Annotated in this window: 100 protein-coding genes and 1 pseudogene (2 of these 101 cut by a window edge); 40 read left to right on the forward strand and 61 right to left on the reverse strand. The window is 68.5% G+C overall.

The window, feature by feature from the left end; all coding sequences use genetic code 11:
• The 7 genes from kdpB to BMZ38_RS10155 form a co-directional block, all read right to left on the reverse strand.
• On the reverse strand, positions 1–1,054 hold the 5' portion of the coding sequence (gene kdpB / locus BMZ38_RS10125) for a potassium-transporting ATPase subunit KdpB (protein WP_091337459.1). Its footprint begins 1,019 nt before the window's first position; the window shows 1,054 of its 2,073 coding nt (coding positions 1–1,054); it begins with the start codon at positions 1,052–1,054; its stop codon lies off the left edge, out of view.
• Positions 1,055–1,074: 20 nt separating this feature from the next.
• A complete protein-coding gene (gene kdpA, locus BMZ38_RS10130; RefSeq protein WP_091337011.1) occupies positions 1,075–2,877 on the reverse strand; it encodes a potassium-transporting ATPase subunit KdpA in 1,803 nt (600 codons plus the stop codon).
• Entirely contained in the window at positions 2,874–2,966 is a 93-nt protein-coding gene (gene kdpF / locus BMZ38_RS10135) for a K(+)-transporting ATPase subunit F (RefSeq protein WP_091337015.1), read from the reverse strand. Before kdpF ends, kdpA begins: the two co-directional genes overlap by 4 nt.
• A 218-nt stretch (positions 2,967–3,184) precedes the next feature.
• Entirely contained in the window at positions 3,185–5,131 is a 1,947-nt protein-coding gene (locus BMZ38_RS10140; RefSeq protein ID WP_091337016.1) for a potassium transporter Kup, read from the reverse strand.
• 142 nt (positions 5,132–5,273) lie between these two features.
• Positions 5,274–7,352 carry a putative bifunctional diguanylate cyclase/phosphodiesterase gene (locus BMZ38_RS10145; protein ID WP_091337018.1) on the reverse strand — a complete coding sequence of 693 codons (2,079 nt, stop codon included), beginning with the start codon at positions 7,350–7,352 and terminating at the stop codon, positions 5,274–5,276.
• 118 nt (positions 7,353–7,470) lie between these two features.
• Positions 7,471–10,422 (reverse strand): PAS domain-containing protein, encoded by a 2,952-nt coding sequence (locus tag BMZ38_RS10150; RefSeq protein WP_175483791.1) that lies wholly within the window; start codon positions 10,420–10,422, stop codon positions 7,471–7,473.
• 481 nt (positions 10,423–10,903) lie between these two features.
• Positions 10,904–11,323, reverse strand: coding sequence for a hypothetical protein (locus BMZ38_RS10155; protein ID WP_091337020.1), 420 nt, complete (start codon positions 11,321–11,323; stop codon positions 10,904–10,906).
• Positions 11,324–11,467: 144 nt separating this feature from the next.
• On the opposite strand from BMZ38_RS10155, the gene BMZ38_RS10160 reads away from it, so the two are divergent.
• A complete protein-coding gene (locus BMZ38_RS10160; RefSeq protein WP_091337022.1) occupies positions 11,468–11,980 on the forward strand; it encodes a cupin domain-containing protein in 513 nt (170 codons plus the stop codon).
• Positions 11,981–11,992: 12 nt separating this feature from the next.
• Here the strand turns inward: BMZ38_RS10160 and BMZ38_RS10165 are convergent, their stop codons facing one another.
• Together BMZ38_RS10165 and BMZ38_RS10170 are read right to left on the reverse strand one after the other, a co-directional pair.
• Positions 11,993–12,874 (reverse strand): NAD(P)H-hydrate dehydratase, encoded by an 882-nt coding sequence (locus BMZ38_RS10165; RefSeq protein WP_245747312.1) that lies wholly within the window; start codon positions 12,872–12,874, stop codon positions 11,993–11,995.
• On the reverse strand, positions 12,871–13,641 hold the full coding sequence (locus BMZ38_RS10170; protein ID WP_245747311.1) for a histidine phosphatase family protein: 771 nt from the start codon (positions 13,639–13,641) through the stop codon (positions 12,871–12,873). The genes BMZ38_RS10165 and BMZ38_RS10170 overlap by 4 nt, the downstream gene beginning before the upstream one ends.
• Before the next feature lie 249 nt (positions 13,642–13,890).
• Here BMZ38_RS10170 and BMZ38_RS10175 point away from each other — a divergent pair, with 249 nt between their 5' ends.
• Positions 13,891–14,118, forward strand: coding sequence for a hypothetical protein (locus tag BMZ38_RS10175; protein WP_091337025.1), 228 nt, complete (start codon positions 13,891–13,893; stop codon positions 14,116–14,118).
• Between the two features lie 158 nt (positions 14,119–14,276).
• Here BMZ38_RS10175 and BMZ38_RS10180 read toward each other — a convergent pair whose 3' ends face one another.
• From BMZ38_RS10180 to miaA, 7 genes are all read right to left on the reverse strand, one after another.
• Positions 14,277–15,569, reverse strand: coding sequence for an adenylosuccinate synthase (locus BMZ38_RS10180; RefSeq protein ID WP_091337026.1), 1,293 nt, complete (start codon positions 15,567–15,569; stop codon positions 14,277–14,279).
• Between the two features lie 61 nt (positions 15,570–15,630).
• Positions 15,631–15,816: a DUF2065 domain-containing protein gene (locus BMZ38_RS10185; protein WP_091337028.1), complete on the reverse strand. Its 186-nt coding sequence runs from the start codon at positions 15,814–15,816 to the stop codon at positions 15,631–15,633.
• A 4-nt stretch (positions 15,817–15,820) separates the two neighbouring features.
• The gene (gene hflC, locus BMZ38_RS10190) at positions 15,821–16,687 is read right to left on the reverse strand and encodes a protease modulator HflC (protein WP_091337032.1); all 867 of its coding nucleotides are present in this window, start codon (positions 16,685–16,687) and stop codon (positions 15,821–15,823) included.
• Entirely contained in the window at positions 16,684–17,721 is a 1,038-nt protein-coding gene (gene hflK, locus BMZ38_RS10195; protein ID WP_091337034.1) for an FtsH protease activity modulator HflK, read from the reverse strand. Before hflK ends, hflC begins: the two co-directional genes overlap by 4 nt.
• Positions 17,722–17,966: 245 nt before the next feature.
• On the reverse strand, positions 17,967–19,301 hold the full coding sequence (gene hflX, locus BMZ38_RS10200; RefSeq protein ID WP_091337036.1) for a ribosome rescue GTPase HflX: 1,335 nt from the start codon (positions 19,299–19,301) through the stop codon (positions 17,967–17,969).
• Between the two features lie 163 nt (positions 19,302–19,464).
• Positions 19,465–19,734 (reverse strand): RNA chaperone Hfq, encoded by a 270-nt coding sequence (gene hfq, locus BMZ38_RS10205; protein WP_091337040.1) that lies wholly within the window; start codon positions 19,732–19,734, stop codon positions 19,465–19,467.
• A 150-nt stretch (positions 19,735–19,884) separates the two neighbouring features.
• Positions 19,885–20,823 (reverse strand): tRNA (adenosine(37)-N6)-dimethylallyltransferase MiaA, encoded by a 939-nt coding sequence (gene miaA, locus BMZ38_RS10210; RefSeq protein ID WP_091337467.1) that lies wholly within the window; start codon positions 20,821–20,823, stop codon positions 19,885–19,887.
• Positions 20,824–21,176: 353 nt separating this feature from the next.
• Here miaA and BMZ38_RS17580 point away from each other — a divergent pair, with 353 nt between their 5' ends.
• From BMZ38_RS17580 to kbl, 3 genes are all read left to right on the forward strand, one after another.
• Positions 21,177–21,425, forward strand: a complete 249-nt coding sequence (locus BMZ38_RS17580) for a hypothetical protein (protein ID WP_139202452.1) — start codon at positions 21,177–21,179, stop codon at positions 21,423–21,425.
• Positions 21,426–21,504: 79 nt separating this feature from the next.
• Entirely contained in the window at positions 21,505–22,539 is a 1,035-nt protein-coding gene (tdh, locus tag BMZ38_RS10215; RefSeq protein ID WP_175483790.1) for an L-threonine 3-dehydrogenase, read from the forward strand.
• Between the two features lie 4 nt (positions 22,540–22,543).
• Positions 22,544–23,737 carry a glycine C-acetyltransferase gene (gene kbl, locus BMZ38_RS10220; protein ID WP_091337041.1) on the forward strand — a complete coding sequence of 398 codons (1,194 nt, stop codon included), beginning with the start codon at positions 22,544–22,546 and terminating at the stop codon, positions 23,735–23,737.
• A gap of 34 nt (positions 23,738–23,771) precedes the next feature.
• Here the strand turns inward: kbl and BMZ38_RS10225 are convergent, their stop codons facing one another.
• The 3 genes from BMZ38_RS10225 to BMZ38_RS10235 all read right to left on the reverse strand — a co-directional run bounded on the left by BMZ38_RS10225 (position 23,772) and on the right by BMZ38_RS10235 (position 27,631).
• Positions 23,772–24,554, reverse strand: coding sequence for a pseudouridine synthase (locus tag BMZ38_RS10225; RefSeq protein WP_091337045.1), 783 nt, complete (start codon positions 24,552–24,554; stop codon positions 23,772–23,774).
• A gap of 151 nt (positions 24,555–24,705) precedes the next feature.
• Positions 24,706–25,851 (reverse strand): OmpA family protein, encoded by a 1,146-nt coding sequence (locus tag BMZ38_RS10230; protein ID WP_091337047.1) that lies wholly within the window; start codon positions 25,849–25,851, stop codon positions 24,706–24,708.
• 328 nt (positions 25,852–26,179) lie between these two features.
• Complete coding sequence (locus BMZ38_RS10235; protein ID WP_091337049.1) at positions 26,180–27,631, reverse strand: bifunctional 2-methylcitrate dehydratase/aconitate hydratase; 1,452 nt, start codon at positions 27,629–27,631, stop codon at positions 26,180–26,182.
• Positions 27,632–27,978: 347 nt separating this feature from the next.
• Between BMZ38_RS10235 and BMZ38_RS10240 the strand changes: the two genes are divergently transcribed.
• Complete coding sequence (locus BMZ38_RS10240) at positions 27,979–28,653, forward strand: TerC family protein (RefSeq protein WP_091337050.1); 675 nt, start codon at positions 27,979–27,981, stop codon at positions 28,651–28,653.
• A gap of 42 nt (positions 28,654–28,695) precedes the next feature.
• Here the strand turns inward: BMZ38_RS10240 and BMZ38_RS10245 are convergent, their stop codons facing one another.
• From BMZ38_RS10245 to BMZ38_RS10310, 13 genes are all read right to left on the reverse strand, one after another.
• Positions 28,696–29,556 (reverse strand): porin family protein, encoded by an 861-nt coding sequence (locus BMZ38_RS10245; RefSeq protein ID WP_091337052.1) that lies wholly within the window; start codon positions 29,554–29,556, stop codon positions 28,696–28,698.
• A 185-nt stretch (positions 29,557–29,741) separates the two neighbouring features.
• Positions 29,742–30,887, reverse strand: coding sequence for a bifunctional 2-methylcitrate synthase/citrate synthase (prpC, locus tag BMZ38_RS10250; protein WP_091337054.1), 1,146 nt, complete (start codon positions 30,885–30,887; stop codon positions 29,742–29,744).
• A 99-nt stretch (positions 30,888–30,986) separates the two neighbouring features.
• Positions 30,987–31,874, reverse strand: a complete 888-nt coding sequence (gene prpB / locus BMZ38_RS10255) for a methylisocitrate lyase (RefSeq protein WP_091337056.1) — start codon at positions 31,872–31,874, stop codon at positions 30,987–30,989.
• A gap of 684 nt (positions 31,875–32,558) precedes the next feature.
• Positions 32,559–33,545 carry a malate dehydrogenase gene (locus BMZ38_RS10265; RefSeq protein ID WP_091337057.1) on the reverse strand — a complete coding sequence of 329 codons (987 nt, stop codon included), beginning with the start codon at positions 33,543–33,545 and terminating at the stop codon, positions 32,559–32,561.
• Positions 33,546–33,607: 62 nt separating this feature from the next.
• Positions 33,608–34,807, reverse strand: coding sequence for a pyridoxal phosphate-dependent aminotransferase (locus tag BMZ38_RS10270; RefSeq protein ID WP_091337058.1), 1,200 nt, complete (start codon positions 34,805–34,807; stop codon positions 33,608–33,610).
• A gap of 158 nt (positions 34,808–34,965) precedes the next feature.
• The gene (locus BMZ38_RS10275) at positions 34,966–35,475 is read right to left on the reverse strand and encodes a peptidylprolyl isomerase (protein ID WP_091337059.1); all 510 of its coding nucleotides are present in this window, start codon (positions 35,473–35,475) and stop codon (positions 34,966–34,968) included.
• 74 nt (positions 35,476–35,549) lie between these two features.
• A complete protein-coding gene (locus BMZ38_RS10280) occupies positions 35,550–37,235 on the reverse strand; it encodes a trehalase family glycosidase (protein ID WP_091337061.1) in 1,686 nt (561 codons plus the stop codon).
• The gene (locus tag BMZ38_RS10285; RefSeq protein WP_245747310.1) at positions 37,232–38,308 is read right to left on the reverse strand and encodes an alpha/beta hydrolase; all 1,077 of its coding nucleotides are present in this window, start codon (positions 38,306–38,308) and stop codon (positions 37,232–37,234) included. The genes BMZ38_RS10280 and BMZ38_RS10285 overlap by 4 nt, the downstream gene beginning before the upstream one ends.
• Positions 38,305–40,575, reverse strand: a complete 2,271-nt coding sequence (locus BMZ38_RS10290; RefSeq protein WP_245747309.1) for a glycoside hydrolase family 65 protein — start codon at positions 40,573–40,575, stop codon at positions 38,305–38,307. Before BMZ38_RS10290 ends, BMZ38_RS10285 begins: the two co-directional genes overlap by 4 nt.
• Positions 40,576–40,685: 110 nt before the next feature.
• On the reverse strand, positions 40,686–42,938 hold the full coding sequence (locus BMZ38_RS10295) for a glycosyl hydrolase family 95 catalytic domain-containing protein (protein WP_091337065.1): 2,253 nt from the start codon (positions 42,936–42,938) through the stop codon (positions 40,686–40,688).
• A 155-nt stretch (positions 42,939–43,093) separates the two neighbouring features.
• Complete coding sequence (locus tag BMZ38_RS10300) at positions 43,094–45,619, reverse strand: TonB-dependent receptor (protein WP_245747308.1); 2,526 nt, start codon at positions 45,617–45,619, stop codon at positions 43,094–43,096.
• A gap of 180 nt (positions 45,620–45,799) precedes the next feature.
• Positions 45,800–46,831, reverse strand: coding sequence for a LacI family DNA-binding transcriptional regulator (locus BMZ38_RS10305; protein WP_091337067.1), 1,032 nt, complete (start codon positions 46,829–46,831; stop codon positions 45,800–45,802).
• Between the two features lie 171 nt (positions 46,832–47,002).
• Positions 47,003–47,875, reverse strand: a complete 873-nt coding sequence (locus tag BMZ38_RS10310; RefSeq protein ID WP_091337070.1) for a pseudouridine synthase — start codon at positions 47,873–47,875, stop codon at positions 47,003–47,005.
• 75 nt (positions 47,876–47,950) lie between these two features.
• On the opposite strand from BMZ38_RS10310, the gene BMZ38_RS10315 reads away from it, so the two are divergent.
• Both BMZ38_RS10315 and BMZ38_RS10320 read left to right on the forward strand, forming a co-directional pair.
• Complete coding sequence (locus BMZ38_RS10315; protein WP_091337072.1) at positions 47,951–48,505, forward strand: YaeQ family protein; 555 nt, start codon at positions 47,951–47,953, stop codon at positions 48,503–48,505.
• Between the two features lie 13 nt (positions 48,506–48,518).
• Entirely contained in the window at positions 48,519–49,091 is a 573-nt protein-coding gene (locus BMZ38_RS10320; RefSeq protein WP_091337074.1) for a cysteine hydrolase family protein, read from the forward strand.
• A gap of 21 nt (positions 49,092–49,112) precedes the next feature.
• Here BMZ38_RS10320 and BMZ38_RS10325 read toward each other — a convergent pair whose 3' ends face one another.
• The gene (locus BMZ38_RS10325) at positions 49,113–49,769 is read right to left on the reverse strand and encodes a DUF899 domain-containing protein (RefSeq protein WP_091337076.1); all 657 of its coding nucleotides are present in this window, start codon (positions 49,767–49,769) and stop codon (positions 49,113–49,115) included.
• 196 nt (positions 49,770–49,965) lie between these two features.
• Here BMZ38_RS10325 and typA point away from each other — a divergent pair, with 196 nt between their 5' ends.
• Together typA and BMZ38_RS10335 are read left to right on the forward strand one after the other, a co-directional pair.
• A complete protein-coding gene (typA, locus tag BMZ38_RS10330) occupies positions 49,966–51,795 on the forward strand; it encodes a translational GTPase TypA (RefSeq protein ID WP_091337078.1) in 1,830 nt (609 codons plus the stop codon).
• Positions 51,796–51,924: 129 nt separating this feature from the next.
• Positions 51,925–52,239 carry a hypothetical protein gene (locus tag BMZ38_RS10335; RefSeq protein ID WP_091337080.1) on the forward strand — a complete coding sequence of 105 codons (315 nt, stop codon included), beginning with the start codon at positions 51,925–51,927 and terminating at the stop codon, positions 52,237–52,239.
• A 36-nt stretch (positions 52,240–52,275) separates the two neighbouring features.
• Here the strand turns inward: BMZ38_RS10335 and BMZ38_RS10340 are convergent, their stop codons facing one another.
• A complete protein-coding gene (locus tag BMZ38_RS10340) occupies positions 52,276–53,328 on the reverse strand; it encodes a mechanosensitive ion channel family protein (RefSeq protein ID WP_245747307.1) in 1,053 nt (350 codons plus the stop codon).
• 216 nt (positions 53,329–53,544) lie between these two features.
• Between BMZ38_RS10340 and BMZ38_RS10345 the strand changes: the two genes are divergently transcribed.
• The 4 genes and pseudogenes from BMZ38_RS10345 (at position 53,545) to BMZ38_RS10360 (ending at position 59,196) form a co-directional block, all read left to right on the forward strand.
• Positions 53,545–54,807 (forward strand): phospholipase D-like domain-containing protein, encoded by a 1,263-nt coding sequence (locus tag BMZ38_RS10345; RefSeq protein WP_091337475.1) that lies wholly within the window; start codon positions 53,545–53,547, stop codon positions 54,805–54,807.
• A 10-nt stretch (positions 54,808–54,817) separates the two neighbouring features.
• Positions 54,818–55,600, forward strand: a pseudogene (xth, locus tag BMZ38_RS10350) (exodeoxyribonuclease III); the annotation flags it as partial.
• 202 nt (positions 55,601–55,802) lie between these two features.
• Complete coding sequence (locus BMZ38_RS10355; RefSeq protein ID WP_091337086.1) at positions 55,803–58,526, forward strand: M14 family zinc carboxypeptidase; 2,724 nt, start codon at positions 55,803–55,805, stop codon at positions 58,524–58,526.
• Between the two features lie 250 nt (positions 58,527–58,776).
• Positions 58,777–59,196 (forward strand): PepSY domain-containing protein, encoded by a 420-nt coding sequence (locus tag BMZ38_RS10360; protein WP_245747306.1) that lies wholly within the window; start codon positions 58,777–58,779, stop codon positions 59,194–59,196.
• Positions 59,197–59,200: 4 nt separating this feature from the next.
• Here the strand turns inward: BMZ38_RS10360 and BMZ38_RS10365 are convergent, their stop codons facing one another.
• Positions 59,201–59,398 carry a hypothetical protein gene (locus BMZ38_RS10365; protein ID WP_091337088.1) on the reverse strand — a complete coding sequence of 66 codons (198 nt, stop codon included), beginning with the start codon at positions 59,396–59,398 and terminating at the stop codon, positions 59,201–59,203.
• Positions 59,399–59,406: 8 nt separating this feature from the next.
• Positions 59,407–59,982 (reverse strand): RNA 2',3'-cyclic phosphodiesterase, encoded by a 576-nt coding sequence (gene thpR, locus BMZ38_RS10370; protein ID WP_091337479.1) that lies wholly within the window; start codon positions 59,980–59,982, stop codon positions 59,407–59,409.
• Positions 59,983–60,111: 129 nt separating this feature from the next.
• Between thpR and BMZ38_RS10375 the strand changes: the two genes are divergently transcribed.
• On the forward strand, positions 60,112–60,561 hold the full coding sequence (locus BMZ38_RS10375) for a cupin domain-containing protein (protein WP_091337090.1): 450 nt from the start codon (positions 60,112–60,114) through the stop codon (positions 60,559–60,561).
• A 381-nt stretch (positions 60,562–60,942) separates the two neighbouring features.
• Here BMZ38_RS10375 and BMZ38_RS10380 read toward each other — a convergent pair whose 3' ends face one another.
• Entirely contained in the window at positions 60,943–61,530 is a 588-nt protein-coding gene (locus BMZ38_RS10380) for a YceI family protein (RefSeq protein WP_091337092.1), read from the reverse strand.
• A gap of 204 nt (positions 61,531–61,734) precedes the next feature.
• On the opposite strand from BMZ38_RS10380, the gene BMZ38_RS10385 reads away from it, so the two are divergent.
• A complete protein-coding gene (locus tag BMZ38_RS10385; protein WP_175483786.1) occupies positions 61,735–64,662 on the forward strand; it encodes a PAS domain-containing protein in 2,928 nt (975 codons plus the stop codon).
• 96 nt (positions 64,663–64,758) lie between these two features.
• Positions 64,759–66,972: a putative bifunctional diguanylate cyclase/phosphodiesterase gene (locus tag BMZ38_RS10390; protein ID WP_091337097.1), complete on the forward strand. Its 2,214-nt coding sequence runs from the start codon at positions 64,759–64,761 to the stop codon at positions 66,970–66,972.
• Between the two features lie 51 nt (positions 66,973–67,023).
• Here BMZ38_RS10390 and BMZ38_RS10395 read toward each other — a convergent pair whose 3' ends face one another.
• Complete coding sequence (locus BMZ38_RS10395; RefSeq protein ID WP_091337099.1) at positions 67,024–68,295, reverse strand: GGDEF domain-containing protein; 1,272 nt, start codon at positions 68,293–68,295, stop codon at positions 67,024–67,026.
• Positions 68,296–68,568: 273 nt separating this feature from the next.
• On the reverse strand, positions 68,569–71,163 hold the full coding sequence (locus BMZ38_RS10400; protein ID WP_175483785.1) for a response regulator: 2,595 nt from the start codon (positions 71,161–71,163) through the stop codon (positions 68,569–68,571).
• Positions 71,164–71,501: 338 nt separating this feature from the next.
• Here BMZ38_RS10400 and BMZ38_RS10405 point away from each other — a divergent pair, with 338 nt between their 5' ends.
• Positions 71,502–72,401: an NAD(P)/FAD-dependent oxidoreductase gene (locus tag BMZ38_RS10405; RefSeq protein ID WP_091337103.1), complete on the forward strand. Its 900-nt coding sequence runs from the start codon at positions 71,502–71,504 to the stop codon at positions 72,399–72,401.
• A gap of 22 nt (positions 72,402–72,423) precedes the next feature.
• Here the strand turns inward: BMZ38_RS10405 and BMZ38_RS10410 are convergent, their stop codons facing one another.
• The 6 genes from BMZ38_RS10410 to BMZ38_RS10435 form a co-directional block, all read right to left on the reverse strand.
• Positions 72,424–73,272: a DUF3014 domain-containing protein gene (locus tag BMZ38_RS10410; protein WP_091337105.1), complete on the reverse strand. Its 849-nt coding sequence runs from the start codon at positions 73,270–73,272 to the stop codon at positions 72,424–72,426.
• Between the two features lie 73 nt (positions 73,273–73,345).
• Positions 73,346–74,041, reverse strand: a complete 696-nt coding sequence (locus BMZ38_RS10415; protein WP_091337108.1) for a VIT1/CCC1 transporter family protein — start codon at positions 74,039–74,041, stop codon at positions 73,346–73,348.
• 247 nt (positions 74,042–74,288) lie between these two features.
• Positions 74,289–74,738: a 50S ribosomal protein L9 gene (gene rplI, locus BMZ38_RS10420; protein WP_091337110.1), complete on the reverse strand. Its 450-nt coding sequence runs from the start codon at positions 74,736–74,738 to the stop codon at positions 74,289–74,291.
• Positions 74,739–74,940: 202 nt separating this feature from the next.
• A complete protein-coding gene (gene rpsR, locus BMZ38_RS10425) occupies positions 74,941–75,171 on the reverse strand; it encodes a 30S ribosomal protein S18 (RefSeq protein ID WP_091337112.1) in 231 nt (76 codons plus the stop codon).
• 17 nt (positions 75,172–75,188) lie between these two features.
• Positions 75,189–75,623: a 30S ribosomal protein S6 gene (rpsF, locus tag BMZ38_RS10430; RefSeq protein WP_091337114.1), complete on the reverse strand. Its 435-nt coding sequence runs from the start codon at positions 75,621–75,623 to the stop codon at positions 75,189–75,191.
• A 159-nt stretch (positions 75,624–75,782) separates the two neighbouring features.
• Complete coding sequence (locus BMZ38_RS10435; RefSeq protein ID WP_091337116.1) at positions 75,783–76,109, reverse strand: HesB/IscA family protein; 327 nt, start codon at positions 76,107–76,109, stop codon at positions 75,783–75,785.
• A gap of 125 nt (positions 76,110–76,234) precedes the next feature.
• Here BMZ38_RS10435 and asnS point away from each other — a divergent pair, with 125 nt between their 5' ends.
• The 7 genes from asnS to BMZ38_RS10470 all read left to right on the forward strand — a co-directional run bounded on the left by asnS (position 76,235) and on the right by BMZ38_RS10470 (position 82,339).
• Positions 76,235–77,650 (forward strand): asparagine--tRNA ligase, encoded by a 1,416-nt coding sequence (gene asnS, locus BMZ38_RS10440; protein ID WP_091337117.1) that lies wholly within the window; start codon positions 76,235–76,237, stop codon positions 77,648–77,650.
• Positions 77,651–77,655: 5 nt separating this feature from the next.
• Positions 77,656–78,447 (forward strand): MalM family protein, encoded by a 792-nt coding sequence (locus BMZ38_RS10445; protein ID WP_091337119.1) that lies wholly within the window; start codon positions 77,656–77,658, stop codon positions 78,445–78,447.
• Positions 78,444–78,776, forward strand: coding sequence for a hypothetical protein (locus tag BMZ38_RS10450; protein ID WP_342707660.1), 333 nt, complete (start codon positions 78,444–78,446; stop codon positions 78,774–78,776). Before BMZ38_RS10445 ends, BMZ38_RS10450 begins: the two co-directional genes overlap by 4 nt.
• Positions 78,777–78,847: 71 nt before the next feature.
• The gene (locus tag BMZ38_RS10455; RefSeq protein ID WP_091337121.1) at positions 78,848–79,636 is read left to right on the forward strand and encodes an SDR family oxidoreductase; all 789 of its coding nucleotides are present in this window, start codon (positions 78,848–78,850) and stop codon (positions 79,634–79,636) included.
• A gap of 131 nt (positions 79,637–79,767) precedes the next feature.
• The gene (locus tag BMZ38_RS10460; protein WP_091337123.1) at positions 79,768–81,234 is read left to right on the forward strand and encodes an aldehyde dehydrogenase; all 1,467 of its coding nucleotides are present in this window, start codon (positions 79,768–79,770) and stop codon (positions 81,232–81,234) included.
• Positions 81,235–81,248: 14 nt separating this feature from the next.
• On the forward strand, positions 81,249–81,917 hold the full coding sequence (can, locus tag BMZ38_RS10465) for a carbonate dehydratase (RefSeq protein WP_091337124.1): 669 nt from the start codon (positions 81,249–81,251) through the stop codon (positions 81,915–81,917).
• Entirely contained in the window at positions 81,914–82,339 is a 426-nt protein-coding gene (locus BMZ38_RS10470; RefSeq protein WP_091337483.1) for a RidA family protein, read from the forward strand. The genes can and BMZ38_RS10470 overlap by 4 nt, the downstream gene beginning before the upstream one ends.
• Positions 82,340–82,398: 59 nt before the next feature.
• Here BMZ38_RS10470 and BMZ38_RS17585 read toward each other — a convergent pair whose 3' ends face one another.
• From BMZ38_RS17585 to gorA, 3 genes are all read right to left on the reverse strand, one after another.
• The gene (locus BMZ38_RS17585) at positions 82,399–82,623 is read right to left on the reverse strand and encodes a hypothetical protein (protein ID WP_139202451.1); all 225 of its coding nucleotides are present in this window, start codon (positions 82,621–82,623) and stop codon (positions 82,399–82,401) included.
• 184 nt (positions 82,624–82,807) lie between these two features.
• Positions 82,808–83,584, reverse strand: coding sequence for an N-formylglutamate deformylase (gene hutG / locus BMZ38_RS10475; protein WP_091337126.1), 777 nt, complete (start codon positions 83,582–83,584; stop codon positions 82,808–82,810).
• A 30-nt stretch (positions 83,585–83,614) separates the two neighbouring features.
• Positions 83,615–84,958 (reverse strand): glutathione-disulfide reductase, encoded by a 1,344-nt coding sequence (gene gorA, locus BMZ38_RS10480; RefSeq protein WP_091337128.1) that lies wholly within the window; start codon positions 84,956–84,958, stop codon positions 83,615–83,617.
• A gap of 317 nt (positions 84,959–85,275) precedes the next feature.
• On the opposite strand from gorA, the gene BMZ38_RS10485 reads away from it, so the two are divergent.
• Positions 85,276–85,479, forward strand: a complete 204-nt coding sequence (locus tag BMZ38_RS10485; protein WP_091462123.1) for a hypothetical protein — start codon at positions 85,276–85,278, stop codon at positions 85,477–85,479.
• 105 nt (positions 85,480–85,584) lie between these two features.
• Positions 85,585–86,112 (forward strand): C40 family peptidase, encoded by a 528-nt coding sequence (locus BMZ38_RS10490; RefSeq protein ID WP_245747305.1) that lies wholly within the window; start codon positions 85,585–85,587, stop codon positions 86,110–86,112.
• Between the two features lie 171 nt (positions 86,113–86,283).
• On the opposite strand, the gene BMZ38_RS10495 is transcribed toward BMZ38_RS10490, so the two are convergent.
• Both BMZ38_RS10495 and BMZ38_RS10500 read right to left on the reverse strand, forming a co-directional pair.
• A complete protein-coding gene (locus BMZ38_RS10495; protein ID WP_091337134.1) occupies positions 86,284–86,769 on the reverse strand; it encodes an FKBP-type peptidyl-prolyl cis-trans isomerase in 486 nt (161 codons plus the stop codon).
• A 49-nt stretch (positions 86,770–86,818) separates the two neighbouring features.
• Complete coding sequence (locus BMZ38_RS10500; protein WP_091337137.1) at positions 86,819–88,048, reverse strand: MFS transporter; 1,230 nt, start codon at positions 88,046–88,048, stop codon at positions 86,819–86,821.
• Positions 88,049–88,515: 467 nt separating this feature from the next.
• On the opposite strand from BMZ38_RS10500, the gene BMZ38_RS10505 reads away from it, so the two are divergent.
• Together BMZ38_RS10505 and BMZ38_RS10510 are read left to right on the forward strand one after the other, a co-directional pair.
• On the forward strand, positions 88,516–89,157 hold the full coding sequence (locus BMZ38_RS10505; RefSeq protein WP_091337139.1) for a class I SAM-dependent methyltransferase: 642 nt from the start codon (positions 88,516–88,518) through the stop codon (positions 89,155–89,157).
• A 191-nt stretch (positions 89,158–89,348) separates the two neighbouring features.
• A complete protein-coding gene (locus BMZ38_RS10510; protein WP_091337141.1) occupies positions 89,349–90,668 on the forward strand; it encodes a DEAD/DEAH box helicase in 1,320 nt (439 codons plus the stop codon).
• A gap of 164 nt (positions 90,669–90,832) precedes the next feature.
• Here BMZ38_RS10510 and fghA read toward each other — a convergent pair whose 3' ends face one another.
• The gene (gene fghA, locus BMZ38_RS10515) at positions 90,833–91,678 is read right to left on the reverse strand and encodes an S-formylglutathione hydrolase (RefSeq protein ID WP_091337143.1); all 846 of its coding nucleotides are present in this window, start codon (positions 91,676–91,678) and stop codon (positions 90,833–90,835) included.
• Positions 91,679–91,830: 152 nt separating this feature from the next.
• Between fghA and BMZ38_RS10520 the strand changes: the two genes are divergently transcribed.
• Entirely contained in the window at positions 91,831–93,681 is a 1,851-nt protein-coding gene (locus BMZ38_RS10520; RefSeq protein WP_091337145.1) for a DEAD/DEAH box helicase, read from the forward strand.
• 153 nt (positions 93,682–93,834) lie between these two features.
• On the opposite strand, the gene cysC is transcribed toward BMZ38_RS10520, so the two are convergent.
• Entirely contained in the window at positions 93,835–95,664 is a 1,830-nt protein-coding gene (cysC, locus tag BMZ38_RS10525; RefSeq protein ID WP_091337147.1) for an adenylyl-sulfate kinase, read from the reverse strand.
• On the reverse strand, positions 95,664–96,566 hold the full coding sequence (gene cysD, locus BMZ38_RS10530) for a sulfate adenylyltransferase subunit CysD (RefSeq protein ID WP_091337149.1): 903 nt from the start codon (positions 96,564–96,566) through the stop codon (positions 95,664–95,666). Before cysD ends, cysC begins: the two co-directional genes overlap by 1 nt.
• Before the next feature lie 138 nt (positions 96,567–96,704).
• On the opposite strand from cysD, the gene BMZ38_RS10535 reads away from it, so the two are divergent.
• Entirely contained in the window at positions 96,705–98,321 is a 1,617-nt protein-coding gene (locus BMZ38_RS10535; protein WP_091337151.1) for a tetratricopeptide repeat-containing sulfotransferase family protein, read from the forward strand.
• An 84-nt stretch (positions 98,322–98,405) separates the two neighbouring features.
• Positions 98,406–99,188, forward strand: coding sequence for a dioxygenase family protein (locus BMZ38_RS10540; protein ID WP_091337153.1), 783 nt, complete (start codon positions 98,406–98,408; stop codon positions 99,186–99,188).
• 11 nt (positions 99,189–99,199) lie between these two features.
• Here BMZ38_RS10540 and BMZ38_RS10545 read toward each other — a convergent pair whose 3' ends face one another.
• Complete coding sequence (locus BMZ38_RS10545) at positions 99,200–99,538, reverse strand: cupredoxin domain-containing protein (RefSeq protein WP_091337155.1); 339 nt, start codon at positions 99,536–99,538, stop codon at positions 99,200–99,202.
• Positions 99,535–100,473 (reverse strand): metallophosphoesterase family protein, encoded by a 939-nt coding sequence (locus BMZ38_RS10550; protein ID WP_091337156.1) that lies wholly within the window; start codon positions 100,471–100,473, stop codon positions 99,535–99,537. Before BMZ38_RS10550 ends, BMZ38_RS10545 begins: the two co-directional genes overlap by 4 nt.
• 155 nt (positions 100,474–100,628) lie before the next feature.
• Between BMZ38_RS10550 and BMZ38_RS10555 the strand changes: the two genes are divergently transcribed.
• Both BMZ38_RS10555 and BMZ38_RS10560 read left to right on the forward strand, forming a co-directional pair.
• Positions 100,629–101,198 (forward strand): sigma-70 family RNA polymerase sigma factor, encoded by a 570-nt coding sequence (locus BMZ38_RS10555; RefSeq protein WP_091337158.1) that lies wholly within the window; start codon positions 100,629–100,631, stop codon positions 101,196–101,198.
• Positions 101,185–101,949 (forward strand): anti-sigma factor family protein, encoded by a 765-nt coding sequence (locus tag BMZ38_RS10560; RefSeq protein ID WP_091337159.1) that lies wholly within the window; start codon positions 101,185–101,187, stop codon positions 101,947–101,949. The genes BMZ38_RS10555 and BMZ38_RS10560 overlap by 14 nt, the downstream gene beginning before the upstream one ends.
• Positions 101,950–101,957: 8 nt before the next feature.
• Here the strand turns inward: BMZ38_RS10560 and BMZ38_RS10565 are convergent, their stop codons facing one another.
• Together BMZ38_RS10565 and ypfJ are read right to left on the reverse strand one after the other, a co-directional pair.
• Positions 101,958–102,344, reverse strand: a complete 387-nt coding sequence (locus BMZ38_RS10565) for a YkgJ family cysteine cluster protein (RefSeq protein ID WP_091337162.1) — start codon at positions 102,342–102,344, stop codon at positions 101,958–101,960.
• A gap of 311 nt (positions 102,345–102,655) precedes the next feature.
• On the reverse strand, positions 102,656–103,519 hold the full coding sequence (gene ypfJ / locus BMZ38_RS10570; RefSeq protein ID WP_091337164.1) for a KPN_02809 family neutral zinc metallopeptidase: 864 nt from the start codon (positions 103,517–103,519) through the stop codon (positions 102,656–102,658).
• 110 nt (positions 103,520–103,629) lie between these two features.
• Here ypfJ and BMZ38_RS10575 point away from each other — a divergent pair, with 110 nt between their 5' ends.
• The 5 genes from BMZ38_RS10575 (at position 103,630) to BMZ38_RS10595 (ending at position 107,734) form a co-directional block, all read left to right on the forward strand.
• A complete protein-coding gene (locus tag BMZ38_RS10575; protein ID WP_091337166.1) occupies positions 103,630–104,025 on the forward strand; it encodes an MAPEG family protein in 396 nt (131 codons plus the stop codon).
• Positions 104,026–104,118: 93 nt separating this feature from the next.
• The gene (locus BMZ38_RS10580; RefSeq protein ID WP_091337168.1) at positions 104,119–104,916 is read left to right on the forward strand and encodes a CPBP family intramembrane glutamic endopeptidase; all 798 of its coding nucleotides are present in this window, start codon (positions 104,119–104,121) and stop codon (positions 104,914–104,916) included.
• 107 nt (positions 104,917–105,023) lie between these two features.
• Positions 105,024–105,626 carry a hypothetical protein gene (locus BMZ38_RS10585; protein ID WP_245747304.1) on the forward strand — a complete coding sequence of 201 codons (603 nt, stop codon included), beginning with the start codon at positions 105,024–105,026 and terminating at the stop codon, positions 105,624–105,626.
• A 22-nt stretch (positions 105,627–105,648) separates the two neighbouring features.
• Positions 105,649–107,124, forward strand: coding sequence for a phospholipase effector Tle1 domain-containing protein (locus tag BMZ38_RS10590; protein WP_091337172.1), 1,476 nt, complete (start codon positions 105,649–105,651; stop codon positions 107,122–107,124).
• A 22-nt stretch (positions 107,125–107,146) separates the two neighbouring features.
• Positions 107,147–107,734, forward strand: coding sequence for a hypothetical protein (locus tag BMZ38_RS10595; RefSeq protein ID WP_091337174.1), 588 nt, complete (start codon positions 107,147–107,149; stop codon positions 107,732–107,734).
• Between the two features lie 20 nt (positions 107,735–107,754).
• Here the strand turns inward: BMZ38_RS10595 and BMZ38_RS10600 are convergent, their stop codons facing one another.
• Positions 107,755–108,327 (reverse strand): Maf family protein, encoded by a 573-nt coding sequence (locus tag BMZ38_RS10600; RefSeq protein ID WP_091337175.1) that lies wholly within the window; start codon positions 108,325–108,327, stop codon positions 107,755–107,757.
• A gap of 176 nt (positions 108,328–108,503) precedes the next feature.
• Positions 108,504–108,953, reverse strand: a complete 450-nt coding sequence (locus tag BMZ38_RS10605; protein ID WP_091337177.1) for a GNAT family N-acetyltransferase — start codon at positions 108,951–108,953, stop codon at positions 108,504–108,506.
• 162 nt (positions 108,954–109,115) lie between these two features.
• On the opposite strand from BMZ38_RS10605, the gene BMZ38_RS10610 reads away from it, so the two are divergent.
• Positions 109,116–109,649 carry a DUF4142 domain-containing protein gene (locus BMZ38_RS10610; RefSeq protein WP_091337179.1) on the forward strand — a complete coding sequence of 178 codons (534 nt, stop codon included), beginning with the start codon at positions 109,116–109,118 and terminating at the stop codon, positions 109,647–109,649.
• Positions 109,650–109,701: 52 nt separating this feature from the next.
• Here BMZ38_RS10610 and BMZ38_RS10615 read toward each other — a convergent pair whose 3' ends face one another.
• Both BMZ38_RS10615 and BMZ38_RS10620 read right to left on the reverse strand, forming a co-directional pair.
• The gene (locus BMZ38_RS10615; RefSeq protein WP_091337181.1) at positions 109,702–111,297 is read right to left on the reverse strand and encodes a GMC family oxidoreductase; all 1,596 of its coding nucleotides are present in this window, start codon (positions 111,295–111,297) and stop codon (positions 109,702–109,704) included.
• Between the two features lie 2 nt (positions 111,298–111,299).
• Positions 111,300–112,632: the 3' portion of an AsmA family protein gene (locus BMZ38_RS10620; protein WP_091337183.1), read on the reverse strand. It continues 362 nt past the right edge of the window; the window shows 1,333 of its 1,695 coding nt (coding positions 363–1,695); its start codon lies off the right edge, out of view; it ends in the stop codon at positions 111,300–111,302.

Genomic DNA, 112,632 nt, shown 5'->3' on the forward strand with positions numbered 1-112,632 from the left:
CCGCCAGCGAGGCGAGCTGCGCGGCCTCGGCCAGCGCGCGTTCGTCCACGCCCGGCGCCGGGTGGAACGCGTCCGCCTGACGGTTGCCCAGCGTGATCGTGCCGGTCTTGTCCAGCAACAGCACGTCCACGTCGCCAGCCGCTTCGACCGCACGGCCGGAGGTGGCGATCACGTTGGCGCGGATCATCCGGTCCATGCCGGCGATGCCGATCGCCGAGAGCAGCGCGCCGATGGTGGTGGGGATCAGGCACACCAGCAGCGCGGTCAGCACGGTCAGCGTGATCGGCTGGCCGCTGCCCGCGGCCTGCACGCTGTAGATCGAGTACGGCAGCAGCGTGGCGCAGGCCAGCAGGAAGATCAGCGTGAACTTGGCCAACATAATCGTCAGCGCGATCTCGTTCGGCGTCCTGCGCCGCGCGGCGCCCTCCACCATCGCGATCATGCGGTCCAGGAAGCTCTCGCCGGGATTGCTGGTGATGCGCACCACCAGCCAGTCCGACAACACCCGGGTGCCGCCGGTGACCGCGCTGCGGTCGCCGCCCGATTCGCGGATGACCGGCGCGGATTCGCCAGTGATCGCGCTTTCGTCCACGCTGGCCGCACCCTCGACCACTTCACCGTCGCCCGGGATCAGCTCGCCGGCATCCACAAGCACGTGGTTGCCGGTGCGCAGCTCGCTGGACGGCACGTAGGTGATGAAGGCATCCCGGCTGGGGTTCGCCAGTTTCTTGGCGACCACGTCCTTGCGCGAACTGCGCAAGGCGGCGGCCTGTGCCTTGCCACGCCCTTCGGCGATCGCCTCGGCGAAGTTGGCGAACAGCAGCGTGAACCAGAGCCACAGGGACACGGCGAAGATGAATCCGGTGGGCGCCTCGCCGTGGCCGGCCAGCGCCTGCACCCACAGAAGCGTGGTGAGCACGCTGCACACGTACACCACGAACATCACCGGGTTGCGGAACTGCTGGCGCGGTGCCAGCTTGCGGAATGCATCGGCCACCGCCGCGAGCAGCAGGGCGCGGCTGAAGCCGCGCACGACGCGCGAATGGGTTGTCATGGAAGCGGTATCCCGATAGTTCATCGCATCGATCCCAGGTAATCGGCGATCGGCCCCAGCGCGAGCGCCGGCAGGAAGGTCAGTGCGCCGACCACGACCACCACGCAGGCCAGCAGGGTCACGAACAGCGGCGTGTGGGTCGGCAGCGTGCCGGCCGTTGCGGGGACGTGGCGCTTGGCGGCCAGCGAGCCGGCCAGGGCCAGCATCGCGATCGCCAGCGGGAAGCGCGCCAGGAACATGCACACGCCCAGCAGCACGTTCCAAAACGGGGTGTTGGCCGACAGGCCGGCGAAGGCGCTGCCGTTGTTGTTAGATGCCGAGCTCAGCGCATAGAGCACCTCGCTGAAGCCATGCGCGCCCGGGTTGGCGACGCCTGCCACGCCGGCCGGCGCCATCACCGCGATCGCCGTGCCGATCACTACCAGCACGCACGGCAGCAGCACGGTGAGGCTGGCCATCTTCATTTCGTAGGCTTCGATTTTTTTGCCCAGGTACTCGGGTGTTCGCCCGACCATCAACCCGGCGATGAACACCGCGACCACGGCGAAGGCGAGCATGCCGTACAGGCCGGAGCCGACGCCGCCGAAGATCACCTCGCCGAGCTGGATCAGCCACATCGGCACCAGCCCGCCGAGCGGGGTGTAGGAGTCGTGCATCGAGTTGACCGAACCGTTGGACGCGGCGCTGGTGGCCACGGCCCAACGCGCGGAGCCGACGATGCCGAAACGCACTTCCTTGCCTTCCATGTTGCCGCCGGCCTGCAGCGCGGAGGCGTGCTGGTCCACCGCCAGGCCGTGCAGCGCCGGGTTGCCCGCCTGCTCGGCCGCGGTGCAGGCCAGCAGCAGCGGCACGAAGATCACCAGCATCGCGGCCAGCAAGGCCCAGCCCTGGCGGCGGTCGCCGACCATGCGCCCGAAGGTCAGGCACAAGCCGGCCGGAATCAGCAGGATCGCCAGCACCTCGAGGAAGTCCGACAGCGGCGTGGGGTTCTCGTACGGGTGTGCCGAGTTCACGTTGAAGAACCCGCCGCCGTTGGTGCCGAGCTGCTTGATCGCGATCTGCGAGGCGGCCGGGCCCATCGGCAGCGTCTGCGTGGCCACCGGGACCGCATGCGTCACTTCATGCCCGGCGGCAGCCATCCGCGGCTTGCCGGCCTCGTCCTTGACGGCCTCGGTGTAGCTGGATGCCTGCACCACCGGCACCTCGGCAAACGGCCGAAGATTTTGCACCACGCCCTGCGACACCAGCACGATCGACAGCAGCAGTGACAGCGGCAGCAGCACGTACAGCGTGCTGCGCACCAGGTCGACCCAGAAGTTGCCCAGCCCCTTGGCGCTGTGCCGCACGAAGCCGCGGATCACCGCCATCAGGATCGCGATGCCGGTTGCCGCCGACAGAAAATTCTGTACGCCCAGGCCCAGCATCTGGGTCAGGTAGCTCATGGTCGACTCGCCGCCATAGCCCTGCCAGTTGGTGTTGGTGGCGAAGCTTATGGCCGTATTGACGGCCGAATCGGGTGACACCGCGGCCATGTGCTGCGGGTTGAGCGGCAGCCACGGCTGCAACCGCTGCAGCGCGTAGACCGCCAGCAAGCCGAGCATGTTGAAGCAAAGCATGGCAAGCGCGTAGCGCTTCCAGCCCATGTCCTCGTCCGCGGCGATGCCGCAGGCGCGATAGATGCCACGCTCCACCCGCGCGCCCAGGCGGGTGACGCGGTTGGGCGCGTCGGCGAACACCAGCGCCATGTAGTCGCCCAGGGGTTTGGCCAGCAGCAGCAAGGCCACCAGGTAAAGCGCGAGCTGCAGGTAGTCGTTCGCGTTCATTCGAACCACTCCGGTTTCAGGAGGGCTACGCACAGGTAGCCGACCAGCGCCACCGCGATGGCGATGGCCAGGGCGTACATCAGGTTCATGGGAAAGGTCCTGTCGGGGCGGTGCTCAACGCGGAGCGAGTCGGTCGCAGAGGCGCAGGAAGCCCGCGGTCGCCACGGCGAGCGCGAGCGCGAGCAGCAGGTAGGCGATGTCCATGTGCGGTCCTCCGTAGGTGACGGGGCGCACTCTAGGAACCGGCGCATAAAAAAGGGGCAGCAAACCCGCGCTGCCCCGTATAGATCCCGTAAAACCTTCCGCCTCAGATCTCGACCTGGGCTCCGAGCTCGATCAGCCGGTTGCCGGGGATGCCGAAGAAGGCCGTCGCCGGCAAGGCATTGCGCGCCATGAAGGCGAACAGCTTGTCGCGCCAGGCGGCCATGCCCGGCCGGTGCGACGCGGCCACCACCGTTTCGCGCGACAGGAAAAACGTGGTGTCCATCATGTCGAACGCGGGCCCACCGTGACTGCCGCACCAGGCCATGGCGGCAGGGATGTCCGGATTCTCGGCAAAACCGAAGCGGAACAGCAGCCGGCTGAAGCCGCCCTCGAGCGCCTGCACTTCGAAGCGTTCACCCTCGTCAGCCACCGGCGCATCAAGCATCTCGACGGTCAGCAGCACGTTGCGCTCGTGCAGCACCTTGTTGTGCTTGAGGTTGTGCAGCAGTGCATTGGGCACGGCCTGGGGGTTGGGCGTGAGGAACACGGCGGTGCCCTGCACGCGGGTCGGAGGGTATTCGATCAGGTTATGGATGAAGGGCGCCACCGCCAGCCCTCCCTGCTGGATCTCGCGTACCACCAGCTCCCGGCCCCGGCGCCAGGTGGTCATGGCCACGAAGACGCTCAGGCCAAGCACCAACGGGAACCAGCCACCGGAAGCGACCTTGATGATGTTCGCACCGAAGAACGCCAGGTCCACAGTGAGCAGGCCGACGCCGGTGCCGATCACCGCCGCCAAGTGCCAGCGCCACTGGTACCGCGCCACAACCAGGGCGAGCAGGGTGGTGATCACCATCGTGCCGGTGACGGCGATGCCGTACGCCGAGGCCAGGTTGTTCGACGAGCGGAAGCCCAACACCGCCGCCACGATGAGCACCAGCAGGATGCGGTTGATCCAGGGCACGAAGATCTGCCCGGACATTTCATGCGAGGTGTGCAACACGCGCATGCGCGGCACGTAGCCGAGCTGCATCGCCTCGCGGGTCATCGAGAACGCGCCCGAGATCACCGCCTGCGAGGCGATCACCGTGGCTGCCGTGGCGAGTGCGATCATCGGGTAGAGCAGCACCCGCGGCACCAGGTGGAAGAACGGATTGGCCAGCGCACGTGGCTCGTGCAGCAGCAGGGCGCCCTGTCCGAAGTAGTTCAGCACCAGCGCCGGCAGCACGAAGTTGAACCAGGCCAACTGGATCGGCCGCTTGCCGAAATGTCCCATGTCCGCGTACAGCGCCTCGGTGCCGGTCACCGCCAGCACCACCGCGCCCAGCGCGAAGAACGCCTCGGCGTGGTTGCGCAGGAAGAAGCCGAAGCCATAGCTGGGACTGAGCGCCGCCAGCACACCCGGATGACGCACGATGCCGGTGATGCCGAGGGCGGCGATGCTGACGAACCAGATCGCGCAGACCGGCCCGAACACCGCGCCGATCCGGTCGGTGCCGTGTTTCTGCAACCAGAACAGTGCCAGGATCACGCCCAGCGTGATCGGCACCACCCAGGGCTGCAGCGCGGGCGCCGCGACCTCGAGACCCTCGACGGCCGACAGCACCGATATCGCCGGCGTGATCACGCCGTCGCCGTAGAACAGCGCCGCACCGAAGATCGCCAGCAGCGCGATGACCAGGCGCAGCCGTGGCATGCCACGCACGCTGCGCTGGGCCAGCGCCATCAGCGCCATGATGCCGCCTTCGCCCTTGTTGTCGGCGCGCATGATGAAGAGCACGTACTTGACCGACACCACGACGACCAGCGCCCAGAAGATCAAGCTCAGCGCCCCCAGCACGTTGTCGGGCGTAGCCGCCACGCCGCGCTCGCCGAAGACCTCCTTCAGGGTGTAGAGCGGGCTGGTACCAATGTCGCCGTAGACGACACCGATGGCACCCAGAGCCAGCGCAGCCAGGCGGCGCGGAACGGCCTGGGGGCCCGGTGGGGCAGCAGCGGAGTCCGCCGGAGCAGCGGACCCGGCAGCGGCGGAATGGTGAAGATCGGACATCGTGGAGGTTGCGGACAGCGGGGGCCGGGAACGATGCCATCGGCGGCAAGCCCTGTCATGGAAGGCGCCGTAAAATGTGCATAAAAAAGTTCGGCACCCCGGTCGAGCACCTTGCGGTCACCGGCCGCCGAGCCGCACCCGCCTAGGCCACCGCGACCTCGCCGGACAGGCAGCACCGCTCGAACTCCGCCGCGGGCATCGGCCGCGCCAGCAGGTAGCCCTGCACCTGGTCGCACCCCAGCGCGCGCAGGACCTCCGCCTGTGCGGGCTTTTCGACGCCCTCGGCGACCACCTCCATGCCCAGCGTGTGCGCCAGGTCGATGATCGCGGCGATGATCGCGCGCGGTTCGTGGCCGCCCTCGTCCAGCGCCTGCACGAAGAACTGGTCGATCTTCAGTTGGCGCACCTGGAATTTCTGCAGGTAGGCGAGGCTGGAGTAACCGGTGCCGAAATCGTCGATGGCGAAGTCGAAGCCGTGCGCGCGGAAGTCGCGCAGGATCGCGGTGGTGCGCTCGGCGTCGCGCATGGCCATGCTCTCGGTGACCTCGAACATGATCTGCGAGGTCTGCAGCCCCGCCGCGCCGACGATGCCGGCGGCAACCTCCACCAGGCCGGGCTGCTGGATCTGCAACGGCGAGAGGTTGATGGCGATGCGCACCGTCGAAAGCCCGCGGTCATGCCAGTCGCGCAGCTGGCGGCAGGCTTCGCGGATCACCCATTCGCCCAGCCGCCCGATCTGCCCGCTGCGCTCGGCCACACTGATGAATTCCAGCGGCGAAACCGCACCCAGCTCCGGGTGGCACCAACGCAGCAATGCCTCGGCGCCGACCAGCGCGCCGGTGTCGCCGTGGTGCTTGGGTTGGAAGTGCAGCGACAGGCTGCCGTCCTCCACCGCGGTCTGCAGGCCGCGCTGGATCTTCAGCACGCGCACCGCGCGTTCGCGCATCGACACGTCGTAGCAGCGGTAGCCGTTGCGGCCAGCCTCCTTGGCGTCGTACATGGCGGCGTCGGCGTGCGCGACGAGATCTTCGACGCTGTCGCCGTCCTGCGGATGGAACGCCAGGCCGATGCTGGGGGTGACGCGCAGCTCGGTGCCTCGCACGGCAAAGCTTTCCTGCATCAGCCCGATCAGCTGCTGCGCGATGCGCGATGCCGACTCCGGGCTACGCATGTGTTCCAGCACCGCCACGAACTCGTCGCCGCCCATGCGCGCCAGGCTGTTCAGGTGCAGCACGCCGGCCAGCCGCGCGGCCACCGCGCGCAGCAGTTCGTCGCCGAAGCCGTGGCCGAGCGTGTCGTTGATGGTCTTGAAGCCGTCCAGATCGATATACAGCACGGCCAGGTGGCCATGGCCGGCACGCGCGCGCGCCAGCGCCCGTTCCATGCGCTCGGCCAGCAGGTGTCGGTTGGGCAGGCCGGTCAGCGGATCGTGCGTGGCCATGTGATGCAGGCGGTTGTTGAGATGGTCCAGCGAACCGGAAAGCCGCTGGGTGCGCACGTACAGCCTCGCGACGATCTCGGACAGGGCCAGTGCCGCTCCCATTGCCAGCACCGCGACCATGCTGACCACGCTGCCCAGCCACACCGTGCCCGAGGACGCCACCAGCGACAGCACGGGCCGGTCGCCGTAGGACAGCCGCGTGGAGAGGTCCAGCAACACCACGATCAGCACGCCCATGAGCACCGACAGGTACCCCCGGCGACCGTAAAGCGCGCGCATCGGACGCGGGCGGAACGCGTGCATCAGGCGCAGGCCGCAGGCCACCCCGAAGGTGCACAGCAGCACCCAGTACAACCAGACCCGCGGCTGGTAGCTGATGCCACCGGCGAGGTGCAGCGCGCCCTCGCTGAACATGTGGGTGAGGGCCACGCCCACGCCAAGCGCAAGCGAGCCGCCCAGCCAGCGCAGCCGGCCCAGGACCTGGCAATCGGCCACCCACAACAGGCCCAGTCCCACCGCCAGCGCCGCGATCGCGGATGCCGTGCTCAACAGCGGATCGAACGTGCCCACGGGTTGCGGCAGGCGCGCCAGCATGCCCACGAAATGCACCGACCACAGACCGAGCCCGAGCATCCAGGCGCCCACGCCGTACCAGATCACGCGATGGGCGGCCGCCCGCGAGGCGGCGATGCGACCGGTGGCGTCGATCGCCTGGTAGGCGATCAGGCCGCCGATGAGCAGGGAGAACAGCTCCAGACTGAGGCTATAGCTACCGACCATGGCGTACTCGAAGCCGACAAGCCGGCAGTCTCCAGGTCTTAGCGGCTCCGCAGCACGATTCTTTAGGGGCAGTCCAACGGGCGCCACCGGGGCCCTGCCGCGGGCGAGCCTGCGTGCTTCAGTCGCCGCCCGCCTCGACCAGGCCCTTGACCCGTGCGACCAGCTGATCGATCGCGAACGGCTTGGTCAGCACTTGCATCCCCGGCTCAAGTTGGTCGCTGCCGATCACGGTGGTTTCGGCGAAGCCGGTGATGAACAGCACCTTCAACCGCGGCATCAGCTCGCGCGACGCGTCGGCGAGCTGGCGCCCGTTGAGGCCGCCGGGCAGGCCCACGTCGGTGACCAGCAGATCGATGCGCATACCGGCACGCAGCATTTCCAGCGCCTCGGCGCCGTCGCACGCCTCCAGGACGGCAAAGCCATGCTCGCCCAGTACGTCCACCACCAGCATGCGGACGGTCGGCTCGTCGTCGACCACCAGCACCGTCTTGCCGCGCGGCTCGATCGAAACACCCGCCGATGCGGTCGGCTTTTCCTCCATCGGAAACTCGCCCAGGTGTCGCGGCAACAGCAGGCTCACCCGCGTCCCTTCGCCCAGCCGCGACTGGATCTGCACGCGCCCGCCCGACTGCTTGGCGAAGCCGTAGATCATCGACAGCCCCAGGCCGGTGCCGCGGCCCAGCGGCTTGGTGGTGAAGAACGGCTCGAACGCACGCGCAACCACCTCCTCCGGCATGCCGGTACCCGTGTCGCTCACGCTCAACTCGAGGTAATCGCCTGGCGCCAGGTCCAACGCCAGGGCGGATGCTTCGTCGAGCCGGCGGTTGGCCGTAGCGATGCGCAGTTCGCCACCCTCCGGCATTGCGTCGCGTGCGTTGATGCTCAGGTTGAGCAGGGCGTTCTCGAGCTGGTGCGCATCGGCCAGGGTGATCCACAGGTCGTCCGCGTGATCGACCTCCAGCGTGACCGCCGGACCGATGGTGCGCCGGAGCAGTTCCTCCATCCCGCCGATCAGCCGGTTGGCGTCCACCGGGCGCGGATCGAGCGTCTGCCGGCGCGAGAACGCCAGCAGCCGGTGGGTCAACGCGGCGGCCCGGCGGGACGCATCCTGCGCGGCACCGAGGTAGCGGCGCAGCTGTGCGGTGCGGCCCTGTTCGATGCGCACCTGCATCATGTCCAGGCTGCCGCTGATACCTGCCAGCAGATTGTTGAAGTCGTGCGCGAGCCCGCCGGTGAGTTGGCCGACCGCCTCCATCTTCTGCGCCTGCAGCAGCTGTTCCTGCGCCTGGCGCAGCGCCTCGGCCTGTTCCCGCTCGGCGGTGACGTCGCGCCCGTAGGCATAGACCAGGCCGCCCTCGGCCGAGGTGTTCCAGGAGATCCAGCGCGCCGTGCCGTCGCGGTGCCGGTATCGATTCTGGAAGCCGGTCAGGCGCTGGCTGGCCGCCACCGCGTCCATGGTCGCCGTCTGGTCCTCGGGCCAGACCCGTTGCAGGAAGTGCTGCCCCAGCAGGGCCTCGGGCGCATACCCGAGGATCGCCGTCCAGGCCGGATTGATGCGTACGAACAGGCCCCTTGCGTCGACCACCGCCAGGAGGTCGCGCGAGTTCTGCCAGATGCGGTCGCGTTCGGCGGTCCGCTCCTCCACCTTGCGCTCGAGCGAGGCGGTGAGTTCGCGCACCTCCTGCTCGGCGCGGCGACGTTCGATCACGGCCCGGGTACGCTCACCCACTTCGCGGATGAAGGCCAGTTCGTCGGTGGTCCATTCGCGCGCCGTGGCGTGGTTGACGTACAGCAACGCCACGAAGCAGCCGTCCTCGGTGATCGGCATGTTGACCACCGACTGCGCGCTGATCGCCTTGAGCGCGGCGGCGCGGGCTGCGGTGCGAGGGTCTTTCTCCGCGTCGGCGAACACTACCGTTTCGCCGCGTCGGAGGTTTTCGATGTAGCGGCCGTAGTCGCGGAAACGCAGGACGCCCGCCAGGCTGCGGATGCCCGGCGCGTTCCAGTCGCGCTCAATGGTGATGGTTTCCTCGGTGAGGTCGATCGTGCCGTAACCGGCGCGGCTGACCTCGAGCGTCCGACCGAGAATTTCTCCGGCCGCGTGGGAAAGGTCGGCCGGCGATTGCGCGTCGCGGAGGCGGTCGCCCAGCTCGATCAGCAACGCCTGGCGACGGGCGTGGGACTGCAGCGCTTCCTGTGACAGGTGGGCCTCGGTCACATCGTGGCCCTCGACGAAGATGCCGGTGACCCGGCCGGACTCGTCGATGGTCGGCGCGTACACGAAATCGAGGTAACGCTCGACCGCGGGCAGGCCGGGCGCCGGAGAGAGGCGGATCGGCACGTGCGAGGCGACATAGCGCTCGCCACTCCGGTAGACCTCGTCCAGCAATTCGTAGAAGCCCTGCCCCTCCACTTCCGGAAAGGCATCCCGCACCGTGATGCCGACCAACTCGCGCTGGCCGACGAGCCGGCAGTAGGCATGGTTGGCGAACTCGAATTCGTGCTGCGGTCCCCGCAGGATCGCGATGAAACCGGGTGCCTGCTCGAACAGATTGTGTTGCCGTTCGCGGTCGGCGGCCTGCTGGCGCTCCAGCAACACCTTGCCGGTGGTTTCCATGGCCCAGGTAAGCAGTCCGGCGATGGCGCCCTGCTCGTCACGCAATGGGGTGAAGGAGAAACTGAACCACCGCAGGTCGTTGGTGGGACCGCCGGCCAGCGCGAACGGCATGTCCTCAACCGATTGCGATCGACCGGCGAGCACCTCGGCCACCATCGATTCGAGCGAATCCCAGATCTCCGACCACAGCTGCGCGGCAGGCTGGCCCAGGCCCCCGGGATGCTTGCTGCCGAGGATCGGCAGATAGGCGTCGTTGTAGATGCTCGTCAGCTGCGGACCCCACACGACCAGCATCGGCTGGCACGCCTCCAGCACGATGCCGACCGCGGTCTTGAGGCTTTGCGGCCAGGCCGCGAGCGGACCCAGCGGGGTCGCCGACCAGTCATGCCCGCGAACCAGCGCCGGCATCAGTCGCTCGTCCGCCTCGATCTGGATCACCTCATCGGCTGCCACGGAGGCCGTCGTCGGGTCGCTTTGCATGGCGTTCGCAGTGTCCGAAATGGGCCAGCTTAGCGCCCGCACCATACCGTGCGGCTGCCCTGCCCGCAGATGGGCGCCTGCCGGCAAGGCGGCACCGCCGACCGGGTGTGGAACGGGGGGTCAATGCTCGGGCGCGTCGCGGCGCGGGGCCGCGGGTCGGGCGTCGTGACCGGCGAACATCGGTGGGATGCCCCCGGGCGTGGCCGGAGCCTTTGCCAACCGGGGAAAATGGATGACGGAGGGGATGCTGCCGCTGCTTGCAGGAGGGCGGGAGCTGGGCAGGGACTCGTCGATATGCATGACGGCGGGTTCCGATTTTTTTGGTCGCGTCACCATGCCTGGCTGCCAGTGCAGCGGGCGTGTGGGTGGTGGCAAGGGAACGCCGACACGCCCACGGGACCGGGCTTCCGCACGCCGGCTTGAACGGGAGGAAGCCCAACTTGCGTCCGCTTCGTCAGCCACGACCGCCGCTGCTCGGCGCACCGGGCGGCGGATCGAGGCCGCCATCGCCCTTGCCGCCGACGCCGTGGCCCTTGGTCGAGCCCACGCCGCTTTCGCGGCGCTTGCTCTCCTGGACATGCTGCGCGCGGTCCTGGCCCACGCCGCCGGTCTGGTAGGTGGGGCCATTTTCCGGCACTGGGAGGATCGCCTCCGGATCGACGGGCTCGCCCATCGCCTTCTGCCCATAAGGGTCGCCGAAGCCGTGGTGCGGCCGCATCTGGCCGTTGCCGCTTTCCCCGCCAGTGCCGCCTGCCGGCTCGACCGCTTCGGCGGTCTCGCCCTGAACCTGTACCTGGTTCTGCTCGGCGCGTTTGCCGATGGCATCCTGCAGGTTCTCGTTGGTACGACCGCGCGGATCGTCGATGCTGCCCATGGGGTTCTCCCGTTCCGGTTGCTGGAAAGGATCGTGCCCGAGCGGAGGTCTGCGGGGCGTGCAGCGACAATGGCCGGAGCGTTAGTCGGTTCGTGCACATGCGCCGGGGCAAGCTCCCACGATGCCATGCAAAGGCTAACGACCATGCAGACCGAAGCCTTCCGGCTCGCACGCCACGACTGGGTTCCCAATCACCCGCGCCTGCCCGTGCTGCTCTACCACCAGGCGCTCGATGATCCGGGGAACGATGCTGCGACCACCTTCGAGGGGCGCTTCGACGGCAACGGCTGGCCGCCACAGTGGCGCGCGGGCATCTACGACTTCCACCACTATCACTCCACCGCGCACGAAGTGCTCGGCGTGGCCAGGGGCACGGCACGGCTCGTGCTGGGTGGACCTGGGGGACGCGAGGTCGAGGTAGGTGTGGGCGACGTGGTGCTGCTGCCTGCCGGCACCGGCCACTGCAGTGTCGAATCGAGCGACGGCTTCCTGGTGGTCGGCGCCTATCCGCCCGGGCAGAAGTGGGACATTCGCCGCGAGCCGCCCACGCAGGAGATGCTCGATTGCATCGCGCAACTGCCCTTCCCGGCCTGCGATCCGGTCAGCGGTGAACAGGGGCCGATGCTCGCGTGCTGGAGCCCGCCGACTGAAGCCTGACACCCGTCGCGGTTACGCGGATCTGGGCCGGAGGCGGTCCAGGATGGCCGGTACGGGTCCGGGAATCTCCCGCGCCAGGAAGCCCAGCGAACCGACCGAGGCTTCCAGCGCGCGACCCGCCTGGGCATGCACCAACACGCCCCACAGTGCGGCCTGCACGGGGTCCCCGCAACGCGCGGCCAGGCCCGCGATCACGCCCGCCAGCACGTCGCCCGAACCGGAGGTGCCCAGCCCATGGCAACCGTCCGGGTGGACCCACAGCCGGCCATCGGGCGCCGCGACGTAAGTGGTGGCGCCCTTGAGCACCAGCACGCTGCGCGTGCGACGTGCAAAGGCGCGCGCCAGCGCCAGCGGTTCCCGTTCCACCTGCGCCCTCTCGCGGCCGCACAGCGCGGCCATCTCGCCCGCGTGCGGGGTGAGCACGAACGGCTTGCCGGGCGGCGCGCGCAGCTCCGGCGAGAGCGCACCGGCATCGATCACCAGCATGCCCTGCGCGCGGCGGATCACCCGCTGCAGCAACGCAGCGGTCGCCGGCGAAGGGGTCATGCCCGAACCGATCAGCGCCGCATCGCACCCGTCCAGCGCCTGGTCCAGGGCGGCGCTGCCGCGCGTGATGTCGCCCTGGGCGCCGACCGGCAGGCCCAGCACCAGCGCTTCGGGCATCGCTACCGCAAATGGCACGGCCACGTCCTGCGCGGTCGCCACCTGCAGCTTGCCGGCGCCGGCGCGCAGGGCGCCTGTCGCGGCGAGCAAGGCAGCACCCGGCACGCGACCGGAGCCGCCGATCACCAGCACGCGGCCGCGCTGTTCCTTGCCGCCGTCCGGATCGGGCAAGGGCATGCCGCGCAGGAGCCGCGCGGTGAGGCGCTGCGGCTTCGCGTCCGCCGTGCTCATCGCGCGCCCTTGGGCCGGTCCGATTCGATCGTCACCGGCGAGCCGGCCTCCACCAGAGGCGCGACGAAGTTGGTGCGCCTGAGCACCAGGCCGCAGCCGTCCGGTGCCTCGACGTACTCGGTGATGCCGCAGTTGGGCACGTCGCCGTTGCGGTCGATCGCAAGGATGGTGCCCTCGTCCATGCGCTCCAGCAGGTAGCGGAAGCAGTTCACGATCACCTGGTGGGCGACGATCATCACCCGCTCGCCCGCGTGGTTGCGCTGCAGGTCGCCGAGCATGCTGCGCAGCCGCAGCACCACGTCGCACCAGCTCTCGCCGCCGGGCGGGCGGAAGTAGAACTTGCCGACCAGCTGGCGTTGTTCGGCCAGCTCCGGAAACCTGGCGCGGATGCCGGCGCGTGTGTACCGGTCGAGCACGCCGAATTCCTTCTCGCGCAGCCGCTCGTCCACCACCACGTCTTCGGACGAGCACCCCATCGCCACGGCGACCGCCACGGCCGTCTCGCGTGCGCGCTTGTACGGCGAAGCCATGAAGGTAGTGGGCCGGTCCGGCTCCGGCAGCGCGCGCGCCCACGCACCCAGCGCCTGGGATTGCTCCAGGCCCAGCGGCGACAGCGGCACGTCTGCGTCGCGGTGCTCGAGGTCGATCAGCGGCGCGCCCGACGCCTCCGCGCGGTCGCGCGCAACGTTTCCCGCACTCTCGCCATGGCGGACGATCCACAACCGCCGTGGCCAGCCGACGTTGCCCTGTATGACCGCTGCGCCCACGCGCTTCTCCCGTTCCACGACGACAGGGAGCTTTGGCACGGACCGCGTGAATGGCCGGTCGACCGGCGGCCTTGCAGGCGCCGCCTCTGCTCCGGCCGCGGCACGCCTGAGCTTTTTGCTAGCGCCAGTTAGACGATGGCCTCACGGCAACTCGGCCAACATCACCCCTGCGAGTGGCGACCTTCCGGTCGATCGCCCGCACCGCGTGCCGAGCCTACCCGCGCCTGACCGTCGAACGAGACCCCCGCCATGCGAAACCCCCTGCAACTTCGCTGCAACCAGCTGGAGCGCTCGATGCGCGCCCTGCACGACGAATGCGATCGCCTGATGCGTGAGAACGCGTTGCTGCGCGAACGGATGCAAGGCGCCGGCCAGACGGTGCAGCGACTCGACGACGAACTGGCGCGCATCGCTGCCGGACCGGACGCGGAGCAGGATCCGTTCGTGATCCGCGCTTCGTCGCTGCGGATGTACTAGGGAGCGATCGGCGCGTTCCTCGCCGGCGCTGCCGGCCCACCGGTTCCGGTTCCGGTGATGGCGGACCGCGGTCCGGTCTGCCGGCACGCCGGCGGGCATGGAAACGAAAATGCCCGCCGAAGCGGGCTTCTCCCAGGGACACATCCCCGCAGCGTCGCTCAGGCGAACGGATCGTCCAGCACGATGGTGTCGTCGCGATCGGCGCCGGTGGCGACGATGGCCAGGCGACAGCCGGACAGCTCCTCCACTGCACGCAGATAGGCGCGGGCCGCGGCCGGCAGTTTGTTCCAGTCGCGGATGCCGGCGGTGGATTCCTCCCAGCCGGGGAACTCCAGATACACCGGCTTGCACTCGGCCCAGCCGTCGGCGTCCAGCGGCGCCAGTTCGCGGCGCTTGCCGCGGTATTCGTAGGCCACGCAGACCTTGATGCTGGGCAGGCCGTCGAGCACGTCCAGCTTGGTGATCGCCAGACCGTTGATCCCGTTGATCTGCACGGCGCGCTTCAAGGCCACCAGGTCGATCCAGCCGCAGCGACGCGGGCGGCCGGTACTGGCGCCGAACTCGTTGCCCACCTTGCGCAGGCGCTCGCCCATTTCGTCGTTCAGCTCAGTCGGGAACGGGCCGCCGCCCACGCGCGTGGCGTAGGCCTTGCAGATGCCCAGCACGTAGTCGATGTCGCAGGCGCCCACGCCGGTGCCCGCCAGCGCACCACCGACGGTGGTGTTGGACGAGGTGACGTACGGATAGGTGCCGTGGTCGATGTCCAGCAGCGCGCCCTGCGCGCCTTCGTACAGGATGTTGCCGCCTTCCTTGCGCACGTCGTGCAGGATGGTCGCGACGTCGTCGACCATCGGGCGGATGTATTCGCCCCAGGCGAGCGCGTCGTCGAGCACCTTCTGGTAATCGACCGGCTCGGCCTTGAGCCACTGGCTCAGGATGAAGTTGTGGTACTCGACCGCCGCCTTGATCTGCGCCGGCAGCTCGTGCGGGTACATCAGGTCCGCCACGCGGATCGAACGACGGGCGACCTTGTCCTCGTAGGCCGGGCCGATGCCGCGGCCGGTGGTGCCGATCGCGCCCTTGCCGGCGGCGGCCTCGCGCGCCTTATCCACTGCAATGTGGTAGGGCATGATCAGCGGCGTCGCCGGGCTGATCTTCACGCGCGGGCGCACATCCACGCCCTGCGCCTCCAGCTCGGCGATCTCGTTGATCAGCGCCTCGGGCGAGAGCACCACGCCGTTGCCGATCAGGCACAGCGCGTCGTCGCGCAGGATGCCCGAAGGGATCAGGTGCAGCACGGTCTTCTTGCCCTTGATCACCAGCGTGTGGCCGGCGTTGTGACCGCCCTGGAAGCGCGCCACGGCGCTGACCCGCTCGGTCAGCAGGTCGACGATCTTGCCCTTGCCTTCGTCGCCCCACTGGGCTCCAAGGATGACGACTGACTTGCCCATGAAAGTTCTCGCTCGTTGGGTGCTCCCGCGGGAGCCGTGAGTGTGGGAAACAGGAAAAGCTTCAGCGCATCAGCTGCAGTACCGCCAGCCCGGCGATGACCGCCACCGCGCCGAACACGCGCAGCGTGCGCGGCGAAAGCTCCAGCGCCTGGCGCACCATCGACTGCCAGTGGCGCGGGGCGGCGAACAGCATCAGGCCCTCCAGCACCAATACCAGGCACAGCGCGATGGAAAGCTCGTGCGGCATGGACTCAGCGCTTGGCGGCGCCGTTCTCGAAGTAGCGCAGCAACTCCGAGTCCGGCTTGAGCACCAGCGTGCCCTTGCCATCGGCGAAACCCTGCTTGTACGCCGCCAGGCTTCGATAGAACGCGAAGAACTCCGGATCCTGGCCGTAGGCCTGGGCATAGATGGCCGCCGCCTGGGCGTCGCCCTGGCCACGCACGGTCGCCGCGTCGCGCTCGGCATCGGCGCGCAGCACCTGGCCCTGGCGATCGGCATCGGCCTTGATCTTCTCGGCCTGCTCCTGGCCGGTATAGCGCAACTCGTTGGCCAGTTGCAGGCGCTCGGCACGCATGCGCTTGTAGACCGACTCGCTGACCTCCTCGGGCAGGTCGATACGCTTGATGCGCACGTCGACCACGGCGATGCCCAGGTTCTTGCGCGCGATGGCATCGGTCTGCTTGCGCACGCGCTCGGTGATGTCCTTGCGGCCGCCGGCGATCAGGTCCTGCAGGGTGCGCGAGTTGAATTCGAAGCGCAGCGCGTCCTTCACCACCGGGCTCAGCCGCTGCGCCGCCTGGTTGGCGTCGCCGCTGGTGGCGCGGTAATAGGCGGCGTTGTCGGCGATGCGCCACTTCACGTAGAAGTCGACGTTGACGCTCTTCTTCTCCGAGGTGAAATAACGCTCCGGTGGCGCATCCAGGCCCTGGACGCGGCTGTCGAAACGCACCACCTGCTGGATCAGCGGCGCCTTGAAGTGCAGCCCCGGCGCGTAGTCGGTCTGCACGATGCGGCCGAACTGCAGCAGCAGTGCACTCTGCCCTTCGCGCACCACGAAGGCGCTGTTGAGGCCCAGCAGCACCAGCACTACCGCGACCACGATGCCGACGATCTTCATGGCTGGTTCCCCTTGTCGGCGGCGTCATCGGTGGTGGCAGTGGTGGCGGTCGCGGGACTGGCTGTCGCGGCGGGCGGCAGGTTGATGATGGTGCGGCCGCCAGAGCCGTCGATCACCTTGCGGTTGCCGGCCATCACCTGCTCCATCGTCTCCAGCCAGAGGCGCTTGCGGGTCACTTCGGGCGCGGCCTTGTATTCCTTCAGCAGCAGGTCGAAGCGCGCCGCATCGCCATGCGCGCGGGCGATGCGCTCGGCCTTGTAGCCGGCGGCCTCGGCGGCGATGCGCGCGGCGTCGCCGCGGGCCACCGGCACCACCTTGTTGGCGTAGGCCAGCGCACCGTTCTCGATGCTCTGCTTGTCCTCGCGCGCCTTGTTGACGTCGTCGAAGGCGTCCTTCACCTCGGCCGGCGGCGAGACGTTCTGGAAGCTCACCGCCGTGACCTGCAGGCCACAGTGATAGCTGTCGAGGGTCTTCTGCAGCGCCTGGCTGGCCTCGCCGACCAGCGCGGCGCCTTCGCCGGAGAGGATGGTGTCCATGTCGCTGCGGCCGATCACCGAACGCACGGCGGCCTCGGACGCCGCGGCGATGGTGTCCTCCACGTCGTCCACCGCGAACAGGTAGGCACGCGCATCGTTCACCTGGTACTGCACGGTAAAGTCGATGGTGATGATGTTCTCGTCGCGGGTGAGCATGCGCACGCTGTCCTGCAGCGAGCGCACGCGCGTGGTCTCCACCTTCGTTACCGTCTCGACCGGCTGCGGCAGCTTGAAGTGGAAGCCCGGCGGCAGCGTGCGGCTGTACTGGCCGAACCGCAGCACCACGCCGGCCTGGCGGGCGTCGATGACGGTGGCGCTGCTGAGCAGCAGCCAGGCCAGCACCAGCGCCAGCACGATGGTGATGACGCCGCCGGGGCCGCCGTGCTTGCCAAGACGGGCACGCAGGCGTTTGAAGGCGTCGTCGAGGCCGCGGTTGCCGCCGCTGGGACGCTTGTTCCAGGGATCGCGCTGGCCGCTGCCGGGCTCGTTCCAGGCCATGTCAGTCTCCTTGGGGCAAGGGGCAGGCCGGCGGGAGAGGCCGGTGGATGCGTTGCGGAATCGGGGCCATAGAGCGCAGCGTCGAGGTCGGGGTGGGTGAGTCGCGGCGCGCCGCGATCGATCTCGGTGCGGGCGGGCAAACGCCGCACAAACGCCGGTTAGTCTAGCAGAGGTGAATTGGGGCGTGGCCCGCAAGGCGCCTTCCGGGCGCCCGCCCACCCTTCACCGAAAGGTGAGCGCAGAGGCTATGGCGCGTCGGGCGATCCCAATACCCCGCGCAGCAACGCCGCGTCCTGCGGATGGCCGCCGCCCAACGGGGCGATTACGCTGCGGGGTGCGTCGATCTGCAGGCGCCAGCCGTGTTCGTCCACCGATTCGCCGGCAATGGCGCCGGCGGCACGCAGGCGAGCGTGCAGGCGACCGGCAGAGAGCGGCAGTTGCAGCTCGGTCTGCACGCGCTCGCCGCCGAGGCGCTCGCCCAGTGCCTGGCGCAGCAGTTCCAGCCCTTCGCCGGTGCGCGCGGAGAGCCAGACCTGGGTAGGGCGGCCCTCCGCGTCGCGCACGATGCGCGGCTGGGTGCCTGTCTGGACCTCGTCGCCACCCTCCCCCAGCACGTCGATCTTGTTCATGACATGCAACTGCGGCACGTCGCCTGCGCCGATCTCTTCCAGCACGCCATCGACCACGCGATGCAGCCGCTCGCGCTCTTCGTCGGCCGCGTCGCTGACGTGCAGCAACAGGTCGGCATCGCGTGCCTCGGCCAGGGTGGCGCGGAAGGCGGCCACCAGGTCGTGCGGCAGTTCGCGGATGAAGCCCACGGTGTCGGCCAGGACGGCCGGGCCGCAGGAAAGGTCCTCGATCTTGCGCACGGTCGGGTCGAGCGTGGCGAACAGCAGGTTGGCGGCGAACACGTCGCCTTCGGTCAGCGCATTGAACAACGTCGACTTGCCGGCGTTGGTGTAGCCGACCAGCGCCACCCGCGGCACCGTGTTGCGCAGGCGCGCGCGGCGCTGCTGGGTGCGTTGCACCTGCACCTTCTCCAGCCGCCGGGTGAGCATCTTCACGCGCTCGCCGAGCAGGCGACGGTCGGTTTCCAACTGCGTTTCACCGGGGCCACGCAGTCCGATGGCGCCGCCGCGCTGACGCTCCAGGTGAGTCCAGCCGCGTACCAGGCGGGTGGCCAGGTGCTTGAGTTGCGCCAGTTCCACTTCCAGCTTGCCTTCGTGCGAGCGGGCACGCTGGGCGAAGATGTCCAGGATCAGGCCGGCACGGTCGACCACGCGAACGGCCAGCAGCTTTTCCAGGTTGCGTTCCTGCACCGGCGTGAGCAGGTGATCGACCAGCACCACGTCGGCCTCGGTGGCACGCACGGCTTCGGCGACCTCTTCGGCCTTGCCGGTACCGATGTAGTAACGAGGGTTGGGGTCCTCGACACGCGCCGGAACGCTGGCGAGCACCTCGGCGCCGGCCGAACGCACCAGCTCGGCGAATTCCTCCGCGCGGCGGACCGCGTCGCCCTCGCCGCGGGCGTGCGGCAGGACCAGTACGGCGCGTTCGCCCTTCTTTTGTCTATCGAACACTAGGTTGGCGTGGCCTGTGGATGCGCGTCGTCGGCGAGGCGCCGGCGGCTAGGGTCGGGGCGGCATTGTATGCCGATCGCCGTCGGGCCGACGGCAAGCAGGTGAGGGACTGCCGCCCGGCGGGCCAGGCAACCCGCCGGCGGCGTGCAGAACCTTCCGTGGGTCAGTCTTCGCCTTCGGCCGACGTGGCGTGTGCCTCGGCGTGGCCCTCATGGCCGTTACCCATGCGCACGTTGCGGCTGGGCACGACGGTGGAGATGGCGTGCTTGTAGACCATCTGGCTTACCTGGTTGCGCAGCAGCACCACGAACTGGTCGAACGACTCGATCGTGCCCTGCAGTTTGATGCCATTGACCAGGTAGATGGCGACCGGCACACGCTCACGGCGAAGTGCGTTGAGAAACGGATCCTGCAATGACTGCCCTTTGGACATGTTGTTTTACCCCCTCGCGAACCTTCGCGGGCCGGAGAAAAGACGCACACGCGGCGACCGGCCCAAGTCGAGGGGATATTAACCGCTTTTAAATGGCGGGCGGAAGCCGGGAACCACGACGCGCATCGGCGTCGTCGCTACAGCCGGGCTCTACAGGAAGAGGTCCAGTGCAGCACAGGTGCGGTCGAGCAGGTCGGCCCGGTCCGGATCGATCGGGCGTGCGTCCAGTTCCGCGCGCAGCCAGGTGATCTGGCGCTTGGCCAGCTGGCGGGTGGCAAAAATCGCCTTGTCGCGGAAGGTGGCCGCATCGGTGGCGCCATCCAGATGTTCCCAGGCCTGGCGGTAGCCGACGGCGCGCAGCGCCGGCAGGTCCGGGTGCAGGTCGCCGCGCCCGCGCAGCGCTCGCACTTCGTCGAGGAAGCCGGCCGCCAGCATGGCATCGAAGCGCTGCGCGATGCGTGCGTGCAGCTCGCCACGATCGGCCGGCTGCAACGCCAGCTTGAGCACACGCCAGGGAAAGCGTTCGCCGCTGCCGCCGGTCTGCTGCCCGGACAGCGGCCGGCCGGTCAGCTCGATCACTTCCAGCGCGCGCTGCAGGCGCTGGGCGTCGTTGGGACCGATGCGCTCCGCGGCGACGGGATCGAGCGCCGCCAGCCGATCGTGCAGTGCGGGCCAGCCGGCCGTCGCCGCCTCGGCCGACAGGCGGGCCCGGATCGCCGGCGCCGCATCGGGCAACGCCGAGAGGCCGCGCTGCAGCGCGCGAAAGTACAGACCCGTGCCGCCGACCAGTAGCGGCACCCGGCCTCGTTCGTGGATACGCGCCATCGCGGCCAGGGCGTCGATGCGGAAATCGGCTGCCGAATAGGGCTCGGACGGATCGCGCAGGTCCAGCAACTCGTGCGGATGCCGGGCCAGGATGGCGGCGTCGGGCCTGGCCGCGCCGATGTCAAGCCCACGATAGACCAGCGCCGAGTCCACGCTCACCAGCTCCACTGCGAAGCGCTCTCGCAGCGCGCAGGCCAGCGCCGTCTTGCCCGACGCGGTCGGGCCCATCAGGAATACGGCGAGCGGTCGGGCATCGGCAGCCATGTCGCCATTGTAGTGGCCGCCCGGCCGCATCGGCCCGTTCGGATCGCCGTTGCGGAAGCTACGCAGACGTTACCCGCCGTTACACGCAGTTGAACGATTGCCGTCATCCCGTTGCATCGGCTGGCTAATCTGGCGCCAGGGAAAAAACTCCGTTCGCCCTCTTCCCTTCGGTCGTCCCTCGGAGCCAGGCGATGAACAGCCAGCCGAAACCGCATCGCCTCGCCGCGGCACCCAAACAAGGTGAAACCGGTCACGCGGTCGGTGATAATTGCGTGACAGCCACGTGCCTTGACTTGCCCCCGACCCCGTCGAGGCGCACCATCGCTACCCGGCAGCCACATAGAATTCACGCGATGGCACACCGAATCGACGCGGAACACGACCAGGAAGGTGGACACGGCGCTGTTGTCAGCCCGCGACCCGGAATTGCCTCGCCCGCAGCCAAGTTGCCCCCGGTCCGGCCCGCTTCCCTGCGTCTGGCTCAGGAAGAAGCGGACCAGGCCCGCAAACCCATCTGGGACAAAAACAACTTCGGCTTCTGGTTGACGGTGTGCATCCTGATCAGCCTCGCCTTCTCGGTCATCTGGCACGCCATCGGCTGAGTACGCGGCCGGCCTCGCAGCGAGGCCCTATAATCGTCGTCTTCCCCGCCCGCCTTCGCGGGCCAGACGATGGTGTCCCATGCCGCAGACGATGAAAGCCCTGGTCAAGCGCAAGCCCGAACAGGGCATCTGGATGGAAGAGGTGCCGGTTCCGCAGGTCGGCCCCAACGAGGTGCTGATCAAGGTCGAGAAGACCGCCATCTGCGGCACCGACTTGCACATCTACAAGTGGGACGAGTGGTCCCAGCGCACGATCCCGCAGGGTCTGACCATCGGCCACGAATTCGTCGGCCGCATCGCCGAGCTCGGCAGTGCCGTGACAGGCTACAAGGTGGGCGACCGCGTTTCGGCCGAAGGCCACATCGTCTGCGGGCATTGCCGCAACTGCCGCGCCGGACGCCAGCATCTGTGTCCCAACACCGTGGGCATCGGCGTCAACCGCAATGGCGCCTTCGCCGAGTACGTGGCCGTACCTGCGTCGAACCTGTGGCCGATTCCGGACCAGATCCCTTCGGAGCTGGCCGCCTTCTTCGATCCCTACGGCAACGCCGCGCACTGCGCGCTGGAATTCGACCTGATCGGCGAGGACGTCCTGATCACCGGCGCCGGCCCGATCGGCATCATCGCCGCAGGCATCGCCAAGCACGTCGGCGCGCGCAACGTGGTGGTCACCGATGTCAACGACTACCGCCTCAAGCTCGCCGCCGACATGGGTGCGACCCGCGTGGTCAACGTGGCCAACCAGTCGCTGAAGGACGTGGTCAAGGACCTTCACATGGAAGGCTTCGACGTCGGGCTGGAGATGAGCGGCAACCCGCGCGCCTTCAACGACATGCTCGAGGTGATGTACCACGGCGGCAAGGTCGCGATGCTCGGCATCATGCCGCGCGGCGCCGGTATCGACTGGGACAAGGTGATCTTCAAGGGGCTCACCCTGCAGGGCATCTATGGCCGGCGCATGTACGAGACCTGGTACAAGATGACCCAGATGGTGCTCACCGGCTTCCCGCTGCAGAAGGTGCTCACCCACCAGATCGCCATCGACGATTTCCAGAAGGGCTTCGACCTGATGGACGCGGGCCAGTGCGGCAAAGTCGTGTGTTCCTGGACCTGATGCCATGACCTACACCGCCAAAGACCGCTACACCGCCGAGCTCGATTCGATCCGCGAGCAGGGCCTGTTCAAGGGCGAGCGCATCATCGTTTCGCCGCAGTCCGCGGAAATCGAGCTGGCCAACGGCCGCAAGGTCCTCAACTTCTGCGCCAACAACTACCTGGGCCTGGCCGACCACCCGGATGTGATCGCTGCTGCGAAGGAAGCGCTGGACACGCACGGTTTCGGCATGGCCTCCGTGCGCTTCATCTGCGGCACGCAGGATCTGCACAAGCAACTGGAGGCGAAGATCGCCGAGTTCTTCGGCACCGAAGACACCATCCTCTATGCCGCCTGCTTCGACGCCAACGGCGGCCTGTACGAGCCGCTGCTGGGCGAAGAGGACGCGATCATCTCCGACGCGCTCAACCATGCCTCGATCATCGACGGCATCCGCCTGTGCAAGGCCAAGCGTTTCCGCTACGCCAACTGCGACATGGCAGACCTCGAGAGACAGCTGCAGGCTGCCGACGCGGCCGGTGCGCGCACCAAGCTGATCACCTCGGACGGCTCGTTCTCGATGGACGGCTTCATCGCGCCGCTCGAGCAGATTACCGCGCTGGCGACGAAGTACAACGCGATGGTGCACATCGACGAGTGCCACGCCACCGGCTTCCTGGGCGCCACCGGCCGCGGCTCGGCCGAAGTGCACGGCGTGATGGACAAGATCGACATCTTCACCGGCACGCTCGGCAAAGCCCTGGGTGGCGCACTGGGCGGCTTCACCACGGGCCCCCGTGAGGTCATCGAGCTGCTTCGCCAGCGCTCGCGTCCCTACCTGTTCTCCAACTCGCTGCCGCCGCACGTGGTGGCCGCGGCGATCAAGGTGTTCGACATGCTGGTATCGGCCGGCGAGCTGCGCACCCGCGTGCAGGAGAACACCGCCTATTTCCGCGAAAAGATGACCGCCGCCGGCTTCGACATCAAACCGGGTGTGCACCCGATCGTGCCGGTGATGATCTACGACGCGCCCAAGGCACAGGCCATGGCGACGGCGCTGCTGGAGGAAGGCATCTACGTCACCGGCTTCTTCTACCCGGTGGTGCCGCAAGGACAGGCGCGTATCCGTACGCAGATGAGTGCGGCGCATACGCGCGAGCACATCGACCGTGCGATTGCCGCATTCGCCAAGATCGGCAAGCAGCTTGGCGTGATCTGAGTTCCAGGGAGCCCTGTTCCCGGGGGGAGAGGGCTCAGAGCCGGGGGCTGGTGGCTTGAGGCCTGGCGCGCAGCGCCTCGATTTCTTCGGTCGCAAGATGACGCCACTGGCCTTTCGGCAGGTCACCCAGCCTCAGCCCGCCAATGCTCACCCGCACCAGCCGCAGCACACCGATGCCGTGCGCGGCGAGCAGGCGACGGATGTGCCGGTTGCGCCCCTCGTCCAGCACGATCTCCAGCCAGGCGTTCTTGTCGCCCGCGCGCAGCAGTTCGGCCTGTCGCGCGACCAGCCGCTCTCCCTCATCGAACACGCCCTCGCGCAGGCGAGCCAGCAGCGCCGCGTCCGGCAGGCGATCGATCTGCACGTGGTAGGTCTTCTCCCGGTGCGTGGCCGGGTCGGTGATGCCCGCCGCCCAGACCGTGTCATTGCTCAACAACAGCAGACCTTCGCTCGCCTTGTCCAGCCGTCCGACCGGCCCTAGCCACGGCAGATCCGCCGCGACGAGGGCGTCGTAGACGGTGGCGCGGCCGCGCTCGTCGGCTGTACTGACCACCAGCCCGCGAGGCTTGTTGAACATCACGTATACCCGTGTGGACTCGCCGATCGGCTGGCCGTCGACGGTGATGCCGCCTTGTCCCTGCGCGACCGGTCGCTCCGGATCAAGCACCACGCGCCCGTCCAGCGCCACACGCCCAGCGCGGATCCACTGCTCGGCCTGGCTGCGCGAGCACACGCCGCGCTTGGACAGCACGCGGGCCAGGCCGTGGCGTACACCATCACGTGCGGGAGCGGACGAAGGGCGGCGCGAAGTAGGCATCGCGAAAGCGTATCGGTCGTGCCGGAACCACGGCAAGGGTGCGGTGCCGACGTGCGAGTGGCACCGTCCCATCCGTTGCGAAACGGCGCGCATGAATCCGAAAAAAAAGCCCGGCCGAAGCCGGGCTTTTCGTGTTGCCGCTGCGATCCGGTTACTGCTGGACCTGCAGTTCGGTACGGCGGTTGCGCGCGCGGCCCGAGTCGGTGTCGTTGCTGTCGATCGGGTCGGCTTCACCGTGGCCGATCGGTCCTTCCAGGCGGCTGGCATCGATGCCGTGCGAGGTCAGGTAGTCGTACACGATCTTCGCGCGACGCTCGGACAGCGCCTGGTTGTAGGCGTCGGTGCCCACCGAGTCGGTGTAGCCGGCGACCGTCACGTGCACCTGCGGGTAACGCTGCAGGGTATCGACGGCCTGATCCAGGATCGCCACCGAATCGGAGCTCGGCTCGGCCAGCGACTTGCTGATCTGGCTGGCATCGACGTGGCCCTTCTTCGGGTAGTCGAACTTGAAGTTCACGCCGCGCAGGTCGATCACCACCTTCTGCGGGCAACCGTCCGGACCGACGATGGTACCGGCGGCGGTGGCCGGGCACTTGTCGTCGCAGTCGTTCACGCCGTCGTTGTCGGAGTCCTTGGTCGAGCAGTCGTTGACCGGAGCCGGCGGCGGAGCGGCGGCCGGCTGCGGGGCAGCGGCAGGCTCACCGAAGCGCGACACGATGCTGAAGCCCAGGAACCAGTCGCCGTAGCCGTCCTGTGCCGGCTGGCTCTTGTTGTCCCAGTCGTAGCGGTAACCGGTCTCGATGCGGATGTCCGAGCTCTCCGCGACGGTCTTGGACACGCCCACGCCCAGTTCGGCAGCCGGCGACCAGCCGTGATCGCCCGGGTTCTGATGGAAGCTGCCCATCACACCGGCGAGCACGTACGGACGCCAGGCGTTCCAGTCGCCACCGTAGAAACGTGCGGCCACGCCGACGTTGTTGTTCGCCCACTTGCCGCCGCCCACCGCGGTGTCGCGGTTACGCTTGGTGCGATCGACGAACAGGTCGATGGAAGCGTTCGGAGCGACGAAACGGCCAACGCCCAGGCCATAGTAGAACTGGCGGCTGTTGGTGTTGCGGTCGGTGTCGTTGTAGTAACCGCCGAGAGTCGGGGCGATATACCAGCGGCCATCGTAATCGCCCGTGCTGGGCGTGGTGGCAGCGGCGCCGGCGGCATCGGCGGTATTGTCCTGCGCGTGAACGGCACCTACGCCGCCCAGGGCCAATGCAATCAGAAAATACAAGCCCTTACGTTTCATCAGGTGTCTCCTTCATTTATTGGTGTTCGCAGCCGTTTCACCTCGTACGGACCGCGCGTCTCACTTTGACTTCCGGAAGCTTGAGCCGCCCCCTCGCTTATGTCCCTACGGGCAAGCGGCACGGAGTGTAGCAAAACCGTTAAGTCGTTCACGCCCGCGTGGGTTCCCCGGTGAGGCCTTGTTCAGCAAAGACCTTTATCCATTGCCGCCCGAATGGCGTGGATGTGGCGTGAAAATGAGAAAACCCGGCCATCGGAGCCGGGTTTTCCGTGAAATGCGTTGCAGGCGCCAGTCTGATTGCGCCTGAATGCAATTGCGCTAATTGTATTTAAAGCGTGAACAGTCCCAGGAAACGCTGGATCGGCATTGCATCGAATGCAGCCGGGTCGGCCGTCGCCTCCAGGATGGCCTTGACCCGATGCGCCGGCAGGTGTCCGCGCAGGGCGGCCTCAAACTTCTTCAGCAGCACCGGAATGCCTTCGGCGCGCCGCTTGCGGTGGCCGATGGGGTAGTCGATGGAAACCTTCTCGCTGGACGAGCCGTCCTTGAAGAACACCTGCAACGAGTTGCCGATGTAGCGTTTGTCCGAATCGAAATAGTCCTTGGTGAATTGCGGGTTCTCGCGCACCTCCATCTTCCCCCGCAGTGCATCGATGCGCGGGTCTGCCGCGATATCGTCGTTGTAATCCGATGCATCCAGGCGACCGAAGATCAACGGCACCGCCACCATGTACTGGATGCAGTGGTCGCGGTCGGCGTAATTGGCGAGCGGCCCGGTCTTGTCGATGATGCGCACGCCCGCTTCCTGGGTTTCGATAACGATCTTTTCGACCTGGTCGAGCCTGCCCGCGACCTGCGCGTGCAATTGCATGGCGCATTCCACGGCGGTCTGGGCATGGAATTCGGCCGGAAAGCTGATCTTGAACAGGACGTTTTCCATTACGTAGCTGCCGAAGGGGCGCTCGAACTGGAACTCGTTGCCCTTGAAAGCAACGTCGTAATAACCCCAGGTCTTGGCGCTGAGCGCTGACGGATAGCCCACGACGCCACGGTAGACGGCATTGATGGCGTGGGTCACCGCCCGACGGCATGCGTCGCCCGCCGCCCAACTCTTGCGCGGGCCGGTGTTGGGCGCGTGGCGATAGGTGCGCAGCGCGCCGTTGTCGATCCAGCTGTGGGACACCGCCGTGGTGATCTGATCCTTGCTGCCACCCAACATGGCGGTAGCCACGGCCGTGGAGGCCAGGCGCACCAGGATCACGTGGTCCTGGCCGACCCGGTTGTAGCTGTTCTTCAGCGCATAGCAGCCCTGGATCTCATGCGCCTTGATGGCATAGCTGAGCACGTCGCGCACGGTGAACGGCTGGCCGCCCTCGCGCTCGGCCTTCCGGCTCAGGTAATCGGCCACCGCCAGGATTGCGCCCAGGTTGTCCGACGGATGGCCCCACTCCGCTGCCAGCCAGGTGTCGTTGAAGTCCAGCCAGCGGATCTGCGTACCAATCGCAAACGCACCCTGCACCGGATCGAGCTCATGGCTGGTGCCCGGCACGCGGGTGCCGCCCGGCAGCGTGGCGCCCGGCACCAGCGGCCCCAGATGCTTGACGCACTCGGGGAACTTCATCGCCAGCATCGCCGTGCCCAGCGAGTCGAGCAGCATGTAGCGCGCGGTGTCGTACGCCTCTTTCGACTCGATCCGGTAGTCGGCCACGTAGTTGGCGACGTCGACCATCGGCTGGTCGGGATCGGGGCGGACGGCAGAGCGGATGTCGTAGGCACTCATGTGGGCTTCTCGCGGCGGGAAAAACCGCCATTGTATCCGGCAGTACCTTTGGCTGCCTTCCTTGCGGGAACGCATCGCCGCGGCTGCCGGCAGTGGCGGCGCACCGGGGCGCGCCTGCAACGAGGTCAAGCTTGACCGCCGACGCTGGCGCCCCCGACAATCGCCGCACACCCAAAGGGGAGTAGTTCCGGAGCCATCATGGCTCCGTGCGGCGGTCGTCATCACGGGCACGTTCGTGCCCCGGTCGCCCCGGCGAGTACCTTTCGCGAACGAGACTTTTGCGGTGGCGACGGGCCTTTGCGCGTGCCCGCCGCCATCGCCATGAGTCACGCGCGGGAATCCCACCGATGGAACTCAGCGGCACCGACTTCTTCTCCGGCCTCCTGGCCATCGTCCTGCTCGACCTCGTGCTCGCCGGCGACAACGCGATCGTGATCGCGCTGGCCGCACGCAACCTGCCCAAGTCGCTGCAGAAGAAAGCCGTCTTCTGGGGCACCTTCGGCGCCGTCGCCGTGCGCGTGGCGCTCACCGCCGTGGTGGTCTACCTGCTCAAGCTGCCGGGCCTGATGCTCGCGGGCGGGTTGTTGCTGCTGCCGATCGCGTGGAAGCTGCTCAAGCCGGACGACGAGAGCGGACACGAGGTGGACGCCTCCAACAGCTTTTGGTCCGCGCTGCGTACCATCGTGGTTGCCGATGCGCTGATGGGGCTGGACAACGTGCTGGCGATCGCCGGCGCCTCCAAGGGACACCTCGGCCTGGTGGTGCTTGGCCTGCTGATCAGCGTGCCGCTGGTGGTGTGGGGCTCGACGCTGATCCTCAAACTGATCGGGCGCTTCCCGGTCATCGTGTACCTGGGCGCGGGCGCGATCGCCTGGACCGCGGGCCGCATGATCGCCCACGACCACCTGCTGCGCGGCTGGTTCGACACGCGTCCGTGGATGGGCTACGTGCTGGATGTCCTGCTCATCGTGCTCGTCTGCGGTGGCGGCTGGCTCGCCCAGCGCAAGCGGTCGGCGACATGAGCAAATGCACACGCGACCGCTATCGGTCGCGGCCCTCCTTGCTTACCAGCGCAGGTTCACGAACGCCGACGGCCCGCTCAGGGTCATGTCCAGATCCGCGTCATAGGCACGGCGGTTCCAGTGCAGCTTGATCTGGCTGTAGCCGTATTCCAGTCCGAGCCCGATGTGCTGCCACGGCAGCCATTCCAACCCCAGCGCGGCGTTGTAGATGTGGCCGCTGATGCGCCCACCGTTCTTGCGCACGCCCGAGGCGTCCAGGTACATGCGCCACTGGTCGCTGAAGCTGTGCCGCCAGCCCAGTTGCAGCATGGGCGCCCACGCGCTGTCGTTGCTCGTGCTGGTGACCGAGACCGGCTGTGGTCCGCCCACGCCCAGGTCGTAGGCACCGTCACCGGCCAGCGCGGTCTTCACCCGGTACCAGCCCGCGCCCAGACCCACGCCGTAGGCATCGTCGCCCTGTCCGAACCACCAGCGCCAGGCGACGCTGCCGAAGTCGAAATCGAGCTTGGCGCGGACGTCGGCATTGGCGCTGTAGTCCACGCCGTCGTAGCTGATGTCGCGCGCCAGTACCTGGTGGCTGGAGCGATTGATGCCGTAGTAGTCCAGCGCCAGTCCCTGGTGCTCCCCGATCAGGAAGTCGGCACGCGCACGCGGCACCGTCCCGTCCTGCCTGAAGCCCAGGTCGTCCTCGAGGTTGATCTTGGCGCTCAGGATCTCGCTCGGATCGGCCAGGGAGATGTCCGTATCCATGTTGGCGAAATAGCCGCCCAGCCGGAGGCTCGCCCGATCCGGAAGTGCGGGCGAGTCCTGCGCCGAGGCGATGCTGCTCGCCAACGCGAGCGGGATCAGGACAAGACCCGCGCCAAGCGCGGACCACGACGGGCGGTTTGCTGGATGCGGCATGCACGGCTCCCTTGGAAAAGGCAGCCATGGTAGCCAGGGCCCCGTGGACAGGCCGTGGACTGTACGGTCGTCCTCTTCGCATCCGGGCGAGCCATCGGCTGTGCCGATGTCGCGCAGGAGTGAGCCCCCGCCATCCTCACCCTCACCCGGCCCCCTCCTGCAGGAGAGGGCTGGACGCAGGCGCTTCAGCGCTTCTCGATCGGCACGTAGCTCTGGTCTTCGGGCCCCGTGTAGTTCGCGCTGGGACGGATGATCTTGCCGTCCTGACGCTGCTCGATCACGTGCGCGCTCCAGCCGGATGTGCGCGCGATGACGAACAGCGGCGTGAACATGGCGGTCGGCACGCCCATCATGTGGTAGGCGCTGGCCGAGTACCAGTCGAGGTTGGGGAACATCTTCTTGAGCTCCCACATCAGCTTCTCGATCCGCTCGGACACCTCGAACAGGGTCGGGTTGCCGCCTTCGGTGCACAGCTTGCGCGAGATCTCCTTGATGATCTCGTTGCGCGGATCGGACACCGTGTACACCGGATGGCCGAACCCGATGATGATCTCCTTGCGCTCCACCCGCGCCCGGATGTCGGCCTCGGCATCGGCCGCGCTGCGGTAGCGAGCGATGATCTCCATCGCGACCTCGTTGGCGCCGCCGTGCTTGGGACCGCGCAGCGCGCCGATCGCGCCGGTGATCGCCGAATACATGTCCGAGCCGGTGCCGGCGATCACGCGCGCGGTAAAGGTGGAGGCGTTGAACTCGTGCTCGGCGTAGAGCACCAGCGACTTGTCCAGCGCCTGCGCGTGCAGTTCGCTCGGCGCCTTGCCGTGCAGCACGTGCAGGAAGTGCGCGGCGATCGAGTCGTCGTCCGTCTGGGTCTCCACGCGCTTGCCGTTGTGGCTGAAGTGGTACCAGTACAGCAGCATTGAGCCGAAACTGGCCATCAGGCGGTCGGCGATGTCGCGCGCGCCGGTGAGGTTGTGGTCCTCCTTCTCCGGCAGCACCGTGCCCAGCACCGAGCAACCGGTGCGCAGCACGTCCATCGGATGAGTCGCGGCCGGAAGCAGCTCGAGCGCACCCTTGACCGGCGCAGGAAGGCCGCGCAGGCGCTTGAGCTTCGCCTTGTAGTTCTGCAGCTCGGTCCAGTTCGGCAACGCACCGTAGACCAGCAGGTAGGCTACTTCCTCGAAGCAGCCCTTCGCGGCCAGGTCGTGGATGTCGTAGCCGCGGTAGTGCAGGTCATTGCCGCTGCGGCCGACCGTGCACAGCGCGGTATTGCCGGCCGGTACGCCGGACAGCGCGACGGATTTCTTCGGCTTGGGGAGGGTTTGCTCGCTCATCGGGGTTCTCCTTCAGACTTGCGGGTGCGTGGGCGGAGCCTGCGGCCCGCCCATACGAATGGGTGCAGGCCACCTGGCGGCCTGCGGGTGGGTGGCCGGTCAGTCCTTCCTGTCGGCGAACAGCGCGTCGAGCTTGTCCTCGTAGGCGTGGTAGCCGAGGAAGTCGTACAGCTCCTCTCGCGTCTGCAAGGTGTCGATGACGCCTTTCTGCGTACCTTCGCGGCGCACGGTTTCGTAGAAGTTGAGCGCCGCCTTGTTCATCGCGCGGTAGGCGCCGCAGCAGTACAGCGCGATGTCCACGCCGGCCGAGCGCAGCTCGTCAGTGGTGAAGAAAGGCGTGGAGCCGAATTCGGTGAGATTGGCCAGGATCGGAACCTTCACCGCGGCCTTGAACTTGCGGTAGTCGTCCAGCGTCTTCATCGCCTCGGGGAAAATCATGTCGGCGCCCGCCTCGACATAGGCGCAGGCACGCTCGATGGCAGCGTCGATGCCCTCGACCGCCGCCGCGTCGGTGCGCGCCATGATCACGAAGGACGGATCGGTACGCGCGTCCACGGCGGCCTTGACGCGGTCGACCATCTCCGCCCTGGAGACGACCTCCTTGCCCGGCCGATGGCCGCAACGCTTCTGGCCGACCTGGTCCTCCATGTGCACCGCGGCGACGCCGGCATTGACGAAGGAGCGGATCGTGCGTGCGATGTTGAACGCGCCGCCCCAGCCGGTGTCGATGTCGACCAGCAACGGAAGCTGGGTGGCATCCACGATGCGGCGCGCGTCCGTCAGTACATCCTCCATCGTGCTGATGCCGAGGTCGGGCATGCCAAGCGAATTGGCCGCGACGCCGCCGCCGGAAAGGTAGAGCGCCTTGTAGCCGACGCGCTTGGCCATCAGCCCGGCGTAGGCGGTGATCGCGCCCATCACCTGCAAGGGTTGTTCTGCGGCCAGCGCGGCACGGAAGCGGGCGCCGGGGGATGCGGTGGGGGACATGGAAGGCTCCGCGGGAAAAGCACCATTTTAGCGCACCGCCCGCCCTGCCCCCTGTCCGGGGCTTGACCCTCACCGAGGAGGCCAACCCTTGCCGCCGACATCGGCGAACTTGCCCGGCGCTGCGGATACCGTCCGCGCGCGTTGGGCGACGCCATGGACGCCGGCGTACAGCCGAGCGGTGGCCACGCCCGCCGGTTGGCGCGTCGCCGGATCGAACTCTTCCGCGCCTATGCCGGGGACGACCCGGCCACGCACGCGCGCATCCGCGAGGCCCACGCAAACGAGCCGGACCTGCGCGGCGGCAATTCGGTGGGACCCGACGATGCTGGCGCATGTGCGTCTGGCGATAGAGGCGGCGGGTCAGGCGCGCCGGGACAGCTGACTTACGCGTCCGGCGCAGGTGATGGAAACCCTTTGCGCGGTTACCTAGAGCGTGCGCGGCCCACCCGTGCACTGTCGCAAGAGTGCCCCCTCACCCCAGCCCTCTTTCCGGCAGGGAGAGGGAACAGGACACGTTGGAATGCAAGATGCGATGGCTTGCCGATTCGCGCCCTCTCCCCGCCGGAGAGAGGGCCGGGGTGAAGTGCGGGGAGTGCCGGCCGAGCCGGTCACCAGGCTTGTTGGCCGTTGGGCCAACGAAAAAGGGCGGCCAGGGCCGCCCCTTTTCAACCGGGCTCGAAAGCCTTATTTCTTCGCAAATAGATGCTCGACGCCGCCACGCTCCTCGCGCAGCTCCTTGTCGGTCGCGTCCATGCGGGCGCGCGAGAAATCGCCGATCTCCAGGCCCTGCACGATCGCGTACTTGCCATCCTTCACGGTCACCGGATAGCCGTAGATCACGCCCGGGGCGATGCCGTACGAACCGTCCGACGGAATGCCCATCGACACCCAGTCGCCCTCTTCCGTGCCCAGCGCCCAGGTGCGCATGTGGTCGATCGCGGCCGAGGCGGCCGAGGCGGCCGACGACGCGCCGCGGGCCTTGATGATGGCCGCGCCGCGCTGCTGCACCGTCGGGATGAAGTCGTTCTCGTACCAGGCCTGGTCGACCAGGTTCAGTGCCGGCTTGCCGTCGACGGTGGCGTGGTGCAGGTCCGGGTACTGGGTCGAGCTGTGGTTGCCCCAGATGGTGACCTTCTTGATCTGGGTCGTGTGCTTGCCGGTCTTCTCGGCCAGCTGCGACAGCGCGCGGTTGTGGTCCAGGCGCACCATCGCGGTGAAGCACTTCGGATCCAGGTCCGGCGCGTTCTGCTGGGCGATCAGGGCGTTGGTGTTGGCAGGGTTGCCGACCACCAGCACCTTGACGTCGCGCTTGGCGTGGTCGTTCAGCGCCTTGCCCTGCGGGCCGAAGATGGCGCCGTTGGCCTCCAGCAAGTCCTTGCGCTCCATGCCCGGGCCACGCGGACGGGCACCGACCAGCAGCGCGTAATCGACGTCCTTGAAAGCCACGTTGACGTCGTCCGTGGCCACCACGCCGGCGAGCGTCGGGAACGCGCAGTCGTTGAGCTCCATCACCACGCCCTGCAGCGCGGGCAGCGCCGGGGTGATCTCCAGCAGGTGCAGAATGACCGGCTGGTCCTTGCCCAGCATGTCGCCGGCGGCGATGCGGAACAGCAGCGCGTAGCCGATCTGGCCAGCGGCGCCGGTGACGGCAACTCGGACGGGGGCTTTCATCACTTCACTCCTTAAGGTTCAAGAGGTGGACGTGCGGCCCACCAAGGCAGGTAATCGAAAGATCAGGCCAGTTCGGCGAAGAATTCCTGGATGCGCTTCAGGCCCGGCTCGAGCTGGGCCGTCGGGCAGGTGTAGGAGATGCGCAACGAGTGCGGCTCGCCGAAAGCCGAGCCGGGCACGCAGGCCACGCCCTTGGCTTCCAGCAGCGCCGCGCAGACGTCCACGTCGCTGTTGATCGGCGTGCCGTTGTGCGACTTGCCGAAAGCGACGGAAATGTCCGGGAAAGCGTAGAAGGCGCCCTGCGGACGCGGGCACACCACGCCGGGAATCGCGCGCAACGCGGCGACCACGACGTCGCGCTTCTGCGCAAACTCCGCGCACCTGGCCTGCGGCACGTCCTGCGGACCGCTGAATGCGGCGACCGCGGCCGCGGTGATCACTTCCGGCACGCTGGTGATGTGGTTGGAATTGAGCGTGGTGACCGCCTTGGCCACCGATTCCGGCCCGGCGAGCAGCCCCACGCGCCAACCCGGCATGCCGTAGGTCTTGGACACCGAGTCGACGAAGATCAATCGATCGCGCAGCTCGGGCCGGGCGAATACGAAGTTGTGGTAGCCGATCCCGTCGAACACCATCGAGTTGTAGATGTCGTCGGTGATGATCCAGGTGTCCGGATAGCGCACCAGCACGTCGGCCAGCGCGGCGATTTCCCCGGCCGTATAGACCATGCCGGTCGGATTGGACGGGTTGTTGAACAGGAACACCTTCGGCTTGCGCTTCAGTGCCTCTTCCAGCTGCGCCGGCGCCAGCTTGTAGTTCTGCGTCGAGGGGCACGGCAGCACGTTGATCTTCGCGCCGACGATGTCCGCGATGTCGCGGTAGGTGGTCCAGTACGGCGCGGCGAAGCAGATCTCGTCGCCCTCGTCGAGCAGCGCCTCGGCCAGGTTGTAGAGCACCTGCTTGGCGCCGATCCCGATGGAGAGGTTCATGCGGCCGTAGCCGCTGAAGCCGAGCGCCTCGATGTGCTTGAGGAAGGCGTCCAGCAGCGGCTCGGCGCCGCGGTTGCTGCCGTACTGGCCGGAGTCGTGGCTGAGCGATTCGCGCGCCGCGGCGTAGACGTGCTCGCCGGGCAGGAAGTTGGGAACGCCGATGGAGAAGCTGATGATGTCCCTCCCCTGCGCCTTCAACTGCCTGGCCTTTTCGGCGATGACCATGATCGCGCTGGGTTTGGCGCGACCGACACGCTGGGCGAGCTGGGGCATGGCTTCCTCGGGGAGTGGGAGTGAGGTAACCGGCGGATTTTAGCACGCGGTCTGCAGCCGCTTGGCGGAATGGACCGGGACGCCCTGCCAGCGGCGGCGATTTGCACCAGTGGTCGCCCGACGTCTTCCCCGTCGCGGGAAAGACGCCCGACCCGGGCTCAACCGCGCTGGTCGAGAACCGTATTCCATTCCTTGACGCGGTCGGCCTGGGCGGCAAGCAGCGCGTCAACGTCGCCTTCGACGATCACCTTCTCGATGGTGTCGCCCTGGCGGATCGCGTTGACCACCTTCTGGTCGTCGCCGCCGACCACTTCGCCGAACACGCTGTGCTTGCCATCCAGCCACGGGGTCGGGCCGTGGGTGATGAAGAACTGGCTGCCGTTGGTGCGCGGGCCGGCGTTGGCCATGGACAGCACGCCCGGCTTGTCGTGGCGCAGCGAGGGGTGGAACTCGTCCTCGAACTTGTAGCCGGGGCCACCGGTGCCGGTGCCCAGCGGGCAGCCGCCCTGGATCATGAAGTCGTTGATGACGCGGTGGAACGACAGTCCGTCGTAATAGCCGCGGCGGGCCAGGTTGACGAAGCTGGCGACGGTCACCGGCGCCTTGTCCTCGTGCAGGCGCAGATGGATCGGGCCGCGGTTGGTCTCGAACGTGACGTTGATGGTCATGGCAGTCCCTGGGACGTGAGCGAAAGGCCGGCAAGGATAGCGCAGCGACCGGCCTTCGCCCGTGAACCGCCGCGTCAGTGCACTGCGGGCGCCCCGGCGCCATCGGCAGTGGCAGGCGCCTGTGCCGGCGCGCCCTGTAGCAGCTGGTGCAGCTTGAGGTAGACCGCGTTGGTCCAGCCGAAGCCGATCACGTTGGTGGTGTAGCCGGCGGTGATCTTTACGTCCGCGTTGCCCAGCGCCATGTTGTATTTCTCGCGGATGGTGCCGTCATGGGCGAAGCCGGTTTCCACGGTCCCCATGAACTTGTGCGCCAGGCGCTGCGCATCGTCGCGGAAGCCGTAGGCGTCCAGGCCCGAGATCGCCAGCCAGTTGGTGGGCGCCCAGCCGAACGGCTCGTCCCACTGTGCGCCACTGCTCAGGTTGTCCATCGACAGGCCGCCCTTGCGCTCGAACACGGCCAGGTGCCTGTCCAGCGCAGCGGCCTGCGCCTTGGAGGCGATCCCGGCCCACAGCGGCCAGTAGGTGGTGACGTAGGGTTGGGTCGAGGGTTTGCCGCGGATGAAGTCGTAGTCCATGAACATGCCGCGCTGCTCATTCCACAGGTACCTGTCCATCGCCGACTTGCGGTGCGCCGCGGCATTGGCCCACTGCTGCGCCTCGGCCACCTTGCCCAGCTGCAGGGCGAGGTCGTGCAGGTCACGCTCGTAGCGGTAAAGCAGGCTGTTCAAGCCCACGCCGGCGTAGTGGTGGGTGGTACCGCCGTAGGGACCGAAGTGGAAGTTGGTATCGAAGCCGGACTCGCGCATGGCGCGGTCGCCTAGGTAGTAGTCCGCGCTCAGGCGGTAGCCCCTGGACCAGGCGCCGGCGCAGACGCTCGATGCTTCGACGTCGCAACTGCTCGTCTTCAGCCTGGCGGCCTCGGCCGCATCCGGATGCTCGGAACCCTTTACCAGGTAACCGGGATCCTGCTTCGGATGGGCAAGCACCCAGTCGATCACGCCGCGGTAGTACTCGCTGCCGTGCATTTCCGGCACCGGGCCGGCACCCAGGTCGAAGTAGCGTGCCAGTCCGGTGTCCCCCGCGCGGTGCTCCGGCCGCGTCCAGATGTGGTAGTTGGCGACCACCAGCGGATAGGCATGGACCAGCCAGGCGTGGCGCTCTGCCTCGTCCTTGAAGGCGCCAGGGGCGGCCAGAACGTCGGCCACCATGCGGCTCAGGAACGGCGGCTGCGAGCGGGTCAGGTAGTAGGTGCGGTTGGCATTGAGCACACCGCCGTAATGCTCGACCTCGAACAGCATGTTGTCGGTCATGTCGCGCGCCAGGTCGTCGCGCTTGTCCGCGAGCAGACCCAGCTGGATGAAGTAGCTGTCCCAGCCGTACATCTCGTTGAACTGGCCGCCGGGGACGACATACGGCTTGGGCAGGTAGAGCAGGCCCTCGGCGGGCAGTGCCGAGGGCATCAGGTCGCCCAGCTTGCCGATGCGCCTGGGCAGCGTGCGCACCTCGACGTTGCAGCGCCTGGCGACCGCGTCGATGCCGGCGGGCTTGCCGATGCCGGCCGGCAGGTAGAGCACCGGGCGCGCGTCCATCTTCGGGTCGTGCAGCGCCGAGCAGTCCTCCAGCGAGCGCGTGAGGGTGTCCCAGGCCTTGTGGATGTAGGCCTGCGTCTTCGCCGGGCTCGGCGTGGCGGCACCGGCGGCACTGGAAAGGACCAGCGCGGTGGCGCCGAGGAGGGAAACGATCCGCGGACGGGTCTTCATGGATGGGCTTCCTCTTGCGGTGGGGCGGCAAGGTGGCGCTCGAAGAACGCCACGATGGTGCGGTAGGCCTGCCGTGACTCGGGCAGTCCGGGGTCGGAGAAGAACGAATGCCACATGCCTTCCCACACGTGCAACTCGGCCTCGACGCCAGCCTGCGCCAGCAGCGCCTGGCTGTGCACGACCGAGCTCATCGCCATGTCGCGCGTGCCGGTGACCAGCAGCGTCGGCGGGAAGTGTTTCAACAGCGCGGGCGACAGGCCCGGCTGCACCATCGGGTCGTCGGCATCGACGCCATGGAAGTACGGCAGCGTGGTGAGGTCCAGCGGCTCCGCCGGCACGCCCTGCCCGTTGAGCAGCGGTCCGATGTAGGCCGAGTCGCCGGCGATCGTCACCAGCGAACCGCAGAACGTGCCGATCGCGCCGGGCACCGGCAGCTGGTCGGCGATGAAGCGCGCCACCGCCTCGCCGGTGAGGATGCCGCCCGCGGAGCAACCGTAGATGCCGATCTCCGCCGGCCGATGGGTTTGCAACAGTTTGCGGTAGACCGCCTCCACGTCTTCGCTCGCCGCGGGAAAGCGGTGTTCGGGCCCCTGGCGATAGTCGAGCGTGATCACCTCGATGCGTCCCAGGCTCGCGATCGGGATGGCCTCGACCAGCCCGCCACTGCCGGCGCCCCACAGGAACGCGCCGCCATGCAGGTTGATCAGCACGCGATGGCGGTTGGCGGCGCTCGTGCCTTGTGCCGGCATGACCACGTCGGCACCGACACCCGCAATGGTCTCGTGGCGCACCGTGACCGGATAGAGCTTGCGCATGCGCGCCGCGCGGTCGCTGTTGAGGCGATCGTAGAAGCGCCTGCTCTGCTCGATCGGTGCGCTGAGCGGCGGCGCCTGGGCGCCGGCCGCGAGCATCTTCGGGAAGAACGCACGCGCCTGTGTTGAGGCAAACCGCGAATACGGGATGGCTACCGACGAGGCCGTGACCGTGCCGTCGGGTGCGACGCCTGCCTTGTCCCCGGCCCATGCCGAAGCCGCGTACAGGGCCAGCACGAATCCCAGGGCGCCTGCGTTCACGGCGTGCCCTCCGCCGGTCGCCGCGTGAGCACGGCGCGACCGTCGCGGCCGCGACTTACGGTGATGTCGTAGTACGCGCCGCGCAAGGCTACGTGGGTCATGGTGAAGGACTGCCACGCGGGCGGCAGCACCGGCGCGTACGCCTGCACCAGCCCGCCGGACTGGAGGCGCAGGCCGGTGAAACCGTACTCGATGGTCTGCAGCAGGCCGCCGGCCGCGGTGACGAAGTATCCGGTGTTGTTGTTCGGCGTCTCCGTGCGCACGTTGAAGGGTGGCTGCAGCACACCGGCCGTGCGGTTGCGCTCGAACCAGGCACCGGCCGCGGCGGCATCGCCCAGCGTGGCCGCATAGATGGCCATGGGCGCCAGGCCCATGCTGTTGGGATCACGGTGCGACTGCGTGATCGGCGCCATCGCGTAGTCGTAGTCGCGCCGGCGCAGGCCCGGGTCCATCGGCAGGTCCAGCGTGGGCAGGACCAGCATCGGCAGCGAACTGCCGCCCCAGGAATCGATGTCGTGCGGGACCGACGGGTCGAAATCCAGATGGTGGCCGGTCTTCGCGTCGAGCGGGATGTACAGCTTGCCGGCCACCTCGGCCCAGTGCGGATCGGCCGGCTCGCCGAGCACTATCGCCGCCTGCGTCGCCAGCTGCAGGGCCTTGCGCGCGGAGACGTTGGTGAAGGTGTCATTGGGCACGTCGTTGTAATCCTCGTCCACCGAGGTGACATGCAGGATTTCATAGCGCCGGCGTTCGGGAATCCAGGTCGCGCGGCTGGCCCAGAAGTCGGCGACGGCGCGCATCACCGGCCAGCCATGGTCGCGCAACCAGGCCTTGTCGCCGCTGGCCAGCCAGTACTGCCACTGCGCGATCGCCACGTCGGCGTTGACGTGGATTTCGCGCTCGCCCAGCACGTAGGCCGCGTGCGGCGTCTGCTCGGTGCCGCGCAGCGGGTCGGACTCCCACGGGTACATCGCCCCGCGCAGGCCGCGCTCGCGGGCGCGCGCCTGCGCGGCCGGCAGCGTGCGGCTGCGGAAGTCGACCAGCGAGCGCGCCCGCTCGGGATGCAACAGCAGCAAGGCCGGAAACAGCCAGGTGTCGTTGTCCCAGAACACGTGCCCGGCATAGCCCGGCGTCAGGCCACAGGCACCGCTCGGCCAGGCCGTACCGGGCGTGACGTTGGACAGCAGGTAGTAGAGGTCCGAGTGCACCATGCGCTGGGCCTCCGGATCGCCCTCGATACGGATGTCCGAGCGCCACAGCTTTTGCCAGGCGGCGACGTGGGCCTCGCGCAGGCGGGCGAAGCCGTCCTCCCGCGCCTTGCGCACCAGCGCCAGGTCCGCCTTCGCATCGCCGCCCCAGCCCTCGCGCGACAACGCGACGAACTTGGCGAAGGTGTAGGTGTGTCCCTTGCGCACCGTGGCCTTGAGCTCGAGGGAAAGCCGCCAGGGGCTGCGGTAGATGCGTGCGTCGTTCGGCACCAGGCCTTCGGGCAGCGCCACGGCGATCGCCTCGGCCATCGCCAGGCCCTGCTCCGCGCGGCCGTCCAGCGACAAGGTCCGCGCCTGTGCGTCGCCGTGCCCGTCGAGCACGCGGGTGTCACCGTGGTACCACAGCGCCGCGCGGTCGGGCGTGGCCGGCGGGATCGCCTTGAGCGTGAGGTTGTTCGCCGCCACCGCCTCCTGCATCTGTTCGCCGGTGAGCTCGGCGAGGTCGAAGCGCGGCTGGTGCGGCGCCCACAGGTCGAGCGGGAAAGACAGCTCCACCTGGCCATCGAACTCCGGCGTGATCGACAGCTGCGTGACCGCCAGGTGCGGCGAGGCCTGGCTGACCAGCGAAGTCACCTGGACCTGCGTAGCGCGGCCATGGTCGTCGTAGCGGTAGCGCGTGGTCAGCGTGCCGTCATGCAGGTCGAGCACCTGCCGGTAATCACGAAACACGAGCGGATCGAGCGCGACCTGGTTGAGCCAGAAGTGGCCGGCGGCCGAGTGGCCGGTGCTGTAATCGATCCCGCTCCAGCCCGGCACGGCAGCCGGCCGCGAGATGTCGCCCTTCGCGTAGTCCATGAAGGCGACCATGTAGGACAGGTTGCCCTCGGTACCGCGCGGCCCGCTCAGGGTGGCGAAGTAGCCGTTGCCGAGCTGGGTGGGAAAGTAGCTGGAAAAGTCGCGGGCGGTGGCAGTGAGCAGGAAGCCGGGATCGGTGGCGGAAGCGGGCGCGGAGAGCGCGAACGCCGCGCAGGCGAGCAGCCACGGCAAGCACCGCGTCAAGCCATCGAGCAATCCCGTGCTGTCCAACAGCGTCCCTGTGGGAGCGCGCTCCGTGCGCGGCCACCATCCTGGTCGCGCACGCCATGCGCCTACAGAGGCGGCCTTGCCGATCACGGCAAGGCCTTGCGCACCAGTCGTGCCTTGCCGTCGGCGCCGCGCTCGACGTGGATGTCGTAGCGCTGCCCGCGGAAGTGCACGCCCTTGAGCGTCAGCCCGCTCCAGCCCGGCGGCAGCACCGGCGCGTACTTCGCACTCAGGCCGTCGTCGTCGATGCGCAGGCCGGTGAGCCCGTAGAGCATGCTCTGCACGAAGCCGGCCGAAGTGGCCAGGATGTAGCCGGCATTGTTGGCGGCCGTTTCGGTGCGCACGTTGAACGGTGCCTTGAGGAAGCCAACCAGGTTGCGGTCGATCCACGCGCCGGCGGCCTTGGCGTCGCCGAGTTCCGCGGCGCCGACCGCGAGCATCACCATCATCATCTCGTTGGGGTCGTCGCCGTGGCTCTTCAGCTCCTGCAACTGGAACTGGAAGTCGTTGCGGCGCACCTGCGGCGACATCGGCAGGTCGAGGTTCGGATACATCAGCCAGACCAGCGAGGAGCCCATCCAGGTGATCTTGTCGTGCGGCACGGACTTGTCGAAATCCAGGTGCCGCTGTCCGGCCTCGTCGAACGGGATGTACATCTTGGTGGCGATCTCGCTCCAGCGCGGATCGGCCTTCGCCCCCACGATGCGCGCGGCCTTCACCGCGATCTCCAGCGCCTTGCGCGCGGCGGCGTTGGTGAAGGAGTCGTTCGGCACGTCGTTGTAGGCCTCGTCGGGCGAGGTGACGTGGTGGATCTCGTAGCGGTCGTGCGCCTTGTCGTAGGTGACGCGACTGGTCCAGAAGGTGGCGATGCCCTGCAGCACCGGCCAGGCGCGGGTCTTCAGCCAAGCCTTGTCGCCGGTGGCCAGGTAGTACTGCCATTGCGCGATGGCGACGTCGGCATTGACGTGCACCTCGCGGTAGACCTCGTAGGCGAAGTGCGGGGTGACGTCCACGCCGGTCTGCGGATCGGCCTCCCACGGATACATCGTGCCGGCTACACCGTACTGCCGGGCGCGCGCGCGGGCAGGTTCCGTGGTGCGGTCGCGGAACATCACGATCGGCTTGGCGCGCTCCGGGTGCAGCAGCAACAGCGCCGGGAACACCCATGAGTCGCTGTCCCAGAACGCATGCCCCGCGTAGTTGGGCGTCAGTGCGCAGGCGCCCATCGGCCAGGCGGTGCCGACGGTGGAGTTGGACAACAGGTAGTAGAGGTCCGAATGCACCGCCTTCTGCACGGCCGGGTTGCCGTCGATCACGATGTCGGACTGCCACAGCGCGTGCCAAGCGGCCTGGTGATCGGCCAGCAGGCGGTCGAAGCCGGTCGTGCGCGCGGCCGTCGCCAGGGCCAGCACCTCCTGGTCGCTGCCCCAGCCGTCGCGCGAGAGCGCCAGGTACTTGGTGAAGACGTAGCGCTGGCCCTTGTGCAGCGTCACGGTGATTTGGAGCGAGAGCTTGGCGGGCGTCTGTTCGAGTTTGACGTCGTCCGGCGCGAGGCCTTCAGGCAGGCCGATCGCGGCCGCCTCGGCCATGCCCAGACCCTGCTGCGCCCTGCCCTTCAGCTGCAGCGTCAACGCCTTGGCGTCGCCATGGGTGGCAAGCACCCGGGTGTAGCCCGGATACCACACCGGCGCGCGGTCGGGCGTGGGCACCGGCTTGTTGTCGAGGTTCTGCCCGCTGGCGATCACCGAGGCGATCATTTCCTCGCCGCCCATGCTGGCGATCGGAAAGCGCGGCAGGTGTTCGGACCAGAGCCTGATCGGAAAGCTCAGCTGCACCGGGCCGTCGAACTGCGGAGTGATCGCGATCCGCGTGACCGCCAGGTGCGCCGCAGCCTGGCTGACGAAGGTGGTCACTTCGATGTCGCTGGCCTTGTTCGCGTACGCGAAGCGGTAGCGCGTGGTCAGCGTGGCATCGTGCATGTCCAGCGTCTGGGCGTAGTTCTGGAAGATGCCCGCATCCAGCCGCGTGCGGTTGAGCCAGCCGCCGCCGGGGTTGTAGTCGATCTCGCTCCAACCGGGGATCGCCGCGGGACGGGAGATGTCGCCCGGCTTGTAATCCATGAACGCGACCATGTATGCGGCATTGGGCTCGGTGCCGCGCGGCGAGGTCATGGTGGAGAAGTAGCCGTTGGCCAGGTAGCTCGGGAAGTAGCTGCCGAAATCCTTGGCCGTGGCGGTGAACTGGAAGCTTGGGTCGGTGGCGGCGAACGCCGGCACGGTACTGGCCGCAACAAGCAGCGCGACCTGGAAGAAACGGGCAAGCAGGCGACCGGGCTTCATCGCACCTCCTGGGGAAGAGTCCAGAAAAAGACGCCTGCGTCCGCCGGGGAAAAGCGGGCGCAGGCGATCCAGGATCGGATCAGAACATCTGCTTTCGAAGGCGTCTGGCCGGAGCCTCGGCAGCACCGGCCAGACGTTCGATCAGAACAGTTCGATCAGAACAGGTACTTCACCTGCAGGTTGACTTCGCGGCCTTCCAGCGGACGGGCCAGGATCACGCCCGTGGTGCCGGCGGCCGAACCGAAGATGCGCGAGTTGCTCTCGGTCAGGCCCAGCTCGTTGGTCATGTTGGTGCCCTGCAGCCGCAGCTGCCAGCTCTGCTGGATGTTGGCGACGATGCCGAAGTCCCAGGTGTGGTAGCTGCCCAGCTGCTGCAGGCCGGAGATGTCCTGCGTGTGCGCACCGACGTGGGTGAAGGTGACGAACGCCAGCACGTCGCCCCAGCCGAACGGGATCTTGTAGCTGGGCGTGAACATGTAGCGCACCTTCGGCTGGCGCTGCAGCTGCACGCCGTTGATCAGCGCGCAGCCGTTGCCGGCGACCGGGTTGGTGTACGGCAGGCACGAGTTGTTGTGCGAGTAGTGGCCGTCGAGGTAGTTGCCGACCAGCTGGAACTTCAGGTTCTCGATCGGGCTCCAGGCGGTGTTGACGTTGATGCCCTTCGAATCGGAGCCGTAGGTGCTCTGCGGGCCGTTGGGCACGCCGGCCGCGTCGGTGGGCTGGTACAGCAGGCCGTTGAACTGGCGGTGGTAGGCGCTCAGGTCCAGGAACCACTGCTCGCTTTGGTACTTGAAGCCGCCTTCGAAGTTCTGGATCTTCTGGATTGGCGCGGTGTTGCCGGTGGTGTTGCCGCGGATGCCGTTGTCGAAGTCGTCGAAGTGGCCGCCCTGGTTGGCGCGGATGTAAACGCTCATGTTGTCGGCGAGCTCGTAGTTCACGCCGAAGGTCCACGACGGGTGGGTCTTGTCGTAGCGGGTATGGGCGAAGGTGCCGTCGCACACCGGCACGGCGTTGTCGTACTTGGTGTTGTCGTTGCCGTCCAGGTTCTGGTTGGCGAGGTTGCAGACGTCGTTGTAGGCGTCCTGGTTCTCGATGCGCCCGGACAGGTCGATCAGCCACTTGCCGACGCGCCAGATGTCGGACAGGTAGAACGCCTTGTTGTTGGCCACGCCGTGCTGGGCGATGTTGAAGCCGCCGTAGTCGAGGAAGCCCTGGTTGTCGGTCAGCTGGTTGAGGCCGCTGGCGTCGACGTAGCTGACCGTGATCGGCCGCGCGTTGGGCGTGTTGGTCATCAGCATCTGGTTGCCCAGCGCCCACTGGTCGTCCATGGTGTAGTGCGCCAGGTACAGGCCGGCGGTGAGGGTGTTGCCCTCGAAGACTTCCTTGCTCAGGCGGAAGTCGTTGCTCATGTTCTTCAGGTGCTTGTGGATGAACCACCAGCCCTGGTGGATCACGCTCTGGTTGGGATCGACCGCGCCGCCGCCGACGTAGGTGGCGGTCGCCGAGCCCGGCGCCAGGTTGAACGCGCCGATCTGGCTTTGGTCGGTGTAGAGCATGTCGTTGAGGCTGCCCGGGTTGGTGCCGGAGAACAGCGCGTTGGTATCGGCATCGCCGCTGTCGAGCAGGAACTTGTCCGACAGGTTCCAGCCGTTGCCCAGGTCGTAGTCGAAGTTGCCGCCGAAGAAACCGAACTTGGCACCGCGGCCATTGGCAAGGTTCGCGTCCCGGCCACCACCCGGATAGCCACGCAGGAACACGTGCTGGATCGCCGGGCCGTTGTAGGTATCGGTCAGCGGATCAAAGCCGGGATAGGCGCTGAAATGGTCGGTGCCGCTCTGGATCAGCGGGATGGGCGTGATGAACTGGTTGCGGTCGTTGAGGTAGCGGGCGTACAGCGTCATCGAGCCGTTGTCGCTGTCGTGGGTGAACGTGCCGGTGAACTGGCCACCCTTGTCCGCGGCGAACTTGGGATCACGCACGCCATCGGAATCGCGGTAGAAGCCGCCGATGCTGCCGTAGGTGTCCTTGCCCAGCGGAAAACCGAAGAAGCCGTCGACGCGGCGCAGGTTCTCGTTGCCGTAGGTGACGCCGACGCTGCCGGACGGCACCTCGGTGCCCTGCTTGAGGATGAAGTTCGCGGTTGCGCCGATCTGGCCGTCGCCGAACACCACCGACGGACCGCCCTGCACGATCTCGGCGCGATCGACGGTGTCGTCGAGGCGGAAGATCGACGTGGTCTCGAAGAACGACAGCGTGGGCATGCCGTACAGCGGCGAGCCCATCATCTGCGTGCTGAAGTAAGGCGCATCGCCACCGCCGGGGAAGCCGGCGATCTCGATGTTGGCGCCAGTCTGGCCGCCGGTGGACTCGGGCCAGAGGCCGGGCGAGATCTTGAGCAGGTCCGCCGTGCTCTTGGGATTGGCCATCTTGATCTGTTCGGCAGTCGCCGTGGTCACCGTGTAGCTGGTGTCGATCTTCTTCAGGCCGCCGGTGGCGGTGTTGCCGGTGACCACCACCTGCTCGAGGCTCTTGGCGTTGGCGGCGCTCGGTTTCTGCTGCGCCTTGCTGGTGGTGGGCGGCGCGGTGTTCTGCGCCTGGTCGTCGTTCTGCGCCAGCGCAAGGCTGGGCATCAGGCAGGCGGCTATCGCCGCGGATAAGGCCAGTCGCACATGCTTGTTCATCAGCTTCGCTCCCCGCATAAGTCGATGTCTGACGGCATGGACCGCGCTCGCGCAGCCTGCCGCTTCGCCGTTGTTGCGCCCCACTTCTTCTGTGCCTTGCAGCCGCGGCATCACGCCGCAGCGCGCACATGTTTGCCCTGCTTTGACAGCGCTGTCAATTCGCCGTGCAACATGCGCGCCTCAGGCGTGCAGGCGGCCTCCAGCCTGTACTGGAGCGGTGGACTCGCGCAGCTGCAGCGAAAACGGCGCCTGCACCATCGCGCCCGAACCGCGTCCGCGCAGGATGTCGAGCAGTTGCAAGGCGGCGATGCGCCCCATCTCGCGGCTCGGCTGATGGATGGTGGTAAGCGTGGGCCAGATCTGGCAGGCGATCGGGGTATCGTCGAAGCCGCACACCGACACGTCGCCAGGCACCGAAAGCCCGTGCTCGCCCGCCGCCCAGATCACCCCCGCCGCCATGTCGTCGTTGGCCGCGAACACGGCGGTCGGCCCGCGCCCGCGTGGCAGCGAGAACAGCCGCCGCGCTGCCGCCACGCCGGCACCGAAGGAAAAATCGCCCGGCACTTCCAGCTCCGGATCACGTTCGATCCCGGCCGCGGCCAGCGCCTGGCGGTAGCCGGCCAGCCGCCACTGGCTGGCGCCATGGTCGGGATGTCCGATCACGTGCGCGATGCGCCGATGGCCGAGCTCCAGCAGCCTGGCCATCATCTGCCGCGCCGCTTCCGGCTCGTCGATGAAGGCGCCGATGTTGCCGGCGCGCTCGATCGGCGAAATGCAGGCGTACAGCACGCGCCGCTCGCGCAGACGCTGCAGCAGCCCGGGGTGGTCGGTGATCGGCGGGGTCAGTACCAGGCCGTCGGGCCGGTGGTGCAGGATCAACCGGTCGACGCGCTCGACGAAGTCGCCCTCGCCCACGTGCAGCGGGCGCACCATCATGCTGTAGTGGTGCAGGTCGCACGCCTCCAGCACGCCGGCCTGGATCTCGGTGAGGTAGTTGGACGAGGGGTTGTCGTACAGCGTGGCGATCAGGAACGAGCGGTTGCTGGCCAGGCTGCGCGCCGACTGGTGCGGGCGGTAGTCCATCGCCGCCATCGCCGCAAGCACCTTCTCGCGCGTGCGGGCACGCACGTTCGCTTCGTCGTTGAGCACACGGGAGACGGTCTTGGGGGACACTCCCGCGGCGCGTGCCACATCTTCCAGGCGTACCCGCATGGCGCGTCCTGCCTCGACAACCGGTGGCGGTCGACTATGCGTGCTGCGCCCGCCAGGCACAAGCCGACGGTTGAGGCAGCCCGGCCCGGACAATGCGGCGCGCAACTGTCTCTTGCTCAAATGACACGCGGGCCCGCCGCCAGGCCGCCACGGCCATCGGCGCGAATGCTCCTACAAAGGATCCAGCGACAGGCTGCTGCTGAATTCCCTCGCCTGCCCGCTCAGCGGATCGACGAACGCCAGCCCACGCGCAAGCAGCTGCAGCGGATGCTCAAAGCCCGGTTCGGGTTCGCATAGCCGCGGATAAAAACGGTCATGCTGGATCGGCGCGCCGAGCGCGGCCATGTGTACGCGCAACTGGTGCTTGCGGCCGGTGCGGGGCTCCAGCGCATAGCGCCACCGTTGCGGCCCCCGCTCGATCACCTCCAGGCGCGTCTCGCTGTTCGCTTCGCCGTCGACCTCGCGCATGCGGAAGAACGGCTCGCCCGCCTCCAGCCGCGAGCGGCGCACGTGCGGGAAATCCAGCCACGGCAGCGGCGCGGCGAGCGCCTCGTAACGCTTGCTGATGCGCCGGTCGCGGAACAGCGACAGGTACGCGTCGCGCGTGGCCGCTTGCGCCGAGAAAAGCACCAGCCCGGCGGTGTCGCGGTCGAGCCGGTGCAACGGCACCAGCGCCGGGTTGCCCAAGCGGCGGACCAGCCGCGCCAGCAAGGTCTGCTGCACGTAAACCCCGGCCGGGATCACCGGCAGGAAGGGCGGCTTGTCGACCACCACCAGGTGCTCGTCGGCATGCAGCACGATTTCCTCGCCCGGCACCGGCGGCTCGCTTGCGACCTCGCGGAAGTAGCGCAGCTTCATGCCGGCACGGTGCGGCGTGCGCTCGTCGATCGGCGTGTCGCGGGCATCCAGCACGCGGCCGCGACGCACGCGGTCCAGCCACTGCTCGCGGGGAATGCGGGGAAAGCAGGCACACAGGCCGTCCAGCGCGGTCGGCCAATCGCCTTCGGGCAGGTGCACGGTGCTGGGAGCGGTGGCGTGGATCATCGACCACGAGCTTAGCGCGGGCCCGTGCGGCGGCGGGGCGTACAATGGCCGATTGCCACACAACCAGGCACGCCCATGGCCCTCAACGCCACCATCCACAAGGCCGAGCTGTCGATAAGCGACATGGACCGGCACTACTACGCCACCCACGCGCTCACCCTCGCCCGCCATCCGTCCGAAACCGAGGAGCGTCTGATGGTGCGCCTGCTCGCCTTCGCACTGCACGCCGACGATCGGCTGGAGTTCGGCAAGGGCATCAGCGACGAGGACGAGCCGGCGCTGTGGCGCCGCGCATACACCGACGAAGTCGAGCAGTGGATCGAACTTGGTCAGCCGGACGAGGCGCGCGTCCGCAAAGCCTGCGGCCGCGCCCGCCAGGTCGTGGTGATGAATTACGGCGGACGCGCCGCCGACATCTGGTGGGACAAGGTCGGCGCCGCGCTCTCGCGCAACGACAACCTGGCCGTGCTCGACATCGACGAGGCCACCGTGCGCCAGCTCGCCGCCCTGTGCGAGCGCGGCATGCGGATGCAGTGCCTGATCCAGGACGGCGAACTGCAGCTGATCAGCGGTGACACCACCATCGCCGTCAGGCCGCGCGCCCGCATGGGCGAATATGCCGCCGCCTGACCAGGAGCCACCCATGCACGCCGGCCCGCGCCCGCGTACCGCCCTGCTGCTGATGGACCTGCAGCAATCGATCCTGCAGAACTATCCGGACGGCGGCCTGCTCGAGCGCATCCGCACCGCACTCGCCGCCGCCCGGCGTGCCGCCCTGCCCGTAGTGTGGGTACGGGTCTGCTTCCGGCCGGGCTACCCGGAAGTGTCGCCGCACAACGTGCGTTTCTCGGAGGTGCGCCAGACCGGCCGCCTGCTCGAGAGCGATCCGGGGAGCGACATCCATCCTTCGCTCGACGTGCAGCCACAGGACGTGGTGGTGACCAAGCGCCGCATCGGCGCGTTCGCCGGCAGCGACCTGGAGGTGGTGCTGCGTGCGGCGGGCATCGAGTCGCTGGTCCTGGCCGGCGTCGCCACCAGCGGCGTGGTGCTTTCGACCGTGCGCCTGGCCGCCGACATGGACTACCGCCTCACCGTGCTGGCCGACGGCTGCGCCGATGGCGACCCGGAAGTCCATCGCGTGCTGACCGAAAAAGTGTTTCCCAGGCAGGCCACCGTGCAGACGGTCGGTGCATGGGTGGACAGTCTCTCCGGCTAGCGCGACTTCGTGCCCGCGGCCTTACCCTTCGCCGTACTCGTCGTGCCGGCGCCACCAGCAGTACGGCTCGGTCTGCGGCCAGCCGGCCGGCGAGTCTTCCCAGCACTCCTGGCGACCCAGCGGCGTGAGGTCCAGCAGGTTGAAGTCCAGCCGCAGGCGATCGACGCCGCGTGAGGTGGTGAAGTAGCTGCGGAAGATCGCGTCGCCATCGCGCAGGAACACGCTGAGGCCGAAGCCGCCGTCCAGGCCGCAGGCTTCGTTGAACGCATTGCCGAAGGCGGCATACCAGGGCACCTGCCACCCCATGCGCTCGCGATAGGCGGCCAGGCGCGCGTACGGCGCCGGGGTGACCAGCGCCAGGGTGGTGCCACGCGCATGCAGGTGTTCCAGGCGGCCGATGTTGTCGGCAAAGCCCGAGCAGCCCACGCAGAAATCCTCGCCCGGCGGCATGAAGTGGTAGACCACCAGTTGGCGGCGTCCACCGAACAGGCCGACCAGGCCGAGCTCGCCAGCCGGACCCTGGAAGCGGAAGTCGCCGTCGAAGCGCACCATCGGCAAACGCCGGCGCTCGGCAGCCAGTGCGTCGAGCGCGCGGGTGGCGTCCTTTTCGCAGGTCCGCAGCCGGTCGAGCGCTGCCTGCCAGTCGGCCGTGGATGCCACGGGTGGAATGCCGTTCATCGCTGCTCTCCTGTTCCGGCCGCATCGGACCGCCATTCCACGTCGGGCGACGCGCGCTGTTCTCGACAGGTAGAGCCGTGCCGGAAACCCGTTCATGCCTGGCATGGGCAAGTTGGCGCGCAAGTCCGTATAATTGCGGGGTTTACCCCTCCGAAACTTACGTGGCGGCTGTGCAAGCGCCGCCCGGGCCTGTGCCATGTCCATCGAAAAACTGCGCAATATCGCCATCGTCGCCCACGTCGACCATGGCAAGACCACCCTCGTCGACCAGCTGCTGAAGCAGTCGGGCACCCTGTCCGAACGCACGGTACTGGCCGAGCGCGTGATGGACTCCAATGACCAGGAAAAGGAACGCGGCATCACCATCCTGGCCAAGAACACGGCCATCACCTGGCAAGGCAACCGCATCAACATCGTCGACACCCCGGGCCACGCCGACTTCGGCGGCGAGGTCGAGCGCGTGCTGTCGATGGTCGACACGGTGCTGATCCTGGTCGACGCGATGGACGGCCCGATGCCGCAGACCCGCTTCGTGACGCAGAAGGCGTTCGCGATGGGCTTCAAGCCGATCGTGGTGATCAACAAGATCGACCGCCCCGGTTCGCGCCCGGAGTGGGTCGTCGAGCAGGTGTGGGACCTGTTCGACCGCCTCGGCGCCACGCCCGAGCAGATGGATTTCCCGATCGTCTACGCCTCGGCGCTGAACGGCTACGCCTCGCTCGACGAGAACGCCCGCGAAGGCGACATGACGCCGCTGTACGAAGCGATCATGCAGCACGCGCCCAAGCCGGAGGTCGACCCGGAAGGCCCGTTCCAGATGCGCATCAGCCAGCTGGACTACAACAATTTCGTGGGCGTGATCGGCATCGGCCGGATCCAGCGCGGCACGCTGAAGAAGAACATGCCGGTCGCGGTGATCGACCGCCACGGCAAGAAGCGCCAGGGCAAGGTGCTGCAGGTGCTGGGCTTCATGGGCCTGGAACGCATCGAGCAGGACAGCGCCGAAGCCGGTGACATCGTCGCCATTTCGGGCATCGCGGACCTGACCATTTCCGACACCGTCTGCTCGCTGGACAAGCCCGAGGCACTGCCGGCGCTGACGGTGGACGAGCCGACCATTTCGATGACTTTCCAGGTCAACAACTCGCCGTTCGCCGGCAACAAGGATCTCTCCGGCGGCAAGTTCCTGACCAGCCGCCAGCTCAAGGACCGCCTCGAGCGCGAGCAGGTGCACAACGTGGCGCTGCGCGTCGAGCAGGGTTCGGACGCGGACAAGTTCCTCGTCTCCGGCCGCGGCGAGCTGCACCTGTCGGTGCTGATCGAGAACATGCGCCGCGAGGGCTACGAGCTCGCCGTGTCGCGTCCGGAAGTCATCATCAAGGAGATCGACGGGCAGAAGATGGAGCCGTTCGAGCAGCTGGTGGTCGACGTGGAGGAGATCCACCAGGGCCCGGTGATGGAACGCCTGGGTGTGCGCAAGGGCCAGCTCAAGAACATGGAGCCGGACGGCAAGGGCCGCGTGCGCCTGGAATACATGATCCCGGCGCGCGGCCTGATCGGCTTCCAGAACCAGTTCAAGACCCTGACCCAGGGTTCGGGCCTGCTGTTCCACGTGTTCGACCACTACGGTCCGAAGGAAGAAGGCCAGATCGCCAAGCGCCAGAACGGCGTGATGATCGCCAACGCCGGCGGCACCACGCCCGCCTACTCGCTCGGCCCGCTGCAGGAGCGCGGCAAGCTGTTCGCCGCCGAAGGCGACAACGTGTACGAAGGCCAGCTGGTCGGCATCCACGCCAAGGACAACGACCTGACCGTCAACGCGATCAAGCCCAAGCCGCTGACCAACATGCGCGCCTCGGGCAAGGACGATGCGATCCAGCTCACCCCGGCGATCAAGTTCTCGCTGGAGCAGGCGCTGGACTTCATCGACGACGACGAACTGGTCGAGGTCACGCCGAAGGAAATCCGCCTGCGCAAGAAGCACCTGACCGAGAACGACCGCAAGCGGGCCTCGCGCGCAGCCTGAGCGCGCGCTCCATCCTTACGACGAAGCCGCCGCAAGGCGGCTTTTTCGTGCGTGCACGCAAAAACTACATTCGTGCGGGCAACGTCACGAGAGCCGGCGCGGGGGCGCCGGCGAGACAAGGGAGCAGTCATGGAGATTTCGAGCAGCCGACCGGTGTCCTTCACCCAGGTCGGCAACGAGCTGGATGGCTTGAAGAACGAAGTGGAAGCCATGTCGCTGGTGCTGCGCGCGCTGATCGAGTCGCATCCGGCGCCGGCCGAGCTGGTCAAGCGATGGCGTGCGCTCAGCCGCGAACCGATCGACCAGACCCGGCCCAAGGGTTGCCACCAGGGCGTGCTGACGCGGCAGGAGCGGCTCTACCAGACGCTGCAACGCTGGTCGCATACCGTCCACAGCGCCGAAACATCCGACTCCCTCTCCCCGCCGGGGAGAGGGCTGGGGTGAGGGGCCGCGCTCGCCGCGATCCACGAGGGTACCTGCCTAGCGGTTGTCCCCTTTCGGAAACTTCACCCGCTCCGGCTCGGCATTGAGGCGCGCCAACATGGTGCCGATCAGGCGCGTCTTGACGCTGCCGGCCTGCCGTGGATCGACCACGTAGCGCACGATCGCGTCGACCCAGGTATTGGCGTCGATGCGGAACAGCACCGATGGCCGCTCGTTCACCTGCAACTCGTCCACTGGCGTCTTCGCCAGCACCTCGCGGAAGGTGCGCACGCGCTCGAGCATCGCCTCGCCCAGCTCCTCCTCGGCCGCTTCGCGCATCACCTGCGCCACGAAGGCGAAATCGCAGTCGTAGGCGACCTGGAACTTGATCTCGTTCCACACGTACGGGAACACCGGCCACGAATAGTTGTAGACCGCGGTGGTCAGCACGTTGGCGTTGGGGAACTTGATGATCCGCCCGCTTGGATGGTCGGAGGACAGGTACGGCCCGCCAACCTCCCACAGCGTGGTGTCGAGGTAGGTCACGTCGATCACGTCGCCCGTGGCATCGCCGATCTGGATGCGGTCGCCCACGCGGTAGGGCTCGCGCACGAGGATGTAGAGCCAGCCGATGAAGCTGGTGATTGGCGTCTGCAGCGCGAAGCCCAGCACCAGCGAGATCAGCCCCAGCGAGGCAACCGCGGCGTACCAGTTGGCGAACAGCACCGACACCACGATCAGCGCCAGCACGATGGAGAGCACAAGCCGCAGGATGCGCTTGAGGTTGTAGCGCGTCACCGCCGTCTGCGCCCGTTCGATCGCCAGGGCCTGAACCAGCCGCGAGGCCGACAGCGTCAGCACGATCGCCATCGCCCCCACGGTGGCGCGCCGGGCCAGCGGCAGGTAGCGGCCGAGGATGCCGAAGAACTCCAGCCGCAGGAGATAGAACAGCACGCACAGCGCGGCCAGCACCAGCGCGTAAATACCCAACCAGAGCTTGTGTTCCGAGCGCACCGGGCGCTTGTGCTTGTGATGCGTGGCCGTGCTGGTGGCCAGCGCACGGCGCACATCGGCGCGGCGTTCCACCCTGCGTACCGCCTTGTCGGTCATGCGCACTCCCATGGAACCCGGCAACGCGGCACAGCAGACAACCCCGGCGGTGCCGGTCAGGTGAAGGCATTGACCCTCGCTGCACGCCGGTACCGGATGATGAGTCCGGTAGCCCCCGTGCTGCATCACACCGTGGCCCCAGGAGACGCGATGCCGGCCGAACCCGTAAGCACCGGCGACATCTGCTCGCCACCGCGACCCGACTGGAAGCGGCGCCTGGTGTGGGTGGGCCTGGGCGCCCTTGCGGCGCTGGTGATCGGCGTGCTGGCGCTCAACCTGATTCCGCAGACCCAGCAACTGGTGCATCCGCTGGGCCCCCTGAGCCCGGTGGACAGCCCGCAGTTCCGCCGCGAGATCGGCAACCTGCTCGGGCCCACCATCGTCGACGGCAACGCGGTGGAGGATTTCCAGAACGGGGCGGAAATCTTCCCGGCGATGCTGGAGGCGATCCGCTCGGCGCAGTCCAGCGTCGACATGGAGACCTACATCTACTGGTCGGGCCACGTCGCCGACGAGTTCGTCAAGGCGCTCACCGAGCGCGCCCGCGCCGGCGTGCGAGTGCACGTGATCGCCGACTGGGTCGGCTCGACCAGGATGCATGACGACGTGGTCGAGGCACTCCGCGCCGGCGGCGTGCACTTCGAATACTTCCATCCGCTGCGCTGGTACGACATCGACCGCTTCAACAACCGCACCCACCGCAAGTTGCTGATCGTCGACGGGCGGGTGGCCTTCACCGGCGGTGTGGGTATCGCCGACGAATGGAACGGCCACGGCGACAAGCCGGGCATCTGGCGCGACATGCAGATCCGCGTCATCGGTCCCGGCGCGTTGCAGATGCAGGCGGTGTTCGAGGACAACTGGATCGCCACCACCGGCCAGGCCCTGCTGGGCGCCCAGTACTACCCGCAGGTCCCCGCGGCAGGCGACGTGGCCGTGCAGACGGTCGCCAGTTCGCCCGAGGGCGGCAGCGAGAACCTGCAGCTGATGTACCTGATGGCGATCGACGGCGCGCGCCGGTCGATCGATCTGGAGGCAGCCTATTTCGTGCCCGACGAACTCACCATGGCCGCCCTGAAGCGCGCGCTCGGGCGCGGCGTGCGCATCCGCCTGGTGGTGCCCGGTCCCTACGTCGACAGCGAGCTCATCAAGAACGCGTCGCAGACCCGGTGGGGCGAGATGCTGCGGGCCGGCGCGCGCATCTGGCGCTTCCAGCCGGCGATGTTCCACAACAAGCTGATGATCGTGGACGACTATCTCACCATCGCCGGCAGCGCCAACTTCGACAACCGCTCCTTCAGCCTCAACGACGAATCGAACGTGCTGGTGTTCGACCGCGGCTTCGCCGCCAAGATGACAGCCGTCGTCGAGCGCGACATCGGTCAGTCAAGGGAGCTCTCCCTGGAGCAATGGCGACACCGCCCGTGGACGCGCCGCGTGCTGGACTGGCTCTCCGCGCTGGGCGCGACCCAGTACTAGGAGGATGCCGATGCCCGCCCGCAAACCGCTCAAGGTCGCCACCTTCAATATCAACGGCGTGCGTACGCGACTGGCCTCGCTGCTGGCCTGGCTCGAACGCGAGAAACCGGACGTCGCCTGCCTGCAGGAGCTCAAGGCGCCGGACGAGGCCTTCCCTACCGAGGCCATCCGCGATGCTGGCTACGGCGCGATCTGGCACGGCCAGCGTTCGTGGAACGGCGTGGCGATCCTGGCCCGCGGCATGGAACCGCTGGAAAGCCGCCGCGGCCTGCCGGGCGACTCCGGGGACACGCAGAGCCGCTACCTGGAAGCGGCTGCGCACGGCCTGATCGTCGGCTGCCTCTACCTGCCCAACGGCAACCCGCAGCCGGGGCCGAAGTTCGATTACAAGCTGGCCTGGTTCGACCGCTTCATCGAGTACGCGCAGGGGCTCATCGACAGCGAGCATCCGGTGGTACTGGCCGGCGACTACAACGTGGTCCCCACCGACGAAGACATCTACAACCCGCGCTCCTGGCGCAAGGACGCCCTGCTGCAGCCGGAAAGCCGCGAGCGCTACGCAGACCTGCTGGCGCAGGGCTGGACCGATTCGCTGCGCCAGCAGTTCGGCGAGGAACGGGTGTACACGTTCTGGGATTACTTCCGCCAGCACTGGGAGCGCAACTCGGGTCTGCGCATCGATCACCTGCTGCTCAACCGTGCGCTGGCCCCGCGGCTGAAGGACGCCGGCGTCGATCGCTGGGTACGCGCCCTGCCGCATCCGAGCGACCACGCGCCCACCTGGATCACCCTCGGCCACGGCAAGGCCGGCTGAGCCCGGGACGCGCGCGCGGCCCTTGCATGGCCGTCGCACCGGGGGCAACGGCCGGCCCCGCTCGCCCTGGATGATCGTGGAACTGCGTTCGGCCTGCCGTCACGGGCGTTTGCCCGGCGGTGGCTACCCTTGCGCCACCCGGCAATGGCAGAGTGGCCCCGTCCTAGCACCTGGAGCATCCATGCGCCTCCTGCCCTGCCTCGCCGGCTTCGCGCTGGCCGCCTCCTGCCTGGCCGCCCAGGCTGCCGATACCCTCGCCGCCGGCGCCTACGCGCGCGATCCGGCGCAACCGATCGACCGGGCCTACACCGCGCAGATCGGCAAGTTCACCACCGATGCGAGTTTCAACACGCCGCTGACCGATTACCTGCCCGCCTCATCCAGCGTACCGACGCCGCTGCAGGTGCTCGGCCACATCGCCGGCGCGGCCGATTGGCTGCCCTACTCGGCCGACGTCTACCGCTACTTCCGGGCCCTTGATAGCGCCAGTCCCCGCGTGAAGGTATTGACCATCGGCAAGACCGAGGAAGGCCGCGAGATGATCGCCGTGGCGATCGCCGACCAAGCGCTGCTGGCCAACCTCCAGGCCAACGACGCACGCCTGGCGCAGCTGGCCGACCCGCGCACCATCGGCATGGACGACGCGAAGGCCGATGCGCTGGTCAAGCAGACCACGCCGGTCTACTACCTCACCGGCTCCATCCACTCGACCGAGACCGGCGCACCCACCGCGCTGATGGAGCTTGCCTACCGCCTTGCCGTGGACGACGCCCCGTACATCCGCAGCATCCGTTCGCACGTGATCACCCTGATCACGCCGATCGTCGAGGTGGACGGCCGCGACCGCATGGTCGACCTCTACAACTGGCACAAGGCCAACCCCGGCAAGGATTACCCGCACCTGCTCTACTGGGGCCACTACGTCGCGCACGACAACAACCGCGACGCCATGGGCATGACCCTGGCGCTCACCCGCAACGTCGCCGACACCTTCATCGGCTGGCATGCGCAAGTACTGCACGACCTGCACGAGTCGGTGCCATTCCTCTACGACAATACCGTCGGCGACGGCCCGTACAACGCGTGGATCGATCCGATCCTCACCGGCGAATGGCAGCAGCTGGGCTGGGACAACGTGCAGAAGATGACCCAGCTGGGCCTGCCCGGCGTGTTCACCCATGGCGACTTCGACACCTGGAGTCCCGGCTACCTGATGTTCATCGCCGCCATGCACAACGGCATCAGCCGCCTGTACGAGACCTTCGGCAACGGCGGCGCCGACACGCGCAAGCGGATCCTCGATCCGTCCGAATACGAGCGCACCTGGTACCGCCCCAACCCGCCGCTGCCGGAGGTGACCTGGTCGCAGCGCGACAACAACAACTACGAGCAGGCCGGCGTGCTCACGGCGCTGGACTACTTCGCGCACAACAGCCAGGCGTTCCTCAAGAACTTCTACCTGAAGGCCAAGCGCTCGATCGAGAAGCCCACCGAGGCGGGCCCTGCCGCCTACGTGCTGCCGGGCGACGAGAAGCGCAGCGGCACCCAGGCCCAGTTGCTGCGCGTGCTCGAGCGCCAGCACGTGGAGATCAGCCGCGCCAGCGCGCCTTTCAGCGTGATCCTTCCCGCCGGCGCCGACGGCAAGAAGCAGACGCGCCGCTTTCCCGCCGGCAGCTACGTCATTCGCATGGACCAGCCCTACTCGCGCATCGCCGACGCCCTGCTCGATAGGCAGTACTGGTCGCCCAAGGACCCTCAGCAGCATCCCTACGACGACACCGGCTGGTCGATGGGCGATCTGTTCGACGTCCAGGTGGTGCGCGTCACCGCCCCGGACGTGCTCAAGACGCCGATGGCGAGGCTGGACAAGCCGGTGGACGTGCCGGCGGGTCTGGCCGGCGTCGACGTGGCAAACGGCAAGCTGCCGCGCATTGCGTTGATGCACACCTGGTTCGGCACGCAGACCGGGGGCTGGTGGCGCATGGCGCTGGATCAGCTGGGCCTGCATTACGACTACATCAGCACGCAGGACGTCGCGCGCATGGGCGACCTGCGCGCGAGGTACGACGCGATCCTGTTCGCCCCCATCGGCGGCGCCAGCCTGCGCCGCATCGTCGACGGCCTGCCGATGTGGGGCAATCCGATGCCCTGGCAGACCAGCGCGCTGACGCCCAACCTGGGCCACATCGACAGCACGCCGGACATCCGCCCGGGCCTGGGAGAAGCGGGCCTGGCCAAGCTCAAGCGTTTCGTGCATGAGGGCGGCCTGCTGGTCACCGCCGAGGACACCGCGCAGTTCGCCATCGACGCCGGGCTGGCGCCGGGCGTCTTCACCACGCGTACGACCAAGCTCAAGGTGGTCGGCAGCGTGCTGCAGGCGGACGTCGTCGACCGCGACAGCCCGATCGCCGCCGGCTACGCCGACCACCTGGCGCTGTACAGCTCGGACGGCCAGTCCTTCACTGTGTCCAACCTGGTGACCGGCGACGGTGGCCTGCCCAGCGCCCGTGATGCCGAACGCCCGACCGGGCGCGGCGGCCCCCGGGACAAGGATGCTCCCCAAGGCCGCCCGTTCGCCGCCCCGCCCGCGCTGCCCGATGCCAAACCGTGGCAGGCGCTGCCGCTCAACGAGGACCAGGCTTACAACAATCCGTGGGTAATTCCGCAAGGCCAGCGCCCACGGGTGATCCTGCGTTTCGCCGACGCCAAGCGGCTGCTGATTTCCGGCCTGCTCGACGGCGGCAGCGAGATGGCCGAGCACGCGGCGGTGGTCGACGCGCGCTACGGCATGGGTCACGTGCTGCTGTTCGCCGGCAATCCGATCTGGCGCGGGGAGACTTTGGGAAGCTATCCGCTGGTGCTCAACGCCTTGACGCACTTCGATCGGCTGGACACGGGGCGCTGAAGCCGAAGCGGCCCCCGACTTCGGCGCCGTGCGCCTACGCCCAGGGCGAACGGTTGGATAGTTCCGTTCGTGCCGAGCGTAGGCCGAAGGCCAGAGTCGAAGCACCGGCCAAGTCCGAACCCTCGCCTCGAGGGAGAGCTCTCGAAGACACGCCTGCCTGAACACCGCAGCCCCCGCTCACGGCTTTTTCATCGCCCATTGCCGTTGGCGCCCGAAAACTCGAGCGCATGACCCCGACCGAGGAACGGCCATGAAAAAATTCGCTTCGATGACCCTCGCGCTGGCCCTGGGCGCTTCCGGCGCGGCGCTGGCGCAGCAGGCGATGACCGAGGCCCAGGTACGCCAGACGCTGATCCACCAGGGCTATACCGACATCGACGACCTCAAGTTCGACGGCGGCGTGTGGCGCGCCAAGGCGGACAGCGCCGATGGCAGCGACGTCAAGCTGCGCGTCGATCCGAAGACCGGCAAGGTGTACCCGGACAAGGAGGTCTCGCGCCTGAGCGAGGACGACGTACGCGCCGCGCTCGCCACGCAGGGCTACAGCAACGTGCACGACGTCGACTTCGACGACGGCGTGTGGCATGCCAAGGCGGACGACAAGAACGACCACCGCGTGAAACTGACCGTCGATCCGGCCAACGGCCACGTGATCGATAGCGAGGATTGACGCTTCAGCGCGCCGGCGCGCCCGCAGCGGGGTTGAGCGCCTGGTCCGTGGGCGCCGAGCGGAACTGGTGCCGCCAGCGCAGCGCGCCCAGCACCAGCAGCACCAGCAGTGCCACCAGCAGCAGGATCAATCCGCGCCGGCGCTTGCCCTTGTTCTTCATGCCGCCACCGTAGCCGGGCGATTGTCGCCGCCGCGTGCGCATCGAGACGCCTAGCCGACCAGTTCCCAGCGCCCCAGCACGCGGTACTCGGTGCGTCCGAGCAGGCTGTGGACCAGCACGAACTCGCGTGCCGTCCAGCCGAGCGGCTCGACCGGCTGCGCCGGGACGCGGCGGGCGTCGTACAGCAGCGTCACGTGCGGCACGAACGCACGCTCGCGCCGTCCCAGTCCCGCGACGGCGAGCCGCGCGCCCAGCCCTGCATGCAGCATGGCCAGGCCGGTCGCCGCACCTGCGCCAAGCAGCACGAACGGGTGCTTGCCAGGGCGGCCGGCGAAACTGGCCACGCGATCGAAGCACGTTTCGAACGCGCCCATCGCGATGCCGGCCGCAGCGGCGCGCGCATCATCCACTCGCTGCTGCGGAACGCCGGCGAAGTCGCCCAGGTGATGCAGCGTCACGTGCAGGTGTGAGGTCGGCCGCGGCCGGCCTTTTAGGCCCAGGCGCCCGCGCAGGTCGGCGGCAAGCTCCGCCAGCTGGGCGGCCGAGGCCGGCGGCGGCATCACGGCAAAGAACAGGCGGTCGGTCGGATGGGGCGCGGCAAGGCCGTCCAGGGAAGTCTGCTGCATGGGAACCGGCACGAAGCAAGGGGCCACCATTGTAGAAGCCTGCCGTGGTACAGCCCGCGCGCTGCACGCCCGCACGTGGGCGTGTGCCGAAGCGGTGCACAATAGCCGATCCCATCAGCGAGCCTTCCCATGCCGAAGATCGACACTTCCAGCGTTCCCGAGCGCCGCGGCTCGGGCTATCCCGCCCCCTACGCGCAGGCCGCGGCGGGCCGCATCAAGCAGGCGCTGGGCGATGCCGGCGGCCTGTCCGACTTCGGCGTCAACCTGAGCCGCCTGCCGCCCGGCGGCTGGTCGAGCCAGCGCCACTGGCACAGCCGGGAGGACGAGTTCGTCTATGTGTTGTCGGGCGAACTGGTGCTGGTCACCGAGGCCGGCGAGCAGCCGTTGCGCGCGGGCGACTGCGCCGCCTTCGCCAAGAACGTCGCCGACGGGCACCACCTGATCAACCGCGGCAACGAAACGGCCGTCTATCTGGAGATCGGCACGCGCTCGGCCGACGACGCCTGCCACTACCCGGACATCGACCTGTACGTCGAAGGCGACGGCGATTACACCCACAAGGACGGCACGCCCTACTAGGGCGCCATTCCAGGCCATCGTCGCCGGCCCCGGGATGGCCATGTCAGGCTTCGTGCCCGCAACCGCATGGATCGCGGTGGCCCGACGCGGGCGTCTCGCGGCAGTGGTCGCTGCAGCAACTGTCGCCGCCCGGCGCGGTCGTTGGCAGGAACGCGCCATAGAGGTAGCCGTTGTCTGATGCAGCGCCTGTCTGCGCGATAGCGGGCTGCGCGATGCCGCGCGGCGCATCGCGCCTCCCTGCCCTGGCTCAGCCAAGGGCCACCGCAAGGGGGGTGCGGGGAGCCGGGGTGCCACCACCGGCGAGGGAAGTGCGATGCGCCAACGGATCGGAGCGTGCCCGCCGCGGCGTGAAGGCGCCGGCGAGGAATCGCGCAGCGTGCGTCACTTGTCGCGCAGCGCCTCGACCTGGATGCGCAGGGCCACCTGCATGTCGAAGCCGTAGTGCTTGCCGGCATCCAGCCCGAAGGCGCTGCGGTCGAAGCTGCCCAGCGCGTCGGCCCCGCACCACTCGCGCTTGAGGATCGGATGCGGCATGCACTTGAAGTGGTCGATGCGAAGCTCGATCGGACGGGTAACGCCGTGCAGGCTCAGCGTGCCTTCCACGCGCGTCGGTGCGCCATCGACGAAGCCGGCGAGGCGCCCCTTGAAGACAGCGCGGGGATGGTGCGCGACGTCGAAGAAATCCTTGCCGCGGGCCCAGGCATTGAGCGGCTCCTGTCCGAAATCGATGCTGTCCAGCGCGACGCTCACCTGGAGCGCGCCATTGCCGCCGGCCTTGTCCAGCTCGACCCAGCCCTGGCTGTGGTTGAACTTGCCGCGCCAGGTGGAGATGCCCATGTGGTCCGCTTCGAAGCTCGGATAGGTGTGATCGGGGTCGAGCGTGTAGCGCGCCGACGCGGCCGAGGCGACGAAGGAGAGCAGCAGCACCAAGGGCAACAGGCGGCGGACGAGGCGAAGCGAAACGTGCATGGCGGTTCCTGGTGGCCGGCGCCGGCGGCGCCTTCGTGGGGATGACGGGCAGGCACGGCGGGAATCGACATACCCTCGAGCAACCGGGGAGACCGGAGGTCACTTCCGCCGCATCGGCCTGCGTACGGAAAAACCTTCCGCGTCAGCTTTTTACGGAAGATGCATGCTGCCATGATGCCGATGCGGTCGGCACCGGAGCCTTTCATGGTTCAGAGCACGCGCCACTCTTCCTCCTGGCCGGTGGGCCCGGGCGAAATGGCCGAGTGCATCCGCCGGCACGACTGGGCCGCCACCGCGCTGGGCCCGATTGCCGGCTGGCCGCCGCACCTGCGCACCGCGCTCGACATCTGCCTGGCCTCGCCCATCCCCACCGCGATCCTGTGGGGCGATGAGCGTCTGCAGCTGTACAACGACGCCTATCGCCCGATTGCGCGAGAACGGCATCCGGCCATCCTCGGCCGTCCGGTGTTCGAGAACTGGCCCGACGCGCGCGAACTGATCCGTCCGATGCTCGACCGGGTGTTCGCCAGCGGCGAGCCCACCCTGGCGGAAAACTGGCCGGTGTTGCTGGACGGACCGGCCGGCGCACCGGTAGAGCGCTTTTTCACCTTCAGCTTTTCCGCTATCCGTGACCGCTATGGTGGGGTCGGCGGTGCGTTGCACACCGCCATCGAAAACACCGCGCGGGTCCGTGCCGGGCAACGCCTGCGCGAGCTGACGAATGATGCCGGCCTGGGTACGGACTTCCGTGCGCTGTTCCAGGCAGCCCCGGCGCCCCTGTTGTTGCTCGCCCCTCCGGACTTCCACGTGGTCGCGGCCAACGACGCGATGCTGCGCGCCAGCGGCGAACCGCCGGAGAGGCTGTTGGGGCGGCCGGTCTTCGAATTGTTCGCGCGCTGGCCCAACGGCGGGTCGATCGAGCCGCCATTGCGCGCGTCGCTGGAGCGGGTGCTCGTCCGCCGCACCCCGGACAGCCCGTCGATGGTGGCGCAGCACGGCTTGCCCGGCGGCCCGGGACCGCGCTGGTGGAGCGTCATCAACACGCCCGTGCTCGATCAGCGCGGGGAGGTCGCGCTGATCATCCAGCGTGCCGAGGACCTGACCGAACTGGTTCGCCTGCGCAGCGCCAGCGAGGCGCAGGCCCAACTCGACAGCGATCAGCAGGCACTGATGGCACGCCTGCGCGAGGCCGTCGGCGCCAACACGGGCGGATGGCCGCGAGAGGAGGAGCAGGCCCCGCAACCGCAGGCTCACCTGCTCGGCGCGGTGCTCGATTCGATCTGCGACTACGTCTACGCGTTCGACCGCGAGCACCGCCTGGCCTATGCCAACCGCGCAACGCGGGAGCTGTTCGGCCCGGAGCACGATCCGATCGGCAGGACCTTGCGCGAACTGGGTTATCCGCGTGCGCTGGCGCAGCGCCTGGACGGCCATATCCAGCGCATCCTCGAAACCGGTCAGACAATCGAGGACGAGGTGTTATTCACCAGCCCCGCCGGCACGCGAGCCTGTTACCAGTTCGTGTGGGGACCCGTGCGCGGCGGCGAGGGCGGGGTCGAGCGCGTGGTCGGCGTGTCGCGCGACATCAGCGAGCGCCGCCGCATGGAGGAACGCCTGCGCCAGGGCGAGGCGCGGCAATCCTTCCTGCTGCAGATGGGCGACCGCATCCGCGGCCTCAACGACGCCGGGGTGCTCATGGCGACGGTCAGCGACATGGTGGGCCGCCACCTGCGCGTGGGACGCTGCGGCTACGGCGAGGTGACCGACTGCGGCCAGTTCTTTCTCGTCGAGCGCGACTGGACCGACGGCGTGATGCCGAGCCTGGCCGGGCGCGCGCAGCTGGCTGAATTCGGCGAAGCGGTAGTGACACAGTACCGCGCCGGCCAGACCGTGGTACTCGACGACACGCTGGAGGACGCGCGCACGCGCGGTGCCGAGCAGGCCTACGCCGGGGCCGGCCGCGTACGGGCCGGCGTGGGCGTACCGCTGGTCAAGGGCAACCGCTTCGTGGCCGCCTTCTATGTCCACCAGAGTCGGCCGCGGCACTGGCGCGACGAGGAAGTCGCCCTGCTCGGCGAGGTCGCCGAGCGCACTTGGGCGGCGGTGGCGCGCGCCCGCGCCGAACGCGCACTGCGCGAGAGCGAGCAGCGCTACCGCGCACTGTTCGACGCCATCGACGAGGGCTTCTGCCTGATCGAGAAGGTCGATACCGCGCCTGGTCAGCCCTCGGACTACCGCTACCTGGTGACCAACCCGGCGTTCGCCAGGCACACCGGCATCGGCGGAGTGGTCGGCCGGACCATGCGCAAGGTGTTCCCTGACGCGGCGCCGTCCTGGTACGGCACCTTCGACAGCATCATCGACAGCGGCGAGGCGTTCCGCTTCGAGCACGGCCTGATCACCCACGGCCGCGTGTTCGACGTCTACGCCTGCCGCCTGGACGACGGCACGCGCCGGCGCGTGGCGGTGATCTTCAACGACATCACCGAGCGCAAACGCCACGAACAGCACCAGCGGCTGCTGCTGCACGAACTCAACCACCGCGTGAAGAATACCCTGGTGACGGTGCAGTCGATGGCGATGCAGACTTTCCGTCCCGGCGCTGATCCTGAGCAGGCGCGGGAGCAGTTCGAGGGGCGCCTGATGGCGCTGTCGCGTGCACACGACATCCTCACCCGCGAGAGCTGGAGTGGCGCGTCGCTAGCCGCCATCGTGCAGGAAGCCATCGCGCCATACCGCGACCAGCGCCGCGAGCGGCTGTATGCGAGCGGCCCGCCGGTCTGGTTACCGCCGCGGCATGCATTGGCCTTTGCCATGGTGCTGCACGAACTGGGCACCAACGCGGTCAAGTACGGCGCACTGTCCAGCCGGGACGGCAGGGTCGACATCGGCTGGACCGCGAACGAGAGCCTGCGACTGCGTTGGGTCGAATCCGGTGGCCCCGCGGTGGTGCCACCGGCGCGGCGCGGCTTCGGCTCGCGGCTGATCGAGCGCGGCCTGCGCCACGAGATCGGCGGCCGGGTGATCCTGCAGTTCGCCGCCGGCGGCGTGGTCTGCACCATCGAGGCGCCGCTGCACCAGCCAGGCGAGGCTGGCGGCGGGGAACGCCAGGCTACGGAAAGCGCCGTGTGAGGCGACCTCGCCTCCCGCCAGGCCAAGGCGCAGGCTGCTGTGCGACCCATCGCAGTTCGGTTATGGTGCGCGGGCAGCCCTTTCATGCAGGGGAGCATGATGGTCGATGCAGGCTCCATCACCTTTGGTTATTACACCGCCGCGCTGGTAGCCATCGCCGGCGTCGCGCTCGCCTCGGGTACGCAGTTTGCCGTCGTCGGCCTGTGGCGCCGGCGCGAGGCGGTGTACCTGTCCTACGCGATGCTCTGCCTTTGCGTCGCCACCCTGTCCTTCGCCAATGCCCTGCTGCACACCGCCACCGACGTGACGGTGGCGACCGCGGCACTGCGCACCATGATCGGGGCGGCGGCGGTGTCGTTCCTGCCCTTCGTGGTCTTCATCCGCGCCTATACCGGTGGCGCGGCCCAGCCGCGGCTGCAACTGGCGGTCGGCGCGGCGGTGGGCCTGTTCACCTGGCTCAACCTGGACCTGCCGGGCACCGTGTTCTTCACCCGGGTGATACCGGGCCCGGGCATCGCGCTGCCCTGGGGCGAGCGGCTCTATGACCTGGCCGGCAGCGCCTCGAACTGGGGTCTGCTGTTCCATGCGCTGAGCTATGTCGCCTTCCTGTGGGCGCTGTCGCTGGCCGTGGCGCAGATGCGTGGCCGCGAACGGTTGCGTGGGGCTTTACTGGCAATCTGCCTGCTGTCGCAGTTCGCCGCCCTGCTGTGGGGCGACATCGTGGTCGATGCCCTGGGCCACCGCTATCCCTACCTGGATGCCTTCTCGTTCCTGCCGTTCGTGTTGCTGATGGGCGTGTCGCTGGCCACCCAGCTGCACCAACGCACGGTTCAGCTGGAACAGACCACGCGCAGGCTCGAGGCCGAGGCGCACATCCGCCGCGAGGCCGAGTTCAGCCTGCGCCACGTCGCCTACCACGACAGCCTCACCGGCCTGCCCAACCGCCTGCGCGCGCTGGACCACCTGGCCGAGCTGCACACCGAGACGCTGGCCCGCGGCCAGCATGGGGCGGTGCTGCTGATCGACCTGGACAACTTCAAGACCATCAACGATGCGCTGGGCCACCCGATCGGCGACCGCATGCTGGAAGCGATCGCCGACCGCCTGCTCGCCGCCGCGCCGTCCGATGCGGTGCTCGCGCGGCTGGGCGGCGACGAGTTCGTGCTGGTGCTGGGGCCTCTCGCGGGCACGGCTGCGGCGGTGCAGGCGCAGGCGCATCGGGTGGCCGAAAGCATGGTCGCGCGACTGGCCGAGCCGGTGGCGGTGGACAGCCGCATCCTGGCGGTTGGCGCCAGCGTGGGCGTGGCCTTGTTCCCGGCCGGCGAGCAGGACGTGGCCGACCTGCTGCGCCGCGCCGACATCGCGCTCTACCGCGCCAAGGCCGCCGGCCGCAATGCGGTGCGTCTGTTCCTCGAACCGATGCAGCAGGAGGCGGACACGCGACTGGCGCTCGAGCGCGGCCTGCGCACGGCGCTGGAGCAGGAGCGCATGCCCACCCAGTTCGCGCTGCACTTCCAGCCACAGGTGAACCGGCGCGGTGAGCTGATCGGCGCCGAGGCGCTGTTGCGCTGGCAGCACCCGCAGCTGGGCGAGCTGTCGCCGACGGTGTTCATCCCGCTGGCCGAGGAAACCGGCCTGATCCACGCGCTCGGCACCTGGGTGATCGGCCAGGCCTGCATGTACATCCGCGCCTGGGACCGCGACGGCGTGGCCTTTGGCGGGCGCCTGGCGGTGAACGTGAGCGCCTGGCAGCTTAACGACCCGCGGTTCGCCACCCAACTGGAGGCGCAGGTGCGCGCGGCCGGCATCGAGCCCTCTCGGCTGACCCTGGAGCTCACCGAGAGCGCGCTGCTGCGCGACTTCGACAGTGCACTGGAAACGCTCGGGCAACTTTCCGCGGCCGGCTTCCGGCTGGCGCTGGACGACTTCGGCACCGGCTATTCCTCACTGAGCTACCTGCAGCGACTGCCGCTGGACGTGCTCAAGGTCGACCGCGCCTTCGTCAGCGAACTGACGCCCAACAGCGCCAACCCGCTGGCCAGCTTCATCGTCGACGTGGCGCACCGGCTCGGCATCGCCGCAGTGGCCGAGGGCGTGGAAACCGTGCCGCAGCGGCTCGCGCTGGAACGACTCGGCTGCGACGGCCTGCAGGGTTACCTGATCTGCCGCCCGGTGGACGAGCCCGGCTTCCGCCGCTGGCTGACCGAACACCAGCAGGCGCGCGCACTGCCGCAGGCGCAGCGCAACACACACGATGCCCAGGGCGCACGCGATGCATCCTCGCGCGACAGGAATTCCTCGGGCGACTAGGAACATCGCGAGCGGCAGGCAGCCCGCTGCGGCGAGATCCATGCGACGGCGCTACGCCGGCTCCGGATCCCCGCCGTCCGCCTGGCCCGGCCGCACGGCCAGCTTGCTGGCGTACATCGCGCGGTCGGCGGCGGCATACAGCCGCGTCTCGTCCTGTCCGTCGTCCGGGTACAGCGCCAAGCCGATGCTGGCGCCGATCGACAGCCGCTGCCCCTGGAATTCGGTGCTGGCATCGAAGGCGCGCGCCAGGCGATCGGCCCGCGCCTGCGCGGCCATGCGGTCGGTGACCTCCGGCAGGATCGCGGCGAACTCGTCGCCGCCCAATCGCGCCAGCGTGTCACCCGTGCGTATGCCCTGCTGCAGGCGCTGCGCCACGAAATGCAGCAGCGCGTCGCCGGCCGCATGGCCGAGCGTGTCGTTGATGCGCTTGAAGTCGTTGAGGTCGATCACCAGCATGGCGATCCGCCCGCCGCTCTCACGCGCGCGCTTGAGCGCGTGCTCCAGCCGGTGCGTGAACACGCGCCGGTTCGGCAGGCCGGTCAGCGCGTCATGCTGCGAGGCGTGCTCGGCGTGGCCGATCTGCTCCTCCAGCAGGGTAAAGATCATGCCGGTGGCCACCAGGAATTTGGGCAGGTTCCATGCTTCGTTCTCGATGCCCCAGCCGGCCAGCCAGGGATCGAGCACGGCGGAAACGGGAAACACCGCCGCCCAGGCGACGAAACTCACCGTGGTGAACACCGAGCCCACCGACGGCGAAGCCGCGCCGCGGTAGAAGCAGAACGCCACCGCCAGGTAGTGCCAGAACAACATCCAGTTGAGTGCCTGGTCGATCGCGCCATGCCAGGCGAACACACCCTGCAACGCATAGATGCCCACCAGTACCGGCACGCACCAGTCCGGCCTACGCCGGTCGCGGCGGAACACCCAGGTGGTCGAGGCCAGGCCCAGGGCGGTGCAGGCCAGATAGGGCAGCGGCGCCTCGATGCCGTAGGAGGCGAGCACGAAGAAAGCCACGTCCGGCGCCGCCGCCAGCAACGTGATGCCCAGGTCGTGCCACCAGGCCAGCCGCGTGTCGGAGCCGGCCCAGATGAAGGCCACACTGGTCAACAGCAGCATCGACAGCGACACCGCGAGCGCCGCGTCGGAGGCCGCGCCCGGCGCCAGGTTGCGCTGGACGAACTGCGCGACGATGTGCACCAGGATCATCGCCCATCCGACCAGCCAGTAGCGCGGCCGGATCTGTCGGGTGCGCTTGAGCAGCGCGGCGAAGACCAGCACCAGGCCGCCGATCGAGAGGAAGTCGGGAACAACGGAAAGATTCAAACCCAAGGCTCTCCGCAAGCGCCCGGGTATCGCCCGGGCATGAGGCTCCAGATCGCTGTATCGGCGTTATGCAGGCTAGCTTGAGCTTGCTGCCTCGCGGATGCAACGCGCAATGCAGGTCTTGCCGCCCGGACGGTTGGTGGAGTTCCGGCTCGCTTCCGCCCGTAATGCGCGCCGCGACTGCCAACCCGCCCGGGCAAGCACGACGGACAGCGCCTGCACGCGGGGACGTTATATCGGCCCGCGCAGGCAGAAGGCCGTGCCGGTGCGGGCCTACGCACGCGGTCGCGCCGCCCCATCCTGCCTGGCCATGCCCAGCACCACTTCCACCTTGGCCAGCAGGTCTTCGTCGCGGAAGGGCTTGCTGACGATGCGCTCGTCGCCGATTTCCTTGAAGGCGGCGAAATCGGCGTATCCGGTAAGGAACAACACCGGTAGCGAAGGCCGCTTGGCATGCACCTCGCGGGCCACCTCCGAGCCGTTCATGCCGGGCATGGCGTAGTCCACCAGCATCAAGTCCACGGTGGCGCCCTCGCGTTCGAGCACGTCGAGCGCCGAGCCGCCGCTGCCGGCCTCGATCACCTCGTAGCCGCGCTCGGCGAGGATCGCCGCGGTCACCTCGCGCACGTCGGTGTCGTCGTCGACCAGCAGGATGCGCTGCCGGGGCGCGCCACGGTGCGGCGAAGGCAGCAGCAGCGGCGCTTCTTCCGGTTCGTCCGTGGCGCAGGCCGCACGCGGCAGGAAGACCCTGACCGAGGTACCCTCGCCCAGGCGCGTGTGGATCTGCACGCCGCCGCCGGACTGTTTGGCGAACCCGTACACCTGGGCCAGGCCGAGGCCGGATCCCTTGCCTACCTCCTTGGTGGTGAAGAAAGGCTCGAACGCGCGCGCCAGCACTTCGGGCGCCATGCCGCTGCCGTGATCGGTGACCGCGACCATCACGTAGTCGCCCGGTCCGGGTTCCTCCGGCCGGGCGGCCGGTTCGCGCAACGCCACGTTCGCGGTTTCCACGATCAGCTCGCTCCCGACCGGCGAAGCGTCGCGTGCGTTGATCGCCAGGTTGAGGATCACCAGTTCGATCTGCGTGGGATCGACCAGCGCGGGCCACAGCGAGGCCTGCGGTCTCATCGTCAGCTGCACCGAACCGCCCATGGAGCTCTGCAGCAGGTCGCGCATGCCGGCGACGATGGCGTTCAGGTCGACCGCCTTGGCCTCCAGCCGCTGGCGCCGCGAGAACGCCAGCAGTTGCGCAGTGAGCTTGGCGCCGCGCGTGGCGGCATCGCGCATGTAGCCCAGCCGCTGCCGCAGGCGCGGGTCGACGCCGGGCGCGTTGAGCGCGCGTTCGAGAATGCCGATGTTGCCGCTGATCACGGTGAGCAGGTTGTTGAAGTCGTGCGCCACGCCGGAGGTCAGCTGGCCGACGGCTTCGAGCCGCTGCATCTGGCGCAGCGTGGCCTCCACCCGTTCGCGCTCCTCGATCTGCGCCAGCAGCTGGCGGTTGGTCGCAGCCAGCTCGGCGGTGCGCTCGGCCACGCCGCGCTCGAGCGCCTCCTTGGCCTGGTGCTCGAGCGTGCGATCGCGCAGCACCTTGAGGTAACCGAGCAGCCGGCCGCCACCGTTGCGCAGCGGCATCATCAAGCCGCTGGCGAAGAAGCGCGAACCGTCCTTGCGCACGTGCTGGCGGTCGTCGGCCGCACGCCCGCTCTCGGCGGCGCGCAGCATTTCCAGCTGGGGAATGCCCTGGGCGCGCTCCTCCGGCGTGAAGAAGATATCCGCCGGCCGGCCCAGCACCTCCTCCTCGCACCAGCCCAGCAGCCGCTCGGCGCCCGGGTTCCACAGCGTGATCCGGCCGTGCAGGTCGATGGTCAGGATGCCGTAGCCGGTGGTGCTCTCCAGGATCAGCTTGAGCCGGTTGCTGGTGGCACGCAGCGCCGCCTCGGCACGGGCGCGTTCGACGTTTGCCCAAGTGCGTTCGGCCACCTCGCGCACCAGCGCCTCGTCTTCATCGGTCCAGCGCCGTGCCTGGCGTTGCTGCACGGAGAGGAAGGCCGCCAGCCGGCCGTCCTTGACCAGCGGCACGGTCAGGCTCGCGCGCAGGCCACCCAATGCGTGGTGGGCCTTCGCCTCTTCCGGGTCCACGCGTGGGTCTTCGAAGGGATCGCCGATGCGGATCGCCGCGCCGGTCAGCGCCTCGGCGACCAGCCTGGGCCCGAACTCGCTCAGGCGATGCCGCCCCACCCCGCTAGGCATGTCGCCGCTGACCCAGTCGCGCTCGACGGTGAAGTATTCGCCGGTCTCGTCCAGCTCCGCATAACCCACGCGATCGGCGCGCAGGTGACGGCCCAGCCGGCGCGCAGCGGCGGCCATCACCGCGCGCGGATCGGTCAGGTCGCGCAGCGCATCGCCCAGTCGCGTGCGGAATCGCTGGCGCCGGTCGGCCAGCACCCGCTGGGTGGTTTCGATGGCCTCGTTGATCAAGCCGACGACCTGGCCGCTTTCGTCGCGCACCGGACCGACCCAGTAATCGAAGTAGGCGCGCTCGCGGTAGCCATGCCGCTGCAGGTTGAAGCGGGCATCGCGGAAGCAGCTGGGCTTGCCCTCCAGCGCGCGCAGGATGACCGGCTCGGTGATCTTGCGCGCCTCGGGCCATACCTCGCGGAACGGGCGACCCAGCGCCTCCGGCTTGCTGCCCAGCAGCGGCCGGTAGGCGTCGTTGTAGAGGCAGGTGAGCCCAGGCCCCCAGCCGAGCGCGATCGGCAGTTGGCTCTCGAGCATCATCGACACGAGGGTGCGCAGCGAGCCCGGCCAATCGCCGAAGGACCCCAGCGGCGTGCCAGTCCAGTCGAAGGCACGGATGCGCGCCGTCATCTCTCCGCTACCGGCAGGAAAATCGTCCCGTGCTGACGCTGACGTGGAGGATGCTGACAAAGACCACTCCTTGCGGGCCTCCATGCGCGGTGGTGTCTGGTGGTCGCCCTAGTTCTGCGGACGTCTCCCCCGCAAACTCCCTGTCGACCGTCCGTCCTGTGCATTCGGTTCGCCGATAGCCCGGGCAACCTGCCTCAGGGCGAATCCCGTGACGCACATCACACTATGGGGCGCCCGCTGTCGCCGGCCCGGCAAGGGCCCGTGAGGGCGGCCTTGCCGGGGTCGCTTGGCGCTTCACGCGGTCACGACCCGGACTGTCGCACCATCGGCAAACCCGCATGTCCGAACAACTGCTCGATTGCCTGGTGGTCGGGGCCGGTCCGGCCGGCCTGACCGCAGCCACCTACCTGGCCCGGTTCCGTCGCCACATCCTGCTGGCTGACGCGGGGGCCAGCCGCGCACGCTGGATTCCGGCCAGCCACAACTGCCCAGGCTTTCCTTTCGGCGTGGCCGGCAACGAACTGCTGGCGCGATTCCGTCTGCAGGCCGACACCTACGGCGTGCCACAGGTACGCACGCGGATCACCCAGCTCAGCCGACACGCTGGCGGCTTCACCGCCAGCGACGGCGAGCGCCACTGGCGGGCACGCTCGGTCATCCTGGCAACCGGCGTGGTCGATCGCCTGCCGGCGCTCGACGGCCTGGAGCGGGCGATCGGATCCGGCACGGTGCGGCTGTGCGCCGTGTGCGACGCGTACGAGGCGCGCAATGACGTGATCGGTGTGCTGGCTCCCGCGGAGGCGGCGATCGGACACGCCGCCTTCCTGCGCACCTTCTCGCGCCACGTCTGCGCGCTGGCCGCGGACGACGCGCCCTGGGATGAACGCATGCAGCAGCGCGCCGCCGACTGCGGCGTGCAGCTATGGCCCGGCCCGCAGCATCTCGTCCTGGCCGACGGCGCCTGCGTGGTCGATTTCGCCGACGGGCGCCGGTTGCGCCTGGACACGCTCTATCCGGTGCTGGGAGCCGACGTGCAGTCGGGCCTGGCTGCAGCACTGGGGGCGAAGCTCGACCCGGAGGGCGCGCTGGTGGTGGACGATCACCTGCAGACCAGCGTGCCCGGCATCTATGCGATCGGCGACGTGGTCAGCGCACTGAACCAGATCAGCGTGGCCGTGGGGCATGCAGCGGTCGCCGCAACCGCCGTGCATCGAAGGCTGCAAGCGAACTATTGCTGATCGGCCACCGCCGCCGCGCGGGTCAGCGCACCGAGGCGCTCCGCGCCGGCAACGCCGCACCGGTAAGCAGCGCGCGGATCTCCCGCAACCGGGCCTTCACGCGGGCCTCGTCGTCCGCGCCCAGGCGCATGAGCATCTTCTGGCCGGCCGACCGCGCCTCCAGGTCCTGGTCGGCGTAGCGATAGAACACCTTCGGTTGCACCAGCTTCACCGGTGCATCGGGCACCGGCGCCGCCAGCATGTCGTCGATCGCCGTGACCAGGCGATCGTTGAAGTAGCCCTTCGGATAGCCGAGGTCGCGGTAGGCCTGCTGGAACAACGGGTAGTACTGCACGTACCAGGCCACCAGCGCCTTGGGATCGGCGTGTTCCAGCACCCGCATGTAGGGCGCATAACGCTCGGTGTTGCGCGGACTAAGGGTGATGGAATCACCGGACTGCTCGACGACGAACGATCCCTTGGGCGCCTTCACCGGCAGGATGTTGGTGCCCACGCTCTGGCGCGGCAGCGCATCGACCGTCGCCACGATGCGGCGGATGACCTGGTCGCGATGCAGCATGCTGCCCGGCGCATCGCCGCCGGCGAGCGCCAGCAGCGCATCGGCAACGCTCGCATCGCTCGCGTCCAGCGCAGGCAACGGCGCGGTCGATGCGGACGCCGGGCTAGCTTGCGCGATCGGATGCTGGATCGCGGTGGAGGCGTGGGCAGGTCCGGTGCCTGCCGTGCCCGCCGGGGCCTGCAGCGCCGCAGGTGCCCGCTCGCCCCCGGCCTGGGTCGCCTTGCGCCAGAGGAACACGCCTACGGCGATGGCCGCGATCACCACCACGCCCGACACGAGCCACTGCCCTACCGAAGACCGCTTCTTTTTCAATTGAGCACCCGAGCTGTCCGATTTGCCTGCGCCCTGGATAACGCCACCGGCGCCGATGCGCAACCCGCGAGGGTCACGGACCGCCGAACAGCAGCCCCACGCCGGTGGTCACCGCCATGGCCAGCGCTCCCCAGAAGGCGATGCGCAAGGCGCCGGTAACGGCGGCCGCGCCGCCCATGCGCGCGGCCGCAGCGCCGAGCAGGGCCAGGCAGGCCAGCGAAATGGCGAACACCAGCGCCAGTTGCATGGCCACGGGCGCGAGCGCCACCACCAGCAGCGGGACCGCAGCGCCGACCGCAAAACTCGCCGCCGAGGCAGCCGCCGCCTGCAGCGGGCGCGCGCGGAACACCTCGGTGATGCCCAGCTCGTCGCGCGCGTGTGCATCCAGCGCGTCGTGCGCCATCAACTGTTCGGCCACCTGCCGCGCCAGCGCCGGCTCCAGGCCGCGGCCGACGTAGATGGTCGCCAGTTCGCGGTGCTCGGCATCGGTGTCGTTGGCCAGTTCCTCGCGTTCCCGGGCCAGTTCGGCCTGCTCGCTGTCGGCCTGCGAGTGCACCGACACGTACTCGCCGGCCGCCATCGACATCGCCCCGGCCACCAGCGCCGCGGCGCCGGCAAGCAGCAGTTGGCGGCGGTCGGCGTGCGCGGCGGCCACGCCCATCAACAGGCTGGCCGTCGAGACGACGCCGTCGTTGGCACCGAGCACGGCCGCGCGCAGCCAACCCATGTGTCCGGTGCGATGGCGTTCCGGGTGGTGGTGGCGGCGCATACGCGTTCCCCTCGATGACATGGGTGCGAGCATAACCGCCCGGAAGCCGCTGTCGCGCGGCCGCGCTTTCAACGGCCGCCTCTGGTTTGCGGGCTGGGCAGTGCCGCCTGGGCAGCATGGCCGCACGCTGGCGGAGGAACTGCCATCCCCTGATCGACCACGCCCACCGGAGACGGCCCCGAGAAGACCCGCAACGCAAACGGGCGCCCGAGGGCGCCCGTTTGCCTTACTGCAGTGACGTATCGGCTTACTTCTCGCCGACCACGATTACCTTGACCTGGGTCTGCACGTCGGCGTGCAGGCTGATCACCACCTCGTACTCGCCGGTGTTGCGGATCGGGCCTTCGCCCTGGATCACTTCGCCCTTGCCGACCTTCTGACCGGCCGCTTCCAGCGCCTCGGCGATCTCGCGCGGGCCGACCGAGCCGTACAGTTTGCCTTCCGGGCTGGCGTGCGCGGTGATGGTCACCTCGGCGCCTTCCAGCTTGGCCTTGCGGGCTTCGGCGTCGGACAGCAGGTTGTTGGCCTTGGCCTCGTACTCGGCGCGGCGCTTCTCGAAGGCTTCGAGGTTGGCGGCGGTGATCGGCACGGCCTTGCCCTGCGGCAGCAGGTAGTTGCGGCCGTAACCCGGCTTCACCTTGACCTTGTCGCCCAGGTTGCCGAGGTTGCGGACTTTCTCGAGAAGAATCAGTTCCATGGTTTTTCCTTTTCGTTAGCACCGGAAAGCCGGCGCAGCCGTGGACGGTTGTCCGAAGTTGTCTTGAGCCCCTCACCCTCAGGGAGAGGAAGTAAAGGAGCGGCTTGTGCCGAACCCGAGCAAAGCGATGCGCTTCGATCAGGCTTGCCCGCAAGCCTCGCCACTCATCCCGCCTTCTCCCGCAGGGGAGAAGGACGGTTGCTCAGACGTCGTGGTTGTCGGTGTACGGCAGCAGCGACAGGAAGCGGGCGCGCTTGATCGCGGTGGCCAGCTGGCGCTGGTAGCGCGACTTGGTGCCGGTGATGCGGCTGGGCACGATCTTGCCGTTCTCGGTGACGTACTGGCGCAGCGTGTTGAGATCCTTGTAATCGATCTCCTTCACGTCTTCGGCAGTGAAGCGGCAGAACTTGCGGCGGCGGAAGAACTTGGACATGGGTCAATGCTCCTGGATCAGTCGCTGTCGCGATCGTTGTCGCGGTCGTCGCGCTCGCGGCGCGCCGGACGGTCGTCACCGTCGCCATCGTCGTCGCGGCGACGCGTGGACTTGGCGTCATCCTTTTCCTTGGACTTCAGGATGAAGGACGGCTCGGTGTCGGCCTCGTCGCGGCGGACCACCAGGTGGCGCAGCACCGCGTCATTGAAGCGGAAGCCCGACTCCAGCTCGTTCAGCGCGTTCTGGCCCACTTCGATGTTGAGCAGGACGTAGTGCGCCTTGGCCAGGTTCTCGATCGGGTACGCCAGCTGGCGGCGGCCCCAGTCTTCCAGGCGGTGGATCTTGCCGCCGTCGGCCTCGATCAGCGCTTTGTAGCGGTCGATCATGGCCGGGACCTGCTCGCTCTGGTCAGGGTGGACCAGGAACACGATTTCGTAATGACGCATGGTCATTGTGGCGTTGGCTCCTTGTGGATGCGGCCCTCGCGGGGCCTCGCAGCCTCCCGCCGGATGCGGTGAGGCAAGTACCTGCCAGCGCCTATCGGGCGCGTACAGAAGCGGAAGTGTACCGTGGCGCCCGATGCTGCGTAAAGTCCAAAAGCAGGCCGTGGGTCAACCCACCGTGAAACTTTCCCCGCACCCGCACTCCCCGGTGGCGTTGGGGTTGTGGAAGACGAACGCGGCATTGAGACCCTGGCGGCGAAAATCGATCACCGTGCCCTCCACCATGGGCAGGCTCTTCTCGTCCACGATCAACCGGATGCCGTCGACCTCCAGCGTGTGGTCGCCCGGGTTCGCGGCGTCGGCCAGGTCCACCACGTAGGCGAAGCCCGAGCAGCCGGTGCGCTTGACGCCGAAACGCACGCCCTCCGCTCCCGGCGTCTGGGCGAGGAACTGGCGGATGCGGTCGCGTGCGGGGGGAGTGATCGAGATGCTCATGGCGCTGAGGATGAAGAAGGCCGCGGGCCTACATTATCATGTGGGTTTGCCCGACGCGCCGGCCCGGCGCGCGAATCGAACACGACAGCGTCCAGATGCGGCGCGCGCGCAGGAGTTTCAATCCCATGGCGGTAGTGAGCCCGACCTTGTCCAGCGTGAAGCAGGCCCTTTCCGGCGCCATCGAAGCCGGCAGCACCGTGACCGTGCGCGGCTGGGTGCGCACGCGCCGTGATTCCAAGGCGGGCCTGTCCTTCGTCAACGTCAGCGATGGCTCCTGCTTCGACCCGATCCAGGCGGTGGCGCCCGCCACGCTCGCCAACTACGAGAGCGAGATCCGCCACCTGACCGCCGGCGCCGGCGTGATCGTCACCGGCACGCTGGTGCCTTCGCAAGGCAAGGGCCAGGCGTTCGAGATCCAGGCGACCGGGGTGGAAGTCACCGGTCTGGTGGACGACCCGGAAACCTACCCGATCCAGCCCAAGCAGCACTCGATGGAGTTCCTGCGCGAGGTCGCCCACCTGCGCCCGCGCACCAACCTGTTCGGTGCGGTCACGCGCGTGCGCCACACGATGATGATGGCGATCCACCGCCACCTCACGTCCGAAGGCTTCTTCTGGATCAACACCCCGATCATCACCACGTCCGACGCCGAGGGCGCCGGCGACATGTTCCGCCTGTCCACGCTGGACCTGGCCAACCTGCCGCGCACCGACGGGGGCAAGGTCGACTTCCGCAAGGATTTCTTCGGCCGCGAGGCGTTCCTCACCGTGTCTGGCCAGCTCAACGTCGAGGCCTACTGTCTGGCGATGAGCAAGGTCTACACCTTCGGTCCGACCTTCCGCGCGGAGAACTCCAACACCCCGCGCCACCTGGCCGAGTTCTGGATGATCGAGCCGGAGATCGCCTTCGCCGACCTTGCCGCCGATGCCGACTGCGCCGAGCGCTTCCTCAAGGCGATCTTCAAGGCCGTGCTCGACGAGCGCGCGGACGACATGGCGTTCTTCGCCGAGCGCGTGGCACCGGACGCCGTCACCCGCCTGGAAAACTTCATTGCCCGGCCGTTCGAGCGCATCGACTACACCGACGCCATCGAGATCCTGAAGAACTCCGGCCAGAAATTCGAGTATCCGGTCGCCTGGGGCGTCGACCTGCAGACCGAGCACGAGCGCTACCTGGCAGAGAAGCACGTCGGTCGCCCGGTGGTGGTGATGAACTACCCCGAGGCGATCAAGGCCTTTTACATGCGCCTCAACGATGACGAGAGGACGGTCGCGGCGATGGACGTGCTGGCTCCGGGCATCGGCGAGATCATCGGCGGCAGCCAGCGCGAGGAGCGCCTGGACTACCTCGACCGGCGCATGACCAAGTTCGGCCTGGACCTCGATACCTACGGCTGGTATCGCGACCTGCGCCGCTACGGGACCGTCCCGCACGCCGGCTTCGGGCTGGGCTTCGAGCGCCTGCTGTGCTATGTGTGCGGCCTTTCCAACATCCGCGACGCGATCCCCTACCCGCGCGCCGCCGGATCCGCAGACTTCTGATCGCCATGTTCCGTCGCCTACCGCTGACAGCCCTGCTGGTCATCCTCACGCTGCTGCTGGGCGCCTGCCACAGCATCAAGGTGCTGGTGCCGCCGAACCTGCGCGCGCCGACCGACAGTGGTGACTCGCTGGCACAGGCGAAGCTGCAGTTGCAAAAGGCCACGCCCTGCTGCGGCAGTTTCGCGGACTTCTCCTACCAGACGCCGCTGCCGTGGCGGCCGAAGAAATTCGAGCTCGGTCCCGGCAGCATGGTCGCCAACCTCAACGGCGTGCGCAGCTACTTCCTCGCCTTTCACCTGCCCGCCGACGTCAAGGTGCCTTACAAGGTCGCCCTGAAGTCCGAATTGAACGGGCGCTGGCTGCATTCGAGCTACCTGTTCGCGCCGACGGTCGTGCTGTTGGACGCAGCGTTCCAGCCGATCGATTCCCAGGACGTGCCGCTGTGTGAATACATGGGCTGGAGCAGCGCCACGACCGGTGCCTTCGGTGCGGTCAAGGTGACCAGCGACAAGGCCCGCTACCTGGTGGTCTACAGCTCGGCCGACCAGCAGTCCGGCGATACCTACTGGGAGCAGTCGCCGGCCACCTTCTCGGCCGAGGCTCCGGTGCAGATGACCTCCAACGGCAGCTTCCGCATTCCGCACGGCCCGGACGGCACGGTCTGGGTCGGCCTGATGAACGAGACCTACGCCAAGGCCATCGACAACGGCATTTGCGACAAGGCCCCCCAGGGCAAGGGACTGCTCAACACGCTGCGCACCGCGCTGCCCACGCACTGGAGCAAGAGCGGAACGTGAGCCCCCTGGTCGCGCTCTACCTGTTGCTCCTGGCCGGCGGCGTCGCCTGCTTCGTGCTGTATTACCTGGCGCAGTACCGCATCGCGCGGCTGCTACGCGAGCATCACCCGCAGCAATGGAAGATCATCGCCGAGCCTGAGCAGGGCCGGCCCAGCGGCGTACGCACCTGGATGCGCATGCAGCACGTGCTGCGTTCGTCGCAACCCCGCCTGCCGCAGCTGCTGGAGGATGAGGCGATCACCCGCTGGTTCCGCACCTGGCAGGTGACGCCCTGGCTGGCATGGAGCTGCTGGTTCGCGGCCATGTTCCTGCAGTGGAAGGCGCGCTGACCGACCACGGTTGAAAGGCATGCCGTTGCGCGGAAACGCGAATCCCATGTGACCCTGGCGAGGAGATGCCGATGCAACTGGATCTGAGCGGCCGACATGCGCTGGTCTGCGGCGCCTCGCAGGGCATCGGCCGCGCCAGCGCCATCGAGCTGGCGGAACTGGGCGCCACGGTCACCCTGCTCTCGCGCTCGCCCGGGCCGCTGGAGGAACTGGCCGGCCGGTTGCCGCGCCCGCGCGGACAGGAGCACCGGTGGCAGGCGGTGGACATGCTCGAGACCACGCGGCTGCAAGGCGTGGTTACCGACCTCGCCGCGGCAAGCCCCGTGCACATCCTGGTCAACAACAGCGGGGGACCGCCCGGTGGTCCGGCGCATACGGCCGATCCGGCCGCCTTCGAGGCGGCGTTCCGGCAGCACCTGATCGCCGGCCAGGCGATGGTGCAGGCACTCCTGCCGGGCATGCGCCAGGCCGGCTACGGGCGCATCGTCAATGTCATCTCCACCTCGGTGAAGGAGCCGATCCCGAACCTGGGCGTTTCCAACACCGTGCGCGCCGCGGTCGCCGCATGGGCCAAGACGCTCGCCGGCGAACTGGCTGCCGACGGCATCACCGTCAACAACGTGCTGCCCGGCTATACCCGCACCGGCCGGCTCGACAGCCTGCTCGGAACGCAGGCAAAGAACAGCGGGCGCAGCGAGAACGACATCGCCAACGACCTGATGGCAACGATCCCGGCGCGTCGCTTCGGCGAACCGGCCGAAGTCGCCGCCGTGATCGCTTTCCTCTGCACGCCGGCTGCTGCCTACGTCAACGGCGTCAGCATTGCCGTCGACGGCGGCCGCACCCGCGCGTTGAGCTGATCCGAGCGATGTCCCTCTCCCCTTGAGGAAAGGCCGGGGTGAGGGGCGGGGGCTCGCCCCAAGCTCGGCGAAACCCGCGCATACGCCCGCGTCCGGTGCAATCGCTTCCCCCAGGTCGTAAGCTTGCACGGATGCCTCCCCAGCGCCTTGCCAACCTGATCGACGGCCGCCTCGTTGCGCCGCGCGCGGACCGCTGGCTCGACGTATACGAGCCGGCCACCGGCGAGGTTTTTGCGCTCTGCCCCGATTCCGACGCCGACGACATCGCCGATGCCGTCGCCGCCGCCGGGCGCGCCGCTCCTGCCTGGGGAAATGCGCCGATCGAACAGCGCGCACACGTGCTCAATCGCCTGGCCGAGCTGATCGAGCAGGATCTGGACGCCTTCGCCGCGATCGAGTCGCGCGACAGCGGCAAGCCGTTGGCGCTGGCGCGCAACCTCGACATCCCCCGCGCAGTCAGCAACCTGCGCTACTTCGCTGCCGCGATCCAGGGCTGGGACAGCCAATCGCACGCCATGGCGCTGGGCCAGCCGGACGCCGGCGCGATCAACTACACCCTGCGCCAGCCGCTGGGCGTGGTCGGCTGCATCAGTCCTTGGAACCTGCCGCTGTATCTGTTCACCTGGAAGATCGCGCCCGCACTCGCTGTCGGCAATGCGGTGGTGGCGAAGCCTTCGGAGGTCACGCCCTGCACCGCGGCGCGGCTGGCTGAACTCAGCATCCAGGCCGGCTTCCCGCCCGGCGTGCTCAACATCGTCCAGGGCCGTGGCCCGAGCGTGGGCAAGCCACTGGTCGAGCACAGCCAGGTCAAGGCGATCTCCTTCACCGGCAGCACCGCCACCGGCGCCGCGATCGCCATGACGGCGGCGCCGCTGTTCAAGAAGGTCTCGCTGGAAATGGGCGGCAAGAATCCTGCAATCGTGTTTGCCGACGCGGATCTCTCCGACGCGAACCTCGACACCATCGTGCGCTCGGGTTTCGCCAACCAGGGCGAAATCTGCCTTTGCGGTTCGCGCCTGCTGGTGCAGCGATCGATCTACGAACGCTTCCGGGAGCGCTACCTGGAGCGCGTGCGGCGCCTGGTCGTGGGCGATCCGAGCGAGTCCGCCACCCACCTCGGCGCGCTCGTCTCCGAAGCGCATTTCGACAAGGTGATGCGCTGCATCGCCGTGGCCCGCGCGGAAGGCGCCACCGTGCTTTGCGGCGGCGAGGCCGTGCAGCTGCCGGGCCGCTGCGCCGGCGGTTGGTTCGTCGCCCCCACCGTACTGGAGGGACTGCCAAGTGCCTCGGCCACCAACCAGACCGAGATCTTCGGACCGGTGGTGAGCCTGCTGCCGTTCGAGGACGAGGCCGACGCGATCAGGCTGGCCAACGACAGCCGCTACGGCCTGGCCGCCTCGATGTGGACGCAGGACCTGTCGCGCGCGCACCGCGTCGCCGCCGCGCTCGACTTCGGCATCGTCTGGACCAACTGCTGGCTGCTGCGCGACCTGCGCACGCCGTTCGGCGGCGTGAAGCAGTCGGGCCTGGGCCGCGAAGGCGGCAGCGAGGCGCTGGCCTTCTTCACCGAGCCGAAGAACGTCTGCATCCGTTACTGATCTGGAAAAAATCCATGCCACACACGCTGAAAGAACTGCTTGCCAACAATCGCCGCTGGGCTGCCAACGTCACCGCTGCCGACCCGCATTTCTTCGAGCAGTTGTCACAGCAGCAGGCCCCGAAGTACCTGTGGATCGGCTGCTCCGACTCGCGCGTGCCAGCCACCCAGATCGTCGACCTGCCGCCAGGCGAGATCTTCGTCCATCGCAACGTGGCCAACGTGGTGGTGCACACCGACCTCAACGCGCTGAGCACCATCCAGTTCGCGGTGGACGTGCTCAAGGTCGAGCACATCCTGGTCGTGGGCCACTACGGCTGCGGCGGCGTCGGCGCGGTGCTGCGCAGGGACAGGCTCGGCCTGATCGACAACTGGCTGCGCCACGTCAAGGACGTGGCCTTCAAGCACGCCGACGCGTTGCAAGCGGACGTACCCTTCGCGGCGCGCCACGACCGCCTGTGCGAGCTCAACGCCATCGAGCAGGCGCTCAACGTGTGCGGCACCAGCATCGTGCAGGACGCCTGGGAGCGTGGCCAGAAGCTGGCCGTGCACTCGTGGATCTACGGTCTTACCGACGGCCACATGCACGACCTGGGACTGGTGGTTACCGGTCGCGAGGACATGGGTGAGGCGTACCGGCGGGCGCTCGAGGGCATGGCCGAGCGTTGGCGGGCAAAGGCGTGAACGGGGCTATCCGCACCGACACCGCGCCCGCCCCGGTTGGCGCCTACCCGCATGCGCGCCGCGTGGGCAACCTGCTCTTTCTCTCCGGCGTGGGGCCACGTGAGCCGGGCACTGGCAAGGTGCCGGGCAACGTCCACGACCACGACGGCAGCCTGGCCGCCTACGACATCGAGGCGCAATGCCGGCAGGTGTTCGCCAATGTCCGCTCGGTGCTGGAGGCCAGCGGCGCGCGCTGGGAAGACCTGATCGACGTGACCGTGTACCTCACCGACATGGCGCGCGATTTTCCGGTCTACAACAAGCTCTACGCGGAACATTTCGCCGGCGTGGATGCCTGCCGCACGACGGTGGGCATCAGCGCGCTGCCGACACCCATCGCGATCGAGCTCAAGTGCGTCGCGGCGCTGCCGGGCGAACGCTGATACCCCGAAAACAAAGGTCCCGCCGGTTCGGCCGGCGGGACCAACGAACCGCCGGCGGCTTACTTGCCGGAAGCCGACTTCTCGGCCGACTTCTTCATCGCCTTGTGGGCGTGATGGTGGTGCGTCATCGTTTTCTTGGGTGCCATGGTGGCGGCCTGCTCGGTCTTGGTCGCCGCCGCCTTCGGCGCAGCGGCCTGCGCCTTCGGGGCAGCGGTCTGGGCCATCACAACACCGGAAAGAGCCACGCCTGCCACGAGCAGGGAAGCGATCGCGAGCTTACGCATGATGAGGACCTCGGAACTGGAAGGCCGCGGACCCGGCCGGAACCCGGCATCGCGGGCGGCGCGGCAACGGCACGATGCGGCGGCTGCCGGATACGGCAACTGAATATCCTGCGCCCGTCGCGCATGGCGCAGGCGTGCGCCCCTTGACTTGCGACGCGCGGCTCCTGCGCCGAAGGAACTTGCGTCAGGCCACGCAGGCGCCCAGCAGCGGCGCGATTGCCTGGCGCAGTACCGCGGCCTTCGCTTCGTCCCACTCGAAGCTGTCCTCGTCCATGTAATTGCACTGGGTCATTTCCAGCTGAACCGCGTCGACGCCTTCGTCTGGACGCCCATATTGCCGCGTGATGTAGCCACCCTTGAAACGGCCATTCACCACGAAATCGAAGCGGTCCTGCCCGTCCAGCAACGCCTCCAGGCGCTGCTGCAGCGCGGGCGAGCAACTGGCGCCATCGGCCGTGCCGAGGTTGAGATCGGGCAGGCGCCCGTCGAACAACATCGGCACGCGGCTGCGGATCGAATGCCCCTCCCAAAGCACCACGCGACCGTGCAGGCCGCGCAGCCTCGCAAGTTCCTGCTGGAGCGCGGTGTGATAGGGCCGCCAAAATTCGTTCACGCGCCGTTGAACTTCGGCCGCGTCCGGCTCGCTCTCCCGGTACAGCGGCTCGCCATCGAAGCCAATGGTCGAGACCAGCCCGGTTTCCCGCCGGCCGGGGTACAACGCGTGGCCGTCAGCGGGCCGGTTGAGGTCCACCACATAGCGCGAGGCCACCGGATGCAGCAGGCTGGCGCCGAGCGCCTGCGCCAGCGGTGCGTACAGGCGGGCGACGTGCCAGTCGGTATCGCGCGAGCGGCGCGCCGCCGGGTGCATGCGTGCGGCAATGTCCTCGGGAATGTGGCTGCCGTCGTGCGGCAGGCTGATCAGCAGGGGCGCGTTGCCCTGGTCGAGGCGGAAGATCTCCATCAGTCCAGTGTAACGCCGCGCGCGCGGCGCTCAGTGCATCAGCAGCATCTCTTCCGATGAGGTCGGATGAATCGCCACCGCGCTGCGAAGTTCCCGCCGGGTGAGGCCCTGGCGCATCGCCAGCGCGAAACCCTGCAGCATCTCGTCCACGCCGGGGCCCAGCACATGCATGCCGAGCACGCGCTCGTCGTCGCCGGTGCACACCAGCTTCATCACCGTCGGTACCCGGTGCCCGGCCACGGCAAACTGCAGGGGCACGAACTGCTTGGTGTAGACGCGCACCGCGTCGCCATGCCGCGCCCGCGCCTCGCGCTCGGTCAGGCCGATCTTGCCCAGAGGCGGCTCGGCGAAGACAACCGTGGGGATCGCCCGGTAGTCGAACTGCGACTCTGGCTGGCCACCGAGCAGGCGCTCGACCAGCGCGTATCCGGCCGAGACCGCCACCGGCGTCAACGCCGGGCAGGCAGTGACGTCGCCGATGGCGCTAATGCCAGGGACCGACGTGTTCTGATGCGCATCGACCTGGATGAAGCCGCGCGCATCGCACGCCACGCCGATGCCGCCGAGGCCCAGCTCGTCGCTGTTGGGCACGCGACCGACCGCCCACAGCACCGAATGGTACGGGCCATGCGCGGCGCCGCGGGCATCGTCCAGCAACAGCGCGCCGGGTTCGCCGCGGGCGCCGGTCACGTTGCTCTCGGCGGTGATGCGGATGCCCTGCGCACGCATCTGCGCGGCCAGCGCCTGAACCAGCTCTCCGTCGAAACCGTCCAGCAACTGCTTGCGGATCAGCAGTTCCACCTCGCAGCCCAGCGCGCGCAGCAGGCAGGCGAACTCGACGGCGACATAGCCACCGCCGACGATGCCGATCGAGCGCGGCAATGCGCTCAGCGAAAACACGTCGTCGGAGACCATGCCGAGCTCGAAGCCGGGCAGCGGCAGGCGCCGTGGCCGCGCTCCGGTGGCGATGACCACCTGCGGCGCGCGGTACTGCATGTCGCCGGCCAGCACGGTATCGCGCGCCACCAGTCGTCCTGCCGCTCCGATCCATGCCACGTCCACCTCGCCCAGCCGCTGCGCGTAGCGCTCGCGGATGCCTTCGATGTAGCGATCGCGCAGGCCGCGGAAACGGTCCCAGTCCAACCGGCCCGGGGTGAGCTCGAAGCCGTAGTCCCCCGCCAGCGCCTGGGCCTGCGCCAGTTGCGCGGCGAACCACAGCGCCTTCTTCGGCACGCAGCCGAGGTTCACGCAGGTGCCGCCCGGCGGCCCCGGATCGAGCAGCCCCACCCTGGCGCCATAGCGCGCCGCGCGCTGCGCCACCGTCAGCCCGCCGGAACCGGCGCCCAGCACGATCAGGTCGAATTCGCGAGCCATGCAACCTCCGTGGTGTGCGCGTCCAGCATGCATGTCGTGCCGGTGATGGGCGTGAACAGCCGCGTCCGCATCGGTCCAGTGCCGCCAACCGCAGGCGCCGACCGGCCTGGGACGTCCTCAGCGTCGACCAAACCGGCGTCCGCGAGGAGAGCCGGAGGCGCACCGCTGGATGAGCAACACGAACGTGATGCCGCTGCCGGCCAACGAGCGCGGCATCGACTACGTCCGCGACCGCCTGATCCACGGCAAGGCCGCCATCGCCCGGGCTGGGTCGCGCTGGACGGCCGGCGCAGGCCGTTGCCGATCAGCCGCGACCTTTGCGCCAGGACGTCCCCTGCCTGGTGGAGGCCCATTACGCCGACGAACCGGACGATGCGGTCGCGGCCGACCGCTACGTCTTCCTCGAGAACGGCCCCGGGAACACCCCCTGGCTGCGTCCCGGCCGCTATCGCCTGCGCAGCCTGGATATCGCCGGCAAGATCCTCGTCGAACGACCGGCGCAGGTGGATCCGGCACATTGAAAGCTGCGGTCCGGCCTCACAAGCTTGACGCAAACCATTGATTGGCTAAGCTCGGCCAAAAACACTGCCGAGGTTGCCATGCCAGCGTCCGGACGCCTTCCCGCCATGCGCCCGCGCCTCGTCCTGCTCGGGGCGATGGCGCTGCTGCTGGCCGCCTGCGCCGGCAGCCCGCACCGGCGCGAGCCCACCTTCAAGGCTTCACACTCGGCCCTCGCCGACCTGCCGGCAAGGGCACCCTCGGCGGCCAGCGCAGGCACCGCCAACGACGTGCTGTTCCGCGCCATCGGGCTGGTCGGCACGCCCTACCATTGGGGCGGCAACACCCCCGAGGGCGGCTTCGATTGCAGCGGGCTGGTGGATTACATCTACCGCAACGCCGCGGACATCCTGTTGCCGCACAGCTCGCGCGCGATGGCCGATGTGGACGGCCGCAAGGTGCGACGCATGACCGACCTGGCCAGCGGCGACCTGGTGTTCTTCGACATCGGTGGCGACATCAGCCACGTGGGTGTGTACGTGGGCAAGGGCCGTTTCGTGCATGCACCCAACAGCGGCGGCACGGTGCGACTTGACGATATCGACGGGCCGTACTGGCGGGACCACTTCGCGTTCGGGAAGCGGTTGCTGGATTGAAGGTGGGCCGGCGGGCCTCCCCTTCGCCGCTTCTCACTGGAGCAGGGAAAGCAGGCTGAGGCCAGGTCGCCCCCTCATCCCGACCTTCTCCCCCGCGGGGAGAAAGGGCAAAGAAAACGGCGCCCGAGGGCGCCGTTTGTCATTACGTCTTGAAGCGCACCTTGGCGCGCTTCAGTGCGCTTCCTGGCCCGGCGGATGCGCGTGACCGTGCTTGATCTCGTCCTCGGTGGCATCGCGCACATCCTCGATCGCGACGTCGAAGTGCAGCGTCTTGCCGGCCATGGGATGGTTGAGGTCGACGTCGATGGTGCTCATGCCGACCTTGTGCACGGTCACCGCGCGGTGGCCGCCTTCCTTCAACGACAGCACCGTGGCCATGCCTGGCCTGAGCTTGTTCGCCTGCTGGAAATACTTCTTCGGCACGCGCTGGATGCGGCCGTCTTCGCGCTCGCCGTAGCCCTCGGCAGGCGCCACGTCCACCGCGAGCGTCTCGCCCGCCTCGTGGCCTTCCAGCGCGTTCTCCAGGCCCTGGATCAGCTGGCCATGGCCGAGCAGGATCCACAGCGGCTCGCCGTTGTCGCGCGAACTTTCCACCTTGTCGCCATCCACCGTGAGCGTGTAGTGGAACGCGATGACCTTGTCCTTGCCTGCCTTCATTGTCTTTCTCATGGGATGCAAAGCCCGGGATTCTATCAGCCCCGCCCGCTCAGTCCGGCATGCCACCGAAGCCCACCCCGCGCGCCTCCGGCCCCAGCCAGGCGAGCAACGCCAGTACCAGCGCCACCACCCCGATCCACACCGACATGGCGAAGGCGTAGTCGCCACCATGCGCCCTGGCGATCCACGCCTGTGCGGTGGCGGTAACCGCCGCCAGCAGGTTGCCGGTCTGGTAGGCGAAGCCCGGCAGCGTGCCGCGCACGTGGCCGGGCGAGAGCTCGTTCAGATGGGAGGGCACCACGCCCCAGGCACCCTGCACCATCACCTGGATCAGGAACGCACCCACCCCGTAGAGCACCAGCGTGCCGCCGTACATCCACAACGGAATGACCGGGATGGCCAGCAGCGCGGCGATCACGATTGCCCGCCGCCTGCCGATCCGCTCCGACAGCGCGCCGAAGAGCAGCCCGCCGACCAGTGCGCCGATGTTGAGCAGCGCCACCAGCACGAACGCCGCGGCCGAGCCGGTGGGCAGGTGCAGGTCGACCTCCTCGAACGTGTGATAGAGATCCTGCGAGCCATGGCTGAACATGTTGAACGCAGTCATCAGCAGCATCAGGTACAACGCCAGCTTCCAGTGGCCGCGCATCGCTTCGCGCAACCCCTGCCGCGGCGCCTGGCGCTGCTGCTGCCACACCGGCGATTCGGGCACCTTGCGGCGGATGTAGAGCACCAGCAGCGCGGGCGCCGTACCGACCACGAACAGCCCACGCCAGCCGATGTGGTCGATCAGCAACCAGTTCGCCAGCGCACCGAGAAAAAAGCCGCAGGGGTAACCACTCTGCAGCAGGCCCGAAACGATGCCGCGCGCCTTCGGCGGGATCGCCTCCATCGCCAGCGAGGCGCCGATGCCCCACTCGCCGCCCATCGCGATGCCGAACAGGAAGCGCAGCACCAGCAGCATCGTCAGCGAGGTGGAGAACGCGGTGGCCAGCTCGAACACCGAAAACAGCACCACGTCCAGCATCAGGATCGGCCGCCGCCCGTAGCGGTCGGCCAGCCGCCCGAATAGAAGCGCCCCGAACGGACGCGCCGCCAGCGTGAGCAGCAAAGCCAGCGTCACATCCGTCTTCTCGACGCCGAACTCATTGGCCACGCCGACGATGACGAACGTCAGCAGAAAATAGTCGAACGCGTCCAGCGTCCAGCCCAGGAAGCTGGCCAACACCGTGTGGCGCTGGCCGTGGTCCAGCTCACGCAACGTGGACAGAACACTCATGCTGCCGCTCCCAGCATCGACCAGGTCAGCAGGCTAGCACGCGGCCCTATTGGAGCCGCAGTGAGAACTGGAGCACGCGCAAGGCACTCGAGGTGTCGGGCGTGCCAATGCGCTGTGATGGACGGCACGCCATGTCCAACTCCGGCCGCTGCGGCATCGAACACGCGACGAACGATTACGACCACGCGCAGCGACGTGGTAACAGCCTTCAACGCGGCAGGCGTGGCCGTCCATAGTCCGACCCGCACGGCCGCACACGAGCCCGGCCCCGGCTCGTTCGTTGCGGAACGCGCCGGGTGGCTGCATGCATGCCTTGCACATCCGGGCCGCGGACCCCGGCCTATACTGGCTGCCCGTCCCTGGAGCACGGCCATGTACCGATCGTCACTTCGACGCACGACGCAGGCCTCCGCCTTCGCGGGGACAGCACCTTGACGGTGCGGCCGCGCTATCGCCTCGATCGCTCGATGCGCGCCACGCTTTCGGCCCGCTTCAGCGGTTTCAACCAGCGCCAGTACGTGCGCGGCAAGCTGGCCGGCGACCCGGTCTACGGCGGGGTGGCGCGGCTGCTGCAGGAGTCGCCCCCTTTCCCGCTGCTCGACGTGGGCTGTGGCATCGGGCTGCTCGGCCACTACCTGCACGGTTGCGGCGTGCTGCGCGGCTACGTCGGCATCGACCACGACGAGCGCAAGATCGCCACCGGGCGGGCCGCGGCTGCGGCCATCGGCGATGCGCTGGACCTGCGCTGCGCGGACGTCGCAGACCTGCCGGATTTCCGCGGCCACGTATGCCTGCTCGACGTGTTGCACTACCTGTCGGCAGCACGCCAGTCGCCCCTGCTCGAACAACTGGCCGGCCACGTGGCACCAGGCGCGCAGCTGATGATCCGCAACGTGCTGCGCGCCAGGCACTGGCGTTTCCATGCCACGGTGCTCGAGGAGCACGTGTTGCACGCCACCGGCTGGATGCGCGTGGGCGCGGACCACTATCCGACCGCGCAGGAGGTCACCGCACCGCTCGAGCGCGCCGGATTGACCACGACGCTCACGCCGCTGTGGGGCCGCACCCCGTTCAACAGCTACCTGGTCGTGGCGCGGCGCCCCGCCTGAGCAGCCACTCTTGCGGTTGCGCCGGGAGGCTATTGCAGCCGTAGCCCGCTCGCGAGGCAAACCCGGCAGGTTGCCAGCGCTTGCGCTATACTGCCTGGACGGCTCCGAAGCCGTTGCGGTGTTCAGCCGCCCCTTTCCCCATATCGCAACGCGGTTCTGAAGAACGCTCCGGGTTGCACAGGAGTGTTTTCATGTCTTTCGAATCGCTGGGCCTTGCGCCCGCGTTGTTGCGCGCGCTTGCCGAACAGGGCTACACGCAGCCCACCCCGATCCAGGCCGGCGCCATCCCGCTGGTACTGGAGGGCCACGACCTGCTGGCCGCCGCGCAGACCGGCACCGGCAAGACCGCCGCCTTCGCGCTGCCGCTGCTGCAGCACCTGTCCACCGCCGGCGCCACGCAGACCCGCCGCCCGCGCGCTCTGGTGCTGACCCCGACGCGCGAACTGGCCGCCCAGGTGCATGACAACCTGCGCGACTACGGCAAGCACCTGCCCGTTTCCAGCACCACCATTTTCGGCGGCGTGGGCATGGGCCCGCAGATGCAGGCGCTGCGCCGCGGCGTCGACGTGGTGATTGCCACCCCCGGTCGCCTGATCGACCACATGCAGCAGCGTTCGATCGACCTCTCCGGCGTCGAGGTGCTGGTGCTGGACGAGGCCGACCGCATGCTCGACATGGGCTTCCTGCCCGCGATCAGGCGCATCCTCCAGGCGTTGCCCAAGCAGCGCCAGACGCTGCTGTTCTCGGCCACCTTCGCCGAGCCGATCAAGGCGCTGGCGATGCAGTTCATGCGCTCGCCGCGCGAGGTCTCGGTGACCCCACCCAACACGGTCGCACCGCTGGTCACCCACCACGTGCATCCGGTCGACGCGTCGCGCAAGCGCGACCTGCTGCTGCACGTGCTTTCGCAGGACAGCCGGCGCCAGAGCCTGGTGTTCAGCCGCACCAAGCACGGCGCCGACAAGCTGGTGAAGTTCCTGGAAGTGTCAGGCATGCGCGCCGCGGCGATCCATGGCAACAAGAGCCAGAATGCGCGCACCAAGGCGTTGGGCGACTTCAAGAGCGGCCGCATCACCGTGTTGGTCGCCACCGACATCGCCGCCCGCGGCATCGACATCGACCAGTTGCCGATGGTGATCAACCACGACCTGCCGATGGTCGCCGAGGATTACGTGCATCGCATCGGCCGCACCGGCCGTGCCGGTGCCGAGGGCATGGCCGTGTCGCTGGTCAGCCACGACGAGTCCGGCCTGCTGCGCGATATCCGCAAGCTGCTCAAGCAGGAGATCGCGATCAGCGACGTGCCCGGCTTCGAGCCTTCCGCCCCGCTGCGCCTGGATGCCGGCGCGCCGCGCCCGGCGCAGGGCCAGCGCCAGCCGCGCCCGGCGCGCAACGGCCACGTTGGCCACGGCAGCAACCATGGACAGGGCCGCGCACCGGCCAACGCCGGTCGCAACAACCGCCAGCGACGCCGTCCCGCCGGAGCAAGCCGGCCGGAAACCCGCGGCTGATCCCAGGCGCCCGGCGGCGGGCGCCGTGCTTCCATCGGCCCTGCGCACCTTCCCCGGAACGGGGAAGGCCCGGTGAGGGATACGTGGCATGGGTTGCTTGCCGGATGCCTTCGCCGTTACGCGAAAGGGATCCGGCAGGCGGGTGAAGGCAGCCCGGCGAGCGGTTACAAGCCCAACGCCTTCGCGTGATGCCGCAGGTGGTCGTCGACGAAGGTGGCGATGAACCAGTAGCTGTGGTCGTACCCGGGTTGCCGGCGCAACACGAGCGCCTGTCCGGCTTCCGCACACGCGCGCTCGAACAACTCCGGGCGCAACTGCTCCTGCAGGAACCGGTCGGCCTCGCCCTGATCGACCAGGATCGTGCCCGGGAAGGTCTGCCGTCGCACCAGCGCACAGGCGTCGTACCCGGCCCATGCCTTGCGGTCGTCACCCAGGTAGCGCGCGAACGCTTTCTCGCCCCACGGCACCTGCGAGGGCGCCACGATGGGGGCGAACGCGGACACCGAGCGATAGCGTTGCGGGTAGGCCAGCGCCAGCGTCAGTGCGCCGTGGCCCCCCATCGAGTGGCCACACACGCCCGCGCGCTCGACGTCCACCGGGAAATGCGCTGCCAGCAGCGCCGGCAGTTCCTCCGCCACGTAGCTGCGCATGCGAAAGCGCGCCGACCACGGCGCTTGCGTTGCATCGAGGTAGAAGCCCGCGCCTTCGCCGAACTCCCAGTCGCCGGTGGCGCCATCGAAGCCGGTGTCGCGCGGACTGGTGTCGGGCATGACCAATGCGAGCCCCAGTTCGGCGGCCAGCCGCTGTGCGCCGGCCTTGATCGTCGCGGTCTCCTCGGTGCAGGTCAGGCCGGCCAGGAAGTACAGCAGCGGGCACGGCTGCCGGGCGGCCTGCGGAGGCAGGTAGAGCGCGAAGCGCATGGGCCCGCCGCAGGCACGCGAGTCGTGCCCGTAGAAGCCCTGCACGCCGCCATGGCAGCGTTGCTCGGAGATCGTCTCGATGGTCGCCATGCGCCGCTCCCTTGCAGCAAACACACGATCATAACCACGGCCTGCCCACGCACCGTGTACTTCGCGCCGACGGCCCACCGGCCAGCCTGTTAGAATGCTGCGCCCGCGCGGCGCACGCCTTCGCTCGCCGCTGCCCTTATTCCGAGGTTCCCATGTCATCCCCCGCTCCAGGTCCCACGCCGGCCGACCACGTCCCGGCGCCGGCGAGTTTTGCCTCGCTCGCGCTGCGTCCGGAAGTCCAGCAAGCACTTTCCGACGTCGGCTACGAATCGCCCTCGCCGATCCAGGCCGCGACCATCCCGTCTCTGCTCGAGGGCCGCGACGTGCTCGGCCAGGCGCAGACCGGCACCGGCAAGACCGCCGCCTTCGCGCTGCCGATCCTCTCGCGCATCGAGGCCAAGCCCGGCAAGCCGCAGGCGCTGGTGCTGGCGCCCACGCGCGAGCTGGCCATCCAGGTGGCCGAGGCGTTTCAGCGCTACGCCGCGCACATCCCCGGCTTCCAGGTACTGCCGATCTACGGCGGGCAGAGCTACGGCCCGCAGCTGCACGCATTACGCCGCGGCGTGCATGTCGTGGTCGGTACGCCCGGCCGCGTGATCGACCATATGGACAAGCAGACGCTCGATCTGTCCGAGCTCAAGTACCTGGTGCTCGACGAAGCCGACGAGATGCTGCGCATGGGCTTCATCGACGACGTCGAGAAGGTGCTCGAAGCGACACCGCCGACCCGCCAGGTCGCGCTGTTCTCGGCCACCATGCCGGCGCCGATCCGCAAGATCGCGCAGCGCCACCTGAAGGATCCGGTCGAGGTCACCATCAAGGCCAAGACCACCACCGCGGCCAACATCCGCCAGCGCTACTGGTTCGTCAGCGGCATGCACAAGCTCGATGCGCTGACCCGCATCCTGGAGGCCGAGCCGTTCGACGCGATGATCATCTTCGCGCGCACCAAGCAGGCCACCGAGGAGCTCGCCGAGAAGCTCACCGCGCGTGGCCTCGCTGCCGCCGCGATCAACGGCGACATCGCCCAGCCGCAACGCGAGCGGGTGATCCAGCAGCTGAAGGACGGCAAGCTGGACATCCTGGTCGCCACCGACGTGGCCGCGCGCGGCCTGGACGTCGAGCGCATCAGCCACGTCTTCAACTACGACATCCCCTACGACACCGAAAGCTACGTCCATCGCATCGGCCGCACCGGCCGCGCGGGACGCAGCGGCGAGGCGATCCTGTTCGTCACGCCGCGCGAGAAGGGCATGCTGCGCGCGATCGAGCGGGCCACGCGCCAGCCGATCGAGGAGATGAAGCTGCCCACGGTCGAGGCGGTCAACGACGTGCGCATCGCGCGGTTCAAGCAGCGCATCAGCGACACGCTCGCACAGGGCGACCTGGGCCAGTTCCAGCAGCTCATCGAACAATACGAGCAGGAGCACAACGTGCCGGCGATCGAGATCGCCGCGGCGCTGGCGCGCCTCGCCCAGGGCGACCGGCCGCTGCTGCTGACGCCGCCGCCGAAGCGCGAATACGAGCGGCGCGAGCCCGCGCCACGCGAGCATGCCGTGCGAGAGCCGCGCGAGCGCGATGGCGAGCGCCGTCCGCCGCACGAGCGCAAGGCGCGCGAAGACGCACCGCGCAGCTTCGAAAGCCGCCCGCCGCGCCCGCACAACGCGCCGGAGCCGGGCAAGCGCACCTACCGCATCGAGGTCGGTCACGAGCATGGCGTCAAGCCGGGCAACATCGTCGGTGCGATCGCCAACGAAGCCGGCCTGGAAAGCCAGTTCATCGGCCGCGTCAGCATTCGCGGCGACTACAGCCTGATCGACCTGCCCGAAGGCATGCCCTCGGAGGTGTTCGACCACCTCAAGAAGGTCTGGGTGAGCCAGCAGCAGTTGCGCATCAGCGAGTGGGACGGCAGCGAGGAACCGGCCGGCGCGGCGCCGCCGCGGCGGCCGCGGCCGGGCGGGTTCAAGCCCCGCCAGGGTGGCAAGTCGCCGCGCCGGAAGTAGATCGGCGCTTTCGCCCGCCCGGGGTTGCCGCCTGGCGAGCCCTTCGACTCCTCTCGCGCTGTTGGAAGGGGCTTGTCTACCAAGCCTCCCTCGACCCCGTTCGCGCTGAGCGCAGCTTGCTCAGCGAAGCCGAAGCGCCGCCGGGTGCCCCAACTAGCCCAGGCGCTCCTGCAGATAGGCCAGTACCTGCTCAGCCAACTGCTCCGCGCGCTGCCCCTCGGTATTGAGGTGCAGCTCCGGCGCAGCCGGCCGCTCGTATGGCGAGTCGATACCGGTGAAATTGCTGATCCGCCCCGCCCGCGCCTTGGCGTAAAGCCCCTTCGGGTCGCGCTCCTCGCAGTCGGCCAGCGGCGTGTCCACGAACACCTCGACGAACTCGCCCTCGGCAAAGCGCCTGCGCGCGAAGTCGCGCTCGCCCGCGAACGGCGAGATCACGCAGACCAGCACCACCAGTCCGGCGTCGACCATCAGGTGTGCCACTTCGGCTACGCGGCGCACGTTCTCCACGCGCGACTCGGCGGTGAAGCCCAGGTCCACGTTGAGGCCGTGGCGCAGGTTGTCGCCGTCCAGCAGGTAGGTGTGGAAGCCCTGCGCGGCCAGTTTGCGCTCGACCAGGTTGGCGATGGTCGACTTGCCCGCGCCGGAAAGGCCGGTGAACCACAGGCACAGCGGCTGCTGGCCCTTGGCCAGCGCGCGCGTGGACTTGTCCACGTCGGTGTGTTGCCAGTGGATGTTGTTCGCCCGCTGCAGCGCGAAGTCGAGCATGCCGCAGGCGACCGTGGCGTTGCTCTGGCGGTCGACCAGGATGAAGCCGCCCAGCTCGCGGTTGTCGGCATAGCTCTCGAAGGCCAGCGGCCGGTCCAGGTCGATGTTGCAGTAGCCGACCTCGTTGAGCTCCAGCCGCCGCGCCGCCAGCGGCGCCTGCGTGTTGACGTCGACCTTGTGCTTGATCGCGGTGATCCGCGCGTTGACCGTGGCCGTACCCAGGCGCAACAGGTAGCTGCGGTTTGGCAGCAGCGGCGCATCGCCGAACCAGACCAGATGGCAGCCGAACTGGTCGGCCACCGGTGCCGGTTGCGCAGCGGCAGCGATCACGTCGCCACGGCTGATGTCGAGCTCGCGGTCCAGGCACAGCGTGACGGCCTGGCCACTGAACGCTTCCGCCAGATCGAACGACGACCCGACGATCCGCTCGACCCGCGCGTGTTGCCCACCCGGCTGTACCAGCACCTCCTCGCCCACCGCCACGCGCCCGCCGCAAACCGTGCCGGCGTAACCGCGGAAATGCTGGTCCGGGCGGTTCACCCACTGCACCGGCAGGCGGAAGTGTTGCGGAGGCGCCACTTCGGCATCCATGGATTCCAGCAATTCGACCAGGCTGGGACCCTGGTACCAGGGCATGCGCGTGGAGCGCAGGCCGACGTTGTCGCCCTCCGGCGCCACCACCGGCAGCGCATCGACCGACTCGATGCCCATGGTGGCCGCCATAGCGCGGTACGGTTCGACGATGGACGCATAGACGTCCGCATCCAGCCCGACCAGATCCATCTTGTTCACCGCCAGGATGATGCGGCGGATGCCCAGCAGCGCACAGATGTACGTGTGCCGGCGCGTCTGCGGCAGCAAGCCCTTGCGCGCGTCGACCAGCACGACCGCCAGGTCTACCTGCGAGGCGCCGGTGGCCATGTTGCGGGTGTACTGCTCGTGCCCGGGACAGTCGCCGACGATGAAGCTGCGCCGCGCGGTGTGGAAATAGCGCCAGGCCACGTCGATGGTGATGCCCTGCTCGCGCTCGGCGTCCAGCCCGTCGGTGACCAGCGCGAAATCCAGCGCCGCGCCGCCACGCTTGGTGCTGTCGCGACGCAAGGCTTCGAGCTGGTCGTCGGCAAGCATGCCGGCGTCGTACAGCAGTCGGCCGAGCAGCGTGCTCTTGCCGTCGTCCACGCTGCCGCAGGTGATGAAGCGAAGCAGAGCGGCGGCCATCAGAAGTAGCCCTCCTGCTTCTTTTTCTCCATCGAGCTCGCCCCGTCGTGGTCGATGATGCGGCCCTGGCGTTCGGAGCTGCGCGAGGCGCGCATCTCCTCGATGATCGCGTCCAGCGAGCTGGCGTCCGACTCGATCGCACCGGTCAGCGGGTAGCAACCGAGCGTGCGGAAGCGCACGCGGCGCTGCTCGATGCGCTCGCCCTCGCGCAGCACGAAGCGCTCGTCGTCGACCATGATGAGCGCACCGTCGCGCTCGACCACCGGCCGCTCCCTCGCGAAATACAACGGCACCACCTCGATCCGCTCGCGGCGGATGTATTCCCACACGTCCAGCTCCGTCCAGTTGGACAGCGGGAACACGCGCACGCTTTCGCCGGTGCGGAGCTGTGTGTTCCAGGTACGCCACAGTTCCGGCCGCTGCTGCTTGGGGTCCCAGCGGTGCTGCGCGCTGCGAAAGGAGAAGATGCGTTCCTTGGCGCGCGACTTTTCCTCGTCGCGGCGGGCGCCGCCGATGGCCGCGTCGAACTGGTACTGGTCCAGCGCCTGCTTCAGCGCCTGGGTCTTCATCACGTCGGTATGCACCGCCGCGCCGTGGGTCAAGGGCGAGATGCCCTGGCGCACGCCGTCCTGGTTGACGTGCACCAGCATGCGGACGTCGCCATGATCGGCCACGCGGTCGCGGAAGGCGATCATCTCGCGGAACTTCCAGGTGGTATCCACGTGGAGCAGGGGCAGCGGCGGCGGCGCCGGGCGGCAGGCCTTGCGCAGCAGGTGCAGCAGCACGGTGGAGTCCTTGCCGATGGAGTAGAGCATCACCGGGCGACGGAAACAGGCAAACACTTCACGCAGGACCTGGATGCCTTCCGCTTCCAGATCGTCGAGATGGGACAGGCGTTGCATCGGGACGGGCTTGGATTCCGGGCCACGCGGCGCGGGCGAAGCGCACACGCTAGCAGACTTGCGCCAGCCTGCGTGACCTGCCCCGGCGGCCAACTGCGGAGAAGCCTTACCATTGCCGTCCCACCGGCGAGATCATCCATGCCCGCATCCTGGCCGCGGCCCGAGCATCCGACCGACCTGCCCACGCGTGCCGCCGGCCTCGCGCAGGCGCAACTGCGCGAGCTCGAGGCGGCCGCCCGGTTGATCCGCGAGGGCGCGCTGGCGCCGGCGCAGCAGGCGCTCGGTGCCCTGCTTGTCCAGGCGCCGGAACATCCCGAAGTACTGCGCCTGCTGGGCATCCTGCACACCCGTGGGCGGCAGTACGACGCCGCGCGCACCGCGCTGGGCCAGGCGCTGCAGCATTGGCCGGACGATCCGCTCGCACTCACCGACATGGGCAATGCCGAACAGGCGGCGGGCGATGTGGAGACGGCGCTGGCGTACTGGCGCCGCGCCTGCGCGCTGGCGCCGGACTATCCGATGGGCTGGTCCAACCTCGGCCGCAACCTGCAGGTGCTCGGCTTCACCGAACCCGCGGTGGAGGCGCTCGAACACGCCTGCACGCTGGGGCCGTCGCTGCTGCCCGCGCATGTGCTGCTCGGCGATGCGCTGGTGCATCTGGGCCGCTTCGACGAGGCCGACCGCCGCTACCGCGCCGCACTCGCGCTGCATCCGGCCTGTGGCGATGCCTGGCGCGGCCTGGCCAACATGAAGACGCGGCCGCTTTCGGCGGAGGATCGCGCGCAGCTAGTCGCCTTGCTCAAACGCACCGACGTCGCCGAGCCCGACCGCATCGCCCTGGGCTTCGCGCTGGGCAAGGCCAGCGAGGACCAGGGCTGTTATGAGGAAGCCTTCGCCGCGATCAGCGACGCCAACGCGCGCCAGCGCCGGCTGGCGCCATGGCACGCCGGTGGCTTCCATGCCTTCGTCGAATCGGTGCTCGCCGCCGGCGCCAAGCTGCCGGCATCCCCGCACGCCGCGCTGGGCGAGGAGGCGATTTTCATCGTCGGCCTGCCGCGCTCCGGTTCCACCCTGTTCGAGCAGATCCTCGCCGCGCACCCGCAGGTCGAAGGCGCCAGCGAACTGCCGGACCTGGGCGAGGTGCTGGTGGAGGAATCGGCCCGCCGCGGCCAGCCGTTCCCCCGGTGGGTGCCCACCACCGGCGCCGAGGACTGGCAGCGCCTGGGCCGGCGCTACCTCGAACGTACCGCGCGCTGGCGCCGGCAGCGCCCGCGCTTCACCGACAAGCTGCCGGAGAACTGGCTCTACAGCGGCGTGCTCGGCGCGATGCTGCCCGGCGCGCGCATCGTCGACGTGCGGCGCGATGTACTGGAGGCCGGCTGGTCGTGCTTCAAGCAGCAGTTCTACCGGCTGCCGCATTTCGCCTGCACGCTGACCGACATCGCCGCCTACCTGCGTGACTACGAAGCGGCGATGGATCGCTGGCAGGCTGCCGCGCCCGGACGCATCCGCACGCAGCCTTACGAGGCGCTGCTGGCCGATCCCGAAGCCGAGATCCGCGCCCTGCTCGCGTTCTGCGGCCTGCCCTTCGACCCCGCCTGCCTGGACTTCCACCGCGCCATGCGGGCGATCCGCACGCCCAGCGCCGCGCAGGTACGCCAGCCGCTCAGCCGCGGCACGGCGCGGGCCGAACATTACGGACGCCTGCTCGATCCGTTGCGGCTGGGCCTCGGGCGGCCCCTGGCTCCGCGGTAGGCCAGCTCCCACCGGAACAGGGATGGCTTTGTGCCGCGGCGCCCATACTTTCCGAAGGAGCACTACGCCAGCAGGGCCACCGGCATGCCTACCCTTCCCAGCCTCTACATCTCCCACGGCTCCCCGATGACCGCGCTGCAGCCGGGCGCCGTGCGCGAGCGCCTGGCCGAACTGTCCGCCGACCTGCCGCGGCCGCAGGCCATCCTCATCGCCACCGCACACTGGCTCAGCGCGCAGCCGCGGGTGGGCGGCGCCGCGCAACCGGACACCGTGCACGACTTCTTCGGCTTCCCCGCCGCGCTTTACGACATCCGCTACCCCGCGCCCGGCGCGCCGGCGCTGGCCGACCGCGCATTGCAACTGCTGGTCGGCGCGGGCCTGCAGGCCACACTCGATCCCCGCCAGGGGCTCGACCACGGCGCCTGGGTACCCCTGCGCCTGCTCTATCCGGACGCCGACATCCCGGTGGTACCGCTCTCGATCCAGCCCGAGCGCGATCCGGCCCATCACCTGGCGGTCGGCCGCGCGCTGGCGCCGCTGCGGGACGAAGGCGTGCTGGTGATCGGCTCGGGCAGCATCACCCACAACCTGGGCGACCTGCGCATGGGTTACGGCGCGGAACGCGAGGCGCCGTACGTGCGTCCGTTCATCGCCTGGGTGGAAGAACGCCTGGGCGCCGGCGATGTCGATGCGCTGCTCGATTACCGCCGCCAGGCGCCGTTCGCCCAGCGCGCGCATCCGACCGATGAACACCTGCTGCCGCTGTTCGTGGCGCTCGGCGCCGCCGGCACGCAGCCGGCGGCGCAGCGCATCGATGCCGGCATCGACCACGGCATCCTGGCGATGGACATCTACCGCTTCGGTTGAGCTGAACGCCTTTACTTGACCACCACGGTGCCGACCATCATCGGATGGATCGAGCAGTAGTAGGCGTAGGTTCCAGGCCGACTGAAGGTCACCGCATAGCCGTCCCCGGTGTCCAGCGCCGCGGACGAGCGGAACAGCGCGCCGGCGCTGGTGACGGTGTGCGGCTCCTCGTCCAGGTTGCTCCAGGCCACGCGCGTGCCTGCGCGCACGTTGAGCACCTTGGGCGAGAACGCGAAATTGCGGATCTGCACCTTCACCGTCGCTGCCGCTCCTGCGGCATGCAGCGGCAGGAAACCCGAGACGGCCATGGCAATGGCCAGCGCGCCGAGCAGCGGCCACCGGCGCCTCATGGCAAGGCCTCCTCGGTGATCGCAAGCATCTGGCGACCCTGCACGTGCCGCACCTCGCGCACGCCGATGTAGCTGTGCAGCCGCCCTGGCGGCACGTCCTTCAAGGGGCCAGGCCCGGGACCGACGCCCGGCGGCGGCTGCGGGTAGGCGGTGGAGCGCGCGGTGTGGAAGGTGATCGTGCCCTCGATCTTCTGCTGGATCTGGTGGATGTGCCCGTTCAGCACGCTCACCGAGCCGAACCGCCGCAGGTAAGCCATCGCCTGTGCGCTGTCGTCGGTGCCCCAGCCCCACTGCGGGTACAGCGGCCACAGCGGCATGTGCGCGAACACCACCACCGGCGTCTCTGCCGACAGCGGCGCCAGGTCCTTCTTCAGCCAGGCCAGCTGTTCCGCGCCCAGGTAGCCCAGTCCACCGGCCCTGAGGCCGAGCACGTTGACCAGGCCGACGAAATGCACGCCGCGATGATCGAAGCTGTACCAGCCGCCCGGCTGCTGGCGCTGGCCGAAGCGGCGGAAGAACTCCGCGCCATTGTCGCCGATCACGTCGTGCTCGCCCGGCACGTAGAACACCTGGCGCGCGCGGCCCTCGCCCATCACGCCGGCCAGCGTGTCGAATTCGTCCGCGCGGGACAGGTGGGTGAGGTCGCCGGTGTGGATCAGGAAGTCGGGCCGCCGTGGCTGCGCATCGACCAATGCGAGCGAGGCGCGCAGGCTGCCGACCACGTCCATGTTCGGCGCCTTGTGGAAACCGATGTGCGAATCGCTGATCTGCACGAAGCTGAAGCTGGCGTCCGGGTCGCCCACCGCGCCGCGATCGAGCGTGCGCGCCTGCAACACGCCGCCCTTCATCAGCCAGAGGGTGCCGGTGCCCGCCCAGGCCATGCACTTGAGGAAATGGCGCCGGCCGCTCGCGGCGTCTTCGGGGTGGTCGTTCATGTCGGTCGCTCCAGGCAGGGCGCGTGGCCGGATGGCCAGCGCAGGACGCGCACGTTGCCGGCGCCTTCCCTACCTGCACTACCGCGCCGCCGGGCCGGGTATTCCGGTCGGCCCACGCCGGGAATAAAGTCGCCGCGAGCGAGGTAATCACCCTTATGCCCGCCAACCCCTTCGCCCGCCCCTCCCAGGAGGCCGCCACCTCGGTTCGCTTCGAGGCCGAGGTGCTGCCCTGGCTGGACGCGGCCTACAACCTCGCCCGCTGGCTGGTGCGCAATGACGCCGACGCGCAGGACGTGGTGCAGGAATCGCTGCTGCGCGCGCTGCGCTACTTCGGCAGTTTCCACGGCGGCGATGCCCGCGTGTGGCTGCTCGCGATCGTGCGCAACACCTGCTACACGCTGCACGCCAGGCACGCGCCCGAAGGCCGGCACGCAAGCCTGGACGACGAAGCCCTGGCGTTGCCGGACGACTGCCCCTCGCCCGAGGCGCTCACCCTGCTCGCGGTGGACGTCGGCTCGCTGCGGCAGGCACTCGAACGCCTGCCGCCGCCGCTGCGCGAGATGATCGTGCTGCGCGAGCTGGAGGAGTGTTCGTACAAGGAGATTGCGACCGTCACCGGCCAGAAGATCGGCACTGTGATGTCGCGGCTGGCGCGGGCGCGCGAACGCCTGCGGGCGGAACTGTCCCACCCGACCACGGAGGCGGGCCGCCATGACGTGCGATGAAATCCGGCTGCTGCTGCATGCCTACCTGGACGACGAACTGGACGCGGCGCAGAGCGCGGCGGTGCTGGCACACCTTGCCGGCTGCGCGGCCTGCACCGCCCGCTACGAAGACCACGCCCGCCTGCGCGAAGCGCTGGCGCAACCGGACCTGTACCGGCCTGCGCCCGATGCGCTGCGCGAACGCTGGCTCGCCTCGCAGCCGACCGCGCCAGTCACGGCCCGGCCGCGCCGGGGGCCGATCGCCCTGGCGCTGGCGGCCGGCTTCGCCGGCGCGCTGCTGCTCACCAGCCCGGCCTGGATCGACAGCCTGCGTGCACCCGGGACGGCCGACGGCGCGCTGGTCGCGCAGGCCATCTCCGGCCACCTGCGGTCGCTGCAGCCACAGCACCTGATGGACGTGGTCTCGTCCGACCGGCACACGGTCAAGCCGTGGTTCGAGGGACGGCTGGATTTCTCGCCGCAGGTGAAGGACCTGGCCAGCCAGGGCTTTCCGCTGGCCGGGGGCCGTCTGGACGTGGTGGGCGGGCGCAGCGTGGCGGCGCTGGTCTACCGGCGGCACCTGCACGTGATCAACCTGTTCCAGTGGCCGGACGAAGTTTCGGAGCCGCGGCCACGAATGATCCGCCAGCACGGCTACGCCGCCATCGAATGGTCCGCCGACGGCATGCGCTACGTCGCGGTGTCTGACCTCGGCGAGGGCGAACTGCAGGAGTTCGTGCGCGACTTCCGCGAAGGTGCCGCGCTGCGCTGAATTGCGCCTCAGGCGCTCTGCGGCAACGGCGGCGCGTTGTCGCCCGAAGGATCGAGCCAATCTTCCGGCGTCAGCGGGCGCAGGCCGTGGGCGATACGCCCCTTGTCGCACTGCAGGCTGTGCCGGCCGAATTCCCAGGACGGTTCGACCTCGCGGCACACCGACGGCTTGATCGGATGGATGCCGCAATAGGCCGCCTCGCCGATGGTGCCCTTCAGGGCAACGCAACGCGGCTGCTTCGACTGCGTGCCGCGCATCACCACGCGATGCGGGTCGAGTTGCTCGGTGAGGTCGGCCGGCACCGTACCGCCCAGGAAGGGGTCGGTCTCGGACCAGTGGAAGGCGATGCGGAAGAAGGCGCAGCAGGCGCCGCAGCTCAGGCAGGGATGGGCCATGGGAAGAACGCAGGGCGCACCCCGAGGCACGCAGCGCGCGGATTCTAGAGCGCGGCGAGGCTGGGCGGAAGATGGTTGGCGCAGGTGCCCAAAGCCTTGGTGGGCGGTTGTTTAGGTAGGTCGGGCTGCGGCATGCGGCGGCCCTTCGACTCCACTCCGTATCGCTCGGGCCGAGCGGTGAAAGAGTTCGACGCCAACCGCCCCGCGCGATCCGCTTCGCGACGCTCGGGGCAACGACGGAAGATGCCGATACGCGCCACCGCTCATGCCTGGGCAGGCCCATCGGGGCGAAATCCAAAAAGCCGCCACCCTCAGATTTCCCCCGAGAAGGTGTCGCAACTGGACAACTGCCCGCTCTCGAGCCCCGTCTTGAACCACTTCACCCGCTGCGCGGACGTGCCATGGGTGAACGAATCCGGCACCACCGCGCCCTGGGTTTGGCGCTGCAGCGTGTCGTCGCCGATCTTGCTGGCGGCGTTGAGCGCCTCCTCCACGTCGCCCGCCTGCAGCCAGTGCAGGCGCTGCTCGCTGCGGTTGGCCCACACGCCGGCGTAGCAATCGGCCTGCAGCTCCTGCCGCACCGACAGGCCATTAGCGCCCTCCATCGGCGCGCCCTGCTCGCGCGCCTGCTGCACCTTGTCGAACACGCCCAGCTGCTTCTGCACGTGGTGGCCGACTTCGTGCGCGATCACGTAGGCGCGGGCGAAATCGCCAGCGGCGCCGAAGCGGTCCTGCAATTCCTGGAAAAAGGAAAGGTCGAGGTAGATCTTTTCGTCGCCGGGGCAATAGAACGGCCCCACCGCAGTCGAGGCCAGGCCGCAGGCGGTGCGCACGCCGCCGCTGAACAGGTCGAGCTTCGGATCGACGTACTGGCGCCCGCTGGCGGCGAAGATGTCGCCCCAGGTCTTCTCGGTGGAACCGAGGATCGCGCTGACGAAGTCGCGCTGCTGCGGGTCGACCTGCGCCGGCTGACTGGTCGGCGCGGACTGGTCGACCGACCCGCCCTGGTCGAGCAACGCCGTCGGGTCCTTGAAGAACACCCAACCCAGGATCGCCAGCACGATCAGCCCGCCGATGCCCAGCCCACGGCCGCCGCCGAAGCCGAATCCGCCGCCGCCACCGCGGCCGCTGTCGATCTCCAGGTTGCGGCTGCGCTCGCCCTTTTGCCAGTCCATGCCTTCGACCCCGCATGCGCCGCAGCGCGACCGGGCCATCCTATCGGCCGCGGTGTCTCCCCTGCGTACACGTTGCCGCTACAGTAGGCCACCCTCCAGATCGCCGCCCCATGAAAGAACACCTGCCCGCCCTGGTCACATTGCTCGCCGTCCTGCTGATGTTCGGTACTGCCTTCGCGGTCGGCCTCGCGCGCGGGCGCTATGGCATCCAGGCGCCGGCAACCAGTGGCCACCCGGCCTTCGAGCGTGCCTTCCGCGTGCAGATGAACACGCTCGAGGCGACGCTGCTGTTCCTCCCCACGCTGTGGGTGGCGGCCAGCTACGGCTATGCATCCTGGGCCGGCATCGCGGGACTGGTGTGGCTGGCGGGGCGGACGTGGTATGCGCTGGCCTACCTGCGGGAGGCCGCCAGGCGCGGTGGCGGCTTCCTCGTCGGCATGGTCGCCTGGGCAGCCACGCTGCTGATGGCGCTGGCCGGCCTGGGCCGCACGCTGTTCGTCGGTTGAGTGACTTCCGGGGATTGCGCCACGCCCGTCCGCGCCGCTAGCGTGGCCCCACGGGTCGCGCAGCAACCCCATACGCAGGTTCGTTTTCGGCCGATGCCCTCCCGTCCTCTCCATCCTTCGCTGCATGATGCGCGACTGCCGCACCTGGTCAGCGCCATCGGCATGATCGCGCTGTATTTCGCGCTGCAGTTCCTCGCCAGCGGGCTGGTCGGGCTGGGGCTGGGCTTCGCGCTGGGCGTGACGGGCACGCCGATGGCGGGCATGGCGGCGCGCATCCGTGCGGTGCTGGCGCAGCCGGACACCAACGCGCTGATGGTGATCCTGACTCTGCTGCTGGCGGCCAGCGTGACCATCGTGCTGGTACGGCGACTGTGGCCGGCGGCCTGGTCGCATGGTGCCCCTCCGGGTCTCGGGCTGACCCGTCCGGGCCGGCCGCTGTTCTACCTGGCTGCCGTGCTGCTGGGGCTCGCGCTGCCGATCGCCGGCGGCTGGCTGACCCGCTGGATCGCGCACGGCCAGGAGGTCACCCAGGACGTCAAGCAGATCGGCGGCGCCGCCTCGCTGGCGCTGCGCCTGCCGCTGGCACTGGTGGTGGTCAGCGTGGGACCGCTGGTGGAGGAACTGCTGTTCCGCGGCGCCCTGCTCTCGGCGCTGCTGCGGCGCATGGGCACCGGCGCGGCGATCGCCATCAGCTCGCTGGTGTTCGCCTGCGTGCATCTGCCCGATCTCGGCTTCCTCTGGTACGCGGTGCCGAACCTGGCGCTGCTGGCCGTCGCGCTGGCATGGCTGCGGTTGCACTCCGGCTCGCTGTGGCCGGCGGTGGTTGCGCACGGGGTTAACAACCTGCTGGCGGTGACGGTCTGGTTCGTGGCGTCGGCCGCCGCCCACTGATCGATCCGGCGAAACCTCTCGCAAGGTGGCGTGCGGGTCCATTGCCGGCCTACAGAGGCATCGCATAGATTCGGGCCTTCCATTCCGATCGAGCAGGACGCCCGACGATGCGACGCCCCCGCCCCGCCTTCCGCGCCTTGCTGTTCCTTCTCGCAGCGACAGGATGTCTTTCCGTCATGGCCTTTTCTACCGACAACCCGACGAAGCACCCTGCCGCAAACCATTTCCCGCTGAAGTTCAAGCGGCACGACTTTCGCGCCTATTGCTACAACACGATTGGCTGCGAGGTGATTTATGCGGATAACAACTTCACCCGATTCTACGAAAACAAAGTTGCGCCTCCACCACGCTCGGCCAACTATCGGGACGATTGGGGGCTAGCGTCCTACGGCGGCATCCAAAACTTTCCGCCGCCTGCCTTGGTGCGATGGAAGTCACTCGACGGTGCGTCACACGAAGCCAAGGTCGACATCGGCGCCATATTCAAGGACGAACTTGTCCTATATCGCGTTCCCAATGATGAAATTCGCGACGGCGCCTTTCCGGGCCCCGGTCCTGCTGCGGATCCCAGCATCTTCCTTGAGGTGAACGATCGGACGATCAGTGTCTTTACTAAGACGATGATTCCCACGAAAGCCGAGCAGGAGCCGGGAAATCGGTATAGCGATTATTGCGCAGACCTGATCCCAGTTTGGAGCCAAACATACTGACGTTTGATCGGGAGCCAGGGATATGGGCCGCGACCACAGGTCTGGCAGGGAGGGCTTGCCGGTAGACGACGTGTCGTCCTACCCCGCCAGCGCGGCGGATATGCGCTTGTACAAAGACGCGGGCTCCCAGTTGGCACATTTCAAGCCACCGGTGCTGGTGCACGGAGGCAATCCGCACGAAAGACTCTTTGTGTGTGCCTTCGACGGAACAGGCAACGACAAGTTCAAGAACCCCCTTCACGCCACAAACGTGGCAAAGATCGACGAGCAGGTTTCTCGTCTGGCAATCGCCGGGAACCATCAAATCGCGGGCGGCTATGTTCCCGGCCCAGGCACCCAAGAGGACGCCATCACTCGTACGCTCGATGGCGCCATCGGGTACACCTACGAAGCGCGCGTCGAAAAGATGTACCAGTTGCTCATCCAGCAGGCTGCCGAGTGGCGCAGAGAGGACCCACACGCGCGGATCCGCTTGGCTGACATTGGCTTCAGTCGCGGCGCCGACGAAGCCGCCAGTTTCGCGCGCTTCGTCCACGAACACGGCATCCAGGACTTCAACGGCGCGACCTACACGCGCGATTCCCATGGTCGCATTACCCGCGTCGAATACACCAAACCGCCCCTGGTCCCGCCAGGCAAGGTGGCCCAGGTGGTCGGCCTGTTCGACCCCGTGGGCACCGGCGCACCTGTCAACGACTACGACCGGCGGCTGCCGCCATCGGTGATTTCAGGCTTTCAGATCTTCGCGAAGGACGAGCACCGCGGAATGTTCAAGTCCGACCACATCATCGATCCGGACGTATCGCCGGACGGCCGCTTCCTCGGCGTACGGGTACCTGGCGCGCATTCGGACGTGGGTGGCAGCTATCTGCTGAACGGGTTGAGCATCCGCAGCGGCAACCTGATGGTCGACTACCTCAACGCGCTCAGTGACCGGCCATTCCTGGAAAAGTCGCCCGAGCCCATCGACCCGCGCTTCAACGTCGTGCACCGCTCCACTCAGGGCAACTGGCTCTACCGCGTGTGGCACAAGGTGGACCGGCTCGAACCTGACGGCTACAACACGCTCGAAGCACCGAAGCACCATCACCACGGCTACCGAGTGACGGGCGATCCCTACAACGCCGAGCCGCGTGACGACGCTTTGAGCCAGCAGTTCGATTTCCGCAACGTGGCGATCGGCCCGGTGCCAGCCAGCCCGAGCGAGACCGTCCAGCAGCTGCCGCCGGCCGAACCTGGGATCGCTCATCGCGGGACCGCCAACGCTCGTTCGACGGCATCGGTCGACGCCATGATCGAACGGCTCTATCAGGCCGCCCTCAAGCGTGACAACGGTGCCATGGATGCCGTGGCGGACGACTATCTTCAGTCGCCGCAGGGCGCCGACTGGTGGCGCGGGATCCAGCAGTGCGGTCAGGCAATGCAGATGCCAGAGCCTGCGCCCGCTTGCCAGGGCCAAGCGCCGGAACCGATGGTAGCGGCCGGCATGCAACGTTGACCGACAAGCACAAGGAGTGCCCATGGATGGCGGCAATATCGACGAGGTGAAGCAGTTGCTGGTCAAGCTCGCAGTCATTGCCGAACAGATCGACACGCGCAGCCGCGGCGCGCTGCAGCGCATCGACGCCAGCGCCAACACGCTCGACCAGAGCGCCCGACGCTGGATCGCAGGTGCGGACGGGTTCACGCGCGCGGTCCTCGACAGCATCGGCACACAGGCGCGAGACAGCATCGCCGGCGCGACGCGCCGGGCGCTCGATCCAGTGGACACGCAACTGCGCCAAAGCGCCGAGGCGGCCAAATGGGCGGCAGACGCCCTGTCCGAACAACGCAAGCTGCTCACGCAGGCACAGCGCTCGGTGGTCCACAAGGGCCTGCTCGCCCTGTTGCTGGGCTCGCTGCTGGCGGCCGCCGGCAGCGGCTGGGTGGCCTGGCGCAGCATGCACCGGACGGCGCTGGGCGACGAGCTGGTCCAGGCGGTGCGCTCGGGCGTGATCGTGCGCTGTCCGGACAGCCTCTCGCTATGCGTCCGTCTCGGCGATCATCCCCACCGCAGCGGAAACCGTGGCGAATACCTGGAGGTGCAGCCTCGCAGGCCCGCGCGGTAGACGCGACCGGATGCGGAACCTCAGCCCGCCAGGATGCCGAAGCTGCGCAGCAAGCGCGCCGTTTCGAACAGCGGCAGGCCCATCACCCCGGAGTAGCTGCCCTCCAGGTGCTCCACCAGCGTCGCGCCGCGCCCCTGGATTGCATACGCCCCGGCCTTGCCGAACGGCTCGCCGGTAGCGACGTAGGCGGCGATCACCGCCTCGTCCAGTGGCGCGAAGCGCACCTGCGAAACGCAAAGCTCGCATCGCGCGTGCAACGCATCCACGCCCCACACCGCCGAAACCACCGCATGGCTGCGGCCCGAGAGGCGGCGCAACATGGCCGCGGCCTGGTCCGCATCCGCCGGCTTCCCGAACACCTCGCCTTCCAGTACCACTTCGGTGTCCGAGCCCAGCACCACCGCAGGGGAGGCGTCCGCCAGCAGGGCGAATCCCGCCCGTGCCTTGTCGCGGGCGACGCGGCTGACGTATTCCTCGGGCGACTCGCCCGCGGCCCGCTGTTCGGGCACCTCCAGGTCCAACGTCCGGAAGGCAATGCCCAGCTGCTGCAACAGCTCTCGGCGACGGGGCGACTGGGAAGCGAGATAGAGCATGGCGTTCCGGGGCGAGGGCAAAGGAGCCAGCATAACGGTTCCCTCCGGCCTGCCTCGATTGCGCACTCGTCATCGCAGCGGCTGCCGGTTGTGCCTGCCGGTGCCGGACGATCTGCTGTTCCACGCCATGCGCGGCGACCGCCCAGGTCCATGGCGTACCGATGGCAAACCGGTCGCTACAGCGTGAGGGTGTACTCGCAGAACTCGTGGTCGCGCCGCCAGCCGAGCGATTCGTAGAGCGCCTGGGCCGGTCCGTTGTCCAGCGCGGTGGACAGCGAAAGGCTCGCCGCCCCCAGCGCCCGCGCATGCGCGGCCGCCTCGCGCAGCAGCGCCGCCGCCACGCCCCGGCGGCGCGCCTGGGCCGCCACGAACATGTCGTTGAGCAGGTAGGTGCGCACCATCCGCACCGAGGAGAACAATGGGTAGAGCTGTGTAAAACCCAGTCCCGCGCCGCTGGCGTCGCAGGCCAGCAGGATCAGCGATTGCTGGTGTGCGAAGCGCGCCGCCAGGAACGCCCGCGCGCCCTCGGGATCGGACGGCTTGCCGTAGAACTGCCGGTAACCGTCGAACAGCGGCACCAGCGTGTCGAGGTCGTGGATCGTGGCCTGGCGAACCTGCGCGGACATGGCGGCTCCGGAGAGGGAAGAAAGCGCGACCGTATCGGTCCCGGCGCCGCCGCACAAGCCCGGCTGCCGGGCCCGCCGTTACTCCCGAATTCACGGGCCCTAGAGCGGGTGTTGCCGGTACGGCGGCTAGCGTCGGTGCCACCGCATCGCCCGGAGCCGCCCATGAAGTCCCCCGTCCCGACCTTCATCGCCCTGCTCGGCCTCGCGCTCGCCTGGGCGGTGCCTGCGCTGCCGGCCGTCGCCGCACAGACGCCGCACACGCTGGACCGGCAGGAGCAGGCCTTCGTGGCCAAGGCCACGGCCGACAATTCCCTGCAGATCGAGCTGGCCAAGGTCGCGCGGGAGCGCTCCTCCTCGGCACGGGTGCGTGCGCTGGCCAAGCGCGTCATCGACGACCACCAGGCACTGAACCGCAAGTTCAGCGAGTTCTCGGTGGCCAAGAAAGCGCACGGCCAGGCCCACGGCATCCCTTCGGAGGACGTCACCCGGGACAAGCTGCAGTTGCAGCGGCTGAAGGGCGACGCGCTCGACCAGGCCTTCGCCGGCATGATGGTCACCGAGCACCAGAAGATCATTCCGCTCTACGAGCAGGCGGCCAAGGAGGCCCACGACCCCAGCTTGCGTGGCATCGCCCGGGACGGCCTGCCGATGCTCCGCGACCACCTGCGGCAGGCGCAGGCCATCACCGCGAAGTAGGAAGCGGGATCAGGCCAGCTCGCAGAGCAGCCGGAGCCAGCCGGCCGAAGCGCTACGGGCGCTGGTCGGCGAGCACGAACGCGGCCGCCATTTCGCCGATCATCGCCGAGGGCGCCTCGGTGTTGCCGCTGACCAGCGTGGGCATGATCGAGGCGTCGGCCACACGCAGCCCCTGCACGCCACGGACGCGCAGGCGCGGATCGACCACGGCACCGGCATCGGCGCCCATGCGGCAGGTGCCGACCGGGTGGTAGATGGTGTCGGCGTGCGCGCGGATGAGCGCGCGCAGGCCTTCGTCGTCTTCGCTGCCGGTGCCGTGCAGCGCGCGTCCGCCATAGGCCGCCAGCGCCGGCGCGGCGAGGATGCGGCGCACGATACGTGCACCTTCGAGCAGCAGCTCCATGTCCTGCGGCTCGGCCAGGAAGTTGGGATCGATCAGCGGCGCGTCGGCGACGCCCGCGCCCCCCAGCCGCACGCAGCCGCGACTGGCCGGACGCAGCACGCAGACGTGCAGCGCAAGGCCGGAAGCCAGGTGCATCCGCCGGTTGTGGTCGTCGACCATACCGATGCAGAAATGCAATTGCAGGTCGGGCCGCTCGACCTGCGGCCCACTGCGGATGAAGCCTCCCGCCTCGGCCGCATTGCTGGTGAGCATGCCCTCGCCGCGCCGGCGATACGCACCGATGCTGCCGGTCAGCCGCGCGAGAGTGGCTGGGTTGGTGCCGAACAGGCCGTCGGCGCGCACGCGCAGGTTGGCCGTGTAGTCGACGTGGTCCTGCAGGTGGGCACCCACGTCCGGCGCATCGCGCAGCACCGCGATACCGAGCTCGCGCAGGTGTGCAGCCGGCCCGATGCCGGAGAGCATCAGCAGCTGCGGCGAGCCGATCGCGCCAGCGCAGACGATCACCTCGCGCCGCGCCCGCAAGTGCCGCTCGCCCACCAGCACACCACTCGCGCGCTGCCCGTCGAACATGATGCGCCGGGCCGGCGCCCCGGCCAGCACGCGCAGGTTCGGTCGCGGCTTGCCATCACCCAGGTAGGCGCTGCCGGCATCGACGCGCCGGCCGTTGCGCTGGAACACCTGGTACAGGCCCACGCCTTCCTGCCGCGGACCGTTGAAGTCGTCGTTGCGCGGATAGCCGCACTGCACCGCCGCCTCCACGAAGGCACGGCTGAGCGGGCCGGGCGAACGCAGGTCGCTCACCGGGAGTGGCCCGCCGGTGCCGTGCCAGTCGTCGGCGCCACGCGTGTTGTCCTCGATGCGGCGGAACACCGGCAGCACGTCGCGCCAGCTCCAGCCCACGCAGCCGAGCGCGGCCCAGCCGTCGTAATCCTGCGGCTGCCCGCGGGTGCAGATCATCGCGTTGATCAGGCTGCTGCCGCCGACGCCGCGGCCGCGCGGCACGTAGCCGCGGCGGCCGTCCAGCTGCGCCTGCGGCACGGTCTGGTAGGCGTAGTTGTGGCGCCCGCGCCAAGGCACCAGCGCGACGATGCCCATCGGCACGCGGCTCAGCCACGAGGGCGTGGCCGGCCCGGTCTCGACCAGGCATACGCTCGGCCGATCCGCCGCGTCGGCCAACCGCGCCGCAACGGCGCAACCGGCCGGCCCGGCGCCGACCACGATGAAATCCGCTTCTTCTTTGTCCATGCTCAATGGCCGGACGGCTTGGGCTTGAGCGCGTTTTGCAGCAGGCTGTCGAGCATGTCCTTTCCGTTACTGGCCGGCTGGCGCGTGGCCGGCTTGGCGCCGGTGCCTCGCGTACCCGCCTCCAGCAGCCCCGCCGCGGCGCCCGGATCGAGCTTGAAGCTGGGTGCGCTGGCAGTGCCGCCGACATGCACGCCCACGCCGTTGGTGCTCATGCCCTTGATCAGGCCGCCCAGCGCGCCAGCCGCCTTGGAGCTACCCAGCAACCCGGCCAGGCCCTTGCCGGCCTGGCCGGCCCCCGTCACGCCTTCATCAAGCTTCACCAGCATGCGGAAATCGAGCGCGCCGTCGGCGGCCATGCGGCCCTTGCCTGTGAAGCTGCCCAGCTGAGCGATCTGCGCCTTGGCCGGATCGGCGTCGATGCCCCTGGGCGAGATGGTGAGCATTGCCTCGGCGTGGCGGATCACCGTGTCCTTCGGCGCGCTGATACCGGCCAGTGCCAGCGCACCACCGAGCTTGGCGCCCAGGCTGTAGCCAGCCAGGCGCGTGTCGTCGAGCGAGACCGGGCCATGGATGACCAGTGCATCGAGCGGCCCGCGCACCGTAAGGTCGATGCTCGCGGTACCGCCGGCCAGGCGCGAGTCCTTTGGCAGGATCACGCCGAACACCGGCAGCAGCGGCTGCAGGTCGTCGACCGGTTGCCGTTCGCCCTGCACCTTCAGATCCAGCCGCATCACCGCGGGCCGGTTGTCGAAGCTGCCGCCAATGGCCAGGCGGGCCTTGCCAGCGTGTAATTGGGTGTTGGCAAGCTGGCCGGTGCCGGCATCCAGCCGGTAGCTGGCCTGGTAGTCGATCCGCAGCGGCTGCGGCGAAGGGGCGCCGGAGGCGACCAGCTGCAGCTTGCGCGCATCGATGCGCCCGTTCGAGCGCAGCACGCCCCTGGCCGATGCGATGCGCGTGTCCAGATCGAGCACGCCACCGACACCACTGCCGCGAGCCATCAGGCCGGCGCCGACCAGGTCCAGGTCGTGCATCGCCAGGTGCGCGTCGATCGGCGTCGCCACTGCGTTGCCCGCCAGCCATGGACCCAGCTTGCCGTCCAGCGCCAGCGTGCCGCCGCCAGCGACGTCGGCCTTGAGCGCGAACGGGAAGGCCGCCTGCGTGCCGAGACGGTCGGCGCTGAGCTGCACGTGGTCGTACACCTTGCGGTCGCCCGCCATGCGGGTGAGCTCGATGCGGCCGTCGTCGATGCGCAACCGGTCGACGGTGAAGCCTGCCGGCGCGGTTTCCCCATGCGCAGGCGCGGATGCTGCGCCGCCGAGGCCACCGAAGTTCCAG

The organism is Frateuria terrea (assembly GCF_900115705.1).
Lineage (GTDB): Bacteria > Pseudomonadota > Gammaproteobacteria > Xanthomonadales > Rhodanobacteraceae > Frateuria_A > Frateuria_A terrea.

Excerpts from the sequence above, each read along its gene's own strand:
- kdpA (WP_091337011.1), bottom strand. The coding sequence starts at position 2,877 with ATGAACGCGAACGACTACCTGCAGCTCGCGCTTTACCTGGTGGCCTTG.
- kdpF (WP_091337015.1), bottom strand. The coding sequence starts at position 2,966 with ATGAACCTGATGTACGCCCTGGCCATCGCCATCGCGGTGGCGCTGGTC.
- BMZ38_RS10140 (WP_091337016.1), bottom strand. The coding sequence starts at position 5,131 with ATGTCCGATCTTCACCATTCCGCCGCTGCCGGGTCCGCTGCTCCGGCG.
- BMZ38_RS10145 (WP_091337018.1), bottom strand. The coding sequence starts at position 7,352 with ATGGTCGGTAGCTATAGCCTCAGTCTGGAGCTGTTCTCCCTGCTCATC.
- BMZ38_RS10155 (WP_091337020.1), bottom strand. The coding sequence starts at position 11,323 with ATGGGCAGCATCGACGATCCGCGCGGTCGTACCAACGAGAACCTGCAG.
- BMZ38_RS10160 (WP_091337022.1), top strand. The coding sequence starts at position 11,468 with ATGCAGACCGAAGCCTTCCGGCTCGCACGCCACGACTGGGTTCCCAAT.
- BMZ38_RS10165 (WP_245747312.1), bottom strand. The coding sequence starts at position 12,874 with ATGAGCACGGCGGACGCGAAGCCGCAGCGCCTCACCGCGCGGCTCCTG.
- BMZ38_RS10175 (WP_091337025.1), top strand. The coding sequence starts at position 13,891 with ATGCGAAACCCCCTGCAACTTCGCTGCAACCAGCTGGAGCGCTCGATG.
- BMZ38_RS10180 (WP_091337026.1), bottom strand. The coding sequence starts at position 15,569 with ATGGGCAAGTCAGTCGTCATCCTTGGAGCCCAGTGGGGCGACGAAGGC.
- BMZ38_RS10185 (WP_091337028.1), bottom strand. The coding sequence starts at position 15,816 with ATGCCGCACGAGCTTTCCATCGCGCTGTGCCTGGTATTGGTGCTGGAG.
- hflC (WP_091337032.1), bottom strand. The coding sequence starts at position 16,687 with ATGAAGATCGTCGGCATCGTGGTCGCGGTAGTGCTGGTGCTGCTGGGC.
- hflK (WP_091337034.1), bottom strand. The coding sequence starts at position 17,721 with ATGGCCTGGAACGAGCCCGGCAGCGGCCAGCGCGATCCCTGGAACAAG.
- hfq (WP_091337040.1), bottom strand. The coding sequence starts at position 19,734 with ATGTCCAAAGGGCAGTCATTGCAGGATCCGTTTCTCAACGCACTTCGC.
- miaA (WP_091337467.1), bottom strand. The coding sequence starts at position 20,823 with ATGGCTGCCGATGCCCGACCGCTCGCCGTATTCCTGATGGGCCCGACC.
- BMZ38_RS17580 (WP_139202452.1), top strand. The coding sequence starts at position 21,177 with ATGGCACACCGAATCGACGCGGAACACGACCAGGAAGGTGGACACGGC.
- tdh (WP_175483790.1), top strand. The coding sequence starts at position 21,505 with ATGCCGCAGACGATGAAAGCCCTGGTCAAGCGCAAGCCCGAACAGGGC.
- kbl (WP_091337041.1), top strand. The coding sequence starts at position 22,544 with ATGACCTACACCGCCAAAGACCGCTACACCGCCGAGCTCGATTCGATC.
- BMZ38_RS10225 (WP_091337045.1), bottom strand. The coding sequence starts at position 24,554 with ATGCCTACTTCGCGCCGCCCTTCGTCCGCTCCCGCACGTGATGGTGTA.
- BMZ38_RS10230 (WP_091337047.1), bottom strand. The coding sequence starts at position 25,851 with ATGAAACGTAAGGGCTTGTATTTTCTGATTGCATTGGCCCTGGGCGGC.
- BMZ38_RS10235 (WP_091337049.1), bottom strand. The coding sequence starts at position 27,631 with ATGAGTGCCTACGACATCCGCTCTGCCGTCCGCCCCGATCCCGACCAG.
- BMZ38_RS10240 (WP_091337050.1), top strand. The coding sequence starts at position 27,979 with ATGGAACTCAGCGGCACCGACTTCTTCTCCGGCCTCCTGGCCATCGTC.
- BMZ38_RS10245 (WP_091337052.1), bottom strand. The coding sequence starts at position 29,556 with ATGCCGCATCCAGCAAACCGCCCGTCGTGGTCCGCGCTTGGCGCGGGT.
- prpC (WP_091337054.1), bottom strand. The coding sequence starts at position 30,887 with ATGAGCGAGCAAACCCTCCCCAAGCCGAAGAAATCCGTCGCGCTGTCC.
- prpB (WP_091337056.1), bottom strand. The coding sequence starts at position 31,874 with ATGTCCCCCACCGCATCCCCCGGCGCCCGCTTCCGTGCCGCGCTGGCC.
- BMZ38_RS10265 (WP_091337057.1), bottom strand. The coding sequence starts at position 33,545 with ATGAAAGCCCCCGTCCGAGTTGCCGTCACCGGCGCCGCTGGCCAGATC.
- BMZ38_RS10270 (WP_091337058.1), bottom strand. The coding sequence starts at position 34,807 with ATGCCCCAGCTCGCCCAGCGTGTCGGTCGCGCCAAACCCAGCGCGATC.
- BMZ38_RS10275 (WP_091337059.1), bottom strand. The coding sequence starts at position 35,475 with ATGACCATCAACGTCACGTTCGAGACCAACCGCGGCCCGATCCATCTG.
- BMZ38_RS10280 (WP_091337061.1), bottom strand. The coding sequence starts at position 37,235 with ATGAAGACCCGTCCGCGGATCGTTTCCCTCCTCGGCGCCACCGCGCTG.
- BMZ38_RS10295 (WP_091337065.1), bottom strand. The coding sequence starts at position 42,938 with ATGAAGCCCGGTCGCCTGCTTGCCCGTTTCTTCCAGGTCGCGCTGCTT.
- BMZ38_RS10300 (WP_245747308.1), bottom strand. The coding sequence starts at position 45,619 with ATGAACAAGCATGTGCGACTGGCCTTATCCGCGGCGATAGCCGCCTGC.
- BMZ38_RS10305 (WP_091337067.1), bottom strand. The coding sequence starts at position 46,831 with ATGCGGGTACGCCTGGAAGATGTGGCACGCGCCGCGGGAGTGTCCCCC.
- BMZ38_RS10310 (WP_091337070.1), bottom strand. The coding sequence starts at position 47,875 with ATGATCCACGCCACCGCTCCCAGCACCGTGCACCTGCCCGAAGGCGAT.
- BMZ38_RS10315 (WP_091337072.1), top strand. The coding sequence starts at position 47,951 with ATGGCCCTCAACGCCACCATCCACAAGGCCGAGCTGTCGATAAGCGAC.
- BMZ38_RS10320 (WP_091337074.1), top strand. The coding sequence starts at position 48,519 with ATGCACGCCGGCCCGCGCCCGCGTACCGCCCTGCTGCTGATGGACCTG.
- BMZ38_RS10325 (WP_091337076.1), bottom strand. The coding sequence starts at position 49,769 with ATGAACGGCATTCCACCCGTGGCATCCACGGCCGACTGGCAGGCAGCG.
- typA (WP_091337078.1), top strand. The coding sequence starts at position 49,966 with ATGTCCATCGAAAAACTGCGCAATATCGCCATCGTCGCCCACGTCGAC.
- BMZ38_RS10335 (WP_091337080.1), top strand. The coding sequence starts at position 51,925 with ATGGAGATTTCGAGCAGCCGACCGGTGTCCTTCACCCAGGTCGGCAAC.
- BMZ38_RS10340 (WP_245747307.1), bottom strand. The coding sequence starts at position 53,328 with ATGACCGACAAGGCGGTACGCAGGGTGGAACGCCGCGCCGATGTGCGC.
- BMZ38_RS10355 (WP_091337086.1), top strand. The coding sequence starts at position 55,803 with ATGCGCCTCCTGCCCTGCCTCGCCGGCTTCGCGCTGGCCGCCTCCTGC.
- BMZ38_RS10360 (WP_245747306.1), top strand. The coding sequence starts at position 58,777 with ATGAAAAAATTCGCTTCGATGACCCTCGCGCTGGCCCTGGGCGCTTCC.
- BMZ38_RS10365 (WP_091337088.1), bottom strand. The coding sequence starts at position 59,398 with ATGCGCACGCGGCGGCGACAATCGCCCGGCTACGGTGGCGGCATGAAG.
- thpR (WP_091337479.1), bottom strand. The coding sequence starts at position 59,982 with ATGCAGCAGACTTCCCTGGACGGCCTTGCCGCGCCCCATCCGACCGAC.
- BMZ38_RS10375 (WP_091337090.1), top strand. The coding sequence starts at position 60,112 with ATGCCGAAGATCGACACTTCCAGCGTTCCCGAGCGCCGCGGCTCGGGC.
- BMZ38_RS10380 (WP_091337092.1), bottom strand. The coding sequence starts at position 61,530 with ATGCACGTTTCGCTTCGCCTCGTCCGCCGCCTGTTGCCCTTGGTGCTG.
- BMZ38_RS10385 (WP_175483786.1), top strand. The coding sequence starts at position 61,735 with ATGGTTCAGAGCACGCGCCACTCTTCCTCCTGGCCGGTGGGCCCGGGC.
- BMZ38_RS10390 (WP_091337097.1), top strand. The coding sequence starts at position 64,759 with ATGATGGTCGATGCAGGCTCCATCACCTTTGGTTATTACACCGCCGCG.
- BMZ38_RS10400 (WP_175483785.1), bottom strand. The coding sequence starts at position 71,163 with ATGACGGCGCGCATCCGTGCCTTCGACTGGACTGGCACGCCGCTGGGG.
- BMZ38_RS10405 (WP_091337103.1), top strand. The coding sequence starts at position 71,502 with ATGTCCGAACAACTGCTCGATTGCCTGGTGGTCGGGGCCGGTCCGGCC.
- BMZ38_RS10415 (WP_091337108.1), bottom strand. The coding sequence starts at position 74,041 with ATGCGCCGCCACCACCACCCGGAACGCCATCGCACCGGACACATGGGT.
- rplI (WP_091337110.1), bottom strand. The coding sequence starts at position 74,738 with ATGGAACTGATTCTTCTCGAGAAAGTCCGCAACCTCGGCAACCTGGGC.
- rpsR (WP_091337112.1), bottom strand. The coding sequence starts at position 75,171 with ATGTCCAAGTTCTTCCGCCGCCGCAAGTTCTGCCGCTTCACTGCCGAA.
- rpsF (WP_091337114.1), bottom strand. The coding sequence starts at position 75,623 with ATGACCATGCGTCATTACGAAATCGTGTTCCTGGTCCACCCTGACCAG.
- BMZ38_RS10435 (WP_091337116.1), bottom strand. The coding sequence starts at position 76,109 with ATGAGCATCTCGATCACTCCCCCCGCACGCGACCGCATCCGCCAGTTC.
- asnS (WP_091337117.1), top strand. The coding sequence starts at position 76,235 with ATGGCGGTAGTGAGCCCGACCTTGTCCAGCGTGAAGCAGGCCCTTTCC.
- BMZ38_RS10445 (WP_091337119.1), top strand. The coding sequence starts at position 77,656 with ATGTTCCGTCGCCTACCGCTGACAGCCCTGCTGGTCATCCTCACGCTG.
- BMZ38_RS10455 (WP_091337121.1), top strand. The coding sequence starts at position 78,848 with ATGCAACTGGATCTGAGCGGCCGACATGCGCTGGTCTGCGGCGCCTCG.
- BMZ38_RS10460 (WP_091337123.1), top strand. The coding sequence starts at position 79,768 with ATGCCTCCCCAGCGCCTTGCCAACCTGATCGACGGCCGCCTCGTTGCG.
- can (WP_091337124.1), top strand. The coding sequence starts at position 81,249 with ATGCCACACACGCTGAAAGAACTGCTTGCCAACAATCGCCGCTGGGCT.
- BMZ38_RS17585 (WP_139202451.1), bottom strand. The coding sequence starts at position 82,623 with ATGCGTAAGCTCGCGATCGCTTCCCTGCTCGTGGCAGGCGTGGCTCTT.
- hutG (WP_091337126.1), bottom strand. The coding sequence starts at position 83,584 with ATGGAGATCTTCCGCCTCGACCAGGGCAACGCGCCCCTGCTGATCAGC.
- gorA (WP_091337128.1), bottom strand. The coding sequence starts at position 84,958 with ATGGCTCGCGAATTCGACCTGATCGTGCTGGGCGCCGGTTCCGGCGGG.
- BMZ38_RS10490 (WP_245747305.1), top strand. The coding sequence starts at position 85,585 with ATGCGCCCGCGCCTCGTCCTGCTCGGGGCGATGGCGCTGCTGCTGGCC.
- BMZ38_RS10495 (WP_091337134.1), bottom strand. The coding sequence starts at position 86,769 with ATGAAGGCAGGCAAGGACAAGGTCATCGCGTTCCACTACACGCTCACG.
- BMZ38_RS10500 (WP_091337137.1), bottom strand. The coding sequence starts at position 88,048 with ATGAGTGTTCTGTCCACGTTGCGTGAGCTGGACCACGGCCAGCGCCAC.
- BMZ38_RS10505 (WP_091337139.1), top strand. The coding sequence starts at position 88,516 with ATGCGCGCCACGCTTTCGGCCCGCTTCAGCGGTTTCAACCAGCGCCAG.
- BMZ38_RS10510 (WP_091337141.1), top strand. The coding sequence starts at position 89,349 with ATGTCTTTCGAATCGCTGGGCCTTGCGCCCGCGTTGTTGCGCGCGCTT.
- fghA (WP_091337143.1), bottom strand. The coding sequence starts at position 91,678 with ATGGCGACCATCGAGACGATCTCCGAGCAACGCTGCCATGGCGGCGTG.
- BMZ38_RS10520 (WP_091337145.1), top strand. The coding sequence starts at position 91,831 with ATGTCATCCCCCGCTCCAGGTCCCACGCCGGCCGACCACGTCCCGGCG.
- cysC (WP_091337147.1), bottom strand. The coding sequence starts at position 95,664 with ATGGCCGCCGCTCTGCTTCGCTTCATCACCTGCGGCAGCGTGGACGAC.
- cysD (WP_091337149.1), bottom strand. The coding sequence starts at position 96,566 with ATGCAACGCCTGTCCCATCTCGACGATCTGGAAGCGGAAGGCATCCAG.
- BMZ38_RS10535 (WP_091337151.1), top strand. The coding sequence starts at position 96,705 with ATGCCCGCATCCTGGCCGCGGCCCGAGCATCCGACCGACCTGCCCACG.
- BMZ38_RS10540 (WP_091337153.1), top strand. The coding sequence starts at position 98,406 with ATGCCTACCCTTCCCAGCCTCTACATCTCCCACGGCTCCCCGATGACC.
- BMZ38_RS10545 (WP_091337155.1), bottom strand. The coding sequence starts at position 99,538 with ATGAGGCGCCGGTGGCCGCTGCTCGGCGCGCTGGCCATTGCCATGGCC.
- BMZ38_RS10550 (WP_091337156.1), bottom strand. The coding sequence starts at position 100,473 with ATGAACGACCACCCCGAAGACGCCGCGAGCGGCCGGCGCCATTTCCTC.
- BMZ38_RS10555 (WP_091337158.1), top strand. The coding sequence starts at position 100,629 with ATGCCCGCCAACCCCTTCGCCCGCCCCTCCCAGGAGGCCGCCACCTCG.
- BMZ38_RS10560 (WP_091337159.1), top strand. The coding sequence starts at position 101,185 with ATGACGTGCGATGAAATCCGGCTGCTGCTGCATGCCTACCTGGACGAC.
- BMZ38_RS10565 (WP_091337162.1), bottom strand. The coding sequence starts at position 102,344 with ATGGCCCATCCCTGCCTGAGCTGCGGCGCCTGCTGCGCCTTCTTCCGC.
- ypfJ (WP_091337164.1), bottom strand. The coding sequence starts at position 103,519 with ATGGACTGGCAAAAGGGCGAGCGCAGCCGCAACCTGGAGATCGACAGC.
- BMZ38_RS10575 (WP_091337166.1), top strand. The coding sequence starts at position 103,630 with ATGAAAGAACACCTGCCCGCCCTGGTCACATTGCTCGCCGTCCTGCTG.
- BMZ38_RS10580 (WP_091337168.1), top strand. The coding sequence starts at position 104,119 with ATGCCCTCCCGTCCTCTCCATCCTTCGCTGCATGATGCGCGACTGCCG.
- BMZ38_RS10585 (WP_245747304.1), top strand. The coding sequence starts at position 105,024 with ATGCGACGCCCCCGCCCCGCCTTCCGCGCCTTGCTGTTCCTTCTCGCA.
- BMZ38_RS10590 (WP_091337172.1), top strand. The coding sequence starts at position 105,649 with ATGGGCCGCGACCACAGGTCTGGCAGGGAGGGCTTGCCGGTAGACGAC.
- BMZ38_RS10595 (WP_091337174.1), top strand. The coding sequence starts at position 107,147 with ATGGATGGCGGCAATATCGACGAGGTGAAGCAGTTGCTGGTCAAGCTC.
- BMZ38_RS10600 (WP_091337175.1), bottom strand. The coding sequence starts at position 108,327 with ATGCTCTATCTCGCTTCCCAGTCGCCCCGTCGCCGAGAGCTGTTGCAG.
- BMZ38_RS10605 (WP_091337177.1), bottom strand. The coding sequence starts at position 108,953 with ATGTCCGCGCAGGTTCGCCAGGCCACGATCCACGACCTCGACACGCTG.
- BMZ38_RS10610 (WP_091337179.1), top strand. The coding sequence starts at position 109,116 with ATGAAGTCCCCCGTCCCGACCTTCATCGCCCTGCTCGGCCTCGCGCTC.
- BMZ38_RS10615 (WP_091337181.1), bottom strand. The coding sequence starts at position 111,297 with ATGGACAAAGAAGAAGCGGATTTCATCGTGGTCGGCGCCGGGCCGGCC.